Genomic DNA, 87838 nt, shown 5'->3' on the forward strand with positions numbered 1-87838 from the left:
CAGAATGCGATTACCCACGGGATATGACGATCCACGAAATGTTCGAGGCGCAGGTAGCAAGAACCCCAGAGAATATCGCACTGGTGTTTGAGGGGGTGAGCCTGACCTATCGGCAGTTGAATGAACGGGCTAACCGCTTGTCGGTTTACTTGAGAGAACGCTTTGCTGTCCGCACTGGCGATCTGGTGGCGTTGTGTTTAAACCGCTCTGAGTATATGCAGGTCGCGATACTGGCCATTCTCAAGGCGGGGGGCGCTTACGTACCACTGGATCCGCTGGCACCGGATGACCGGGTGAGCTATATGCTGGACAACGCCGGTATTGATATCATCTTGACGGCACACCCCGGCGATGAGAAAGCCGCTGCCCTAGCGGCAACCGGCAGAACCGTCATTGATATCGCCGATCGGGAAACGTCAGCTGATATTGCCCGCTACCCAGGCGAAAACCAGCCTTCATCGGTGCGGTCTACCGATTTGGCTTACATCATCTATACCAGCGGGACCACGGGCAATCCTAAAGGCGTCATGCTAGAGCATCACAGCGTGATCAACCGTATTGTCTGGATGCACAAGCAATATCCGATCACGGCGCAGGATCGTATCTTGCAAAAGACCAACTACACCTTCGATGTTTCAGTGTGGGAGCTGTTCTGGGCTAACTGGTTCGGGGCCTGTACCGTTTTTGCCTCGCAGGAGGCCTATAAAGATAATGTCTATCTGGCAGAACTGATTGAACAGCAACAGGTCACGACGCTCCATTTCGTTCCTTCAATGCTGTCGGCATTCCTTGAAACCCTGGAGGGGCAGAGTGCGTTGCAGGCAAAACTGGGCAGCCTTAACTACCTGTTTTGCAGCGGAGAGGCGTTAAACGTGGGGGAAGTCAGAAAATGCCAGCGCTTACTGCCGCATTGCCAGATCCACAATCTCTATGGCCCAACGGAAGCGACGGTGGATGTGCTGTTCTACGACTGTAACGCACGCTCCATCAAGGATGTGTTAATCGGTAAGCCGATCGACAATACTTCCGCCTACGTGCTGAATGCACAAATGCAACCCATTCCACCGGGGGCTATTGGCGAGTTATTCATTGGTGGCGTCGGTGTTGCTAGAGGTTACGTGAATAATAAGCCATTGACAGATAAGGTTTTCCTGAGTAATCCATTCCAGGGCAGTGAGGAAAAGCGACGGGGTTACAATGGCCGGATGTATAAAACCGGCGACGTGGTACGCTATTTAGCCGATGGCAATATCCAATATCTGGGCCGCAATGACTTCCAGGTTAAAGTGCGCGGTTACCGTATTGAGTTGGGAGAAATCGAAACGCGCCTGGCCAGTTATCCGGACGTTAATCATGCGGTGGTGATCGCCAGTGAGCGTGGCAGCAACGATAAATATCTGGTGGCTTATTATGTTGCCGCGCAGGAAATTTCCACCGAAAAGCTATGCGCTCATCTGCGGGAAACCCTGCCAGATTATATGGTACCTGGCGTATTTGTTCATTTGACGGCGCTGCCGGTGACCTCCAACGGTAAGCTGAACAGAAGGTTGTTACCTGAGCCGCAAATAACCCATTCCGTGACCTACGTGGCACCGGAAAACAAGGTTGAAAAAACGCTGTGTGAGTTACTCGCCGATACGCTGCAAGTTTCCTTTGAGGCAATCAGCATGGAGGATAACTTCTTTGCGTTGGGCGGCAACAGCATCCTGGCGATGAGGCTGAACAACCGGATTAACCAGGTGCTGAGGGTTAAAATACGTCTGCTTGATATTATCAATGCGCGCACCCTAAGCGAGTTATCGCAAGCCATTGCACAGGCTCAGGGGAAGTCCTTTGAGGTGATAGTGCCATTTAGTACGGTAACGCAAAAACCACAGATGTTTATGGTTCACCCTGGGATGGGGAACTGTTCGGTCTACCAATCCTTGGCCAATAGGTTGAGTGAGCGTTACTGTTGTTATGGGGTTGACTCATATAACTTCTATCACGAGCAGAAGGTCGAGCGGCTTGATGAATTGGCACGTTTCTATCTGGAGCATATCGATCGCGTGCTTGATATTACCCAGCCGGTCACTTTATTGGGCTGGTCGTTGGGCGGGAAGATTGCACTGGAGATCGCGGCCAATTTAGAAGCGCGTGGGGTTAAGGCGATCACTGTCTATCTGCTGGATACCTGGTTGTTAAGCGAAGATCATTATCTGCGTAATGATTCATCCTTTAACCTGGACTCTATGATGGAGCGGTTACAAATCCCACATTATTTAAGACATAATGTCGAATCGGTTGCCATAAGCGATAAGGTGTTGAATGCACAGCCACTTTCTGCCGTGTTAAAACATACGCAGATCGTGCTGTTTAAGGCGACAGAGGAGATAGATAATGAGGAATACCAGCAATATCGGTTTAACAACATTGATACTGGTGTTGAAAATATCGCCCAACTACAGCTGTTTGAAATAGCAGCCAGTCACTTTACCTTGCTAGAAAGGGAGGATGAGTTGATTAGCCATATCCGCTAATTCTTTCTTGGCGCTGGGCAGGGGGTCTATTACCTGCCCAGCATGCTGTCGGTGAAGGGTTAAAGAACATGACCAATTATATCTACTGCTCTCGTATTGACGAGCTAAGCAGCGAACTGCTTTATTCGCAGCGGGATTATCTTGATAGGGACCAACGGATCTTATTCGATCGGTTTAGATTTGATGACGATAAACGCCGGTCATTATTGGGGAGAATGCTGCTACGTTATGCATTAAAAAAACATGTTGGGTATCAGGGAAGTCATTTTCCCAGGCTGCACTATAACCGCTATGGCAAGCCTGCTGTGATGGGAATGAAAGGGGGGTTTAATCTTTCCCATGCGGGGGACTGGGCCGTATGTGCCTATACTACGCAGGGGGATATCGGCGTTGATGTGGAAAAAAGAGTCCCCATTGACATACGTGACTACCAGGATGTGCTCACCCCTGAGGAGTTTACACAACTCGTTCAGGGGGAAAACGTTGATTTCTTTCGTCTGTGGTCGTTGAAAGAAGCCATCATAAAAGCGGATGGTCGGGGTTTTGCTTTATCTCCGACCACGTTTACCTTACCTCACCCTTTTGCCAATGGCTTAACCGTCGATGTTGCTGAAAAACGGTGGTACTTGTACTCACAGGACATTGGGGGGGAATATGTATTATCCAGCGCCTCAACATCTTATGACACCGCACTGTTTTCGTTAGCCTTTGACACTTTGTTGGCCTGATTTAATCGTTGCCGTTTTCTGCCAAAGCCGTATGCGATATGGCGGCGCGCTCAGCTCTGGCAGACAAAAGCACTGTCCTTGTCCAGCAAATAAGGGCGCAAATAGGCAACGGTGCTGCACATCGGCAAGATATCTGCTGACAGCGTTATCCCCAATGTTTCGATCAGGTATTTTCTACGCTGCTGCATCCGCTGCCACAGCTGTGGATACTGCTGTTGGATCTCCAACTTCAGCTGTTCATCCGCCAGTAGCACGGTGCTTTCGGCAGAAACGCCACCAAAGTTGGGCACTGAAGGGATAATATCAATCTGCAGGATCATGCCGCTCAACAGCTTTTGCTGAGAGCCTTGATAAATGGGCGAAGACATCCACTCTTCTTCAGCGGTCAAATGCCCTGGACACAGCGACCAACCGTACTTTGAGCGCGGTAGGACCGCTTCCACGCGATCAAACAGATCGCCGCCACGCATGCCAACGCTAATCACTTCAAGCCAGTGGGCATAGGCCGAGAAGTAGGGCTTGGCGACCGCATCCAGATAGTTTTTCGCCTCTGTTGATAACTCACCATTAGCATTGACCGCATAGCCTGCCCGGCTGGAGGCCCCGCCGCGATAGCCTACGGTTAAAGAGATCGTATCACCGTACTTCACGGTGTTGTCGGTTGGGAACAGGTTACCTTTAATAAAGCGTGGGCCGCTGGACGCAATGGTGACGATACTCGGGTGCTGGCCAAAGCGCACCAGGCAATCCCCTAACGCTTGCTCTGTGACGCCCGGGGCCAGCTTATTCATGGCATCCAGAATGCAATCGGAGGCTAATGCGGCACCATATTCATAGTGAGCCACCTCGTTGGCATTATTGACCGTTCTTACCCCATGCTCGCCGATAAACAAGTCGGTCTCATTGGATAAACAGGCCTCATCACCGACAATGTTACGGAGGGTATCGACAATAAATGACGGGAGGTCGTAGATTTTCTTGTCGATTTCAGGCCCGTTGGTAAACATCTTCCAGCCAACCAGGCCGGTGCGGGCATTTTCCCGAATGCCGGCTTCAACCAGCAGCTCTTTAATCGACTTATCGCTTCTGCCGGGTTGATTTGGCAGTGAGAATTGAGATAGATGTACCGCCTTGGCTTGGATCCGCGCTTTGCTGACCTTATTGAGATTCTCGTTCCCTAGCACTAGCGTCATTTCGCCATCGGCGTTGATAATCAATAAGGCTTCTTCAAAGCGGGTGAAAAAGCCAACCAGATATTCAAAATTACCACCGTGCTCCACATCACAGTAAATCACCAGTTGATCAAGCCCACGCTGCTTCATCCTGTTGAGGATGTGGGTTTTTCTTTGTTGGATGGTTTCATCCGTTAGCGCAACGGGCACGCCAGTGCAGTCCTTTTGCGGCTCTGGGATGGTTTTTAAGCTTACTTGCTGGTTTTTCATGTGATCCTCTCTGCCTGGTGGGAGCTTTTGGTTAAGACTTATTGGCCAGTGTAAAACAGCTTAGCGTTAATTTGATCACAGTTTCTACTTTTATAGGTTTGAGTTCTTGCATTCATTTATCAAACTGTTAGCGTATTGGACTGTAAATTAGGATTGTTACTGTTTAACAGGCAAAACCTAAACCTCGGGTGGTGTTGGCTATTAGTTAGCACGCCACCCGAGGTTTAGGTTTTTTTTTGCCTCAAGATCGGCTTATACAACAGGCTGGCACCCCGGCAACGCGACAGAGAGTGATGAGGTATGAACGACCAGCAAAAGAAATTATTGATGGAGTGAGTGACCAATAAAACGTGGTTAGCCTGATGTACGGCATAACCCGCTTGCGTTTAAAACTATTCGTCTGATGTAGGGGGATATATAATCCATCTGCGGAAGACCAACAATAATACAAACTATAACCATTGAGGAAATAACCATGAAACGGTTTTCACTATTACTTGCTCTATTGTCTTCACTTATTTTTAGCCCGCTCTTGGCTTACGCTGAAACAGTCGGTGATAATACAGTCACCATTTATGTAACCCGCCATGGGAAAACCATGTTTAATACCGTACATCGGGTTCAGGGTTGGGCAGATACCCCGTTGACTGCCGCAGGCGTTACGGTTGCTGAACAACTTGGCAAGGGGCTGAAGGATGTTGAATTCAAAAAGGTGTATGCCAGCGATCTGGGGCGGGCGCGTCAAACTGCACGTATTATATTAGCCGCAAAAGGGCAGCAGTTGGACATCGTTGAAAGCGAGAAATTGCGTGAGTTCTGCTTCGGTATTTACGAAGGCGATCTCGATGCCAATATGTGGGGAGCAATCGCCACCAAGCTTGGCTATGAGTCGGAAAAAGCGCTATTCGGTGATTTTGCCAAAGGGAAATTGCCATTTGCCAAGATGTTCGGCGGTGTTGCTCTGGTCGATACCAGCGGTGAGGCTGAAACGTTTGCCGCCGTCAAAGCACGTATGCAATCAGAGCTAAAAACTATTGCTGAGGAAACGGCAGCTCAAGGGGGCGGTAACGTACTCCTGGTTTCACATGGCGCAGCCATTCTGGCCATGGTAGCGGATATGAGCTCTACACCCATTGTCGCCCCACTGTCTAATGCTAGCGTTACGCAGATTACTTATAAAAACCGTGAATTTACCGTAGGTAAACTGGGCGATATGAGCTATGTAGAAAAAGGTGCAAAGCTCTGATTGGGCGGTGAGCTAAAGGTAATTAAATAGAATACTATGTATCCATAACCCTCAATATCTAACCAGCATCAGCGGCAATCCTGTCACATCATCATATAGATAAGATCATTTAGTCCCTGATGCTGGTTTTCGGCTTTTTTTCTGCGTAGGAACTTAACCCGACGCACATCAGTGCATAAGCCAAGGCGAAAATGCAAGCTCTAATTATGAGTCTGCTAATTTAATAAAACATTAAAAATTAATAAAAAAATCACAACACTGTTGGTCAAGTCATGCACCCGTTGGCAATGCTATGAGCAGACTAAATCAGACCATGTTGTGAACACATTCGGTAATAACTACACATATTTTGTCATTATTTCATTAATAAATCGTTATTTGGGACAGAATAAAATGCCAACAACGTCATGTTTTATAAGTTAAATTTTCCTTTGTGCAGGATTTATTGATCGCCATCAGGATGCGCATGAACAAAAAATACACACAGTAGACTATTCATAAGCCGATGCTGTTATGACTGGCACTGGGTTATTTTGTGACACTCTGATAAGGAAATAACATGAGCGGACAGCAACAAAATATTACCTCCTCTGCTACAGAAATGGCTCCCGTTCGCTGGGGAGCCTACGTGGCGCTACTTTTTGCCATGGTATTCTTTTCCGGGCTTCTCGGCGGTAAAGAATGGTATGGCGTGTTTGATTTCACGACATTGAACGGGTCTTTCGGACGAGTCGTCAGTGGTGTGACTCAAAGCAACGAGGCATTAAACGTTTCCAACAGTACCTTTCGTGGTACCGGCGGTAATGGTGCCATGGATGGTTTTCTCTTCGCCTTCGGCCTGATACCTGCTGTCATGTTTGCCCTTGGCATGATCAATGTACTGGAGCACTACGGTGCGCTGAATGCAGCACGTAAACTGTTAACCCCACTGTTGCGCCCGTTGCTGGGACTACGTGGTAATACAGGTTTGGCACTGATCGGCAGCTTGCAGAGCACGGATGTTGGTGCCTCACTGACGCGCAAGCTGGCTGATGAGGCGCAGATTACTGAGAATGAAAAAGACGTTTTCACCATGTTTCAGTTTTCTGCAGGCGCAATGATCACCAACTTTTTCTCCTCCGGCGCCATTTTGTTCACTTTGGTCGCCGCTGACGGCACCCTGGCTGTTCCCGCCTCGATCGGCCTGTGCATCCTCGTCATGTTTTTTATGAAAATCGTTGGCGCGAATATTTTTCGTTTGTTGCTGAAAATGCGTCGTCAAGATAACGCATCTTCTGAAATCCATAAGGCATAGGGAGAGCACCATGAGCATGACGACTGAATCCAAACCCATGATCACCGATGTTTTTGTTGCTGGCGCGCGCAAAGGCTGGACCATTGCCACAACCAGTACCTTGCCCAATGTTCTGATGGCCTTTGTGGTGATCAAGGCGCTGACCATTACTGGCGCACTGGACGGGCTGGCTTTCATTTTTGCTCCCCTGATGCAGCTGTTCGGCTTGCCGGGCGAGGCGGCAGCGGTCCTGATCGGAGGCTGGATGTCAATGGGCGGTGGGATTGGCGTAGCCGTCAGCCTGTTCGATAGCGGGATCCTGACTGGAGAACATTTGGCTATCCTGGCACCGGCCATCTATCTGATGGGGTCCCAGATCCAGTATGCCGGACGCATCCTTGGGGTCATTGGCACCAACGCCAAACTGATCCCGTTGATGATAGCCATCTCGGTACTGAATGCCTTCGGTGCCATGTTGCTGATGCACATTTTTATCTAGAGGCACGGCGACCTGCGGGGCGAGTGCGAGATCGTACTCTCCCTTGATTTAATTTCAGTGCATGCGCAGCCTGCACAAAAGAACAGGGGAAACACCATGCAATTAGACGACTATCTGGCAGAGTTGGCCTCCTTGGTTAATGTGGACTGTGGTACCAATACGCTGGACGGAGTTGCCACCGTTGCTGGCAATATGCATGAGAAATATCAGCAGCTCGGCTGGCACAGCGAAATTGTCGATCTTGGCGACAAAGTGGGGCCAGGTGTTTTTGCTGCCAACAAACCCAATAGTCCACACTTTGATGTGCTACTGGTAGGTCACCTGGATACGGTTTTCCCGGTAGGTACCGTAGCGATGCGCCCCATGAGCATCAAGGAGGATCGCGCCTATGGCCCCGGCGTGGCGGATATGAAGAGCGGGCTCCTTAATATTCTTTGGGCAATGCGGGAACTGTCTGCAGAGGCGAAAGAGCGTCTCTCTATCGCGATTGCCATGAACCCTGATGAGGAGACGGGGTCGGTTTACTCACATGAATGGATTGGCGCACTGGCGAAACGCAGCCGCTGCGTGCTGGTGTGCGAGGCCGCCCGTGCGGATGGCTCACTGGTCAAGGCTCGCAAGGGAATGGCCCGCTACGAGCTGGAATTTCACGGCGTCGCCGCCCACGCCGGTAACGATCCTGATAATGGGCGTTCCGCAATCAATGAAATGGCCCACTGGATACTTCATCTTAATCAGTTTGCCAATGCGCAACTGGGGACGACCCTGAACGTTGGAGTGGTGAGTGGAGGTTCTGCGGCCAATGTAGTTGCGGACCACGCGCAAGCGATAGTGGATGTCCGCTTCTGGCAGAACGACGAATTTGAGCGTGTCGATCGGCTAATGCGAACCCCTACGCCTCACTGCTTTACTGCCGATGTTCGCCTCAATGTGACATTGCAGGCTCATGTGCCCGCCATGTCACCCTCAGCAAAAACCGAACAGCTGATGGCGAAGGTGGAGTCTGCGGGTAGGTTGGAGAATATTGACGTTCGCTGGCAGGCCGTCGGTGGTGGTTCTGATGCCAACCATACCGCCGCGCTTGATATTCCCTCACTGGATGGTTTTGGCCCAATTGGGGCTGGCTTCCATAGCCCGGCAGAATATCTGGAGTTGTCCAGCATCGAACCCCGAGTGCGTCTTTTACGCCGGGTGATAGAAACGCTTTGATCGCTGTCAGAAAGCAAAAAACCCGCCATAGGCGGGTTTTTCTAAATGATGGTGCCCGGACTCGGAATCGAACCAAGGACACGGGGATTTTCAATCCCCTGCTCTACCGACTGAGCTATCCGGGCAACGGGGCGCATTAAACCGTATTTGGCCCTGTGTCGTCAATGGGTTTCTGTCACAAAGCCGAGCGATTGCTCTAATTTCAAGCAAGGGCAGGGCTACCTTCCTGCGCCAGCATTCTCCCTTCTCCCCCAAAACGCCCGACACCAGAGATCGAAAAACTCGCCCCAACAATGTTCACCCCTGCCTATTCCCTAATCAAGTTAATGTTAGTGATAAGTACAACATGTTACATGTATGTATTTTAAGGCTATTGTCATTTTTAAATGTGATCGGTGTAACTTTAATAACATATTGTCTGTGTTATGTTTCGATAATAACATCATCAGTTCCCGGCATGTGCCAGGGTACAAGGCTGGTCAACAGAACGTTAAGGTTCACAGATAATTTTGGGGAAAAGATGAAATATATCATAGGGATAGTGTGTATCGTTACTATCTGTATTTTGGCACTTTTAGTGAGCAACGATCGCAAAAACATTCGCTATCGTCCGATTTTCGTCATGCTGGCCTGCCAGTTTTTGATGACCGCACTGCTGCTTAAGACCGACGTAGGCAATAAAGTGATTGGCGTGATCGCCGAGGTATTTGGCAATTTGCTCTCCTATGCCAACGAAGGGGTTAACTTCGTCTTTGGTGGTTTGGTGAATCACGGCGAGATCTCTTTCTTCCTGTCCGTTTTGCTGCCCATCGTATTTATCTCCGCGCTGATCGGCATTCTGCAGCACTGGCGCATCCTGGGCTTTATCATCAAGTACATCGGCCTGGCGCTGAGCAAAGTCAACGGCATGGGGCGCTTAGAGTCCTATAACGCGGTGGCTTCGGCGATCCTCGGTCAGTCTGAAGTGTTCATCTCGGTGAAAAAACAGCTCGGCCTGCTGCCGGAGCATCGCCTGTATACGTTGTGTACCTCTGCCATGTCGACGGTCTCCATGGCGATTGTGGGCGCTTACATGGTGATGCTTGATCCGCGCTACGTGGTGACTGCCTTGGTGCTGAACCTGTTTGGTGGCTTTATCATGGCGTCGCTGATCAACCCTTATCAGGTCAAGCCTGAGGAAGACATTCTGGATGTCGTTGAAGGGGAGAAGCAGAGCTTCTTCGAAGTCCTGAGCGAATACATCCTCGATGGCTTCAAGGTAGCGATTATCGTTGGTGCGATGCTGATCGGCTTTATTGCGCTGATCACCATGGCTAACGCGCTATTCACCGCTGCATTTGGCATTTCCTTCCAAGGGGTATTGGGTTATGTGTTCTCACCACTGGCTTTCCTGGTGGGGGTGCCGTGGCATGAAGCGGTGCAGGCCGGTGGCCTGATGGCAACCAAGATCGTCAGCAACGAATTTGTTGCCATGCTCAACCTGTCACAGGGTGATTACAACTTCTCTGAACGTACCATGGCGATTATCTCGGTGTTCCTGGTGTCGTTCGCCAATTTCTCCTCTATCGGCATTATCGTCGGTGCCATCAAGGCGTTGGACTCCAAGCAAGGTAATGTCGCAGCCCGCTTTGGCCTGAAGCTGCTTTACGGCTCCACGCTGGTCAGCTTCCTGAACGCCGCCGTCGTAGGTTTCTTCTTTTAATTAGCTCAAGGCCACATCAAGAGGTTGTGGCCTGCTACCGCTATAACAATAAGGAATATGTGATGAAAATGACTTCTCCCCTCAAGCTATCATTATTGGCCCTGTTGGTTACAGGCGCTGCGCATGCCGCAACGGTGGATCTCCGTATCATGGAAACCACCGACGTTCACGGCAACATGATGGATTATGACTATTACAAAGATAAAGCCACCGCTCAGTACGGTTTGGTGAGAGCGGCCACTTTGATTGATGCTGCCCGCGCAGAAGCGACCAACAGCGTGCTGGTCGATAACGGCGATATCATCCAGGGTAGCCCGATGGCGGACTATGCCGCTGCCAACCTGAAGAAGGGCGATGTGCATCCGGTTTATCAGGCGATGAACACCCTCGATTATGCAGTCGGCAGCCTGGGCAACCACGAGTTCAACTACGGGCTGGATTACCTGAAAATGGCGATTAGCGGGGCCAAATTCCCGTACATCAACGCCAACGTCTATGACGCCAAGACCAACAAGCCTTATTTCAAACAGTACCTGATCGTGGACACGCCGGTAAAAGATACCGAGGGTAAAGAGCATAAGCTGCGCATCGGTTATATCGGCTTCGTACCGCCACAGATTGTGCTGTGGGACAAGGACAAGCTGTCGGGCAAGGTGGTCGCCAAAGATATTACCGAAACTGCCAGGGAACTGGTGCCACAGATGCGTAAAGAAGGGGCGGATATCGTGATTGCTATCGCCCACTCCGGCATCTCTGCCGATCCTTACAAGGCGCTGGCAGAAAATTCGGTCTACTACCTCACGCAGGTTCCAGGCATCGATGCCATTACCTTTGGCCACTCTCACGGTATTTTCCCAAGCAAGGATTTCGCCGCTATTCCTGGGGTAGATCTTGAAAAGGGTACGGTTAATGGCGTACCCGCAGTCATGCCGGGCCACTGGGCGGATAACCTGGGGGTGATCGACCTGGTGCTGGAAGGGGAAACCAATAAGTGGAAGGTGGTCTCCAGCCGTGCAGAAGCCCGCCCAATTTTTGATAAGAAGAATGACAAATCGCTGGTCGAGGCCAAGGCTACGCTGGTGAAAACGCTGGAGCAGGCGCATAACGACACCCGTGAATTCGTTAACAAGCCGATTGGCACCATTGCCGAAGACACCAATACCTATCTGTCATTAGTGCAGGACTCCTCGGCCATCCAGATCATCCGTGCGGCGCAGAAAGCCTACGTTGAACACTTTATTCAGGGCGATCCAGATCTGGCTGATATCCCGGTTCTTTCTGCTGCGGCACCGTTCAAGGCGGGTGGCAGGAAGAATGACCCGGCGGCCTTCGTTGATATGCGTAAAGGGCCTCTGAGCTTCCGTAACGCGGCCGATCTTTACCAGTATTCCAACACGCTGGCGGCAGTCAAAGTGAAAGGCAGCGATCTGAAAGAGTGGTTGGAGTGCTCTGCGGGCATGTACAACCAGATCGACGTGAAAAGCGATAAGCCACAGTCACTGCTCAACTGGAACGGTTTCCGGGCCTACAACTTCGATATGTTTGACGATCTGAGCTATCAGATCGACGTGACCCAGCCTGCGCGTTATGACGTGGATTGCAATGTGATCAATCCACAGGCCCAGCGTATCAAGTCGCTGACCTATAAGGGTAAGCCGGTGGTAGCAGATGCGCCATTCCTGGTTGCCGTGAACAATTACCGGGCATTTACCGGCAAGTTCGCCGGCACGGGTGAAAAAAATATCGTTATCTCCTCGCCGGATGAAGTGCGCACTATCGTGGCCAACTACATCTCCGAGCAGACCAAACAGCATGGCGCATATAAGCCAGAGGTAAAAAACAACTGGCGGATCGCGCAAATTACTGCGGATAAGCCGTTGGATATCCGCATCGAGACCTCACCAAGCCAGAATGCGGCTGATTACATCAAACAGTCCGCACAGCATCCAATGGCGTTGGTAGGAAAAGACGATATCGGCTTTGCCGTTTACAAGATCGACTTACAGAAATAAAGATCCGGGGAATGACAATGAGAATGGTTGATATCATCGCCAAAAAGCGCGATGGAAAAGAGCTGACTACGCAAGAGATCGAGTTTTTTGTTAACGGCTACACCCGGGGAGATATTCCGGATTACCAGGCCAGTGCGCTGGCGATGGCGATCTTCTTTCAGGATATGAACGACCGTGAGCGTGCCGATCTGACGATGTCGATGGTGAACTCCGGTGACGTAATCGATCTCTCGGCGATCGAAGGCGTCAAGGTAGACAAGCACTCCACCGGCGGCGTGGGTGATACCACCACGCTGGTGCTGGCACCGCTGGTAGCGGCGCTGGATATCCCGGTGGCGAAGATGTCTGGCCGTGGCCTGGGGCATACCGGCGGCACTATCGATAAGTTGGAAGCGGTGGCCGGTTTCCATGTGGAAATCTCCAGCAAACAGTTTATCGAGCTGGTGAACCGCGACAAGGTGGCGGTGATTGGCCAGACCGGTAACCTGACCCCGGCGGATAAGAAGCTGTATGCGCTGCGTGATGTGACCGGCACGGTGAACTCCATTCCGCTGATCGCCGGTTCGATCATGAGCAAGAAGATTGCGGCGGGTGCCGATGCCATCGTGTTGGACGTGAAAACCGGTGCCGGTGCGTTTATGAAAACCACTGAAGATGCCGTCGAGTTGGCCACGGCGATGGTGCGCATTGGTAACCACGTGGGCCGTAATACCATGGCGGTGATCTCCGATATGTCGCAGCCCTTGGGCTACGCCATCGGTAATGCGCTGGAAGTGAAGGAAGCCATCGATACGCTGCGTGGCGAAGGCCCGGAAGATCTGACCGAACTGGTCATGCAGTTGGGTAGCCAAATGGTCGTGCTGGCGAAGAAGGCCGATTCGTTACCGGCTGCGCGCGCCATGCTGCAAGAGGTGATTGATAACGGCAAGGCGTTGGCCAAGTTCCGTGACTTCCTGGCCAACCAGGGCGGCGATGCTTCAATGGTGGATCATCCAGAGAAGCTGCCGCAGGCTAAATACCTGATTGAGGTTCCGGCCAAGCAGGCGGGTGTGGTAGCCAATATTGTGGCCGATGAAATCGGCGTGGCAGCCATGTTGCTCGGTGCCGGTCGTGCCACCAAGGAAGATGACATCGATCTGGCCGTGGGCCTGATTATGCATAAAAAAGTCGGCGATCGGGTCGCCATCGGTGACTCACTGGTGACGATCCATGCCAACCGCCCGGATGTGGCGAACGTCATGGCGAAAATCTATGACAGCATCACCCTTGCCGATAAGGCGCAAGCACCAAAACTGATCCATACCATTATTACAGAATAATAATATTAGCCGTGTTTCACCCTGGTTGCGGGGTGAAACACTTCCAACATTATCTAGAAATCATTTAATTAAAATAGTTCTGGGTGAGTAGATAGAAAACGGGATTTTTCTATGTATCAAATCAATAAATTTAAAATAAAAAAGCCTATTGCATTGTTTGCACTGATGTTCTCTTTACCCCTCAGTGCAGAGGAAATAAAGGTAAGCGATCATCTCTTCTCAAGTTTTATTAATGATAGTCACGCAGATCTTTCTTTCCGTAACGTGTTTAAAAATTTAAGCACCGAGGATTATGGGGAACGCTCCATCCAAACGGCCTGGGGGCAGGGGATCACGCTTGATTATCAGTCCGGCTATTTTGCAGATATATTGGGAGTGGACGCTTCTTATTATGGCGTGATTAAGCTGGCCGCCAGCGATGATTTCTGGGGCCGTAGCGTGTTGTATAACGACAACGGCCAGGCGAAAGGTTTCAACAAGATGGGTCAGCTCTACCTGAAAGGGCGTTTGGGTGATGATGACACCTATCTGCACCTTTATTCCGGTTGGCAGCAGATTAAAAAATGGGGCGCACTCAATAACTCCACGCGCGCTATTCCAAGTACCTATCTGGGCTTGCGTGGTGAAGCGGCTACCGGGCCAGTACGGGTACGCGGTGCCTACGTGACCCGTTATAGCGACAGGGATTCTCCGGATAAGATCCATTTCCTCACTGCGGATAAAAAGGAGATCAGCAGCATTGCGACCGGTGAATTGAGCTATAGCGATCACGGCTATAGCGCACTCTATTTCCTGGGTGAAAGCCATAACTATATGCAACGCCACGGGGTGGAACTGGGGTGGCAACCGGCGTCCTGGGCGGAAAATCGCCTCAAGTTTGCCAGCCAGGTGTATTACAACCATGGTCTGCAAGACTGGACCCGCATGTCCACCCGTCACAAGACGTTCGATGACGATGCCTACCATTATGCGATGTACGCCGAATGGCGTGCCGAGCGTTGGAAGCACAAGGTTGGGGCTTCATACACCCGTGCCTCACTCGATAATGGCAACGGGTTAGGGCGCTTTGAGTGGCACCTGGCCAAGCACAGCCGCGGCACCTTTAACTCGATGGCCGACAGTTGGGGTAACGACTATGTGGGCGATAAGGAAAAGATGCTGGCCTGGACCTTCGGCTATGCCGTTACGCCAGAGGTTGAGCTGGGGATGGTCACCAACTATGGCTGGGGGATGAAGTACCGAGGCCATAGCATTGAGCGTGGTGAAACCCTGGTTTACTCCCGCTGGACGCCGTCACAGCCTGCACTGAAAAACCTGGCAGTACAGCTGTCCGGTGGCCCATCCTGGAACTACCAGAGCCAGAGCCAGAGCAACCAGCCGAAGCTGACCTCGGATGGCAAGCCGATGCGCGCTCAGAACCACTCGATCGAACTGCAGGTGGATTACAAGTTCAACCTGTTCTAATCAACGCCTGCCTGGCCGTGTGGGGAAACCCACACGGTATCAATAAATAATTATGCATTAATAGTAACTATTAACCGGCTTGAACCCTCGAAAAAAACGTGTAATCATTGCGCGAATTCCCCACTTCATCACAGAGGAGTACAGGCATGACGGGTTTAACCACCTCAGCGCAGCTGCGCTCCAGACGTCTGATGATGCCATCACTCCATGTATCCTTAACGCCATTTATGCGAACGCCGCTGCCCGTTATGCGGTAAAGCTAGCCAATGCTCGCTGTTAGGCATGATTAAAAATAGAGCTGCGGCTCTGATTTTACTGATGTCTATCGGACGCTGCCGATCCCAGTCCCCGATAGTTGTCTGATGCCTACCCGCATCGGCCGGTCATGGTTGCGCCTTGGCTCATCACTTTGCCGGGATAACCAGGGTTATCTCATTATGTGCCCAGTGGCACACCCTCATCCTTAACCGTTTGAGACTCAGCATGATGAAAGAATTGAAGATAGCAACCAGCGCCAGCCTGGTAGCCAGCATTGAAACCCTGCGCGAAATTGTGCGCGTGGGGCAGACTGACTATACCGATGTGGCGGCGGCCGTGGTCTCCGTTAGCGATGTGGATGCCGGTATTCTGGCAACGCTTAAAGCGACCGGCTTTGAGATCCCGACGTTTGTAGCCGTTGAGGGGGATGAACAGCTTTCCCCGGATCACCTGCCGTTGATTACTGGCGTATTTGCCTTGGCTGCCGCGACCAAAGCGTTTTACATGGCGCAGTTGGAGGCCGCCGCCGATGCCTACGAGCAGGCGCTGTTACCGCCGTTCTTCAAAACGCTGAAAACCTACGTGGAAATGGAGAACTCAACCTTTGCCTGCCCGGGCCATCAGGGCGGCGAGTTTTTCCGCAAACACCCGGCAGGGCGCAAGTTTTTCGAGTTTTACGGCGAAACGATTTTCCGTTCGGACATGTGCAACGCCGATGTGAAGCTGGGCGATCTGCTGATCCACGAAGGCTCGGCCAAGGATGCGCAAAAACATGCGGCGAAAGTGTTCAACGCCGATAAAACCTACTTCGTGCTGAACGGCACTTCGGCATCCAATAAAGTGGTGACCAACGCGCTGCTGACGCGTGGCGATCTGGTGCTGTTCGATCGCAATAACCATAAATCCAATCACCACGGCGCGTTGATCCAGGCTGGGGCGACGCCGGTGTATCTCGAAACCGCGCGTAACCCGTTTGGTTTTATCGGCGGCATCGATTCCCAATGCTTTGATGAAGCTTACCTGCGCGAGCAAATCCGCCATGTAGCCCCGGAAAAGGCCGCTGCGACACGGCCTTTCCGCCTGGCGATCATCCAGCTCGGCACCTATGACGGTACCATTTACAACGCCCGTCAGGTGATCGACACCATCGGCCATCTGTGCGATTACATCCTGTTTGATTCGGCCTGGGTGGGGTATGAAGGCTTTATCCCGATGCTGAAGGAGTGCTCGCCGTTGCTGCTGGAATTGGATGAGCACGATCCGGGTATTTTCGTCACGCAATCGGTGCATAAGCAGCAGGCCGGGTTCTCGCAGACTTCGCAGATCCACAAGAAAGACGATCACATTAAAGGCCAGAAGCGCCACTGCAACCATAAGCATCTCAACAATGCGTTTATGCTGCATGCCTCAACCAGCCCGTTTTATCCGCTGTTTGCCGCGCTGGACGTCAACGCCAAGATGCATGCCGGTGCCGCTGGCCGCCGCATGTGGATGGAGTGCGTCAAGCTGGGGATCGACACGCGTAAACAACTGTTGGCACGCTGCTCGCAGCTGCGGCCCTTTATTCCACCGCAGGTGGCAGGCAAGAACTGGCAGGACTACGATACTGACCTGATCGCCAACGACGCACGCTTCTTCAACTTTGTACCGGGTGAGCAATGGCACGGCTTTGCCGGTTATGCGCAGGGGCAGTATCTGGTCGATCCTTGCAAGTTGCTGCTGACCACGCCGGGGATTGATGCGGCCACTGGTCAGTACACCGAGTTCGGTATCCCAGCCACCATTCTGGCCAACTTCCTGCGTGAGAACGGCATCGTGCCGGAGAAGTGCGATCTCAACTCGATCCTGTTCCTGCTCACCCCGGCGGAGAACCCGGCGAAAATGGATCATCTGGTGGATATGCTGGTGCAGTTCGAGCGATACGTCGAAGCAGATGCGCCACTGAGTGAGGTCTTGCCGACGGTTTATCGCAAGAATCAGCAGCGTTATGCAGGCTACACCCTTCGTCAACTTTGCCAGGAGATGCACGATTTGTACGTCAGCTTCGACGTGAAGCAGTTGCAAAAAGAGATGTTCCGTCAGGATCATTTCCCGCCGGTGATGATGAATCCGCAGGATGCCAACGTCGAGTTTATCCGTGACAACGCTGAGCTGGTGCCGATCGCCCAGGCAGCAGGGCGCATCGCGGCGGAAGGTGCCTTACCTTATCCACCGGGCGTGTTGTGCGTGGTGCCAGGCGAAGTGTGGGGCGGTGCGGTACAGCGTTACTTCCTGGCACTGGAGGAGGGCATCAACCGCTTACCTGGCTTCTCACCGGAGCTGCAGGGCGTGTATATCGAGAAGAAAGATCACGGCTGGAAACGGATTTTTGGCTATATGATTAAGCAATGAAGCCCGTTATTTGGCCCCAGTTCGGCGTTCGCCATTGCACCGTACCCAGGTGTGGACGTTAATCTGTAACAAGGTGATGTTGAGGATGAATGCCGTAGCTAAGATCTAGCACGGTCGGTCCCCTCTCCCTGTGGGAGAGGGTTAGGGTGAGGGGAAACATGTCTCCCCCCAGCCCCGTATTTTCCCACCAACGATTACTTCCGCCGGTAGTTTTTCTGTGCATTGTTCACCTTCACCAGATAACGGCGCGATTCACCCGCCGGATGCTTGGTGGTCAAAGTCTGATAAATATCACCAGGCTGCATGCTGTTGATGATGGTTACCGCCTTCGCTTTGTCACTATTGAACACCCGCAACACGCTACCAGCCCCTCCGTTGTAAGCGGTGATCACCGCATAACGGCGTGAGGTCGGGTTCTGAATGCCGCCCAGGTAGTTGTTCTGCAAGATCGCCAGATAGGCAGTACCGGTATCGATGTTGTTCTCCGGATCAAACAGGTAGCTGCGGCTTGGTGTGCCCCATTTACCTTTGCTTTGGAACACGTCTTTACCGGCGGTATGCTGCACCACCTGCATCAGGCCCAGCGCGTCGGAACCGCTTACCGCATACGGGTTGAAGCTGGATTCGGTCTGCATAATCGCCAGGATCAGCGACTCTTCGACGCCGTATTTCTCAGACGCCTGGCGAACCATCGGCAGATATTTGTGTGCACGTTTATCCAGGTGGTTAGGCACCAGTTGCATCGTCACCGAGTAGATCACGTGCAAGCCCGATGTGCGTCTTTTTAGCTTGTTTTGCAGCAGATAGTCGGCGAAGTGCGCCGCCCGCCATTCCCAGCGGATGGGTTGGCCCTTGTTATCCAGCACCTGGCCATACAGGAACGGCTCTTTGCTGATCTGGATATCATTGGCGTCGGAATAGAGGTCGATCGAGCCTGGATCGTCACCCATCAACAGGGTGCTGATCACCGCCTGGCGCAGATGAGCAGCAGGATCGGTGGTGGCGATGGTTTCGATAGTGATGGTGCCCGAATCAAAGTTGATGTGGCTACGGGTCTGATATTGATCGGTATATTTGACGTAGTCCTTTGGCCCGGCAATCAGAACTTCGCTCAGTCCCCAGATGTTCTCGATATTGTGGGCAAATTGGCCCATCAAAATATCAAAGGCGTTGGTGTCTTTGACATAGGCTTCACTGACCACGTCGTTTTTTTTGCCAGAACAGGAGATCAGCAAAGGCGCTATCACTAGCAAAGCTAACATTTTCTTCATCTTGTTAAAGCCGTATACGCGAAGAATTAAACAGGGGGAAAGGGCCAGCGCCTGGCCCGGAAAATCTTATTCGCTCGGTGGCGTATAGCCTTCGATGTGGACCTCATGCCCTTCGAACAGGAAGCGGACCATCTCTTGTTCCAGCAGTTTGCGGTCATCCACGTTCATCATGTTGAGCTTTTTCTCGTTGATCAGCATGGTCTGCTTCTTCATCCATTCTCCCCAGGCTTCCTTGGAGATTTCGTTGTAGATGCGCTTGCCGACTTCCCCTGGATAGAGCTGAAAGTCTTGCCCATCGGCGTCACGCTGCAGGAAGGTACAAAAAATGGTTCTGCTCATGCTAATTCCTCGTCAATGGCGCTGTTGCCAAATAAACCGGGTTGGGTCGGGGACTGTTTGGCCAACTGCTGTAGCAGGCGCTCAACCGGCGCGGCCAGCCCGACCGAAGGGGGCTGCGTTAAGTTATACCAGAGACCGGAACCCGCATCCATGGCGCTACCCGCTTTGTCGATGTTCAGCCACATAGGCACAATATCCAGATGGAAATGGCTGAAGGTGTGGCGGAAGGCGGTCATTTGCTCTAAACGGCTACCTTGCAGGCCGCGTTGTTGCAGCCAGAGTTCAAGATCGATCCGCGCGCTAAACTGTGGGAAGCAGAATAGTCCGCCCCACAGGCCAGTTCCTGGGCGCTGTTCCAGCCAGACGCCATCACCCTGTTGTAGCATCAGGAAGTAGGCGGTTTTTTCCGGCAGGGTTTGCTTGGGTTTTTTGCCTGGGTAGTTGGCCCAACTGCTGTTGCCATTGGCGATGCAGCCGATATTGAGCGGGCATAGCTCACATTTGGGTTTGCTACGGGTGCAGACCATCGCTCCCAGATCCATCATCGCCTGATTGAACTGGCCAACCCCTTTTGCCGGCGTGACCTCTTCGCTGATCTCCCACAGGCGATTTTCCACCTCTTTCTTGCCCGGCCAGCCAGCTATGGCATAGCAACGGGCCAGTACGCGCTTGACGTTGCCGTCTAGGATCGGGTAGTGCTGCCCCTGGGACAGAGAGAGAATGGCGCCAGCAGTTGAACGGCCTACGCCAGGCAGCGCGACAATTTCTTCAAAGGTTGTCGGGAACTCACCGCCGTGCTGTGCGACAATGGTCTGCGCCGCTTTATGCAGGTTTCTGGCGCGGGCATAATAGCCAAGCCCGGTCCACAGATGCAGGACTTCATCCTGCGGCGCTTCGGCCAAGGCTCGCACGTTCGGAAAGCGTGCCATAAAGCGCTGAAAATAAGGAATAACGGTGGCAACCTGAGTTTGTTGCAGCATCACCTCAGAGAGCCATACTTGATAAGGCGTTTTATCGAGTTGCCACGGCAGCGTTTTGCGGCCATAGCGTTGGTACCAGTCAAGCACTACGTGCGAGAACTGTTGTGCTTGCATCATGAGCGAGTTCGCTATCCGGCAGATAAATAATGATGCGCGATTGCAGCATAGAGTGATGGTGCTGTAAACCGGAACTTTCCGCAGTAGCACATCCGGTATGATGATGAACGCTTGCTAAAGCAAGGTATCTTTGCATAATGCGCGTTCCCCTAATTGGCAGCCAAATAGACAGAAAGCACTATGATTAATGACGTCATCTCCCCAGAATTTGATGAGAACGGCCGCGCGATGCGCCGTATCCGCAGTTTTGTTCGCCGCCAGGGGCGGTTGACCAAAGGCCAGCAGCAGGCGCTGGACAACTATTGGCCGGTGATGGGCGTGGAATATCAGGCTGAACCTGTCGATATCGCCGCGCTGTTTGGTCGTGAAGCGCCAACCGTGCTGGAGATTGGTTTTGGCATGGGGGCTTCGCTGGTCACCATGGCGGGCAATAACCCGCAGCAGAATTTCCTGGGGATCGAGGTCCATTCGCCGGGCGTGGGTGCCTGTCTGGCCGATGCCCATGAGGCGGAGTTGGCCAACCTGCGGGTGATGTGCCACGATGCGGTAGAAGTCTTGCAGAATATGATCCCGGACGCTTCACTGGATATGGTGCAGCTGTTCTTCCCGGATCCGTGGCACAAGGCGCGCCACAACAAACGCCGCATCGTACAGACGCCGTTTGTTGAGCTGGTGCAGCGCAAATTAAAAGTCGGTGGCGTATTCCATATGGCCACCGACTGGCAACCCTATGCGGAACACATGCTGGAAGTCATGAGCAGCAGCGCGGGTTACCGTAATCTCTCCGAGAGCAATGATTACGTACCGCGTCCGGACTCGCGTCCGCTGACAAAATTTGAATTACGTGGCCAGCGTCTGGGACATGGCGTTTGGGATTTGATGTTTGAGAGGATGGAATAATGGCTAAGAACCGTAGTCGTCGTTTACGTAAAAAGTTGCATATCGAAGAGTTTCAGGAACTGGGCTTCTCCGTCGCCTGGCGTTTTGCCGAAGGGACCGCCGTTGAAGATATCGACAGCACCCTGGACGCGTTTATCGATGAAGTGATCGAGCCGAACGGCCTGGCGTTTGACGGTAGTGGCTACCTGCAGTGGGAAGGTTTGATCTGCCTGCAGAAGATTGGTCATTGCACCGAAGAACACCGTGAGCTGATCAAAAACTGGCTGGAAGCACGTAAGCTGAATGATGTGAAAACCAGCGATCTGTTCGACATCTGGTGGGATTGATCCCGTCCGATTAGCATTGCCGAAGGTGCCTTAATGGCACCTTTGTTTTATCTGGTGTCCTTTCTGGAGTAGTGAGCGCGGTGGTAACAACATTAGATAACGCGTTGCTGGAGGAGATCCTGCAACAGGTACGCCCGTTGATTGGGCAAGGCAAGGTTGCAGACTATATTCCCGCGCTGGCGGAAGTTGCTGCCGATCGGCTGGCGATCGCCGTCTGTACCGTTGACGGCGAGCTGTTTCAGGCCGGGGACGCGACGGAGCGCTTTTCGATCCAGTCGATCTCCAAGGTATTGAGCCTGACGCTGGCGCTAACGCGTTATCAGGAAGGTGAAATCTGGCAGCGGGTGGGGAAAGAGCCCTCTGGCCTGCCGTTTAATTCGCTGCTGCAGTTGGAGATGGAACAGGGCAAACCGCGCAACCCGTTTATCAACCCCGGAGCGCTGGTGGTATGCGATATGCTGCAAACCCGGCTGAGTGCTCCCAAGCAGCGGATGTTGGAAGTGGTGCGCCAACTGGCAGGCGTTGATGATCTGTCGTATGACATTCGCGTGGCGCGTTCCGAATTTGAGCATTCCGATCGCAATGCCGCCATCGCCTATCTGATGAAGTCGTTCGGTAACTTCGACAATGACGTGCTGACCGTGCTGCAAACCTATTTTCACTACTGCGCGTTACGGATGAGCTGCGTTGAGCTGGCACGCAGCTTTGTCTACCTAGCTAACCAGGGCCGAACGCTTGATGGTGAAGAGGTGATCAGCCCCTTGCAGGCCCGGCAAATTAACGCCCTGATGATGACCAGCGGTATGTATGATGGCGCTGGCGAATTTGCCTATCGGGTTGGCATGCCGGGCAAGTCGGGAGTGGGCGGCGGGATTATCGCCATCGTCCCTGATGAACTGTCGATTGTCGTTTGGTCGCCGGAGCTGGATGCATCCGGTAACTCATTGGCGGGAACTGCTGCACTAGAACTGTTGTCTCAACGCATTAGCCGTTCGATTTTTTAACTCCATCGCACATGCGGTTGGAAGGGAGTCAGGAGAAACTATGTTAAAGAGAACCGGATTGGCCTTGCTGTTGTTAACGGCTTCACAGGCGCATGCCGAGTATCAGTGCAGCGTCAGGCCACAGGATGACGTGATTATCAGCCCACAGACCGTGCAGGTGGTGGGGGCTGGCGGTAACCTGCAAATCACCGCCGACGGTGACGTCACTCGTGATGGCAAAGCATTGAGCCTGAATGATAACCAGCGCCAAAAGGCGTTCAGCTACCAGAACGCATTGCGCAAAGATTTACCTTGGATCGATCAGGGCGCGCAGCAGCATCTGGAAAAGGCGCGGGTAGCGCTGGATAAAGTCATCGTTCAGGAGTTGGGTACTGACAGCAACGTGCGTAACCGCCTGACCACGCTCAACGATCAGTTGAAGCAGCAGATGAACCGTATCATCGAACATCGCAGCGACGGTCTCACGTTCCACCACAAGGCGATTGCTCAGGTGGAGCAGGATGGCCGCAATATCGTGCAGCAGAGCATGGGCGGCGTATTACAGGACAGCCTGAACGAAATGGGCGTCAAGCAGGTTGCCAACAGCAATGGCAACCCGTTGCAGGCGATCATGGGCAACTTGGGTGGGCTACAGCAGGCCATCAAGAACGAATGGAATAATCAGGAGCAGGATTTCCAGAACTTTGGTCGCGACGTGTGTAAGCGCGTAACGGCTCTGGAAACCCAGCGTAAGGATCTGGTTAAGGCACTGAACTAAGGTTTGACGTCAACAGGTTCCGTTGTTTTAAGCGTTGCACTCTTAACTCGACGGAACCTATTACCCCTGCCAGATAAGCGTGTGACAGTTGAGCCTGCAATTCTACCTAAGCTATTCTTCCGGCAAGAAAAGTTCCAACAGCGAATTAAGGAACAGTTTGCCATGCTCGGTGATCTGCCAATACTCTGGCGTCTCTTGCAGATAGCCTTTAGCTAGCGCTTCGTCCAATGGTGCGCGGATCACGCTCTCATCCAGCCCGGTATATTGGGCGAACTCGGCGCGTGGCGCAGCTTCCAGCAGGCGGAAGCGGTTCATAAAGAACTCGAATGGCCGATCGTGCGCCTCGACTTCATGCAGCTTGTCCCGATAGTCACCCCGCATAAATCCGCGCGGATGCTTGGTTTTGGCGGTGCGCAGAATGCGGCCATCGGCAAAGGTCAGCTTGCCGTGTGCGCCACAACCAATCCCCAGATAGTCGCCAAAGCGCCAGTAGTTGAGGTTGTGCTGACACTGATAACCCGGTTTGGCGTAGGCAGAGGTTTCGTACTGCTGATAACCGGCGGCACTCAACAGCTCATGGCCTTGTTCAAAGATATTCCACAGTGCGTCATCATCCGGCAATACCGGCGGGCGTGAGCTGAACAGGGTATTTGGCTCGATGGTGAGTTGATACCAGGACAGATGCGGCGGATTAAGAGCGATAGCCTGACGCAGGTCGTCCAGCGCTTCTTCCAGTGACTGATCCGGCAGGCCATGCATCAGGTCCAGATTGAAACTGCGTAGGCCCAGGCCGGTTGCCAGATGCGCCGCGCGTTTGGCCTCATCCGGGCCATGAATGCGCCCCAGACGGGTTAACTTCTCGGCGCTAAAGCTTTGTACGCCAATCGAGATGCGGTTCACCCCGGCGCGCTGGTAGCCGCTAAAGCGATCGGCCTCCACGGTGCCTGGGTTGGCTTCCATGGTGATCTCGGCGTCATCCTCGACGTGAATGCGCGCCCGCACGCCATCCAGCAGCGCTTGCATGGCTTCGGCACTCAACAGGCTCGGCGTACCACCACCGATAAAGATGGTGCTGATTGCACGACCGCTGGCGAGCGGCAAATCGGCATCCAGATCTGCCAGCAGATGATCGACATATTCCTGGTGCGGGACTTCGCCCTTCAAGGCATGTGAGTTGAAATCGCAGTATGGGCACTTTTGTACGCACCAGGGAATATGGATGTACAGGCTGAGCGGGGGCAGTTGTACGCTGTTAGCTGGCATTACGCATCGCTTCCAACATCAACTTCAACGCCTTGCCACGGTGGGAAATGGCAATTTTCTCTTCCCGCGTCAGCTCTGCTGCTGTGCAGCCCAAATCTGGTACGTAGAAGATCGGATCGTAACCGAAGCCGCCAACGCCGGCCGCTTCAAAAGTGATCTCACCGTTCCAGCAACCGTGGAATACCAGCGGGGTGGGATCTTCTGCATGGCGCATATACACCAGCACGCAATGGAATTGAGCACCGCGCTTGCCCGCAGGTACGTCTTTCAGCGTCACCAGCAGCTTGTCCAGATTCTGCTGGTCGCTGGCCTCTAAACCGGCGTAGCGGGCAGAGTAGATACCCGGAGCGCCGCCCAAGGCATCGACCGCCAGGCCAGAGTCGTCGGCAATCGCTGGCAGGCCGGTGATTTGCGCAGCATGGCGGGCTTTGAGAATAGCGTTTTCAATAAACGTCAGGCCGGTTTCTTCGGCGGAGTCTACGCCAAGCTCGGTTTGCGCTACCACGTCAAAGCCGAAATCGGCCAGCAGTTCGGCGAGTTCACGCACTTTGCCGGGGTTGCCGGTGGCAAGAACGATTTTTTGCATATATAGATACCTTGAAATTATTCGATCAGCGCCGTGATGACGTCCGGGATCTGTTGCGGGTTGAGGATGCGCAGTTGCTTGTGCCGCCCCAGTTCGCCTTTCTCTATGAGCACGTTGCTTTTCGCCACTTTGAACTGCTTGGCGATAAACTTGATGAGATGGGCATTGGCCTGGCCATCAACCGGCGGTGCGGTGATGGCGACTTTTATCTCGTCGCCATGCAGGCCAATAATCTGATCGCGGCTGGCTTTGGGCTGAATATATAGCTTGACCACCAGCCCGTCCAGGTGCGTAGTGACTGCACTCACAGCAGGAACCAGAGCTCGCCAAACAGATCCATCCCCAGGTAGTTGATCAGATACAGGATCAGGATCACTACCATCGCGGAGAAATCAATGCCGCCCATCGCCGGGATCACGCGGCGGATAGGGGCCATCAACGGCTCGGTAAGCTGGAACATCACATAGTCAATCGGGCTGCGTCCCTGGCTGATCCAACTCATCAAGGCGCGAATGATCATCACCCAGAAGATCAGGTAGCCGACGGATTTGATCAGAGAAATCAGGCCAAACAGCAAGTTGTATAGGCTGAGTGACAGGGTACCGCTCTGGATCAGCAGCAGTAGCGGATATTTGATGGTCATCAGCAGGAATGCCAACAGCAATGAGGCGCTATCTACCGGCCCCATCGAAGGAACGATGCGGCGCAGTGGGCCGACGATCGGCTGGGTGATTTTCACCACAAACTGTGAAAACGGGTTATAAAAGTCAGTGCGCGTCAGTTGCATCCAGATGCGCAACAGCAGCACCATCACGTAAATATCAACGACGGTTTTGACCAGGAAAGTCAGCGTTAGCATGTAAGTTACCCTTCTCCTTAACTTCTGGGTTATCCCCTTGGTTTTCAGACCACCTTGGCGGCCTGAAACTCATCGGGCATAGTTAAAATGATTTTTCCATTTCCTGCGCACGGGAAACAGCGGCCTGCATGGCTTTGGCAACGGTCTCTGGCAACCGTTGTTCGTTGAATACCCGCAACGCCTCGGCGGTAGTGCCCCCTTTGGAGGTCACTTGCTCACGCAGAGTGGTTAGCGAGATCTCCGGATTAGCGGCGGCCAATGCCGCAGCCCCGATAGCGGCTTGCTGCACCAGATCGCGCGCGGCCTGGCTGCTGAACCCCATACGTTCGGCTTCCTGTTGCATGGCATCCATAAACAGGAAGAAATAGGCCGGTGCGCTGCCTGCGGCGGCAATCACGCCATTAATGCCGTTTTCGTCATCGACCCAGCAGACTTTACCCACCGAACTCATCAGATCGCGGGTGTAATCACGATCCAGTTGGCTAACCTGCTCGGGAGCATACAGCCCGCTCATCCCTTTACCCACTAATGAAGGGGTATTGGGCATGATGCGCACGATGTTCAAGCCTTCACCAAGCATTTGATAGAAACGGCTCACCAGAATACCCGCAGCGATCGACAGCACCAGTTTACCGGAGAAATCGACCTGTTCCTGTAAAGGTAAGCAAACCTGCGCCATCATTTGCGGTTTCACCGCCAGGACCACGACGTCGGCCTGTTGTGCACAGGTGATGTTGTCTGCGCTGCTGTTGATGCCATATTCGGCGGCCAGGGCGTCACGGTTTTTTGCTGACGGCGCACAAACGCTGATGGCGGCTGCCGGATAGCCACCGGCGACCAGGCCCGCAATGATAGCGCGAGCCATATTACCGGCACCAATAAAGGTAATTTTGCGATGTTGCATCAAATCCTCGTTATACGGTGGTGTGCGAGTAGTCACGGGCACCAAAAATTGCGGTGCCGATACGAACCATCGTGCTGCCAGCGGCGATCGCTGCCTGCATATCATCTGTCATGCCCATCGACAGCGTATCCACCTGCGGATAGCGCTGCTTGAGCTCCTGGAAAGCGTCGTTCATCTGGCCGAATGTCGCCAGCTGGCGCTGATAGTCGTGTTCTGGTGCTGGGATGGCCATTAACCCACGCAAGCACAGGTTAGGCAATGCGGCTACCGCCTCGGCCAGCGCTGGCAGCTCACTCAATACAATGCCAGATTTACTCTGCTCGTCACTGATATTTATCTGGATCAGCACGTTTAACGGCGGCATTTCTGCGGGGCGCTGATCGCTCAGGCGTAGGGCAATACGCAAGCGGTCAACGGTGTGGCACCAGGCAAAGTGCTCTGCCACCAGCCTGCTTTTATTGGATTGCAGCGGGCCGATAAAGTGCCATTCCAATCCAGCCCCTTCAGGTCGCTGGGCAAAATACTGGATCTTGTCTACCCCTTCCTGCACGTAATTCTCGCCGAACGCGTGCTGGCCTGCGGCGATGGCTTGTGCGATCGCCTCCGCAGGTTTGGTTTTGCTGACTGCAAGCAATGTCACTTCTTCTGGAATGCGTGCGCAGTCTTGAGCGGCCGCGGCAATACGGCTCCTGACATCCTGCAGATTCTGTTGGATAGTGCTCATGATTAACCCGGGAGATTGATATGGATATCGATGAATTTGTGGCTCTTAGTGTAAAGCATAATGCCTCCGATCTGCACCTTTGTACCGGCCATCTGCCAATGTTACGTATCGATGGTGAACTCCAGGCCGTGGAAAGCGGGGAAATCCTTACCCAACAGCAGATGGAGGCATGGTGCCAAGCGCAATTGTCGAAGACGATGTGGCAACAACTCCAGCAGGTGGGGCAGCTCGATCTGGCGTTAGCCCTTGCTGGTGGCACCCGGCTGCGTGCCAATTTCTTTTTGCAGAATACCGGGGTCTCCGTGGCGTTACGCAGGATCGCCAGCCAGTGCCCCACGTTGGCCGAACTGACCACCCCGGAAATTATTCCGGCGCTGCTGCAGCGCGAAGATGGCTTGATACTTGTCACCGGCGCTACCGGCAGCGGCAAGTCGACCACGTTGGCGGCGATGATCGACTTTATTAATCGGCATCAGCGCCGCCATATCCTCACGCTGGAAGATCCGATCGAGTTTATCCATCGTAGCCAGCGTTCCCTGATTCAGCAGCGCGAGTTAGGGCGGGATACCCACAGTTTTGACGATGCGTTGCGGGCCGCACTGCGTGAGGATCCAGACGTGATCCTGCTGGGGGAACTGCGTGATACCACCACCGTTCGGCTGGCGTTGACCGCGGCAGAAACCGGCCATTTAGTCTTGGCCACCTTGCATACCCGCAGCGCGCCACAGGCGGTGGAACGGCTGGTGGATGTTTTCCCGGCGGAAGAGAAAGCCTATGTTCGTGCTCAGTTGGCCAGTAGCCTGCAGGCGGTGATCGCCCAAAAGCTGCTGAGCAAGCCCGGGGGAGGGCGTGTTGCCATTTACGAGATCCTCACGGCCACGGCGGCGGTGAGCAGCATGATCCGCGAAGGGAAAACTCATCAGTTGGTCAGCGTATTGCAAACCGGTGCGCAGTCAGGCATGCAAACTTTTGAACAGGGTCTGCAACAGCGTGTTGCGCAGGGAATATTATAATGCCACAATCAATTAACTATTCTCCCCCTTATTTTTAATTGTAATCAATAGCACAGAGGTTGTGTGCGAGAGCGAAGTATATTGGTAACTTAAGTGCGAACCCCGTTGCAGTATTAAGCAGCTATCTTTTGGCTGTTACTTTTAGGATTAGTATTAGGATAAGGATATTCTTATGAGTTCCTGGCTGATTGTTGACGATCACCCCGCAATTTGTTTCGCTGTGAAAGCAATTTTATCTCCATTAGGTGATAATTCAATTCTTACTGCCACCAACGGCTTGGACGCCCTGGCGCGAATAAAGGAAAGTACGCCGCAGTTGGTGATCCTGGATATCATGCTGAACAAAATGGATGGGCTGCAGATTTTACAGCATATTCGCCAAGTAGATAGCGATATCAAAGTGGTTGTCTACACGAGCCTACCCGCAGAGAGTTATGCAGAAAGAGCGTTACGGGCCGGAGCTCGCGGCTTCTTCAACAAAGATCAGGACATTAGTCAATTGGCTCCGTTGTGCCAATTGGTACTGCAAGGCTATGCTTGTTTTCCGCAGGCTACTCTATTGCCATTGCTGACTGCTCCGCTACAGAATAAGAATATACTGACTCGCCTTTCCGATCGTGAATTGACGGTGTTGCGTTACTTATCCGAGGGGCTTAGTAATAAGGAAATTGCCGATCGCCTGATCCTAAGCAATAAAACTATCAGCACTTATAAGACACGTCTGATGGAAAAATTAAAAGTTAGTCATCCTGAGGAGTTAGTTAATTTTTATCATCATCAGGATGAGTGTTCTGATGGTAAATAAATTCGTTATCTTGCTGCTGTTTTTTTGCTTTGGTGTTTCTGCAGAGGACGTTCAGGCATTCCGTGAAATTAACCTGCTTAGTCGCAGCCAGATCCAATTATCTGAGCCTGATTTAACCAGTGAGGATTGGCAATGGCTGCGCCGCAAACGTGTGCTGGTTTTCGGCATTGCGGCCCCGAATTACCCTCCTTTTGATATCACCAATGGTACGCGGGATTATGGCGGCATCAATGCTGACTATCTGGGGGCTGTCGGTTATAACCTGAACGTGCAGATAAAAGTGCGTTACTACGAGGATAGCGCAACCTTACGTCACGATCTGGCCACAGGGAAGGTGGATCTGATCGGCAATGTTGCGGTAAAAAGCCAAGACGATCCTGGTTTGCTGCTTTCAGCTCCCTATGTGCTTGCCTCCCCGGCACTGATCATGCGTACCGACAGTCTGCTGCAACAGCGTCCGCTAAAAAATATCGCCATTGAGCGCCTCTATAGCGGCAATCAGAAGCTGACCGAACGTTTTGCCGCTGCGGAGTACCAGGTTTTTGATATCCCACGTCGGGCGCTGGAGGCGCTGTCATTTAAAAAGCTGGATGCTTTTATCGGAGATGCCAAGGTCGCCCGTTATCTCATCAACCAGGGCAATCTGAATAATCTGCGCATGCAACTGCTGCCACCGCAGGATATCAAGGGTTTTTCCTTTGGTCTGGCGCAAAAGAATGTGCGCCTGCAGCGGGTGTTGAATGCCGTGCTGGCCAAGATTCCCGAAAGTACGCACGCAGAGATACAAAGCCGTTGGAATGGGGGTATCCCCATGTCTCTAGGGGAAGAGCACCTGTTGCTCACCTCTCTGGAAAGAAAGTGGGTTGAAGAACACCCCAGCGTACGGGTGGTGGTCAATGGTGATTTTGCTCCTTTAGGTTTCTTCGATGTACAGGGCGAGTTCCGTGGTCTGACTGCAGATGTGATGGATGCAATCTCCAGCCGTACCGGTCTGAAGTTTGAGATTATCCGGGCAGACTCACTACAAGACTCGTTGAATGCCATCAAAGCAGGCAAAGCCGACATTGTGGCTGGCGTAACGCTGGATGCAATCTGGCCTAACGGTTTGTTAACGACTCGCTCCTATTTATTTAATTCCTGGGTGTTGGTGGGAATACCGCAGCAAACCAAGCATGATCCTCCTCAGTTGATTGCTCTGGTGGCAGGGCATCCTTTACGGGCTCAGCTACAGGAACAGTATCCCGCCAGCCGGGTGATTGGCGTAAGCTCGCCACAGGTTGGTATTGCGGCGTTAAGATCAGGGAAGGTAGAGGCCCTGGTATTGCCGATGATCAGTGCCGATTACTTTCTGGCCCGAGATCCCACCTCAGGACTGAGTATTTTGAGTGCTCTGGATGCTGAACCCGCACGTTTTGTCATTGGGGTATCTGGTAATGAATACCCGCTCGCCACCATCCTCGACAAGGCATTGCTGAATATCCCCCCAGAGGATATCCATGCGATGACCAGCAATTGGTATAACAATACCTACCTGCTTGAAGGGACCCCGGGTGATGGAAAATTGCTTGCCCACTGTTATTCCACAGCGTGGTTACTGATCGTTCTGTTGCTGGCAGTGCTGGTGATAGCCTTGGCTATCAGCCGGTTGCGCAATAATCGCCGCCTGGTGCAGCGTTGCCAGGCGGTCATCGATAGCGTGCCCTTGCCGATTTACATCACCAATCTGAAAGACCAGATAGTGATGGCGAATACGCCGTTTTTTAATGCCATCAATGTTCCTGCAGAGACGGTGATCGGTAGCTCACTGGAGAACTACTCACTGCAGTTACCTGTTGCGTTGGATATTGGCCGGGGCGGTGAGCAGGAACCGGTTTTATCTGTTATGCAGTTTGGGGGCCAGTCGCGCATTTTGCAGCAGTGGGGCCAATTGCTGATTACTGAAGATCAGCGTGCTGAAGGAAAAATTGGCGGGTGGTTCGATGTGACCGAACGCGATCGCCTGATTGCTCAGTTACAGCAGGCGAAGGAGCGTGCTGACAGTGCCAACCGGGCTAAAACCACCTTCCTGGCCACCATGAGCCATGAGATCCGCACTCCGCTCAATGCCATTATCGGCATGTTGGAACTGTTGCTGAACCGCCCGCAGCGGGAGGAAGCTTTAGATCGAGAACTGCTGAGCGTTGCACATGAGTCCGCCCATTCTCTGCTGGCCTTGATTGGTGACATTCTTGATATCTCACGCATTGAGGCGGACCGTCTGATCCTGCATCCACAGCGTGCAGATATCCGTCGCCTGATTGAAGCCGTGGCGATGTTATTTGACGGTGTGGCACGCCAAAAAGGGTTAGCGTTCAGGTTGGATATTGACGCGGAGATCACCGGCGATGTGTTAGTTGATCCCATGCGTTTCAAGCAGGTGCTATCCAATCTGGTGAGTAATGCCATCAAGTTTACCGAGCAGGGGCAGGTCACGCTCAGTGTCGCGGTCGATCAGATTAGCGAAGAACGAGCGGATCTGCGGCTACGTGTTTCTGATACTGGCAAGGGGATTGATGCAGCCACTCAAGAGCGTCTTTTCCAACCCTTTACTCAGGGCAATGGAGAGGCTGGCGGGACAGGGCTTGGGCTGTATATTTGCCGCAAGCTGGTGGAGATGATGGGGGGAACCATCGCATTGAACAGTGAGGTTGGGATTGGCAGCGACGTCACCGTGCTGCTTTCGGTGCCGAGATTGCTGAAATTCCCCCCTCAAACACCTCTGGAGGAACCAGCCCCGATGGCACCATCCCAACTGCGGGTCCTGATCGTTGAAGATCATCCTGCGGGCAGAATGTTATTGACCCAACAGTTGCAGTTTCTAGGCCATCAGCCTAGTGCGGTGGGGGATGGGGAGCAGGCGCTGCAGTTGTTGGAGCAGGAGAGCTTCAACCTGATTATCACCGACTGCCAGATGCCTGAACGCGATGGTTACAGCCTGAGCCGCCAAATCAGGCACCTCGAGCGTGAACAGCAGTCCGTTCCTACGGTGATCTGGGGGCTGACGGCCAATGCGCAAGAAAGTGCACGGGAGGCATGTCTGCAGGCGGGAATGGATGACTGCCTGTTCAAGCCGGTTAACCTGAGCATATTAAAAACGAAATTGTCTACGCTGCCACTGACTGATGCGGGGAACACTGAAGAGGAGCCTGCGTTTGACGTGGAAGACTTGCCAGCGGAATTGCGCCAGCCAAAGGTATTGCAAGAGTTCATCCAAACGTTGCTGGATTGTTTACAGGAAGACTGCACGCAACTTGCCATGGACATGAAGCAACAACCGATGGACCTGATAAGCATACGGGCGTTGGCTCATAAATTGGCCGGTGCGGCCCGGTTGGTGAATGCTGAAAAATTGAATCAAGCTTGTCAGTCATTGCATGACAACCCCGTACTGGAAACCGCAGCAGCGGTGCTAGGGGAAGCGCAACGGATGCTCAACACCCTAATGAAAGTACAGCGGACTACAGGAGAATAGTCTCTTCCTACAGAGTGATTAAGGCTTTTGTAGATTTTAAGGTAATCCGCTTCACCTTATTCTTTGCCGCACAGGAAGGGGGGCGTGGTGTTCCCCATGTGTAATGACGTTTAAGGATAACATTATGAAAAACATTACTAAATTAGCGGTTCTGCCACTGGTTCTGGTTCTGGGTGCTAGCTTCTCTACCATGGCTAATGCGGCTTATGACTGTAATGCCAAACGTGCTGCGATCGAATATCAGATCCAGCAGGCTGAGAAGTACGGTAACTACAACCGCGTAGCGGGTCTGAAGCGTGCTCTGAGCGAAGTGAATGCCCATTGCACCAACGGCAGCGTGCTGCAGGACGCGCAGAAGAAAGTTACCAAGCTGGAACAGAAACTGGCTGACAAGCAGCAAGACGTCCAGGAAATTAAAGCCGACCTGCGCGAAGCTCAGGCTAAAGGCGACGCCAAGAAAGTGGCTAAGTACGAGAAAAAACTGCAAGAAAAGCAGGCTGACGTAAAAGAAATCAAACAAGAGCTGAAACAGGCTCGTGCTGAACTGGCAGCGGCACAGAAATAAGCAGCCATGATTTGGTAATTAAGGGGCGCAGATGCGCCTCTTTTTGTGTTGGGTAAATATTGTGGTTAGCACTCAGGGAACGAATGAAACCCACTTTTCATATTGCCATTATGTCGTTAGGCCTGTTGGTTAACGGTGCCAGGGCTGAAATAAATAACGTCTATCTTATTATTAACGATAACTTTAAGGGCGAGGTGGCCGTTAATCTGGGGGAGGATGAGCAGCCGTGTATTAATGCCCCATTGCTACGTGAGTGGGGGATACGTGATGCTGCGATGGTGATGGAAACGACCCCTGAGGGCTGTATTCTGCCTGACGTATTGAATGCCCGAAAAATTGGGGTGTTCTTTGAGCCGATAGCACAATTGCTGACGGTAGATATCCCGGCTAGCTTACTGGGTGACAGCAAGCTAGCCGGCCGTTGGGATGATGGTATCAATGCGGCATTTGTTAACTACCAGTTTAATTATGGCCATTATGCGGGTGAAAACTACCGCACTGCGCAACGTCACGACAGCCTGTATGCCGATGTTACCGCTGGGGCCAATATCGGCCCTTGGCGACTGCGTTATCAACCTGTTTATCAGAAAGATACCTGGGGGGAGCCGACCTGGCATACTGAAAAGGCATTGGCCTATCGTGATATCAAAGCCTGGCGCGCCACACTGACCGTAGGCGACAGCGTAACGCCGTCAGCGTTATTCGACAACGTCCGCTTCCGTGGCATGAGCCTGGTGTCAGATAGCCGGATGCTACCGGATGGCCTGCGGCAATTTTCGCCCTGGGTCCGAGGTTTCGCCCGCAGCAATGCGGAAGTGAGAGTGCGGCAGAACGGTGAAGTGATCTACCAAACGTTTGTTTCCCCTGGTGCTTTTGTGTTGAAAGATGTCTATCCGCCCGCGATTGAGGGGGATCTTACCGTCACAATACGGGAAAGTGATAGCACTGAAACTGAACGAAAAATTCCTTACTCCTCCATGCCTAACCTGGTTTACGTTGGCCAATGGCGCTACGACGCCACGGTGGGTAAATACCAACCCTACTACGGCATGGAAGAGGATCAGCCGAGCTTTGCGCAGGCGTCACTTAGCTACGGGTTACCGGGAAAGGTTACGCTATATGGTGGTTTCCAAGGGGCCGATATTTATCGCAGCGCGGCGGTCGGGATTGGTAAGAGTCTTAACCACTGGGGGGCGATCTCGGCGGATTACACGTTTTCATCTGCCCGTCAGCCGAGGCGTTCAGCGCCGGACACTGGCGGCATGGCGCGTATGCGTTACGCCAAGGCTTTCCCTGCCTGGGAGTCTTCCCTCAGCCTGATGGCACAATACTATCCGCGGCAGCGCTATCGTACGTTTGGCACGGCGATAGATCAGCAGAGCACCTATTGGTGGGACTGGGAAGACGGCATTTTTGTCGGTGACTTTGACGAGGAAAAAAAGTATCGCCTGGAGGCGCGTTATAACCAGTATCTGTCCGATTCAGACAGCCTCTACCTGACGTTGGTTCGAGAGGCCACTCGGGGTAATCAAAGAGGCGAGACCAGCGTCGAGATGGGTTTCAGCTCCAGCCTGGGTAAGGTAGACGTTGCGCTGTATGCGGAATATAACCGCCCCTCGTATGGCAAAGAACAGGCCCAGTTGGGGCTATCTGTCTCGCTGCCGTTGAGTGCATTGGGTGTGCCACGTATGAAGCTGAACTACGATCATACGCTGGCTAACGATCGGACCGACAGCCGGCGGATAGGCGTCAGCGGAACCTTGCTTTCCGACTATAGCCTGAGCTACAACGCCAGCACCAGTCAGAGCCAGCGATACGGCAACAGCAAGGACGTGAGCGGCAATTATCAATATAACGCTGGCGAGGTGCGGGCCGGTTATTCTCAAGGCAAAGGGTATCGCCAGCAGAATATGGAACTCTCCGGTAGCCTGATGGCGCATCAGGAAGGGATCACGCTGGGGCAGACGTTAGGAGAGACTATAGCTATCGTCAGCGTGCCGGGTACGCCGGGGATCGGCGTCGATAATCAGTATGGTGTAACTACCGACTGGCGGGGCTATGCGTTGATAAGCAATCTGACACCGTACCGCATAAACAACCTCACGTTGGACAGCTTTGAGCTACCGGATACGCTTGAGTTGCCTGAATCTGAGCAGGATGTTGTGCCGACCGCTGGCGCGATCATGTTCAGCCGCTTCGCCCCGGCACGGAAAATCAGCCCGGATGTTGCTCAAACCAGCTTTCGAGAATAACCACGGCGGAGGCAGAATCGACGCTGCCTTTATCCAATGCGCGGAATCCCCCATGGTCAAACAGATTGGCCCGTGCCTCAACGGTGCTCAGGCGCTCATCATGCAGGGCAATCTGCACGCCAAAGCGGCCATGCAGCCGGTTGGCAAATTTACGCGCTCGTTCGGTCAGTGGCTGCTCGGTGCCGTCCATATTCAACGGTAAGCCAACCACCACCAGGTCTGGCTGCCATTCTTTCAGCAGGCGTTCGATCTTCTGCCAGTCAGGAACACCGTCCTGAGCTTTAAAGGCCGCCAGCGCCCGAGCGGTGCCGGTAATTTCCTGGCCGATAGCCGCGCCGATGCTTTTGGTGCCGAAGTCGAAGGCGATAATGGTGCGGTTAGTCATCAGGCGTGTCCTGCGTGGCTGGCAATGCTGCGAATATCGATGCCAAGGCGGTTGGCTGCTTCGCGCCAGCGGTTGGCGATCGGCGTGTGGAACAGAATGTCGGTGTCAGCCTCGGTCGTCAGCCAGGCATTCTCCAGTAGCTCTTGTTCCAACTGGCCCTTTTCCCAGCCCGCATAGCCAAGCGCCACCAGCACATCGGCGGGTTGATCTGGCGTGCCAAGCGTTTCCAGCACGTCTTTTGAGGTGGTGATCATGGTGGCCGGTGAGATTTGAATGCTGGAACCAAAGCCTTTGCGTGGGGTATGCAGAATAAAGCCGCGATCGTCAGCCAAGGGGCCGCCAGCAAAAACCGGCTTATCCAGGCTGATCGCCGGATCGCGCGGTGAAGGTTTGATGTCGAGTTTATCCAGCACCGTCTCCACGGTGAAATGTTCCACGGGCTTGTTGATCACTAATCCCATGGCTCCGTCGTCATTATGTTCGCAAACGTATATCACCGAACGTTTGAAGCGCGGATCTTGCATCGCGGGCATGGCAATCAGGAAATGGTGCTGTAAATTCATGGCGTTAATTCAATTGGGAAGTAAAATGCATGCCCTCTCCCAATGAGAGAGGGCGCGTCGTCTGCCTACTTCGCGGCCAGACGTTTTTCAATGGCGTCCATCAGCATGCCGGTGACGGAAACCGGGAATGCGGCTTCGATCTCACGGGCGCAGGTTGGGCTGGTGACGTTGATCTCGGTAAGGCGATCGCCGATCACGTCCAGGCCAACAAAGATCAGCCCTTTCTCTTTTAGCGTTGGAGCAACCGCGCGGGCAATTTTCCAGTCGCTTTCGCTCAGCGGGCGCGCTTCACCACGGCCACCGGCGGCCAGGTTACCACGGGTTTCGCCCTGGGCAGGGATACGCGCCAGGCAGTAAGGCACCGGTTCGCCATCCACCACCAGAATGCGTTTGTCCCCATCCTTGATGGCTGGCAGGAAGTTTTGCGCCATGCAGAAGCGGCTACCGTGCTCGGTCAGGGTTTCGATAATCACCGACAGGTTGGGGTCGTCCTGCTTCACGCGGAAGATCGAGGCTCCGCCCATGCCATCCAACGGCTTGAGGATGATGTCGCCGTGCTGCTGGTGGAATTTGCGGATATGAGCAGCGCTGCGGCTGACCAGGGTGTCTGGCGTCAGTTCCGGGAACCAGGCGGTGAACAGCTTTTCATTACAGTCACGCAGGCTCTGTGGCTTGTTGACCACCAGCGTGCCTTTCACTTCGGCCCGTTCCAGGATGTAGGTCGCATAGATGTATTCAGTGTCGAACGGCGGATCTTTGCGCATCAGGATCACGTCCAGATCCTGTAACGCCAGGTCCTGCTCGCTGCCAAAGCTGAACCAGCTCGCTTTGTCTTCTTTCACGTTCAGCAGGCGCGTGCGGGCACGGCCATCACCGGCATGCAGATAGAGATCGTTCATCTCCATATAATGTAGTTCCCAGCCGCGGCGCTGCGCTTCGAGCAGCATGGCAAAGCTGGTGTCTTTTTTGATATTGATGGATGCGATAGGGTCCATCACGATGCCGAGCTTGATCATCTCTTCTCCTTACGAACCTGTGAAGACAGGTCCTTAGCCCAGGTCGCCGAAACGAACCTGCAAAGCGGTAATTGCGGTGAGCGCGGTGGTTTCTGTACGCAAAACGCGTGGCCCCAGCAGGATATCAGTAAATCCATAGTCTGTGGTCATGGCAATTTCTTCGGCGGATAATCCGCCCTCCGGCCCAATCAGCAGACGTACGCTGACTACCGGCAACGGCAAGGTATTGATGCTTTGGCTGGCGCGTGGATGCAGGTTCAGCTTGAGGCTATCGTCCTGCTCGGCGCACCAGTGTTCCAGAGTCATCGCTGGGCGGATTTCCGGAATGCGGTTGCGGCCGCATTGCTCGCAGGCCGCGATGGCGATTTTTTGCCACTGCTGGAGCTTTTTCTCCAGGCGCTCACCGTCGAGTTTAACGCCGCAGCGCTCGGAAAATAGCGGAGTGATCACGTTCACCCCCAACTCAATGGATTTCTGGATGGTGAATTCCATCTTTTCGCCACGGGAGATCACCTGGCCAAGATGTAAGTTGAGGGGGGATTCGCGATCTTCCAGTTGCCCGGCGTTGATCTGAACCAGCACGTTCTTTTTATCCACCCGGGTGATTTCTGCCTCAAACACCTGGTTGCTGCCATCGAACAGTTGCAGTGCCTGCCCGGCGCTCATCCGCAGCACGCGGCCGACATGATTGGCGGCATCCTCGCTCAATGCAATTTCTGCACTGGCGCTCAAGGGCTCTGGATGGTAAATGCGGGGTTTACGCATAATGATTGTCAGATCCTGGCTCAATGAAACGGCGCTGCCGATGGGCAGCGCGAAAGCACTATAGTAGGTCAGCCTTTTTGCTGCTGACAAGCCTGTTGAATATAAGGGTTGTGATTCCCTTGTACTATGGCGATGCGTGCTTCACGTTGACATTCCCAGGCGCTGACCGGATACAGGCGGTTCCAGGCTTCAAACAGCTGGGTTTGCTGGCGTGAAAGCGGCAACTGGTAGCGATCGCGCATGTAGAAGTAGGTGCGGGCGATCGCACCTCGCGCACGGGCCGGTGGCTCGGCCTGCTTGTTTTTGAAGTCCACTTTCATTTGGCACTGTCCGTATTGCCCTTCGCCACCCCGCCACTGGCTGTACATAAAGTTATTACGGTCACCGTTTACTTCACCGATGGCGGGTTGCAGGTTGTGCAGATCGATCTCTATCTGGCGATAAACCGGATCCTTGTTGCAGTTTTTACGCCCACCCTGTTGCCAGCACTGCAACTGATGGCCGAACTGCCAGGCCGGAACCACATGTTCCCACTCGATGCGCCCGGCGCGTTGGGCATTTTTACGGACCTGATAGCCGCAGCTAGCGAGATCGGGAATACCTTTCTTACCTTGCCAGTCGATCTTGCAGCCACAATAAAAGCTGCCTGGGGCGTCCTGGTTGATTTTGGCGGCAGCAGCCTTGGCTTGGGTAAAGTTATTAATCCCCTTGGCTAGCGTGCCGCTGGAGGCCGTCAATACGACTAAAAATAAAATTTTGCGATGCATATTCCAAAACAGCTCAAAATTGGAAAGGCAGGCAGGGTAACGGAAGTCACCGACAGGTGCAAATAGAGATAATAGATTGTTTTAACTTATAAATATTATTGTTAACGGCTTTGGTTAACCGGAAAATGTCAGCTTTTCACCGCACTGGCGGCAGCGGTATTCGCTCTCGCCGCGCATCACCCGATTATGGCGGCGCAGGGTCAACTGATGCTGCTGGCAATCGCAGCGGTAGGGAAAGGTTTTGCTCTGTACCGAGCGGGTCTCAAACTGGTGGGTACGGCTGGCGGGAACCTGCAATACGTTTTCCATCATCCAGCGCCATTCCCGGCCATGCGGCGGCACGCGGCCAAACTGGCGGAAGACCAGCAGGTGAGCCAACTCATGGGGGACCACTTCGTCGATAAACGGTTGTTGGTTTTCCATCAGCAGCACTGGGTTGAGGCGGATTTCCCAGGCTTGCAGCCAGGCGGTGCCCGCGCTGGTACCGCGTTGCTGATACAGGATCTTGGGCTCTGGGAACTCGACGGCAAAATGCTGCCGCGCCAGCTGCAATTTGTCTCGCAGGCAGCGCATTACCGCCTGTTGCAGCGCAATGGGGATTCTTACTCTGTTCATAATGGCGCTAGCTTAAGCAATGATGCGGCGGCTGGCAACGGGAGCAGTAAGGAAATCGCTTCTGGGGGGGCAGCTATTTTCCCACAATGATAAGCCGATCGACTCACATCGATTGTAATCATTGTGTTAACTGCGGGATAATAATCCGTGCATGATGAGTCTGTACCCGCAGTTCTCACCGGATGAGGTCAGAAAAACATCGCCAGCGTTAAGTCCCTACGTTAATCCAGGTTATTTTGCGATTTGGCGCAATAACTGACTACCTAAAAATACGTAAGGTGTGGGGAGTTTTTTTGACGCAGCGCGCCCCGAGCACGCTGGGTAAGTGTGAATTTAACGCAGCTGATGTTGCAAGTGAGAGATCAATGTCGAATAAACCGTTCCATTATCAAGATCCGTTCCCGCTGAAGAAAGACGATACCGAATACTATCTGCTAAGCCGTGACCACGTTTCCGTCGGCGAATTTGCCGGCCAGGAAGTCCTCAAGGTTGACCCGCAAGCCCTGACCCTGCTCGCCCAGCACGCTTTCCACGACGCCTCGTTCATGTTGCGCCCTGCGCACCAGCAGCAGGTGGCGGATATCCTCAATGACCCCGATGCCAGTGAAAACGACAAGTACGTTGCGCTGCAATTTTTGCGTAACTCAGAAATCGCCGCCAAGGGTATTTTGCCAACCTGCCAGGATACCGGCACGGCGATCATCATGGGTAAAAAGGGCCAGCGAGTCTGGACCGGTGGCGGGGACGAAGAAGCCCTGTCGCGTGGGGTGTACAACACCTTTATCGAAGACAACCTGCGCTATTCGCAAAACGCCGCGCTGGATATGTACCAAGAGGTCAATACCGGCAGTAACCTGCCTGCGCAGATCGATCTCTACAGCGTAGATGGTGACGAGTATAAATTCCTGTGTATCGCCAAGGGCGGGGGTTCGGCCAACAAAACCTATCTGTATCAGGAAACCAAGGCGCTGCTGTCCCCAGGTAAGCTGAAAGACTATCTGGTCGACAAGATGCGTACTCTGGGCACCGCGGCCTGCCCACCGTACCACGTGGCCTTTGTAATTGGTGGCACTTCGGCGGAAGCCACGCTGAAGACCGTGAAGCTGGCTTCAACCAAATACTATGATGCGCTGCCAACCGAAGGCAACGAACATGGCCAGGCGTTCCGCGATGTGGCACTGGAAGAGGAACTGCTGAAAGAAGCCCAGAATTTGGGCCTGGGTGCACAGTTTGGCGGCAAATACTTTGCCCACGACGTGCGCGTAGTGCGTTTGCCACGCCACGGCGCTTCTTGCCCGGTGGGGATGGGGGTTTCCTGCTCCGCCGACCGTAATATCAAAGGCAAGATCAACCGTGAGGGGATCTGGCTGGAGAAACTGGAGCATAACCCAGGTAAATTTATTCCACAGGAACTGCGGCGCGCGGGTGAAGGGGAAGCGATCAAGGTGGACCTGAACCGCCCGATGGCCGATATTCTCAAGCAGCTGTCACAGTATCCGGTGTCTACCCGTCTTTCCCTGAGCGGCACCATCATCGTTGGGCGTGATATTGCCCATGCCAAGCTGAAAGAGCGTCTGGATCGTGGCGAAGGTTTACCGCAGTACGTGAAAGATCATCCGATCTACTACGCGGGCCCGGCCAAAACGCCAGAAGGCTATGCTTCAGGTTCTCTGGGGCCAACCACGGCAGGGCGCATGGACTCCTATGTCGATCTGTTGCAGTCACACGGCGGCAGCATGATCATGTTGGCCAAAGGTAACCGCAGCCAGCAGGTAACGGATGCCTGCCACAAGCACGGCGGCTTCTATCTTGGCAGCATTGGTGGCCCAGCGGCGGTGCTCGCACAGCAGAGCATCAAGAGCCTGGAGTGCGTGGAATATCCTGAACTGGGTATGGAAGCGATCTGGAAAATCGAAGTGGAAGATTTCCCGGCCTTTATTCTGGTGGACGACAAAGGGAATGATTTCTTCCAGAAGATCCAGGAATCTCAATGTACGCGCTGTGTGAAGTAATCTGAGCGATAGCCGCCCCTGGTGGGCGGCTTGTACTTTGAGTAACAAGCTGCGATGTTTGTGATGAATTCGTCAGCCTTTGTAAAATAGTGTCGTCGCTTTGGACGCTCTAAATAAATCTGTATACCATTGCCTTGGACAATTTTGGCTAGGAAAAGTAATGGTGACGCAGGAAACGCATATCAAAGAATTACTGGTCTGGATAGAAAACAACCTACGCAATCCACTTTCACTGGACATTGTTTGCGAAAAATCCGGCTACTCCAAATGGTATCTGCAGCGCATGTTCCGCCAACAGACCAACCTGCCACTTGCTGCTTATATCCGCGCCCGTCGCCTCTATCTGGCGGCCTTCTCGTTACGCTTTACGCAGAAAAGCATTCTGGATATTTCGTTGGAATATCAGTTCGATTCCCAACAGACATTCTCACGCTGTTTCAAAAAACATTTTGCCCAAACGCCCAGCAGCTATCGCAAGGCACGGAATTGTGATTTCAGCCATCTGGTGCAGTCGCTGTCGCTGAATCAACCTAGCGATATCTCTATTGATTATGTTGAGGTTCAACCAGACAGCTACTCGCTGGTCGGTCAGTATTATTCTTATCACATCGATATTGAACAGCTGGGCGAATCCCACGCGGCAATTCGTGATGGAATAAAGGATCGTTTTTGTGATGAGTTTAATTTAAATCCAGATAAACTTTATGCGCTAACCAATTTTACGCCGGATGGTGAACGGGTGAAGGTCGACTATTTTGTTGCGGTAGACAAAGCGATCGCCAAAGGTAAATCGTTGCTGGAACTACCGGAAATCAGCGGCGGTTATTGCCGCTTTCGCTATGCTGGCAAACCGGTGGCCCTTCACGAATATATTGCCAGCGTTTATACCAAACTACTGCCGCAGTTTAACCTGGTACGCCGGGAAGGGTACGATATCGCGCAGCATAGCTACTCGCTCGATGGTGACGAAGAGCTGTACCTGGAATATGAGTATCTCATCCCGATAGTGCCAGACAAAGCCTTCGCAGAGAAAACCAGTCCGCGCTCCTGATTGCCGTTGCGGATGTAAATACCGCCCGAAACGGGCGGTAATCAAAGACCACGATCAGTGTGAACCAATCTCCCGTAGCGGTTTTCCAGCCATCAAGTTTCGCTCGATATGTTCCAGAGAGATATTTTTGGTTTCAGGTATCAGGGCAATGGTAATGAAGATAAAGACCAGATTCAGCCCGGCATAGATCCAGAAGGTATGCGCGCTGCCCAGGCTGTTGAGCATCGTCAGGAAGGTGGCCCCCACGATCATGTTGGCGATCCAGTTTACCGCCGTTGAGCAGGTGATACCGAAATCACGGCCCTTAAGCGGTTGGATCTCCGAACACAATACCCAAATCAGCGGGCCGGCACTCATGGCAAAACCGACAATAAACATCAGCAACATCAGTATCGCGAAGTATTGAGCTGCAGGCGTATTCATGCCGATATTCATCATGGTACCCAATGTCCCCATGCCGATGGCCATCACCAGGAAGCCCAGCTTAAGCGTAGGTTTACGGCCCCAACGATCCACCAGGCCGATGGCAATAAAGGTTGCCAGCACGTTCACTAACCCGACGATCACCGTTCCCCACATTTGTTGCGCTGTACTGGCAAAACCGGCCAGATCGAAAATTTTCGGCGCGTAATACATAATGACATTCATGCCGGTGAACTGCTGCATAACCTGAAGCAATACGCCAAGATAGACCGCACGGCGGAAATTCTTGTTGTCTTTGAACAGTGCCCAACCGCTTTGCTTGATTTTCAGGCTTTCACGGATCTCATCCAGTTCGGCTTTCGCCTGTTCGGTCGTATCTCGCAGCATTTCCAGCACTTTCCTGGCTTCTGCATCACGGCCACGTGACGCTAACCAGCGAGGGCTGCGGGGCAGGAAGAACACGCCAACGAACAGCAACAAAGCCGGAAGGGTGATAATACCCAGCATCCAGCGCCATGAACCGCTGTAGCTGAAAGCCGTATCGGACAGATAAGCCCCCAGGATCCCTATCGTAATCATTAGCTGGTACATGGAAATCATGCTGCCGCGAATGCGTTCAGGCGCGATTTCAGAAAGGTACAGCGGGGCAGTGAAGGATGCGATGCCTACTGCCAGGCCGAGCAGAACGCGGGAAACCAGCAGCACATCATTGTTGGGGGCGAAAGCAGAGCAAAGCGAACCAATGACAAACAGCACGGCGCCAATCATCAGGCTGTATTTGCGCCCCAGCCGGTAAGAGAGCCAGCCACTGCCGACAGCGCCAACTGCTGCGCCGAACATCATTGAGCTCACCACCCATTCTTGTTGCTGGGAAGTGATTTGGAACTCATGAGCAATAAAAGGTAATGCTCCGGCGATCACGCCGATATCCAGTCCAAACAATAAGCCTGCCAGTGCTGCCAGAAAACAGACAAAGAAGGTCATTTGGGCATTCGATCTGCCTTTACTTGTTGAAGATGTACTCATAACGGCCTCGGTTAACCAGATAGATGATTTGTTAGTAGGCAATGTTATTGGTCTAGGTGATGATTTAACGTGCTATCGATCACATTTAGTGTAATCGGTTACACTTGGCGAGCTTATGGTTTGGCATTTAACGTCATGAATATGAGATGTTAAACCATGGTTTGAAATAGGGTTGGCAATTTTATATGCAAATCTGTGTAATCGCTTTCATTTTGACCGGCCAATGATTTTTCATAGCCGAAGGATCGCGTCAGGTATTCAAATGGGTTGGCGGAGTTGGTTCTTCTGCTGCACGATATCGGCCATCACGGCCAGCGCGATCTCCGCCGGGGTTTTACTGCCGAGCGGCAGGCCGATCGGCGCATGAATACGGCCGAGTTCCTGTGGGCTGAATTCGGCGATCTGTTGCAGCCGCTGGCGGCGGCGATCGCTGTTTCGTTGGGAGCCCATCGCACCGATGTAAAATGCTGGGGTGTGGATCGCCTCCATCAGGGTTAAGTCATCCATGCGTGGATCGTGGGTCAGCGCCACAATTGCGGTGTTGGCATGGCAACCGCCTTCCTCAATGAATTTGGCTGGGAACTGGCGCAGCAGGGTGATATGCGGTTTGAGCTGCGTAGCGAAGTTCTCCAGAGCTTCCGGGCGGTTTTCGCATACCAACACTTCAAAGCCGAGTGCGCTGGCAAAGTCGGCGCAATACAGCGCGACGCTGGAAAGCCCGGCAATCAGCAACCGAGGAGCGGCGGCGATGTGCAACTGGATCTCCTGTTGGTTGTGCACGACCTGGGTGGCGCTGGCAAAGCTGGTGGTTTCCAGCGCGCTACAGGCATTGGGCAACGTCAGGTGCTTGACCAGGGCATGATGGCCAGCCAAGGCCTCGGCGATATTACGCAAGTAGCTAATGCTGGCAGGGCCTGCGGGCAGATGCTCGATCAATACGTCCAGTACGCCACCGCAGGGCAGCGCCACGCTGGGGGTTAGCCCGCCAGCACCATAGCGGATCACCTGACTGGCGGCTTGATATTCCCCCTCAGCCAGACGGCGCAAAAAATCTTCTTCCACGCAGCCACCGGATAACGATCCACAATAGTGTCCGTCGCGGGTAGCCACCATCAACGCGCCAGGAGAACGTGGTGATGAGCCGTAAGTGTTCAATACGGTACACAGCCACACCGGCTGCTGTTCCAGCCAGTTGATTGCCTGGCCGACTACGGTGATATCAAGGTGTTGCATTAATTAATGGACTCATTCGCTACTAGCTGGGAAGGGAGATCGATATCTTGCACGATGCCCGGTTGGTCGAGATGGAGTAGGTAAACCTCCCCGTGACTGCGTAGCAGCTCTCGCGCACCATTATCGCCATGCAATGCACACAGTTGTTTGCGCAAAATGGCGGTGAACCCCACTGGATGGCCGGGTTGGTGCTGGAAACTGGGGCGAACGATGTTGTGTTGGCTCAGCGCTGCTGCTACCTGCACAAAGATCTGCGGCGAGACAAAAGGCATATCCGCTAAATGGATCAGCCAGCCGTCCCAGTTTGCGGTTGCGGCAACGCCAGCGGCAATAGATTCACCCAGCCCACCGCTGGCCAGTACGGTGCAGGGAACCTGATGTGCGGCACAAACCTGTTGCACCGGCAGGTTTTCTGGCCGGGTGACGACCTGCACCGGTAAACCGGAGGCTAGCGCCTGTTGCAGCGTATGTGCGAACACCGTCTTGCCCTGCAATAGAGCGTTAAGCTTGTTGCCACTGCCACCGGCCTGAATAAAACGCTCACCCCGCCCGGCGGCGGTAATCACGATACCTGTTGTCATCTCTTTTGCCCGCGTTTGCGCAAATCAGCCACACTATAGATGCATTACATGTTTCCAAGTGTTTCATTTTATGAAAACAAAATGTTAATACTCACATAATTTTGGTTATAAGCTTATGATTATAACGTCTTCGGCAAGGTTACCAGCGGTTGCGCAACAAAACCGATAAAAAACGACTTACCTCCAGCCTTTGGGTTAAGGCACCAATGCCTGCATCTGGACGCTAGGGGTAGATAAGAACGTAAAGGATATTTTATGAGCAATTTCAACCCGTCACGACGCCGTTTTATCAAGGGTGCCGTGATAGCGGGGGTGTCAGTCTACCTCGCGCCTCTTTACAGCCGCGCCTATGCCGCGCTGTTTGAGCAGAAGATCCTGCAATCGCCCAACTGGGATGCGCAGACTAAACGCATTCGCTACCGTATCGATGGCCGCTCCAAGGTCATGGGCCAGAAAGTGTTTGCCCGCGATATTCGTGCCGTTGATATGCCACACTGGCCGCAGCAGCAGGCTCATGCCTTTATTCTGCGCGCCACTAAAGCCGATCGTCTGTTTACCGGTATCGATCTCTCCCTGCTGGGTAACGATCTGCAACCGGATCGGATAGTGACGGCGGAAGATCTTGAGCGTGATGGTTTGGCCTTCCCGGCGTTTTATGGCGATGACATGCTGCTGCCCACGGGGAAAACCCCAGCCTATCTCGGCCATGCGGTGGCAATCCTGATCTATCATGATTTTGCTCGTTTCCGCTTTGCCAAAGACAAGCTGAAATTCCATGACGAAGTGATCCAGTATGGTACTGAAACCGGCCCGTTACAGCGCGATCCATGGGGCAGCTTCCGCTACGTGCGCGTCGGGGGTGAAAAGCCATTCGATGACGATCGCTTCTCCAGCCTGAAAGATACTCCTATCTTCCCACTTTCGATGCGCAGACATCTGCCGGTGTGGCCGGAAGGGCGTGAGGGCGGCAAGCTGGATCAGGAAGGCATGTATTACGCCGGGATGATTGCCGACCAACTGCAAACCCCACCGCAGGACTGGTTGGTAATGTCACGCCGTTATACCACGCAATCCGTTGATACTTCGGCCCTGGAGCCGGACAACGCCAATGGCTGGTTTGATACCGCCAGCCAGACCCTGCATCTGGTGATCCCGACCCAGTCCCCGCAGGAGGTAGCGGACGAAATGCCACGTATGTTGGCCAAACGTCATCAGCCGGTTAAACAGCTAATCCTGCACCCGTGCTATACCGTGGGCTACGGCTCGAAAGATCACTATAACTTCCCGTATTACGGTGCGGTTGCCGCGCTGTACGGTGACGGGCTACCGGTGCGGCTGGCTAATGACCGCTATGAGCAATTCCAGACCTCGATCAAACGCCATGCCTTCGATATGGATTACCGCATTGCGGTAGACAAACAGACCGGCGTATTGCAGGCCTTCCAAGGGGCAATGACCGCCGACGGTGGTGGGCGCTGTAACTTTACACCATCGGTAGTGATGGTGGGTGCTACGGCGGCACAGTCGATTTACTACTTCCCGAAAAGCGATCTTTCCTCGGTCGGGCTGGCCTCTCGTGCCATCGATGCGGGTTCCGCACGCGGTTATGGCACGTTGCAAAGCATGGCCGCCACCGAGATGATGATGGACGAATTGGCACAGGAGCTGAAGCTCGATCCGATCGAGTTTCGTTTGCGCAACGTGCTTAAGTCCGGCATGAAAAATACCCAGGGGGCGATCCCGGCAGGGGCTATTCGCGCCGATGAAGTGCTGGTGAAAGCCTCACAGCATGAGATGTGGCGTAAACGAGCCGAGCGTAAGGTGGAGTTTGAGAGTAAGAATCCCGGCAAACGCTATGGCGTAGGCTTTGGCTGCGTGCAGAAAGACTTTGGCACCGGGGCTGAAACCTCCTTTGCTCGCGTGGAGTTCAGCGAGGACGGGCGTATCTCGCTGTATCACAGCGGGGCCGAAATGGGCACCGGCATGTCAACGTCGCAGTCGGTGCTATGTGCACAATGGCTGGGGAAACCGGCAGATGAGGCTCATTTCTCGGTGACCGATTGGTCCCTGTTGCCGATGGTGACCAGCGGCGATCCCTACACGATGTCGCAGGATGAGCAGGACAAGCTGCAAACCAACCCGAACTGGACGCCAAGCTACTGTTCTCCTTCCAGCGCCAGCAATTCCGCTTACTATTTCTCGCACAGCACGCGTGAAGCGGCCCGGCTGGTGTTTGAACAGGGGCTGTGGCCTGCCGCGCTGTCTATCTGGCAGTCGGGTATTGGTGGTGGCCAGGCGGCACCGCTGGTGGTGCGTAAAGAAGATGCTCGCTGGGTGGAAGGTGGCCTGACGGCAGCCGGTATGCAGATATTGCCGTTTGAGCTGTTGGCGAAGAAAGCCTATCAGATGGGCAACCTGACCGGCGCGGTGGTGCATGTCTTCAACCGCTGGCAGTGGGCGGAAGCAGACTTCAAGCTGAATAATCACAGCGAGCGCCTGCCTGTCGACGGCTTGTCGATACGTACTGGCCACGGCGAATTTAGCGCTCTGGAACGTGAGCAGGTTTATTACCCGCCGACACAACGCAATAACGCCGCTGTGACCTATTACAGCGCCGTGGGTACGCTGACGGAAATAGCGGTGGATATCGCCACCGGCAAGGTCGAACTGCTGAATCATCATTCGATCATGGAGTGTGGCAACCTGATCGTGCCTGAGCTGGTTTCTGGCCAGTTGCAGGGCGGTTTGGCGATGGGGATCGGCCATGCGCTGCATGAGTATTTACCGCTGTACGAAGATGGGCCGGGTAACGGCACCTGGAATTTCAACCGTTACCATTTGCCGCGCGCCAGCGATGTGGCGGTCTGGAAACAGACCGGTGACATCCTGCCTGCGTTGTCGGAAACCGATCCGCCGAAAGGAATGGCGGAAGTTGTCATGATCCCAGTGGTCGCCGCATTGGTTAACGCCATTGCCCATGCCACCGGTCATCGTTTCCGTGATTTGCCTGTCCGTGCCGAAAATATTCTTGAGGTGTTACCATGAGCATTAAAACCCAACCCATTACCCTGACCATTAACGGCAAACAATATGGCCCCATCGAGGTACCGGAAGGGCTGATGATGATCGATTTTCTGCATGAATATCTCGATCTGACTGGCTCACGTCTCGGCTGCGGGCAGGGTATTTGCCACGCCTGCGTGGCGATCCTCGACCATCCAAGCGGCACCAGCGAAGAAATCCGTACCTGTATCACCGGTGCTCACTTTTTCAATGGCAAACAGGTACGCACCATCGAAGGCGTTGCGCAGGTGGATAATCAGGGCGAAGTGGTTGAACTCTCGCCGATCCAGCAGTCGTTCCTCGATCACTACAGCTTCCAGTGTGGCTATTGCACGCCGGGCTTTGTCAATGCGGCCACCATCTTTGTCGAGAAGCTCAAGCGTGAGCCAATCCTGCGTGACCAGTTGGAAGGCGCGATTGAGCAGGCGTTGGAAAACCATATCTGCCGTTGTACCGGCTATGTCCGTTATTACGAGGCAGTGCGTGACGTGGTGTTGAAAACCCCTGGCCTGCTGAAGGAGACGGCGTAATGAAAAAACGTCTCGCATTGTTGATTGTGCTGATTGCGGCGATTGTCATCGCCGTACTCTGGTGGCGGGAAAACCGTAGCTACGACGGACCAGTCCAGCAGGTTACCGCCAGCAGCGAACAGATTGCCCGTGGGCGTTACCTGACGCAGGCTGCCGACTGCGCCGCCTGCCATACCGCCGCTGGTGGGGCACCGCTGGCTGGAGGTTATCCGCTGGATACCCCGTTCGGTACCATTTATGGCAGCAACCTGACCCCTTCCGCCGACCAGGGTATTGGTCGCTGGACCAAGGATGATTTCTTCCTGGCGTTGACGCAGGGGGTGGCTCCGGGTGGTCGCCATCTGTACCCGGCGATGCCTTATACCTCCTACAAAGGCATTTCGCGTGAGGATGCGGATGCTATTTATGCCTATCTAATGTCGCGCCCGGCGGTGGATGTGGCCATTCCAGCCAACGATATGCCATTCCCGTTCAACCAGCGGATGGCGTTGATCGGTTGGAATTTGCTGTTCCGCAACAGCGATCCGTTACCGGCCAGCTCGCAGGGGAACTCCGCCGAATGGCAGCGTGGCCGTTACCTGTCTGACGTGCTTGGCCACTGTGGTGAATGCCATACGCCACGGGGCATGCTGGGGCAGATGGAACTGAGCAAGCCGATGCAGGGCGGCGATCTGGGGCGGTTTATCGCACCGGATATCACGCCACAGGCTTTGGCTCAGCGTGGCTGGACACCAGAGGATCTAAGCCGTTTCCTCAGCACCGGGTTAGCGCCGCAGGGCTCAGCGTTTAGCGAAATGCACATGGTCGTCGATCTCAGCACTCGTCATTTGACGCCGGAAGATCATCGGGCGTTGGTGACCTACCTGATGGGCGACAAGCCACCACAGCCGGTTGCCGCTAAAATCGGGCAGGGCAGCGATGCCGGGCGTATCACCTATCTCGATCAGTGTTCCGCCTGCCATGAGCGTGATGGTGCAGGTATACCGCATGTTGCAGTAGCGATGCGTGATAACGCCACGCTGCGCCAACCAGACGGCAAGAACCTGATCGTTTCGGTGCTGGACGGGCTACCAGCGCAGCAGTTCCCCGGCAACGAAAGTATGCAGAGCATGCCGGGCTTTGCCGATCGTCTGGATGATGCGCAAATTGCTGAGCTGGTGAATTACCTGCGTGTCACTTGGGGTGGGCTGCCAGCGGATATCACCGCCGAGCAGGTGAAGGCTCTGCGCAACGCCCATTAATAGTGAAGAAAAACAATAGGCCCGCATGCGGGCCTATTGATCGTCAACAACGATATCAGTGGGTATTGGTCGCGCTTACAGCACGCTGGCCGCGCTGCTTGATGAAGTAACCGATGCCGAGAATAGCGAGCCATACCGGGATCAGCAGCACGGAAATCTGGATCCCCGGTGTCAGATACATAATCACCAGAATAGCGGCCAAAAAGGCCAGGCACAGATAATTACTGAACGGATACCAGAAGGCCTTGAACTTCGGCTCGACGCCTTCTTGGTTTTTCGCCTTGCGGAATTTCAGGTGTGCCAGGCTGATCATCGCCCAGTTGATCACCAGGGCAGACACTACCAGCGCCATCAGCAGCTCAAAGGCACGGCCTGGGATCAGGTAGTTAATCAGCACGCACAGTGCGGTTGCCAACGCAGAGAAACCGATGGCAACTACCGGCACACCGCGGCTATCCACTTTCAGCAGGGCTTTCGGGCCATTACCTTGTTTGGCCAGGCCGTACAGCATGCGGCTGTTGCAATAGACGCAGCTGTTGTAGACCGACAGCGCAGCCGTCAGCACCACGATATTGAGCACCGTTGCGACCATATTGCTGTTCAGCGCATGGAAGATCAGCACGAACGGGCTGCCGCCTTCGACCACTTTGCCCCACGGATAGAGTGACAGCAGAATAGTCAGCGAACCGATATAGAACAGCAGGATGCGGTAGATCACCTGGTTGGTGGCTTTTGGGATACTTTTTTCCGGGTTATCGGCTTCGGCGGCGGTAATGCCCACCAGCTCCAATCCACCGAAGGAGAACATGATCACCGCCATCGCCATGAGCAGCCCCATGGTGCCGTTCGGGAAGAACCCGCCCTGGGCCCACAGGTTGGTGACGCTGGCTTCCGGGCCGCCGAGGCCGCTGAACAGCAGGTAGGCCCCAAAGGCGATCATGCCGATGATGGCGACTACTTTGATGATGGCGAACCAGAACTCCATTTCACCATAGACCTTCACACTCGACAGGTTGATGGCGTTGATGGCCAGGAAGAACACGGCAGCGGAGATCCAGGTTGGGATCTCCGGCCACCAGTACTGCACGTAAATGCCCACCGCGGTCAGTTCCGCCATGGCAACCAGTACGTACAGCACCCAGTAGTTCCAGCCGGACGCGAAACCGGCGAAGTTCCCCCAGTATTTATAGGCGAAGTGGCTAAACGATCCGGCCACCGGCTCTTCAACCACCATTTCACCCAGTTGACGCATGATCAGGAAGGCAATAAAACCGCCAATTGCATAACCAAGGATGACCGACGGACCGGCCATTTTTATTGTTTGAGCGATACCGAGGAACAGGCCGGTACCTATTGCGCCACCTAAGGCGATCAGCTGGATATGGCGGTTTTTCAGGCCGCGCTTTAGCTGGTCGCCATGCTGTTGACCATCCATCAATGAAACCCTCTGTGCTGACATAATGCTCATTACCGTAAAGTAATGATTACGATGTGTGTTGTTTTTTGTTTACGACGTTATAGCTATAAATTCTACGGTGTCGCTACCGTTTGGCAGAGAATAATGGTATGTGCGAAAGTTTGCACCTGCTTTGTTGTTCGAATGATGAAGATTGCAGCAGTTTAGGCAACAAAATGCGGGTTGTGTGACGAGCGGGGGGATTGCGTGCACGAAATAAGCAATAACTCACAGAATTGGCAAAAATAATCGCCATTGTTGTTGTTTTTTTGTTAACGGGGAGGGGCTGGGGAAGCGGTTGTAAAGCGAAAATAACCCTTAATCTCCTTGCCATATAACCCCGGCATTCTTCTAACCAGAGGTTTCACAAAAGTTAAATTTGGCGACTACCTCGTAAATGGTATTACCAACGCTAGGTTGCCGGTTTGCAAAGGCTTATGGATTGAAGTGTTAAAATGTGCGGCATTCATGATTTCGATCAAGGCCCATATGGACAGGAGGTGAATACTTTGTTACTTTACCGTCACGTTTTTGAAATTGGTATTACCAATTGACTCCGGGCACTTCGCAGAGAAGAAATCACCCATGGCCTACAGCAAAATCCGCCAACCCAAGTTGTCAGATGTTATCGAGCAGCAGCTCGAATACCTGATCCTCGAGGGTACGCTACGTCCAGGCGAAAAGCTGCCTCCAGAGCGCGAGCTGGCGAAACAGTTTGATGTTTCCCGTCCTTCTCTGAGAGAGGCAATTCAGCGTCTGGAAGCTAAAGGGCTGCTCCTGCGTCGCCAGGGAGGCGGCACCTTTGTACAAACTAATCTGTGGCAGAGCTTCAGCGATCCGCTGGCTGAACTGCTGGCCGATCATCCGGAATCACAATTCGACCTGCTCGAAACCCGTCATGCCCTCGAAGGTATCGCTGCCTATTATGCGGCGTTGCGTGGGACTGACGAAGATCTGGCGCGCATCCGCGACTGCCATCATGTGATCCAGCAAGCTCAGGACAGTGGCGATCTAGACGCCGAAGCCGACGCGGTCATGCAATACCAAATTGCCGTGACCGAGGCTGCCCACAACGTTGTGTTACTCCATCTGCTGCGCTGTATGGGCCCGATGCTGGAACAGAACGTTCGTCAGAACTTTGAATTGCTCTACTCGCGCCGTGAGATGTTGGCAACAGTGAGTAGCCATCGCGCCGGGATCTTTGAGGCGATTGTGGCACGCGAACCTGAAAAGGCCCGTGAAGCCTCGCACCGCCATTTGGCGTTTATCGAGGAAATTTTGCTGGATCTCAGCAGGGAAAACACCCGGCGTGATCGATCGCTGCGGCGTCTCCAGCAACGCAAGGATTAAGAGTGGTTCTCTTCAAGGCACACCAGCTTGTAGAGATAAAGCTCGGAGTGCTTAGTTAAGTACTTAAGCGGCAACCAAACTGATGAGCCTGTCTTCGTGCGTTTTATGACAGAACGCACGAAGACAGGCTCCAAACAAACCATTAGACAGATAAGGAATACCACCATGTCAGAACGTTTAAACAATGACGTGGATCCGATCGAAACCCGCGACTGGCTGCAGGCGATCGAATCGGTCATCCGTGAAGAGGGTGTTGAACGCGCTCAGTTCCTGATTGATCAGGTGCTGGGAGAAGCCCGCAAGGGCGGTGTTAGCGTTGCAGCTGGTGCTGCGGCTAACAACTACGTCAACACCATCGCGGTAGAAGACGAACCGGCATACCCGGGCAACCTGGATCTGGAGCGTCGTATTCGTTCTGCTATCCGTTGGAACGCCGTGATGACCGTGTTGCGTGCTTCCAAGAAAGATCTGGATCTGGGCGGCCACATGGCTTCCTTCCAATCTTCTGCGACCTTCTATGAAGTCTGCTTTAACCACTTCTTCCGTGCTCGCAACGAGAAAGACGGCGGCGATCTGGTTTACTTCCAGGGCCACATCTCTCCGGGCGTTTATGCACGTGCCTTCCTTGAAGGCCGCCTGACCGAAGATCAAATGAACAACTTCCGTCAGGAAGTGCACGGTAAAGGCCTGTCCTCTTACCCGCATCCAAAACTGATGCCTGAATTCTGGCAGTTCCCGACCGTCTCCATGGGTCTGGGCCCAATCAGCGCCATCTATCAGGCCAAGTTCCTCAAGTATCTGGAACACCGTGGTCTGAAAGACACCTCTGGCCAGACCGTTTATGCCTTCCTGGGCGACGGCGAGATGGACGAACCAGAATCCAAAGGTGCGATCACCATCGCAACCCGTGAGAAGCTGGACAACCTGGTATTTGTCATCAACTGCAACCTGCAGCGTCTGGATGGCCCGGTCACCGGTAACGGCAAGATCATCAACGAGCTGGAAGGCATCTTCGCAGGTGCTGGCTGGCAGGTGCTGAAAGTGATCTGGGGCGGTCGTTGGGATGAACTGCTGCGTAAAGATACCAGCGGCAAGCTGATCCAACTGATGAACGAAACCCTGGACGGCGACTACCAGACCTTCAAATCCAAAGACGGCGCTTACGTGCGTGAGCACTTCTTCGGCCGCTTCCCAGAAACCGCCGCGCTGGTCAAAGATATGACCGACGACGAAATCTGGGCGCTGAACCGTGGTGGTCACGATCCGAAGAAAGTCTTTGCTGCACTGAAAAAAGCGCAGGATACCCAAGGCAAACCAACCGTGATCCTGGCCCATACCATCAAAGGTTACGGCATGGGTGAAACTGCGGAAGGTAAAAACATCGCTCACCAGGTGAAGAAAATGAACATGGAAGGGGTTCACCACTTCCGCGATCGTTTCAACGTGCCAGTGGCCGATGCCGATATCGAAAAACTGCCATACATCACCTTCGAGAAAGAGTCCGAAGAGTACAAGTATCTGCACGAACGCCGTCAGGCGCTGCAAGGCTATGTACCGACTCGTCTGCCGAACTTCACCGAGAAGCTGGAAATGCCAGCTCTGGAAGATTTCAGCTCACTGCTGGAAGAGCAGAACAAAGAAATTTCTACCACCATCGCCTTTGTGCGTGCCCTGAACGTGATGTTGAAGAACAAGTCGATCAAAGATCGCCTGGTGCCAATCATCGCCGACGAAGCGCGTACCTTCGGTATGGAAGGTCTGTTCCGTCAGATCGGTATCTACAGCCCGAACGGCCAGCAATACACCCCGCAGGACCGTGAGCAGGTTGCATACTATAAAGAAGACGAGAAAGGCCAGATCCTGCAGGAAGGTATCAACGAACTGGGCGCAGCCTCTTCCTGGTTGGCCGCAGCGACTTCCTACAGCACCAACGATCTGCCAATGATCCCGTTCTACATCTACTACTCCATGTTCGGTTTCCAACGTATCGGCGACCTGTGCTGGGCAGCGGGTGACCAACAGGCGCGTGGCTTCCTGATCGGCGGGACTTCAGGGCGTACTACCCTGAACGGCGAAGGTCTGCAGCACGAAGATGGCCACAGCCACATTCAGTCTCTGACCATCCCTAACTGCATCTCTTACGATCCGGCTTACGCGTATGAAGTCGCGGTGATCATGCATGACGGCCTGGTGCGTATGTACGGTGACGCGCAAGAAAACGTCTACTACTACCTGACCACGCTGAACGAAAACTACCACATGCCAGCCATGCCACAGGGCGCAGAAGAGGGTATCCGTAAAGGTATCTACAAGCTGGAAACTCTGGAAGGTAGCAAAGGTAAAGTACAGCTGTTGGGCTCCGGTGCGATCCTGCGTCATGTGCGTGAAGCTGCGCAGATCCTGGCGAAAGACTACGGCGTGGGTTCTGACACCTACAGCGTAACTTCCTTCACCGAACTGGCGCGTGATGGTCAGGACTGTGAGCGTTGGAACATGCTGCACCCAACCGAAACCCCACGTGTGCCTTACATCGCTCAGGTGATGAACGAGGCGCCAGCGGTAGCGTCTACCGACTACATGAAGCTGTTCGCAGAGCAGGTTCGTACTTTCGTACCAGCCAGCGATTATCGCGTACTGGGTACTGACGGCTTCGGTCGTTCAGACAGCCGCGAAAACCTGCGTCACCACTTCGAAGTTGATGCTTCCTACGTGGTGGTTGCTGCTCTGGGTGAACTGGCTAAACGCGGTGAAATTGAAGCTTCTGTGGTCGCTGATGCGATTAAGAAATTCGACATCAACCCAGAAAAAGTTAACCCGCGTCTGGCATAAGAGGTACTGAACAATGTCTATCGAAATCAAAGTGCCGGACATCGGTGCAGATGAAGTTGAAATCACCGAGATCCTGGTGAAGGTTGGCGATAAGGTTGAAGTTGAACAATCGCTGATCGCCGTGGAAGGCGACAAAGCCTCCATGGAAGTGCCTTCGCCGCAGGCTGGCGTGGTGAAAGAGATCAAAGTTGCCGTCGGTGATAAAACCGAGACGGGCAAACTGCTGATGATCTTTGAAGCAGAAGGTGCGGCCGCTGCCGCACCAGCCGCCAAGGCAGAAGAAAAACCGGCCGCGGCTCCTGCCGCAGCCGCAGCCAAAGACGTTGAAGTGCCGGACATCGGTGCGGACGAAGTTGAAGTCACCGAGATCCTGGTGAAAGTTGGCGATACCGTGACTGCCGAGCAGTCTCTGATCACCGTAGAAGGCGACAAGGCTTCTATGGAAGTGCCTGCGCCATTCGCCGGTACCGTGAAAGAGATCAAAATCAACACCGGTGACAAAGTGAAAACCGGTTCCCTGATTATGGTCTTCGAAGTGGCTGGCGCGGCTGCTGCTGCCCCTGCGGCAAGCGCGGCGAAAAACGTCGAAGTGCCAGACATTGGCGGCGACGAAGTAGAAGTGACCGAAGTGATGGTGAAAGTGGGCGATAAAGTTGCCGCTGAGCAGTCACTGATCACCGTTGAAGGTGACAAGGCTTCTATGGAAGTTCCGGCTCCGTTCGCGGGCACCGTGAAAGAAATCAAAATCGCTACCGGCGACAAAGTGAAAACCGGTTCTCTGATCATGGTGTTCGAAGTGGAAGGCGCTGCACCAGCACCTGCCGCTGCTCCGGCCCAGAAAGCAGAAGCCGCTCCGGCTCCGGCCAAGCAGGAAGCCAAAGCGGCTGCACCTGCTGCTGGTAAAGGGGAGTTCGCTGAAAACGACGCCTACGTTCACGCTACCCCAGTCATCCGCCGCTTGGCGCGTGAGTTTGGTGTTAACCTGGCGAAAGTGAAGGGCACCGGTCGTAAAGGCCGTATCCTGCGCGAAGACGTTCAGGCTTACGTGAAGGACGCGGTCAAACGCGCCGAAGCCGCTCCAGCCGCTACCGGTGGTGGCCTGCCAGGCATGCTGCCGTGGCCGAAAGTGGACTTCAGCAAGTTTGGTGAGATCGAAGAAGTTGAACTGGGCCGCATCCAGAAAATCTCTGGTGCCAACCTGAGCCGCAACTGGGTGATGATCCCGCACGTGACTCACTTCGACAAGACCGATATCACCGACCTGGAAGCGTTCCGCAAGCAGCAGAACGACGAAGCTGCCAAGCGTAAGCTGGACGTGAAGTTCACCCCGGTGGTGTTCATCATGAAAGCCGTTGCCGCTGCCCTGGAGCAGATGCCACGCTTCAACAGTTCACTGTCCGAAGACGGCCAGAAGCTGACGCTGAAGAAATACATCAACATCGGTGTGGCGGTAGATACGCCAAATGGCCTGGTGGTTCCGGTATTCAAGGATGTGAACAAGAAGAGCATCACTGAGCTGTCCCGTGAACTGATGGCGATCTCCAAAAAAGCGCGTGACGGTAAGTTGACCGCAGGCGAAATGCAGGGCGGTTGCTTCACCATCTCCAGCCTGGGCGGTATCGGGACTACTCACTTCGCGCCGATTGTTAACGCGCCGGAAGTGGCTATCCTGGGTGTCTCCAAGTCTGCGATGGAGCCGGTCTGGAACGGTAAAGAGTTCACGCCGCGTCTGATGATGCCAATGTCGCTCTCCTTCGACCACCGGGTGATTGACGGTGCTGACGGTGCGCGCTTTATCACCATCATCAACAACATGCTGGCCGACATTCGCCGTCTGGTGATGTAATGAAAAAAGGGCGCAGCATGCTGCGCCCTTAGTAATTCAGTAGCAGTTTTGTCGGGTTTTGCATGACTCGACAGAATTGTTGGGACACGGGTCACTCGAACACGCTTTGCAGATTATTAACAATTCTGTAAACTGCTCGCGGTGTATGCGTCCCGGTGGATGAAGGGCGTTATGAGATCGACTAGCAATAAAAATGACGTCTGACCCGCCGGACAAAACAATTAAGAGGTCATGATGAGTACTGAAATTAAAACTCAGGTCGTGGTACTTGGGGCGGGCCCTGCAGGTTACTCTGCTGCTTTTCGTTGCGCTGACTTAGGTCTGGAAACCATTCTGGTTGAGCGTTACTCCACTCTGGGTGGTGTTTGCCTGAACGTGGGCTGTATTCCTTCCAAAGCACTGTTACACGTTGCCAAAGTGATCGAAGAAGCCAAAGCGTTGGCCGAACACGGCATCGTTTTCGGCGAGCCGAAAACCGACATCGACAAAGTGCGCGTCTGGAAAGAGAAAGTCATCAATCAGCTGACCGGTGGTCTGGCTGGCATGGCTAAAGGCCGCAAAGTGAAAGTGGTCAACGGCCTGGGTAAATTCACTGGCGCCAACACGCTAGTGGTTGAAGGCGAGAATGGTGCAACCACCATCAACTTCGACAATGCCATCATCGCCGCAGGCTCCCGTCCGATCCAACTGCCATTTATTCCTCATGAAGATCCACGCGTGTGGGATTCCACCGATGCACTGGCGCTGAAAACCGTTCCAGAGCGCATGCTGGTTATGGGCGGCGGTATCATCGGCCTGGAAATGGGCACCGTATACCATGCACTGGGTTCACAGATCGACGTGGTTGAAATGTTCGACCAGGTGATCCCGGCTGCAGATAAAGACGTGGTGAAAGTCTTTACCAAGCGTATCAGCAAGCAGTTCAACCTGATGCTGGAAACCAAAGTGACCGCGGTAGAAGCCAAAGAAGACGGCATCTACGTCACGATGGAAGGTAAAAAAGCCCCTGCAGAACCACAGCGCTACGACGCGGTGCTGGTAGCGATTGGCCGTGTGCCGAACGGTAAACTGCTGGACGCTGGCCAAGCCGGTGTAGAAGTTGACGACCGTGGCTTTATCCACGTCGACAAACAGCTGCGTACCAACGTGCCGCACATCTTCGCGATTGGTGACATCGTCGGTCAACCGATGCTGGCACACAAAGGTGTGCATGAAGGCCACGTAGCTGCAGAAGTTATCGCCGGTATGAAGCACTACTTCGACCCGAAAGTGATCCCATCTATCGCTTATACCGAGCCAGAAGTGGCATGGGTAGGGATGACCGAGAAAGAAGCCAAAGAGAAAGGCATCAGCTACGAAACGTCCACCTTCCCGTGGGCAGCTTCAGGCCGTGCTATCGCTTCTGACTGTGCAGATGGTATGACCAAACTGATCTTCGACAAAGAAACGCACCGTATCATCGGTGGCGCGATTGTCGGCACCAACGGCGGCGAGCTGCTGGGTGAAATCGGTCTGGCGATCGAGATGGGCTGTGATGCGGAAGATATCGCGTTGACTATCCACGCTCACCCAACCCTGCACGAATCCGTAGGCCTGGCAGCAGAGATCTACGAAGGCAGCATCACCGATCTGCCAAACCCGAAAGCCAAGAAGAAGTAATTTCTGCGGTTGATCAGGTTGATAAGCGGCTCCTGTAAAGGGGCCGTTTTTATTTGGTGAGTAGCGGATAAAAGGCCGCTCAAAGAGCGGCCAGTAGCTTACTTGTTCTGGAGTACGACGTTGAAGATCAGTTGGTTGCCGGAAACTGACCAGCCACCTTTACTGACGCCAAACACCGATCCTAGTACAATGAGCAGGATAATGAGTGATCTCCCTTTCATTGCGCGTTCCTTGTGGAACCACGACCACCGCGACTTCACCGGAAAAATCCCGGCGGAACAAGCGTTCGTCAGCGCTTGTATCGCAGTAGTTGCAGCACTGTTCTCAAGCCCGATGACCGGCTGCTAAACCGGCAGAACAGACCCAAAATCAGGGTACATAAAAAAAAGGGTTTTTGCATCCCAATGGTTGATTTTTTAACCGGCTTTACGCACAATGATCCTGTTCGTCAGCGCTTGTATCGTTCTTAACGATATAAGAAATCCGTTCGGTGCCTGCTAACACCGCGCGGATACAAAGAACCGTCTTTATGGCGGTTTTTTTGTGCCCAATGCCCGCCAATTTCCCCCAACTCTATCGATAACCATTGTAAAAGTATGGATGTTATGTTGTGCTCATTGGGCTGAGATTGCTGTTGTGCCGTAACGAACCCAAGCCCGTCCCGCCTGCTTTGCAGCCGATTACGCTGCGGTCAACGATTCAGCAAAGATTTAATGTTGCTTTTATGTGAACGAATTAACAACCGATTCAAATCCTGATATGCTGGCTGGGCGGAACCGGGCACTGTACCTTACTTACAGTCCAGGATATCGACAGCAGTGCCCCGTCAAATATCGCCGTGCGCTAAACCCGGTTTGAATATAAAACGCCAGGCACAATAAATGACAATGAGAGCGAGGAGAAAGTCGTGCTAGAAGAATACCGTAAGCACGTGGCCGAGCGTGCTGCAGAGGGCATCGTCCCTAAGCCATTAGATGCGACACAAATGGCAGCGCTGGTTGAATCATTAAAAAATCCGCCAAAAGGCGAAGAAGAATTTCTGTTAGACCTGCTGATTAACCGTGTACCACCGGGCGTCGACGAAGCCGCCTATGTCAAAGCAGGTTTTCTGGCAGCCGTTGCCAAAGGCGAAGCCACTTCTCCCCTGGTTACCCCCGAAAAAGCCATTGAACTACTAGGCACCATGCAGGGCGGTTACAACATTCATCCGCTGATCGACGCGTTGGATAACGAAAAGCTGGCACCGATTGCTGCCAAGGCGCTTTCCCATACGCTGCTGATGTTTGATAACTTCTACGACGTAGAAGAGAAAGCCAAAGCCGGTAACCCACACGCCAAGCAGATCATGCAGTCCTGGGCCGATGCCGAATGGTATCTGTCACGCCCACCGTTAGCGGAAAAGATTACCGTGACCGTGTTCAAAGTCACTGGCGAAACCAACACCGACGATCTGTCACCCGCTCCGGATGCCTGGTCACGTCCAGATATCCCACTGCATGCGCTGGCCATGCTCAAGAGCGAACGTGAAGGTATTTTCCCGGATCAGCCGGGTAGCGTTGGCCCAATCAAGCAGATTGAAGAGCTGAACAAGAAAGGTTTCCCGCTGGCCTACGTCGGTGACGTGGTTGGTACCGGTTCTTCCCGTAAATCTGCTACCAACTCGGTGCTGTGGTTTATGGGTGACGACATCCCCTACGTGCCGAACAAGCGTGGCGGTGGTGTGGTGCTGGGCGGCAAGATTGCGCCAATCTTCTTTAACACTATGGAAGATGCCGGTGCGTTGCCGATCGAAGTGGACGTCTCCAACCTGAACATGGGCGATGTGATCGACATCTTCCCGTATAAAGGCGAAGTGCGTAACCATGAAACCGGCGAACTGGTTGCCAGCTTCGAGCTGAAAACCGATGTGTTGCTGGATGAAGTGCGTGCCGGTGGCCGTATCCCACTGATTATCGGCCGTGGGCTAACCACCAAGGCGCGTGAAGCGCTTGGCCTGCCGCACAGCGAAGTGTTCCGTATTGCCAAGCCGGTAGCGGCTAGCAGCAAAGGCTTCTCGCTGGCGCAGAAAATGGTTGGCCGCGCCTGTGGCGTTGCTGGTGTTCGCCCTGGCGAATACTGCGAACCTAAGATGACCTCGGTAGGTTCGCAAGATACCACCGGTCCGATGACCCGTGACGAGCTGAAAGATCTGGCTTGCCTGGGCTTCTCTGCCGATCTGGTGATGCAGTCGTTCTGTCATACTGCCGCCTACCCGAAACCGGTGGACGTCACCACTCACCATACGCTGCCAGACTTCATCATGAACCGTGGTGGCGTTTCGCTGCGCCCTGGCGATGGCGTGATCCACTCCTGGCTGAACCGCATGTTACTGCCGGATACCGTGGGTACCGGTGGCGATTCCCACACCCGCTTCCCGATCGGCATTTCCTTCCCGGCAGGTTCTGGTCTGGTGGCCTTTGCTGCCGCTACCGGCGTGATGCCGCTGGATATGCCTGAGTCGGTGCTGGTGCGCTTCAAAGGCAAAATGCAGCCTGGTATCACCCTGCGTGATCTGGTGCATGCTATCCCTTACTACGCGATCCAGCAGGGCCTGTTGACCGTAGAGAAGAAGGGCAAGAAGAACATCTTCTCTGGCCGCATTCTGGAGATCGAAGGTCTGCCGGAGCTGAAGGTCGAGCAGGCGTTTGAGCTGACCGATGCCTCGGCAGAGCGTTCCGCCGCCGGTTGCACCATCAAGCTGGATAAGGCACCGATCGCCGAATATCTGAGCTCTAACATCGTGCTGCTGAAGTGGATGATCTCCGAAGGTTATGGCGATCGCCGTACCCTGGAGCGCCGTATTCAGGGGATGGAAAAATGGCTGGCGGATCCGCAGTTGCTGGAAGGCGATGCGGATGCAGAATATGCCGCAGTGATCGAAATCGATCTGGCGGATATCAAGCAGCCAATCCTGTGTGCGCCGAACGATCCGGACGACGCACGCCTGCTGTCTGACGTGGCCAACAGCAAGATCGACGAAGTGTTTATCGGTTCCTGCATGACCAACATCGGCCACTTCCGTGCGGCAGGTAAACTGTTGGATCAGCATAAAGGCCAACTGCCAACTCGCCTGTGGGTGGCTCCGCCAACCAAGATGGACGCAGCGCAACTGACTGAAGAAGGCTACTACAGCGTCTTTGGCAAGAGCGGGGCACGTATCGAGATCCCTGGCTGTTCACTGTGTATGGGTAACCAGGCACGCGTAGCGGACGGTGCGACCGTGGTTTCCACCTCGACTCGTAACTTCCCGAACCGTCTGGGTACCGGAGCCAACGTTTATCTGGCCTCCGCAGAGCTGGCCGCAGTGGCTTCACTGCTGGGCCGTCTGCCAACGCCTGATGAGTATCAGACCTATATGGCACAGGTCGACAAGACGGCGGCGGATACCTATCGCTACCTGAACTTCGACCAGTTGACCCAGTATACGGAAAAAGCCGACGGCGTGATCTTCCAAACCGCGGTGTAAGTCGGTACTGAGTTAGCATCATCACGGGGAGCCTTTGGGTTCCCCGTTTTTTTGTGATCGTCTCCCGCTTTTATTGATATTAACTGATTGATTAGTATTGTTTTGATGAAATCATTACTCTCAGGCTAACAAACCATCCCCCTGCTTGATTGATAGCGCTCTCCTAGACTCTTACTCTAACCGTACTAAACCGAACCAAGTAAACCCAGGAGGTTGAGGTATGTCGCTTCATCAAAGCCCCACGCGCGTTTGGGATACCCGGCGGCAGGAAAAAAAACGCCGTATCGCGAGTGTGCAAGGGCAGTCGCAGGGCAAAGTGATCCCCACCGCCGATCTGACCAGCGTGCTGGAAAAACTGCTGGTTTCTGGCGATCGGGTGGTGCTGGAAGGCAATAACCAGAAACAGGCCGATTTTCTCTCCCGTATGCTCGCCGAGGTCAACCCCACCAAGGTCCACGATCTGCATATGATCATGCCAAGCGTTGGCCGCGCCGAGCATCTGGATATTTTTGAAAAGGGCATCGCCCGCAAGCTCGATTTTGCCTTCTCTGGTACCCAGAGTCTGCGCATTTCCCAACTGCTGGAAGATGGGCAGCTCGAAATCGGAGCCATCCACACTTATATAGAACTCTATTCCCGCCTGTATGTGGATCTGGTGCCGAACGTGGCGCTAGTGGCCGGGTTCAAGGCCGATCGTCATGGCAATCTGTACACCGGGCCAAGTACCGAAGATACCCCGGCACTGGTGGAGGCCACCGCGTTTAAAGACTGCATCGTCATCGCTCAGGTCAACGAACTGGTCGACGATGAAATGGATCTGCCAAGAGTTGATATCCCCGGTTCCTGGATCGATTTTGTGGTGGTGGCAGACAAGCCGTTCTTTATTGAACCGCTGTTTACCCGCGATCCGCGTCTGATCAAACCCGTGCATGTGTTGATGGGGATGATGGCGATCAAAGGCATCTACGCCAAACATCAGGTGCAATCGCTGAACCATGGTATCGGTTTTAACACCGCCGCCATCGAGCTGCTGTTACCCACCTACGGTGAGCAACTGGGCCTGAAGGGTAAAATCTGTAAACACTGGACTCTGAACCCACATCCAACCCTAATCCCGGCGATCGAAAGCGGTTGGGTTGAGACCGTGCACTGCTTTGGCGGTGAGCTGGGGATGGAGAATTACATTGCCGCTCGCCCGGATATTTTCTTTACCGGTAGTGACGGCTCCATGCGTTCCAACCGCGCGTTTTGCCAGATGGCCGGTCAGTACGCCGTAGATATGTTTATCGGCTCCACCTTACAGATCGACGGTATGGCTCACTCTTCTACCGTGACCCGTGGCCGCCTCTCCGGTTTTGGCGGCGCACCGAACATGGGGCACGATCCACACGGTCGTCGCCACGCTACGCCTGCCTGGTTGGATATGATCGAAGAGCCGGATCCGTTGGCTCGTGGCCGCAAGCTGGTGGTGCAGATGGTGGAAACCTTCCAGGCAGGTGCCAAACCGACCTTCGTAGAAAAACTCGATGCCGTCGATGTGGCGCAAGAATCTGGCATGCCGTTGGCTCCGGTGATGATTTACGGCGATGACGTGACCCACGTGCTGACCGAAGAGGGCATCGCTTATCTGTATCGTGCACGCTCGTTGGAAGAGCGCCGCGCTATGGTGGCTGCGGTAGCCGGTATCACCGATATCGGGCTGGGTGTGGACGCCAAACGCGTGGCTGAACTGCGCCGTGAAGGCAAAGTGGTGTTCCCGGAAGATCTCGATATTCGCCGCACCGATGCTTCGCGTTCTTTGCTGGCTGCGGGCAGCGTAGCGGATCTGGTCGAGTGGTCCGGCGGCCTGTATAACCCGCCAGCTAAATTCCGGAGCTGGTAATGAAACTTTCCCCCTGTTTAATCGCCTCTGATGCGGATCGGGTTGCCGCACGATTGGCGGAGCTTGCCACGCAGGCGCTAGTGGATGAGGCGCGCCTCAGCCCGAAACCGGGGCTGGTGGATGCCCGGGGCTCCGGTGCGCATCAGGATCTGACGCTGGCGTTGATGGAACGTTCGGCTCACAGCCTGACGCCGGTCTTCCATCGGCTGGCGATTGCCGGTTGGCAGCGTCCAGCCGATAGCGCGTTACGCCAGGAAGTTGGCCGGATTGGTCGGGAAGGTGAACAGCGGATGATGGCAGCCACTGCCGGTGTTAACACGCATCGCGGGGCGATCTGGGCGATGGGCTTGCTGGTGACGGCGGTAGCCATGCAAGGGGGTAACGCAACACCATCCAGCAGTTGCGTATTAGCCGCCCAGTTGGCGCAATTGCCGGACCACGCCAGCCCGAAGGTGTTCAGTAAAGGCTTGCGAGCCACTCAACGCTATCAGGTTCCAGGCGCAAGGGAAGAGGCCCAGCAAGGTTTTCCGCATGTGATGCAACGGGCGCTGCCGCAGCTGTGGCACAGCAGGAGCCAAGGGGCCAGTGAGCCAGCCGCGCAGATCGATGCGCTGATGGCCATCATGACCACCCTGAGCGATACCTGTGTGTTGTCGCGCGGTGGGCTAACGGCGCTGAAAGCGATGCAGCAGGGGGCCGCCGAGGTACTGCATGCCGGAGGATATCAACATCCGGCAGGGCAGGCGGCGTTGGCCAAACTGGAACAACGGCTATTGGCGAGTAACGCTTCACCCGGTGGCGCAGCCGATTTGCTGGCTGCGGCTCTGTTCCTCGATCGGGCTACGGCCCGCTGAATAATCAATCCAGAGGATGTTATGGAACATATCGATTTGAGTTATCCGGCCAGCATTACGCTGCTGGGTAAGGCACTGAGCGGAGTCGTGGGCTCCGGTGACATGGAGGCTCTGTTTGAGCCTGCAGCTGACGGTACGCTGACGGTGGCGATCAAAACCTCCGTAGACGGTAGTCGTCAGCGTTGGCAGCACCTGTTTGAACGCTTGGCTTCTTTGCGTGATTTACCTGCCGGACGGTTAGAGATTAACGACTTCGGCGCTACGCCGGGGGTGGCTCGGTTGCGTATCGAACAGGTATTTGAGGAGGCCGCCCATGCGTGATGATCTCAGCTTTATCGAACTCAGCGCCCGGGAGCGCGCTCGTAATCTGCTGGACAGCGGCAGTTTTCGTGAACTATTGGGGCCATTTGAGCGTATTACTTCACCTTGGCTGGAGCCACAAGGCATAGTCACCCAGGCCGATGACGGCATGGTGGTCGCCAAAGGCACCATTGACGGTCAACCGGCAGTGGTAGTGGCGGTAGAAGGGGCGTTTCAGGGCGGCAGTATGGGGGAGGTTTCCGGTGCCAAGATGGCCGCGGCCCTGGAACTGGCGGCAGAAGATAACCGCAACGGCATTGCGACTCAGGCAGTATTGCTGCTGGAAACCGGTGGCGTGCGTTTGCAGGAAGCCAACCTGGGGCTGGCCGCGATCGCGGATATTCATGCGGCGATTGTCGATCTGCGCCGATATACCCCGGTGGTGGGCATTATTGCCGGAACCGTGGGCTGCTTTGGCGGGATGTCGATCGCGGCAGCATTATGCAGCTACCTGATTGTCACCCGTGAAGCGCGCCTGGGCTTAAACGGCCCACAGGTAATTGAACAGGAAGCCGGTATCGAAGAATACGATTCCCGCGATCGGCCTTTTATCTGGAGCATGACCGGTGGCGATGTGCGCTATCGCAGCGGCTTTGTCGATGAAGAAGTCCCTGATGCGTTACATGCGGTCAAGGCTGCGATGACAGGTTGCCTGCAACGCGGCGTGCCTGCTCAGCACCGTTCCGACAATTATCACTACTACTTGCCGAAACTGTCGCAATTCGACACCCGCCAGCAGGCGGACTCGGCGGTCATTGCTCAACTGTTTGCTGCGGAGGATCGGGTATGAGTACGTCATCATCAAGCCGTGGAGAATATTGGTTCTCTTTGCTGACGGCAGGTGCCGAGCAGCGCCAGGGGCAGTGCGCCTCGATCCGAGTCGCGGACGCTGAACTAGAGGGCCAACCGGTGCGTTTTATCGCCGTGGTGCCGGATGCAAATAACCATTACCCACGCGCCGCACGCGGTGAAGTAGGTTTGCTGGAAGGTTGGACGTTAGCTCAGGTAGTCAGTGAAGCGGTCGCGGCCGACGTTGGTAAAGCACAAAAGCGCGCTATCGTGGCGGTGATCGATGTGCCGAGCCAGGCCTACGGGCGTCGGGAAGAGGCCTTTGGTATTCATCAGGCGTTGGCCGGTGCGGCCGGGGCTTATGCCAAGGCTCGGCTGGCCGGTCACCCGGTGATTGGTTTGATCGTCGGGAAAGCCATGTCCGGCGCGTTTCTGGCGCACGGCTATCAGGCCAACCGCTTGATCGCCTTCAACGATGCTGGCGTGATGATCCATGCGATGGGCAAAGAGTCTGCGGCGCGCATCACGTTACGCTCCGTAGAGGCGCTGGAGAAGCTGGCAGCAACCATTCCACCGATGGCCTATGACATCGAGCATTACAGCTCGCTGGGCCTGCTGGAACAGTTACTGGATATCCGTGACCCGCTGCAGGCCAGTGAGCAGGAGCTTAATCTGGTACGCCACTCGGTGGTCCAGGCGATTGCTAAAACACGCAGTGAAGGCGTTGGTTTAACTAACCGTCTGGGGGCAGACAACCGCCATAGCTCTTCGCTGGTGCGTGAACGTATGCGCGCAGAGTGGTAATGCCACGCTAGCCATTTTTACGTCAGAGTTCAGGAACAAAATACGACCCGCCGGGAGGGCGCATGTGATGCGTTCCGACCCGGCATAAAGCTTCACCTGCATATAACAATATAACTAACACCATCGCACCTGATCTGACTGATTTTTTCTTTTTAACAGGTGATTTATGACATACGTAATTATTCATGCCTTGGCACCGATTTTTGTCATTATGCTGCTGGGCTTTTTTGCCGGTAAGGCAAAAATGGTCGATAACCAGAACGTTTCATTACTCAACATCTTCGTGATGGATTTTGCCCTGCCGGCGGCCCTGTTCGGTGCCACCGTACAAACGCCTTGGGCGGGGATCGTTGAGCAGTCGCCGCTGATCGTGGTGTTGGTGCTGGCGATGTGGATCACCTATGCAGCGATCTATTTTACCTGCACCGGGATCTTCCATAAGTCTCCGCAGGATGCCGCGGTGCTGACGCTCACCGTGGCGTTGCCCAACTATGCTGCGCTGGGCCTGCCGATCCTCGGTAGCGTGCTGGGGGAAACGCCGGGAACCTCACTGTCCGTGGCGGTGGCTATCGCCTGTGGTTCGGTATTGATGACACCGTTTTGCCTGCTGATCCTTGAGCGTGAGAAGGCCCGTACAGCCGGTGGGGTTCAGGGTTCCAGCCTGGGCATGTTGCCGGTGCTGATGTGGCGCTCGGTAAAAAAACCGATCGTCTGGGGGCCGCTGCTTGGGGTGGTGCTGTCGGCGATAGGCGTTCATATGCCTGAAATGGTGCTGGCCGCGATCAAACCGCTTGGCCTGTCGGCTACGGCGACGGCGCTGTTCCTGACCGGCGTGATCCTGTCTGCCCGTAAGTTGCAGATCAACGGCCCGGTACTGCTGTCGAGCGTAACCAAACTGCTGATCCAACCGTTTATTGCCTGGGGGCTGGTGCTGGCATTGGGCCTGCACGGTAGCGTGGCCATCACCGCTATTTTGATGATCGCCCTTTCCGCCGGCTTCTTCGGTATCGTCTTTGGTAACCGTTTTGGCGTGCAGTCGCCGGATGCCGAAGCCACGTTACTGATCAGTTCCGTGTTGTGTATCATTACCTTACCGCTGTTTATCACCCTGACCTCAGGGATGTAACTGGAGCAACCGATGATTCGCCCGCATGACCTGATTTGGATTAGTGACCGTTCTGCCCTCAGCGCCGACCAGGCGTTGCCGGAGTGGGTGAGCCAGCAGTGGCGCACCTCATTACCGCTGGTGGTGCGGCGCGATGTTCAGGGCAACGGGCGGATCCCGGTGGGGATCCGGGGTATGAAACGCAGCCAGCGCGCCGCAGCTTGGGTTAACGAAGAGGCTATCCGGCGCATAGTGACTCCGGAGTCTTTGGTGAGTGAACCCTTGGCATTGCTGCACTCGAGCTTTGTTTCCCAGCCTCCGGTGCAGGCGCTCATCATGCTGGCTCAGCGGCCTTGGCCGTGGGGCTGGGGCGTGACCGGCAGCTGTGGTTATGCGCTGGCGACCGAAATTCCGGTGATGCATGCCGATAGCGATCTGGATCTGTTGGTTCGCTGTCCGCAGCCTGCCAGCCTTGATGAGTTGCAGCGGCTGGCGCAGTGGTTGCAGGCGCTGCCTTGCCGCGCCGATGCCCAGATAGAAACACCGCTCGGCGGCTTTGCCCTGAGCGAATGGCTGCGGGATGGACGAGCGATGCTGAAAACCGCTGAGGGGCCGTTGGTGACGACGGATCCATGGGCCAGCTCTCAGGAGATCTGATGAAGATTTTATTTACCTTTCCCGGTCAGGGACCGCAGGTGCCTCAAATGCTGCACCAACTGCCGGCCAATGAAACAACCCAGCGGTTGTTAAGCGAGGCTTGCGCTGTTCTTGACCAGGACGTATTGGCATTGGACAGCGCCGAAGCCTTACAGAAAACCCGGGCAGTGCAGCTTTGCCTGCTGATAGCCGGCGTGGCCTACGCGCGGGAATTACAGCAGCACGGGGTCGAGGCTGACTTTGTCAGTGGGTTATCCATCGGCGCTTTTCCGGCCGCAGTGATTGCTGGGGCTTTGGCATTTCCCGATGCCGTCCGGCTGGTGGCGTTACGCGGCCAGCTAATGGAGGAGGCGTATCCGGCGGGATATGGCCTGGCGGCGATTATCGGTTTGCCGTTACGCCAGGTGGAAAGGTTGATAGCAGAGGTCAACAGCGCTGAGCTACCGGTCTATCTGGCCAATATCAATGCCGAAGACCAATTGGTGATCGCGGGTAGCGAAGCCGCAATGGTGCAGGTCATGGCGTTGGCGAAAACCGCCGGTGCGGCGAAAACCCAGCGTTTGGCGGTGAGCGTCCCTTCCCACTGTGCCCTGTTGGCACAACCGGCGGAAAAGCTGGCGCAGGCCATGAAGAAGGTAACCATCAATCGGCCACAGGTTGCGTATCTCAGCGGCAGTAGCGGGCGCGTGTTATGGCAGCCGGAGCGGATTGCTGACGATCTGGCCTTCAATATGGCCCGCACCGTGCGCTGGCATGAGGCGATGGTGGCGGCCTACGAACGGGAAGTCCGTCTGGCGATCGAAATGCCGCCGGGCGCGGTATTAACCGGCTTGACCAAAAAAGTGATGGAGCAGGGGGAAGCGCTGTCCCGTTGCCAACTGGGGCTGAACGCGGTCTGCGGCATTGTGGCCAAATATCGGCGCGATTAAACCGGCCCTTCACCGCGTGCGTACATACGGCCTTCCGCCGTCAACGCCAGCAGGTTCGGATCCTGCTGCTGGTTACGGTTGAACACCAGCGCGATGGTTTGGCGCATTTGGTACTGTTCGCACAGCGGCAGTAATTTCAACGTGTGTTCATACATCTTCTTCATTCGCCCTGGCACCAGCGTGTAGCCCACCCCGGCCTGCACCAGACTGAGCATTGAGAAAATATCATTCACCCGGGTGACGATTTCCGGTTCAAAACCGGCAATCTGAAACGCTTCGCTAAAGCCGTGATAAGTGGCGAAGCCTTCGGTCAGGGAGACAAACTTCTGGCTGCGAAAGTCTTGCAGGTCTGCCGTGCCATCGCTGTTTAGCGCCGAGGCTGCCGGTGCGGCAAGATAGATATCATCCTCAAACAGTGGCAGGATCTCAAAGCGCAGCGGATCGATTTGGCTGTCCGAAACCGAAATCAGGATGGCATCCAGCAATTGGTTCCCCAACTGGGCCAGCAGATCCTCATTCGATCCCATCGTCAGGCTGATCTCCATGGCCGGGCGGCGTACCTTCAGCCCCATGATCAACCGTGGAATGGTTTCCAGCGTCAGTGAGTAGAGCGTGCCGATACGCATGCGTTGCTGGCCAAACCCCGCCTTTAGCCGAGTTTCTTCGATGCCTTTGTAGGTGAGATCCACGATATCGCGGGCGTATTCTGCCAGCGTTTGCGCAGCGGGCAGGGGCAGCAGGTTACGCCCTTTATGAATAAACAGCGGGCAGCGAAAACCCTCTTCCAGAGTATGTAACGCACGATGCACGCTAACGCTGCTCAAGCCAAGCTGTTCTGCGGCTCGGCCGATGTTTTCCTTCTCCATAAACGCCAGAAAGATTTCCAATTTTTTCAGGGTGATTTCGCTGTCGATCATCGGCTCAGGCTTGGGTAAGGGCTAATGAGAGCCATGATAACAACAATTGCCCGTCCATAGCAGGCACAGAGAGCCTTCCCAAGCCCAAGGATAAACCGTTATATTGCGCCGCAGTTTATTTGGCCCAATCGATCAACTTTGCGAGCGCCCACTGAGATAGTGGCGAATTAAGGGTTACACTTATAAAAAAGCTCAGGAGGGCATGCTATGGATTACGAATTTCTGCGTGACGTAACCGGTCAGGTGGTGGTCAGATTTTCGATGGGGCATGAGGCCATCGGCCATTGGATTAATGAAGAGCTCAACGGTGATTTTAACCTGCTGGACCGTATCGAAGCCGGTGCGGCAGGGGTCAAGGGCAGTGAGCGTCAGTGGCAGTTGGAAGGCCATGAATACACGTTGCTGATGGACGGTGAAGAGGTGATGATCCGCGCCAACCAGTTGGAGTTCGAAGGCGACGAAATGGAAGAGGGGATGAACTACTACGACGAAGAGAGCCTCTCTTTCTGCGGTATCGAAGACTTCCTGACGGTGCTGAAAGCCTACCGCTCGTTTATGCTCAACTACTGATTATCCAGACGGGGGCAGGATGCTGCGCCCCTTGTGAGTCCCAGGTGGCCGATTCTCGGCCGCCTTTCCTCCCTTCTGTAATGATTAAATAAAATCAAATAATCATGTTGCTGATTTTTTAATCTGCGACACAGCGCCGATTTTTTCTTTTTTGATTTTATATAATCATTTTGATTAAAATAAATCACAATGACGAGGGTAGGATGAAAATTAAGGCGACAATAGAGAAAATCCCTGGGGGGATGATGGTCGTCCCGCTGGTGCTTGGCGCAATGATCAACACCTTTGCTCCACAGGCGCTGGATATTGGCGGCTTCACCACGGCACTGTTCAAAAACGGTGCGGCTCCACTGATTGGTGCTTTCCTGCTGTGTATGGGGGCCGGTATCAGCTTCAAGGCGGCTCCGCAGGCACTGTTGCAGGGCGGCACCATTACCTTGACCAAACTGCTGGTTGCCATGGCCCTGGGGCTAGGCGTTGAGCATCTGTTTGGGGCGGAAGGTATTTTTGGCCTGACCGGCGTGGCGATCATTGCCGCAATGAGCAACTCCAACGGCGGCCTGTATGCGGCGTTGGTCGGCGAGTTTGGTAATGAGCGAGACGTCGGGGCGATTTCGATCCTATCCCTGAATGACGGGCCGTTCTTCACCATGATCGCGCTGGGTGCGGCAGGTATGGCGAATATCCCATTGATGGCGTTGGTGGCGGTGTTGGTTCCCCTGCTGGTAGGGATGATGTTGGGTAATCTGGATCATCAGATGCGCGACTTCCTCACCAAGGGGGGCCCAATCCTGATCCCATTCTTTGCCTTCGCGCTCGGTGCTGGCATCAATCTGGAAATGTTACTGCAAGGCGGTATGGCTGGGGTTCTGCTCGGCGTGTTGACCACTTTTGTCGGCGGTTTCTTTAATATTCGCGCCGATCGACTGGTGGGGGGCTCAGGTATTGCCGGTGCGGCAGCATCGAGCACTGCCGGAAATGCGGTGGCGACGCCATTGGCGATTGCCCAGGCGGATCCTTCGTTAGCTAGCGTCGCGGCGGCTGCGGCCCCATTGATTGCCGCTTCGGTGATCACCACCGCCATACTGACCCCGATTCTCAGTTCTTGGGTGGCGAAGCGTAATGCCGCTAAGGGCGTAGCGCTGAAGGAGACAGCATGAAGATGATCGTGATTGCCGATGATTTTACCGGAGCTAACGATACCGGCGTGCAATTGGCAAAAAAGGGCGCGCGTACCGACGTGGTGCTCAACGAGCTACCGCAGTCTACCCGGCGTACGGATGTGCTGGTGATCAATACTGAAAGCCGGGCGTTATCTCCTGCAATGGCCAGCGCCAAGGTAAGTGAAGCCTTGCGGGCGTATTGCCAGAGCGATACCCCGCCCTTGGTGTATAAAAAAATCGACTCGACCTTTCGCGGTAACGTGGGAGCAGAGATCGAGGCGGCGATGGTCGCCAGCGGTGCGCAGTTGGCTATCGTGGCCGCAGCCATCCCCGCAGCAGGTCGGGTAACGCTCAATGGCGAATGCCGGGTTCACGGCGTGCCGTTGGTGGAGACCGAGTTCGCCAGCGATCCGAAAACGCCGATCGTGTCTTCTCATATCAAGACCTTGATTGGTTTGCAGACGGCCTACCCGATCCATGAGTTGGATTTACAGGTAGTACGCAGTGGCGAGCTAGGCCGCGAGTTGCCGCTCCTGAGCCGCAACGGGCCAGCGATTGTGGTAGTGGATGCCGAAACAGATGGCGATCTGGCGCAGTTGGCACAGGCAATTCAGCAACTCGGCTGCCGTTATCTGCTGGTAGGTGCTGCCGGATTGGCAAATGCATTGCCAGCCAGCAGCTATCTGGCCGCTCGCCAGCGTCTGCCCGTGCTGGTGGTTGCCGGATCGATGAGTGAAGCCACCCGGCAGCAGATTGTGTTTGCCGCAGAAGAAAAATCGCTCGGCATACTGGATATTGATGTTGAAGCCTTGTTGCAACCGCACAGCCAGTCTGCGGTAGATGAAATTATTCGTCAGGCTGTCAGCGTACTGCGAGATCGGCAGCACTGCGTGCTACGCACCTGCAGAGATGCCGATGCTCGCCGGATGATCGATACGCTTTGTGAAAAGCATGATCTTTCGCGCCAGCAGTTGGGGGACAAAATCAGCCAGACATTAGGCTCCATCACCTTGGCGATTATCAATCAGGCCCAGATTGGCGGTCTGTTCCTGACCGGAGGCGACATCGCCATTGCGGTTGCCAGAGCGTTGGGAGCGGAGGGCTACCGTATTACCAGTGAGGTTGTTCCTTGTGTGCCCTGTGGCACGTTCGTCAACAGCGAGATCGACGATCTGCCAGTGATCACCAAGGCCGGAGGATTTGGCGGCGCTTCAACGCTGCGGGATGCACTTTATTTTATTGAGGAGATGTACAGTGGCAAATAACACGATTGCGGTCACCATGGGCGATCCGGCAGGCATTGGGCCAGAGATTATCATTAAGGCGCTGTCTGAAGGTGAGTTGGCGGGAACGCCAGCGGTCGTGGTGGGCTGTCTGCAAACGTTGCAACGTATTCAGGCATTGGGGATCGTGCCAAAGGTCGAGTTGAGGCCGATCCAGCAGGTTTCGGAGGCACGCTTCGCGCCCGGTATTATCAACGTGATTGATGAACCGCTAGAGGACCCCGCAGCGCTGACACCAGGGAAAGTGCAGGCACAAGCGGGCGATCTGGCTTACCGATGCGTAAAGCGTGCCACCGAACTGGCCATGGCAGGTGAGGTAATGGCCATTGCCACGGCGCCGCTGAATAAAGAGGCGCTGCATCTGGCCGGGCATCTGTATCCAGGCCATACGGAGTTGTTGGCAAAACTGACCCACAGTCGGGATTATGCGATGGTGTTGTACACCGATAAGCTGAAGGTGATCCATGTTTCCACCCACATCGCCCTGCGCAAGTTCCTTGATACGCTGAATGCCGAGCGGATCGAAACGGTGGTGACGATGGCGGATACCTTCCTCAAGCGCGTCGGTTTTAAACATCCAAGGATCGCGGTCGCGGGCGTTAACCCCCACGCGGGTGAACATGGCCTGTTTGGCGATGAAGAGATCAACATCGTCAGCCCGGCGATTGCGGCAGTAAAACAGCTTGGGATCGATGTCTCAGGCCCGTGCCCACCGGATACCGTCTTCCTGCAGGCTTATGAAGGCCAGTACGATATGGTGGTCGCCATGTATCACGATCAGGGGCATATCCCCCTCAAGCTGCTGGGCTTCTACGATGGGGTTAACATCACGGCGGGCCTGCCGTTTATCCGAACTTCTGCCGACCACGGCACCGCGTTTGATATTGCCTGGACAGGTAAAGCCAAGTCTGAGAGCATGGCGATCTCGATTAAATTAGCCACTCAGTTGGCGTGATACCACGGACGTCATGAAGCCACAAACTCGCCAGGACCAGATTCTGGATTACCTGAAAGCCCATAATCTGGTCACCGTTGAGCAATTGGTCAGCGCTATCGATGCTTCTCCTGCCACCATCCGGCGCGATCTGATCAAGCTGGATGAGCAGGGGATCATCAATCGCAGCCATGGCGGCGTGGCCCTCAACCGTTTTATCCCCGCACAGCCTACCACTAACGAAAAACAGCTGCGTAACCCGCAGGAGAAGCGGGCTATCGCCCAATTTGCGGCCACGATGGTTAAAGCCGGTGATGCAGTGGTGCTGGATGCGGGTACCACTATGTTGGAGTTAGCGCGGCACTTGACACATCTCCCGCTGAGGGTGATCACCGCCGATCTGCATATCGCACTGTTTCTCTCAGGATTTAAACAGATCGAGGTGACCATCACTGGTGGCCGTATTGATGACAGCAGCCAGTCCTGCGTCGGCGATCATGGGCGCAGATTGCTGCGAGGGATCTATCCGGATATTGCGTTTGTCAGCTGTAACTCGTGGAGTATTGAGAACGGTATTACCACCCCAACCGAAGAGAAGGCGGGCTTGAAGCAGGATTTGATGGCCAATGCCCGCCAGCGGGTGCTGTTGGCAGATAGCAGTAAATACGCTGCCTACTCGTTATTTTGTGTGGCACCGCTTGGCAGCCTGACGGATATCGTCACCGATAAGGCGCTGGCTGCCACTGCACAACAGCAGCTGGCGGATTTACCCGCAGGCTTGCATCTGGTGTGACTGACAGGGCAACCTCGGCTGCCCTGTATCTCAACATCACAGGTGCGGAATGTTGCGCCCGTAGTAGATCTCCTGCATCTCTTTCCACAGCAGATCGGTGATCCTTTTCCGCTCCTCTTCGCTCAGCTCGTCCGGCCTGGCGTTGAACAGATAGTGTTTCAGATCGAAATCCTTCAGCAGCATCTTGGTGTGGAAGATGTTCTCCTGATACACGTTCACATCCATCATGTGGTACAGCGCCTTCATATCCTCGGACATAAAGTTCTGGATCGAATTGATCTCATGATCGATGTAATGCTTCACACCGGCTACATCGCGTGTGAAACCGCGTACGCGATAGTCCATGGTGACGATATCGGATTCCAATTGGTGGATCAGATAGTTCAGCGCTTTGAGCGGTGAAATCACGCCGCAGGTAGAGACTTCAATATCGGCCCGGAAGGTACACAGGCCGCCTTCTGGGTGGCTTTCTGGATAGGTGTGAACACAGATATGGCTTTTATCCAGATGTGCTACCACCGTCTTTGGCAGCGGCCCTGGGTGCTCAGAGGTATCCACGTCTTTCGGATCGACCGGCTCTTCGCTCATCAGAATGGTGACGCTGGCGCCTTGTGGATCGTAGTCCTGGCGGGCGATGTTGAGAATATTGGCGCCAATGATCGAGCAGGTTTCACTGAGGATCTCGGTCAGGCGGTTGGCATTGTACTGTTCGTCAATGTAGGCGATATAGCCATCGCGATCGTCTGCGGTTTTGGCATAACAAATATCGTAAATACAAAAACTCAGGCTCTTGGTCAGGTTATTAAAGCCGTGCAGTTTGATCTTTTGCAATTAGGTTTAGCCCCTATCTTCTCGCTTAACGTGAAACGTTCAGTGCGTTGAGCAAATACTGCGGCAGGGCAAAGCTGCCAGCGTGAATTGCCGGATTGTAGTAGCGGCAGTCTAAGCCACTTTGATGAAAGCGTTGTTGCAGCGTGGTGACATCCAGCTGGCGCAAAGCCGGATTCTGGCTGGCCCAGGCAAAGGTCATGATGCCGCCGTAATAGGTCGGGATCGCCGCCTGATAGAAGCTGACGTCGTTAAAATACTGGCTGAGCTTGGTGTGGCTGTTGACTGCTTCGTCCTGTTGCAGGAAGCAAACGCCGTTCTGGGCTACGAAGATGCCACCCTCGTTGAGGCAGCGTGCGCAACCTTCATAGAACGCCGAGGTAAACAGGCTTTCACCGGGGCCGATCGGATCGGTACAGTCAGAAATAATCACGTCGAATTTTTCGTCGCTCTGGCTGACGAAATTGACGCCGTCGTCGATCACCAGTTTGAAGCGGGGATCGTCATAGGCACCGGCGTTGTGATTAGGTAAGTATTGGCGGCAAAATTCCACCACGCCCGCGTCGATCTCAACCATGGTGATCTGTTCAACGCCCTGATGACGGCAAACTTCACGCAGCATAGCACCGTCGCCACCGCCGATAATCAGCACTTTCCTGGCCTGGCCATGGGCCAGCAGCGGCACGTGGGTCATCATTTCGTGATAGATAAACTCATCGCGCTCGGTGGTCTGCACTACGCCATCGAGAGCCATCACGCGGCCCAGCACCGGGTTTTCAAAGATCACCAGATCCTGATGCTCGGTCTTCTCACGGTAAAGTACCTGCTCTACTGAGAAGTACTGGCCAAAGTTGGCATGTAACGTTTCATACCAAATCTCTTTCTGGGTCATGTGCGGGTTACTCCGTAATAACAACCATGAAAAATGAGCGCAACATCATAAACCCTCCGTGTGGCAAATTACAGCATTGTCGGCAGGGCAATAGATAGGCGATAGCCAACCCAGCCGGTATTGCTGGCAGGGTTGGTAGAAGCAGGGGAGTGATTAGTTGGCGTAGGCCAGCAGACTCAGGGAGTCGCGCGCCAGAGATTTGCACTTATTGGGGGTAGGAATAGCGATGCCACTGAGATCGCGGTAGCTGTCTTCACCCAGGGATTTCATATTAAAGCTATTATAATTAGTCAAATCCCAACGGTTTTGCTGGGCGAAGTACACGATGGCGCGTTTGATTTGCGCGTTAGGCAAATCATTATAGCCACAGTCGTTTTTTAGATAGACAAACACCGCGGTCAGATCGGCCAGATCTTCCGCTTCGGATTCATTCAGCGCCAGGCTGGCATTGGAAAAGCCCAGCATAGTCAGCAACAGCATCAACAACGTTGTTTTTTTCATCATGAAATAGACCTGTTCAATATTTGCTGACGTTACCACACTTGGCTGTAAAGGCACCAAATTAATTATGCGGGCTTAACACTCCTTAATCGTAGCTCTTGACCTTCCACTAAGGGGAGGGTTTAGGCTGCGGACCTTAAGCTTTCGATCACTGAGAAAAGGGAACCAGCGATGTTACGCCGTGATTTTATCAAACTGACCGCCGCAATAGGTGCCGCAAGCGCCTTGCCATTATGGAGCCGTGCCGCCTGGGCGGCCGATCGTCCAGCCTTGCCGATCCCACCGATTTTGACGCCAGATGCACAAGGAAAGATCGCGTTGGCGCTGCAAACCGGTGAGATGAACTGGTTGCCTAACGTGGCTACCCGCACCTGGGGGATTAACGGTGCGTTGCTTGGCCCAGCGGTCCGTTTGCAACGGGGTAAGCCGGTGACGGTGGATATCAGTAATAAACTGCCTGAGGCCAGCACGGTACACTGGCACGGGTTGGAGATCCCCGGTAATGTCGACGGTGGTCCACAGGCCTTGATCCAACCCGGCACCACCCGCACGGTGAGTTTCACTGCCGATCAGCCAGCGTCTACCTGCTGGTTCCATCCCCATACGCATGGCAAAACCGGCCAGCAGGTGATGATGGGGCTGGGCGGATTGGTGCTGCTGGAAGATGAAGAAAGCAGCCAACTGCCCTTGCCGAAAACCTGGGGAACAGATGATATTCCCGTGATCCTGCAAGATAAGCGCCTGGGCAAAGACGGCCAAATCGAATATCAGTTGGACATCATGAGCGCGGCCGTGGGTTGGTTTGGTGACCGTATGTTCACCAACGGTGCTGCCTATCCGCAACACATCGCGCCACGCGGTTGGCTGCGTCTGCGTTTCCTGAACGGCTGTAACGCCCGCTCGCTTAACTTGTCCACCAGCGACAATCGGCCATTATACGTGATTGCCAGTGACGGTGGTTTCCTGGGCGAACCGGTTAAGCTGACCGAACTGCCGATGCTGATGGGCGAGCGCTTTGAAGTGTTGGTCGATGCCTCCGATGGCAAGCCGTTCGATATCGTTACCCTGCCAGTGAAGCAAATGGGTATGACGTTGGCCCCGTTCGATCAGCCGCTGCCGGTATTGCATATTCAACCATCACTGGCGCTGGGCGTGAAATCCATGCCGGACAGCCTGGTGAAATTGCCTGCATTGCCATCGTTGGCCGGGGTGCAGGAACGCTGGTTGCAACTGATGATGGATCCTAAGCTGGATATGCTGGGGATGCAGGCTCTGATGGATCGCTATGGGCATCAGGCGATGGCCGGGATGAGCATGGATCATGGCAATGCCGCGGGTAACATGGCTGGTATGGACCATAGTAAGATGCAAGGCATGGATCAGAGCAACATGGCGGGAATGGACCACAGCAAGATGGATCATGGCAGCAAACCGTTTGATTTCAGCCATGCCAATACCATCAACGGCAAAGCCTATGATATGGCCAAGCCGGCGTTTGAGGCCAGGCGCGGTAAATACGAGAAATGGACCATTTCCGGTGAGGGCGACGTGATGATGCACCCGTTCCATATCCATGGCACCCAGTTCCGTATTCTGTCGGAAAACGGCAAGCCACCGGCGGCCCACCGGGCAGGCTGGAAAGATACGGTGCTGGTAGAAGGTTGGCGCAGCGAAGTGCTGGTGCGTTTCAATCATCTGGCCAGTGCCGATCAGGCCTATATGGCCCACTGCCACCTGCTGGAACATGAAGATACCGGCATGATGTTAGGCTTCACTGTAGCCGATTAAATTATCCCAGGCTGCGGCTAACCACGCCGCAGCGTGTAAAGTGGTGACGCACTCGCGTCGCCACCGCCCGCCAGCTATGCTAAACTCTGCGCCCTTCTTCCGGCAACTGACCTGAAAACTATGAAACACACTGTAGAAGTAATGATTTCCGAGCAGGAAGTTAAGACCCGTATTGCTGAACTTGGCCGCCAGATCACCGAAGATTACCGCGATAGCGGCAGCGATATGGTGCTGGTCGGGCTGCTGCGCGGTTCTTTCATGTTTATGGCCGATCTGTGCCGCACCATTGAAGTGCCGCATGAGGTCGATTTTATGACCGCCTCCAGCTACGGCAGCGGCATGTCTACCACCCGCGACGTAAAAATCCTCAAAGATCTGGATGAAGACATCCGTGGTAAAGACGTATTGATCGTCGAAGACATCATCGATTCCGGCAACACCCTGAACAAGGTGCGCGAGATCCTGGCATTGCGCGGGCCGAAGTCCCTGGCGATTTGTACGCTGCTGGACAAGCCTGAGCGCCGTGAGGTTGAAGTGCCGGTGGAATACGTTGGCTTCCCGATCCCGGACGAGTTCGTGGTGGGTTATGGCATCGATTACGCCCAGCGTTATCGCCATCTGCCTTACATCGGCAAAGTGGTGATGCTGGACGAATAATCTGGCCAGGGTTCAGCAGGGCGCTGAACCTACTATAAGGCGCTAGAACCTTTTTCCTGCTTGAGCGTGGCTATCGCTTTGCGGTAGCCCATCTCCAGGCTTTCACGGCTGGTAGCAGTGACTTCCAGATCGTGTAGACGACCATCCTGGATACCGTATACCCAACCGTGGATCATCACTTTCTGGCCGCGTTTCCAGGCAGACTGCATGATGGTTGAGTGGCCCAGGTTATACACCTGCTCGATTACGTTGATCTCGCACAGCACATCCAGACGTTGTTCCGGTTCCAGCTCGCCGAGCAGGGAACTGTGCTTGTACCACAGATCGCGAATGTGCAGCAGCCAGTTGTTGATCAACCCCAGTTCCGGGTTCTCTACCGCCGCCTCTACTCCACCGCAGCCCAGGTGACCACAGATAATGATATGTTCCACCTCCAGCACGTCGACGGCATATTGCACCACTGACAGGCAGTTCAAATCGGTATGGATCACCAGATTGGCCACGTTACGGTGAACGAACAGCTCACCCGGCTCCAGGCCGGTCAGGCGTTCGGCAGGCACGCGGCTGTCTGAGCAGCCGATCCACAAGAATCGCGGTTTTTGCGCTTGAGCCAAACGTTCAAAGAAGCCGGGATCTTCCTTGTTGATGTTAGCGGACCAGGCTTGGTTGTTGGCGATAAGCCTTTCGATTTCTTGCATGGCGGTTATTGGCCTGTTATGAACGAATTGCGTTGAAGTAATATATGGCAAGCGTCACAATTTGGAAATCGGAACAGTTAAGCAATTTTCTGCCCTATAGATATGCGCACGGATTCAACTCGGTAATCGGGCCGCTGATGATAAACTCCCTCTTAGACAAGTTCGGCAGCCAACTCCATCACAAGGTACTCTCATAACTTATGAATTATGCACTGGAAATAGCGCAGCTGACCAAAACCTACGCCGGTGGCGTCAAGGCATTGCGCGGCATCGATCTGAACGTGGAGGCGGGGGACTTTTATGCCCTGCTGGGGCCAAACGGCGCCGGGAAATCCACCACCATCGGCATTATCAGCTCGCTGGTCAACAAGGCGGCGGGCACGGTGCGGGTGTTTGGTTACGATATCGATAAGGATATCGTTAACGCCAAGCGCCAGCTCGGGCTGGTGCCGCAAGAGTTTAACTTTAACCCGTTTGAAACCGTGCTGCAGATTGTGGTCAACCAGGCGGGTTACTATGGCGTAGAACGCCGCGAGGCGATGGCACGGGCAGAGAAGTATCTCAATCAGCTCGATCTCTGGGGGAAACGTAACGAGCGGGCGCGTATGCTGTCTGGCGGGATGAAACGTCGCCTGATGATTGCCCGTGCGCTGATGCATCAGCCCAAACTGCTGATCCTCGACGAACCGACTGCCGGGGTAGATATCGAGCTGCGTCGTTCGATGTGGGGCTTCCTCAAAGAGCTGAACGCCCAGGGCACTACCATTATCCTGACCACGCACTATCTGGAGGAAGCCGAAATGCTGTGCCGCAATATCGGCATCATCCAGAACGGTGAGCTGGTAGAAAACACCTCAATGAAGGGGCTGTTGGCCAAACTGAAGTCCGAAACCTTCATCCTGGATCTGGCGGCGAAAAGCCCATTGCCCCATCTTGAGGGTTACCACAGCCGTCTGACGGACACCTCCACGCTGGAAGTAGAAGTGATGCGTGAGCAAGGTCTGAACGGTCTGTTCACCCAACTGAGCGCGCAGGGGATCCAGGTCCTGAGTATGCGTAACAAGGCCAACCGGCTGGAAGAGCTGTTCGTCAACCTGGTGAACGGCAGTGGAGAGCAAGCATGATGCATTTGTATTGGGTGGCCTTGAAAAGCATCTGGGCTAAAGAGATCAACCGCTTTGCCCGCATCTGGATCCAGACGCTGGTACCGCCAGTGATCACCATGACCCTGTATTTCATCATCTTTGGCAACCTGATTGGGTCGCGTATTGGTGAGATGCACGGTTTTGATTATATGCAGTTTATCGTGCCGGGCCTGATCATGATGGCGGTGATTACCAACTCCTACGCCAACGTGGCAGCGTCGTTTTTCAGCGCCAAGTTCCAGCGTAATATTGAAGAGTTGCTGGTGGCACCGGTGCCAACGCATGTTGTCATTGCCGGTTATGTTGGCGGTGGCGTGGCGCGGGGTATCTGTGTGGGGATCCTGGTGACGGTGATCTCGCTGTTCTTCGTTCCCCTGGTGGTCCATTCCTGGTGGGTGATCGCGGTAACGCTGCTGCTGACAGCGATCCTGTTCTCGCTAGGCGGTTTACTTAATGCGGTCTTTGCCAACACGTTCGACGATATCAGCCTGATCCCGACCTTTGTGCTGACGCCGCTGACCTATCTGGGCGGGGTATTTTACTCGCTGACGCTGTTACCGCCGTTCTGGCAGGCGGTCTCCAAACTGAACCCGATCGTCTATATGATCAGCGGTTTCCGCTTCGGTTTCCTGGGCATTTCCGACGTGCCGTTAGCGCTGACCATGCTGGTGCTGGTGGCATTCATTGCGGTGTTCTACGGGTTGGCCTGGTATCTCATTGAGCGTGGCCGCGGTTTGCGTTCCTGATGTGATTTCCCTCCCCTGTTGTCGGGGGAGGGAGTTTATTGATTTGGCACACACATCAGCTAAATCTATAAATTTAAGGCAATAAGCCCTTTCTCCCGGCGATTTAAATCGTGCTATGCTGGAAATCCACATTTTCTTCATTTTTTCATGACGCACTCGTAAGCAGAACAAATCATGCAGCCTCAACATAAGATAACAGCAGGACTACTCGGCATTGTTATGTCGTTGTTGGCACCTGTAGCGTTGGCGGATTTGCTGTCAGAAGACAGCGCTGTTCAAGCCCAATACATGGAAGTGCAGCGTAACAGCGAGGTTTATTCGTTGATCGGTGAGCATGTGATCCCGGTCGGTGAAGTGAAAAAAGGACAACTGATCCAGATGTTCCCGGCGGACGCGGAATATTACGAGCTTAAGTTCGGCTACGGCACCGGCTTTATCGATAAAGACGACGTTCGCGCCATCAGCAAGACCCGTAAGGTGAAGGACGATCTGGGGGAGTTGAACAAGCCGTTAACCAATCAGAACCTGATCACCCAGCGCGCAATTAACGTCTACACGGCGGCGGATAACAAAAGTGAAATCTTTGGCGTACTGGAAGAGAACCTGCGCTATCCGATTATCGGCAAGCTGAAAGATCGGCTCAATAACACCTGGTACGAAGTCAATATCGGCGATCGTCTGGGATTTATCAGCGAATTGGACTGTGAGGTCGACAACGGCATTCCGGTGCTGACTTATCACCATCTGCTGAAAAACGAAGAGAACAAACGTTTCCGTAATACGTCGACGACCACCTCGGACGTGGCCTTCAGCAACCAGATGACCTATTTGAAGCAGACGGGTTATGACACCATCTCGATGTACCAGCTGGAAGCCTACCTGAATAATCAAATCAACCTGCCGGGCAAAGTGGTGGTGCTGACCTTTGATGACGGGTTGAAATCGGTATATCGCTACGCGTATCCGGTACTGAAGGATTACGGTTTCCGCGCGACGGCGTTTATCATCTCTTCACGCATCAAACGTCATCCGCAAAAATGGAACCCGGATTCGTTGCAGTTTATGAGCATTTCGGAGCTGAAAACGATCCAGGGTGTGTTTGATATTCAGTCGCATACCCATTTCCTGCATCGCACCGATGGCAACCGCCAGCCGATCCTGCTCAGCCGTTCGCTGCATAACATCGAATTCGATTTTGAGCACTCAAGACGGGCGTTGGAGCAGTTTAATCCGCATGTGCTGTACCTTTCCTATCCGTTTGGTGGTTATAACCAAAAGGCGATCCAGGCGGCAAAAGATGCCGGGCTTCATATGGCGGTGACCACGGTGCAGGGCAAAGTTAAGCCGGGCGATAACCCCTATACCTTGAAACGGCTGTATATCCTGCGCACCGACTCCATCCCCACCATGGCGGAGCGGATAGCCAACAAGTCTGGTGCATTGCCGGGTGTGACGGTAACGGAATAGAGAGAAGACGGGCGCTGAAAGCGCCCGATTTTTTTAGGCAACCTGAACGGGGACGGCTTTCGCCTTGCGTTGCAGGTGGTTGTCACCTTCAAAGTAGGCGACTTTGGGGTGGTGCTGGCGGGCATCGGCATCGCTCATCTGCACGTAAGAACAGATGATCAGTTTGTCACCTACGCAGGCACAGCGGGCGGCCGCACCGTTGACCGAGATAATGCGCGAACCGCGTTCGGCGGCGATGGCATAGGTGGAGAAACGTTGGCCGTTATCCACGTTGTAAATATCGATCGCTTCATATTCCAGGATCCCGGCGGCTTCCAGAAAATCCTGGTCAATGGCGCAGGAGCCTTCGTAGTGCAGGTCAGCCTGAGTCACTTTCACCCGATGCAGCTTGCCTTGCAACATAGTACGTATCATAGCGTTACCTAACTGAATATCGGCCTTTTCAGGCGGCTGAAGAAGAGCTGCTTCCTTGCAATATTTATCGTCACCGAAAACCCGATCAGTCTACCGCCAACCGGGTAAAAACGGCAACGACTGTACAACAAATGGCTTACTGCGTCAGATCGACTTGCTGATTATCGATCAGGCGGGCTTTACCCAACCAGGCGGCCATCAGCACCACGGCCCGGCGGCTTTCTACGCCCAGCGGTTGCAGCGTGTCGGCATCGCGAATAAACAGCTCGTCTGGGGTGAAACCTGCCTCGCGCAACTTCTCGGCTGTCTGTGCCAGCAGCTCTTCCACGTGGCGTTCACCGTTGCCTAGCTGCTCCGCCAGGGCGTTCATGATTTTGCTCAACTGCGGTGCGACCTTGCGTTCTTCTGCGGTGAGATAACCGTTGCGAGAGCTTAGCGCCAGCCCGTCTTTGGCCCGCACCGTCGGCACGCCAACGATATCAATGTCATAGCCCATATCCGTCACCATCTTGCGGATCAACGCCAACTGCTGATAATCCTTCTCGCCAAAGCAGGCCAGGTCCGGCTGGATCAGATTGAACAGTTTGCTGACGATGGTGGAGACTCCACGGAAGTGGCCCGGGCGGCTGGCGCCTTCCAACATGGTGGAGATCACCGGTACATCAACGCTGGTGTGTTCTTCCAGCCCTTTGGGGTAAATTTCGGCCAGGGCAGGGGCGAAGATCAACTCGACATTACGGCGATTGAGCTTTTCACAGTCTTCCTGCAAGGTGCGCGGATAGCGCTCCAGATCGTCTGCACGTTCGAACTGCAGCGGGTTAACGAAAATGCTCACTACCACCACGTCGGCACGGGCGCGGGCTTCTTCCACCAGCGTCATATGGCCTTCATGCAGATTGCCCATGGTGGGCACCAGCGCAACGCGTTTGCCCTCTTGCCGCCAGCGGCGGATCTGTTGGCGCAGCAGTGGCAGGGTTTCGATAATTACCATTCCATAACTCCTCGGTGTTGAGGGATAAGCTAGTTAGCTATCAATCGTGGCCGGTCACTCAGTTGAACGAGTGCTCTTCGTCGGGATAAATACCTTGCTCGACTTCCCGAATATACAGCTGCACGGCGCCGCGAATATCGCCGCCCTGCGCCAGAAAGTTTTTGGCAAATTTAGGGGTATGGCCGCCGGTGATCCCCAAGGCGTCATGCATCACCAGGATCTGACCATCGGTAGCATTACCGGCGCCAATACCGATCACCGGGATCGACAAGGCTTCGGTAACCTGGCGGGCCAGTTCGGTTGGTACGCACTCCAGCACCAGCAACTGCATACCGGCCAGCTCCAGATTCTGGGCGTCGATCAGCAGTTGCTTGGCCGCCAACTCATCGCGCCCCTGCACCTTGTAGCCGCCAAACACGTTGACGGATTGTGGCGTGAGGCCCAGATGGCCGCAGACGGGGACGGCGCGCTCCGTGAGCATTTTCACCGTTTCGCAGAGCCAACTGCCGCCTTCTAT

78 protein-coding genes and 1 tRNA gene are annotated in these 87838 nt (G+C 54.2%); 49 read left to right on the plus strand and 30 right to left on the minus strand.

Features of this window, described 5'->3' with window-relative positions; genetic code table 11:
• Both JHD74_RS11130 and JHD74_RS11135 read left to right on the plus strand, forming a co-directional pair.
• The coding region (locus tag JHD74_RS11130; RefSeq protein WP_199062723.1) for an amino acid adenylation domain-containing protein at window positions 1-2519 on the plus strand (2519 nt) is incomplete at its 5' end.
• Between the two features lie 68 nt (window positions 2520-2587).
• On the plus strand, window positions 2588-3247 hold the full coding sequence (locus JHD74_RS11135) for a 4'-phosphopantetheinyl transferase superfamily protein (protein ID WP_074032072.1): 660 nt from the start codon (window positions 2588-2590) through the stop codon (window positions 3245-3247).
• Window positions 3248-3297: 50 nt separating this feature from the next.
• Here the strand turns inward: JHD74_RS11135 and JHD74_RS11140 are convergent, their stop codons facing one another.
• A complete protein-coding gene (locus tag JHD74_RS11140; RefSeq protein ID WP_199062724.1) occupies window positions 3298-4689 on the minus strand; it encodes a Xaa-Pro peptidase family protein in 1392 nt (463 codons plus the stop codon).
• A gap of 475 nt (window positions 4690-5164) precedes the next feature.
• Here JHD74_RS11140 and JHD74_RS11145 point away from each other — a divergent pair, with 475 nt between their 5' ends.
• The 4 genes from JHD74_RS11145 to JHD74_RS11160 all read left to right on the plus strand — a co-directional run bounded on the left by JHD74_RS11145 (window position 5165) and on the right by JHD74_RS11160 (window position 8916).
• Window positions 5165-5935: a histidine phosphatase family protein gene (locus tag JHD74_RS11145; protein ID WP_199062725.1), complete on the plus strand. Its 771-nt coding sequence runs from the start codon at window positions 5165-5167 to the stop codon at window positions 5933-5935.
• Window positions 5936-6494: 559 nt separating this feature from the next.
• Entirely contained in the window at window positions 6495-7229 is a 735-nt protein-coding gene (locus tag JHD74_RS11150) for a nucleoside recognition domain-containing protein (protein WP_024529096.1), read from the plus strand.
• 16 nt (window positions 7230-7245) lie between these two features.
• Window positions 7246-7707 (plus strand): YjiG family protein, encoded by a 462-nt coding sequence (locus JHD74_RS11155; protein WP_037434993.1) that lies wholly within the window; start codon window positions 7246-7248, stop codon window positions 7705-7707.
• A gap of 96 nt (window positions 7708-7803) precedes the next feature.
• A complete protein-coding gene (locus JHD74_RS11160) occupies window positions 7804-8916 on the plus strand; it encodes a M20 family metallopeptidase (RefSeq protein WP_199062726.1) in 1113 nt (370 codons plus the stop codon).
• Window positions 8917-8965: 49 nt separating this feature from the next.
• Here the strand turns inward: JHD74_RS11160 and JHD74_RS11165 are convergent.
• Window positions 8966-9041, minus strand: a tRNA-Phe gene (locus tag JHD74_RS11165).
• Window positions 9042-9436: 395 nt separating this feature from the next.
• Between JHD74_RS11165 and JHD74_RS11170 the strand changes: the two genes are divergently transcribed.
• The 5 genes from JHD74_RS11170 to speF all read left to right on the plus strand — a co-directional run bounded on the left by JHD74_RS11170 (window position 9437) and on the right by speF (window position 18062).
• Window positions 9437-10618 carry a NupC/NupG family nucleoside CNT transporter gene (locus JHD74_RS11170; RefSeq protein ID WP_074029613.1) on the plus strand — a complete coding sequence of 394 codons (1182 nt, stop codon included), beginning with the start codon at window positions 9437-9439 and terminating at the stop codon, window positions 10616-10618.
• Between the two features lie 68 nt (window positions 10619-10686).
• Window positions 10687-12630 (plus strand): bifunctional 2',3'-cyclic-nucleotide 2'-phosphodiesterase/3'-nucleotidase, encoded by a 1944-nt coding sequence (locus JHD74_RS11175; protein ID WP_037434725.1) that lies wholly within the window; start codon window positions 10687-10689, stop codon window positions 12628-12630.
• 17 nt (window positions 12631-12647) lie between these two features.
• Window positions 12648-13949, plus strand: coding sequence for a pyrimidine-nucleoside phosphorylase (locus JHD74_RS11180; RefSeq protein WP_199062727.1), 1302 nt, complete (start codon window positions 12648-12650; stop codon window positions 13947-13949).
• 165 nt (window positions 13950-14114) lie between these two features.
• The gene (locus JHD74_RS11185) at window positions 14115-15413 is read left to right on the plus strand and encodes an OprD family outer membrane porin (RefSeq protein WP_233169508.1); all 1299 of its coding nucleotides are present in this window, start codon (window positions 14115-14117) and stop codon (window positions 15411-15413) included.
• A gap of 486 nt (window positions 15414-15899) precedes the next feature.
• Window positions 15900-18062: an ornithine decarboxylase SpeF gene (speF, locus tag JHD74_RS11190; protein ID WP_199062748.1), complete on the plus strand. Its 2163-nt coding sequence runs from the start codon at window positions 15900-15902 to the stop codon at window positions 18060-18062.
• A gap of 194 nt (window positions 18063-18256) precedes the next feature.
• Here speF and mltC read toward each other — a convergent pair whose 3' ends face one another.
• The 3 genes from mltC to mutY form a co-directional block, all read right to left on the minus strand.
• Window positions 18257-19333 carry a membrane-bound lytic murein transglycosylase MltC gene (mltC, locus tag JHD74_RS11195; RefSeq protein ID WP_021806301.1) on the minus strand — a complete coding sequence of 359 codons (1077 nt, stop codon included), beginning with the start codon at window positions 19331-19333 and terminating at the stop codon, window positions 18257-18259.
• A gap of 66 nt (window positions 19334-19399) precedes the next feature.
• Window positions 19400-19672: an oxidative damage protection protein gene (locus JHD74_RS11200; protein WP_024484083.1), complete on the minus strand. Its 273-nt coding sequence runs from the start codon at window positions 19670-19672 to the stop codon at window positions 19400-19402.
• On the minus strand, window positions 19669-20769 hold the full coding sequence (gene mutY / locus JHD74_RS11205) for an A/G-specific adenine glycosylase (protein WP_024528369.1): 1101 nt from the start codon (window positions 20767-20769) through the stop codon (window positions 19669-19671). Before mutY ends, JHD74_RS11200 begins: the two co-directional genes overlap by 4 nt.
• 180 nt (window positions 20770-20949) lie before the next feature.
• On the opposite strand from mutY, the gene trmB reads away from it, so the two are divergent.
• From trmB to JHD74_RS11225, 4 genes are all read left to right on the plus strand, one after another.
• Window positions 20950-21669 carry a tRNA (guanosine(46)-N7)-methyltransferase TrmB gene (gene trmB, locus JHD74_RS11210; RefSeq protein ID WP_021806299.1) on the plus strand — a complete coding sequence of 240 codons (720 nt, stop codon included), beginning with the start codon at window positions 20950-20952 and terminating at the stop codon, window positions 21667-21669.
• A complete protein-coding gene (locus JHD74_RS11215; RefSeq protein ID WP_024528368.1) occupies window positions 21669-21995 on the plus strand; it encodes a YggL family protein in 327 nt (108 codons plus the stop codon). Before trmB ends, JHD74_RS11215 begins: the two co-directional genes overlap by 1 nt.
• 80 nt (window positions 21996-22075) lie before the next feature.
• Window positions 22076-22999: a glutaminase B gene (glsB, locus tag JHD74_RS11220; protein ID WP_024528367.1), complete on the plus strand. Its 924-nt coding sequence runs from the start codon at window positions 22076-22078 to the stop codon at window positions 22997-22999.
• Window positions 23000-23039: 40 nt separating this feature from the next.
• Window positions 23040-23756 carry a DUF2884 domain-containing protein gene (locus JHD74_RS11225; protein ID WP_065684559.1) on the plus strand — a complete coding sequence of 239 codons (717 nt, stop codon included), beginning with the start codon at window positions 23040-23042 and terminating at the stop codon, window positions 23754-23756.
• Between the two features lie 111 nt (window positions 23757-23867).
• On the opposite strand, the gene hemW is transcribed toward JHD74_RS11225, so the two are convergent.
• The 6 genes from hemW to JHD74_RS11255 form a co-directional block, all read right to left on the minus strand.
• On the minus strand, window positions 23868-25019 hold the full coding sequence (gene hemW, locus JHD74_RS11230) for a radical SAM family heme chaperone HemW (protein WP_161711671.1): 1152 nt from the start codon (window positions 25017-25019) through the stop codon (window positions 23868-23870).
• Window positions 25009-25605, minus strand: a complete 597-nt coding sequence (gene rdgB / locus JHD74_RS11235) for an RdgB/HAM1 family non-canonical purine NTP pyrophosphatase (protein WP_115159327.1) — start codon at window positions 25603-25605, stop codon at window positions 25009-25011. The genes hemW and rdgB overlap by 11 nt, the downstream gene beginning before the upstream one ends.
• Before the next feature lie 17 nt (window positions 25606-25622).
• Window positions 25623-25913 carry a DUF167 family protein YggU gene (yggU, locus tag JHD74_RS11240; RefSeq protein ID WP_199062729.1) on the minus strand — a complete coding sequence of 97 codons (291 nt, stop codon included), beginning with the start codon at window positions 25911-25913 and terminating at the stop codon, window positions 25623-25625.
• Window positions 25910-26464, minus strand: a complete 555-nt coding sequence (locus JHD74_RS11245) for a YggT family protein (RefSeq protein WP_021179666.1) — start codon at window positions 26462-26464, stop codon at window positions 25910-25912. The genes yggU and JHD74_RS11245 overlap by 4 nt, the downstream gene beginning before the upstream one ends.
• Window positions 26465-26546: 82 nt before the next feature.
• The gene (gene proC, locus JHD74_RS11250) at window positions 26547-27368 is read right to left on the minus strand and encodes a pyrroline-5-carboxylate reductase (RefSeq protein ID WP_024528362.1); all 822 of its coding nucleotides are present in this window, start codon (window positions 27366-27368) and stop codon (window positions 26547-26549) included.
• Window positions 27369-27378: 10 nt separating this feature from the next.
• Window positions 27379-28092, minus strand: coding sequence for a YggS family pyridoxal phosphate-dependent enzyme (locus tag JHD74_RS11255; RefSeq protein ID WP_024528361.1), 714 nt, complete (start codon window positions 28090-28092; stop codon window positions 27379-27381).
• 20 nt (window positions 28093-28112) lie between these two features.
• Between JHD74_RS11255 and JHD74_RS11260 the strand changes: the two genes are divergently transcribed.
• The 5 genes from JHD74_RS11260 (at window position 28113) to JHD74_RS11280 (ending at window position 36238) form a co-directional block, all read left to right on the plus strand.
• Window positions 28113-29105, plus strand: a complete 993-nt coding sequence (locus JHD74_RS11260; protein ID WP_024528360.1) for a type IV pilus twitching motility protein PilT — start codon at window positions 28113-28115, stop codon at window positions 29103-29105.
• 172 nt (window positions 29106-29277) lie between these two features.
• A complete protein-coding gene (locus tag JHD74_RS26970) occupies window positions 29278-29910 on the plus strand; it encodes a response regulator transcription factor (RefSeq protein ID WP_074029622.1) in 633 nt (210 codons plus the stop codon).
• Window positions 29900-33421, plus strand: coding sequence for a transporter substrate-binding domain-containing protein (locus JHD74_RS11270; protein ID WP_199062730.1), 3522 nt, complete (start codon window positions 29900-29902; stop codon window positions 33419-33421). Before JHD74_RS26970 ends, JHD74_RS11270 begins: the two co-directional genes overlap by 11 nt.
• Window positions 33422-33545: 124 nt before the next feature.
• Window positions 33546-33986 (plus strand): DUF1090 domain-containing protein, encoded by a 441-nt coding sequence (locus JHD74_RS11275; RefSeq protein ID WP_024528357.1) that lies wholly within the window; start codon window positions 33546-33548, stop codon window positions 33984-33986.
• A gap of 83 nt (window positions 33987-34069) precedes the next feature.
• Window positions 34070-36238, plus strand: a complete 2169-nt coding sequence (locus tag JHD74_RS11280) for a fimbria/pilus outer membrane usher protein (protein ID WP_199062731.1) — start codon at window positions 34070-34072, stop codon at window positions 36236-36238.
• Here JHD74_RS11280 and ruvX read toward each other — a convergent pair.
• The 6 genes from ruvX to JHD74_RS11310 form a co-directional block, all read right to left on the minus strand.
• Window positions 36201-36623 (minus strand): Holliday junction resolvase RuvX, encoded by a 423-nt coding sequence (gene ruvX / locus JHD74_RS11285; RefSeq protein WP_021179674.1) that lies wholly within the window; start codon window positions 36621-36623, stop codon window positions 36201-36203. The genes JHD74_RS11280 and ruvX overlap by 38 nt on opposite strands.
• Entirely contained in the window at window positions 36623-37186 is a 564-nt protein-coding gene (locus tag JHD74_RS11290; RefSeq protein ID WP_024484035.1) for a YqgE/AlgH family protein, read from the minus strand. The genes ruvX and JHD74_RS11290 overlap by 1 nt, the downstream gene beginning before the upstream one ends.
• Before the next feature lie 65 nt (window positions 37187-37251).
• A complete protein-coding gene (gene gshB, locus JHD74_RS11295; RefSeq protein ID WP_024528355.1) occupies window positions 37252-38202 on the minus strand; it encodes a glutathione synthase in 951 nt (316 codons plus the stop codon).
• 33 nt (window positions 38203-38235) lie between these two features.
• A complete protein-coding gene (rsmE, locus tag JHD74_RS11300; protein WP_024528354.1) occupies window positions 38236-38967 on the minus strand; it encodes a 16S rRNA (uracil(1498)-N(3))-methyltransferase in 732 nt (243 codons plus the stop codon).
• 68 nt (window positions 38968-39035) lie between these two features.
• Window positions 39036-39734, minus strand: a complete 699-nt coding sequence (gene endA / locus JHD74_RS11305; protein ID WP_024528353.1) for a deoxyribonuclease I — start codon at window positions 39732-39734, stop codon at window positions 39036-39038.
• Window positions 39735-39848: 114 nt separating this feature from the next.
• The gene (locus JHD74_RS11310; protein WP_021806282.1) at window positions 39849-40349 is read right to left on the minus strand and encodes a SprT family zinc-dependent metalloprotease; all 501 of its coding nucleotides are present in this window, start codon (window positions 40347-40349) and stop codon (window positions 39849-39851) included.
• Between the two features lie 365 nt (window positions 40350-40714).
• Here JHD74_RS11310 and fumA point away from each other — a divergent pair, with 365 nt between their 5' ends.
• Both fumA and JHD74_RS11320 read left to right on the plus strand, forming a co-directional pair.
• Window positions 40715-42361, plus strand: coding sequence for a class I fumarate hydratase FumA (fumA, locus tag JHD74_RS11315; protein ID WP_024484031.1), 1647 nt, complete (start codon window positions 40715-40717; stop codon window positions 42359-42361).
• Window positions 42362-42521: 160 nt separating this feature from the next.
• Window positions 42522-43412 (plus strand): helix-turn-helix domain-containing protein, encoded by an 891-nt coding sequence (locus JHD74_RS11320; protein WP_024528352.1) that lies wholly within the window; start codon window positions 42522-42524, stop codon window positions 43410-43412.
• Window positions 43413-43466: 54 nt separating this feature from the next.
• On the opposite strand, the gene JHD74_RS11325 is transcribed toward JHD74_RS11320, so the two are convergent.
• The 3 genes from JHD74_RS11325 to JHD74_RS11335 all read right to left on the minus strand — a co-directional run bounded on the left by JHD74_RS11325 (window position 43467) and on the right by JHD74_RS11335 (window position 46675).
• On the minus strand, window positions 43467-44861 hold the full coding sequence (locus tag JHD74_RS11325; protein WP_024528351.1) for a sugar porter family MFS transporter: 1395 nt from the start codon (window positions 44859-44861) through the stop codon (window positions 43467-43469).
• A 258-nt stretch (window positions 44862-45119) separates the two neighbouring features.
• Window positions 45120-46094 carry an XdhC family protein gene (locus JHD74_RS11330; protein WP_199062732.1) on the minus strand — a complete coding sequence of 325 codons (975 nt, stop codon included), beginning with the start codon at window positions 46092-46094 and terminating at the stop codon, window positions 45120-45122.
• A complete protein-coding gene (locus tag JHD74_RS11335) occupies window positions 46094-46675 on the minus strand; it encodes an NTP transferase domain-containing protein (protein ID WP_074029634.1) in 582 nt (193 codons plus the stop codon). The genes JHD74_RS11330 and JHD74_RS11335 overlap by 1 nt, the downstream gene beginning before the upstream one ends.
• 255 nt (window positions 46676-46930) lie before the next feature.
• Between JHD74_RS11335 and JHD74_RS11340 the strand changes: the two genes are divergently transcribed.
• From JHD74_RS11340 to JHD74_RS11350, 3 genes are read left to right on the plus strand one after another with little or no spacing between them, the layout of a single operon-like run.
• Window positions 46931-49720: a xanthine dehydrogenase family protein molybdopterin-binding subunit gene (locus JHD74_RS11340; protein ID WP_199062733.1), complete on the plus strand. Its 2790-nt coding sequence runs from the start codon at window positions 46931-46933 to the stop codon at window positions 49718-49720.
• The gene (locus JHD74_RS11345; RefSeq protein ID WP_065684544.1) at window positions 49717-50268 is read left to right on the plus strand and encodes a (2Fe-2S)-binding protein; all 552 of its coding nucleotides are present in this window, start codon (window positions 49717-49719) and stop codon (window positions 50266-50268) included. Before JHD74_RS11340 ends, JHD74_RS11345 begins: the two co-directional genes overlap by 4 nt.
• Window positions 50268-51509 carry a cytochrome c gene (locus JHD74_RS11350; RefSeq protein ID WP_024528346.1) on the plus strand — a complete coding sequence of 414 codons (1242 nt, stop codon included), beginning with the start codon at window positions 50268-50270 and terminating at the stop codon, window positions 51507-51509. The genes JHD74_RS11345 and JHD74_RS11350 overlap by 1 nt, the downstream gene beginning before the upstream one ends.
• 55 nt (window positions 51510-51564) lie before the next feature.
• Here JHD74_RS11350 and JHD74_RS11355 read toward each other — a convergent pair whose 3' ends face one another.
• Entirely contained in the window at window positions 51565-52944 is a 1380-nt protein-coding gene (locus JHD74_RS11355; protein ID WP_074029640.1) for an amino acid permease, read from the minus strand.
• 606 nt (window positions 52945-53550) lie between these two features.
• On the opposite strand from JHD74_RS11355, the gene pdhR reads away from it, so the two are divergent.
• The 4 genes from pdhR (at window position 53551) to lpdA (ending at window position 60649) form a co-directional block, all read left to right on the plus strand.
• Window positions 53551-54315, plus strand: a complete 765-nt coding sequence (gene pdhR, locus JHD74_RS11360) for a pyruvate dehydrogenase complex transcriptional repressor PdhR (protein ID WP_199062734.1) — start codon at window positions 53551-53553, stop codon at window positions 54313-54315.
• 165 nt (window positions 54316-54480) lie between these two features.
• Complete coding sequence (gene aceE / locus JHD74_RS11365) at window positions 54481-57144, plus strand: pyruvate dehydrogenase (acetyl-transferring), homodimeric type (protein ID WP_024528344.1); 2664 nt, start codon at window positions 54481-54483, stop codon at window positions 57142-57144.
• 13 nt (window positions 57145-57157) lie between these two features.
• Window positions 57158-58990 carry a pyruvate dehydrogenase complex dihydrolipoyllysine-residue acetyltransferase gene (gene aceF, locus JHD74_RS11370; protein ID WP_199062735.1) on the plus strand — a complete coding sequence of 611 codons (1833 nt, stop codon included), beginning with the start codon at window positions 57158-57160 and terminating at the stop codon, window positions 58988-58990.
• Between the two features lie 234 nt (window positions 58991-59224).
• A complete protein-coding gene (gene lpdA / locus JHD74_RS11375; protein WP_021806270.1) occupies window positions 59225-60649 on the plus strand; it encodes a dihydrolipoyl dehydrogenase in 1425 nt (474 codons plus the stop codon).
• Window positions 60650-60747: 98 nt separating this feature from the next.
• Here the strand turns inward: lpdA and JHD74_RS26880 are convergent, their stop codons facing one another.
• Window positions 60748-60870 carry a hypothetical protein gene (locus JHD74_RS26880; RefSeq protein WP_255518680.1) on the minus strand — a complete coding sequence of 41 codons (123 nt, stop codon included), beginning with the start codon at window positions 60868-60870 and terminating at the stop codon, window positions 60748-60750.
• On the opposite strand from JHD74_RS26880, the gene JHD74_RS11380 reads away from it, so the two are divergent.
• The 10 genes from JHD74_RS11380 to mdcH all read left to right on the plus strand — a co-directional run bounded on the left by JHD74_RS11380 (window position 60851) and on the right by mdcH (window position 71534).
• Complete coding sequence (locus JHD74_RS11380; protein WP_158006212.1) at window positions 60851-60997, plus strand: hypothetical protein; 147 nt, start codon at window positions 60851-60853, stop codon at window positions 60995-60997. The genes JHD74_RS26880 and JHD74_RS11380 overlap by 20 nt on opposite strands.
• Window positions 60998-61556: 559 nt before the next feature.
• Window positions 61557-64154, plus strand: coding sequence for a bifunctional aconitate hydratase 2/2-methylisocitrate dehydratase (gene acnB / locus JHD74_RS11385; protein WP_024528341.1), 2598 nt, complete (start codon window positions 61557-61559; stop codon window positions 64152-64154).
• A 220-nt stretch (window positions 64155-64374) separates the two neighbouring features.
• Window positions 64375-66036, plus strand: coding sequence for a malonate decarboxylase subunit alpha (gene mdcA, locus JHD74_RS11390; protein WP_199062736.1), 1662 nt, complete (start codon window positions 64375-64377; stop codon window positions 66034-66036).
• Window positions 66036-66890 carry a triphosphoribosyl-dephospho-CoA synthase gene (locus tag JHD74_RS11395; protein ID WP_199062737.1) on the plus strand — a complete coding sequence of 285 codons (855 nt, stop codon included), beginning with the start codon at window positions 66036-66038 and terminating at the stop codon, window positions 66888-66890. Before mdcA ends, JHD74_RS11395 begins: the two co-directional genes overlap by 1 nt.
• A 21-nt stretch (window positions 66891-66911) precedes the next feature.
• Window positions 66912-67211 (plus strand): malonate decarboxylase subunit delta, encoded by a 300-nt coding sequence (locus tag JHD74_RS11400; protein ID WP_199062738.1) that lies wholly within the window; start codon window positions 66912-66914, stop codon window positions 67209-67211.
• The gene (locus tag JHD74_RS11405; RefSeq protein WP_024528337.1) at window positions 67204-68040 is read left to right on the plus strand and encodes a biotin-independent malonate decarboxylase subunit beta; all 837 of its coding nucleotides are present in this window, start codon (window positions 67204-67206) and stop codon (window positions 68038-68040) included. The genes JHD74_RS11400 and JHD74_RS11405 overlap by 8 nt, the downstream gene beginning before the upstream one ends.
• Window positions 68037-68843, plus strand: a complete 807-nt coding sequence (gene mdcE / locus JHD74_RS11410) for a biotin-independent malonate decarboxylase subunit gamma (protein ID WP_024528336.1) — start codon at window positions 68037-68039, stop codon at window positions 68841-68843. Before JHD74_RS11405 ends, mdcE begins: the two co-directional genes overlap by 4 nt.
• Window positions 68844-69009: 166 nt before the next feature.
• The gene (locus JHD74_RS11415; RefSeq protein ID WP_024528335.1) at window positions 69010-69969 is read left to right on the plus strand and encodes an AEC family transporter; all 960 of its coding nucleotides are present in this window, start codon (window positions 69010-69012) and stop codon (window positions 69967-69969) included.
• A 12-nt stretch (window positions 69970-69981) separates the two neighbouring features.
• On the plus strand, window positions 69982-70605 hold the full coding sequence (locus JHD74_RS11420; protein ID WP_199062739.1) for a malonate decarboxylase holo-ACP synthase: 624 nt from the start codon (window positions 69982-69984) through the stop codon (window positions 70603-70605).
• Entirely contained in the window at window positions 70605-71534 is a 930-nt protein-coding gene (mdcH, locus tag JHD74_RS11425) for a malonate decarboxylase subunit epsilon (RefSeq protein WP_199062740.1), read from the plus strand. Before JHD74_RS11420 ends, mdcH begins: the two co-directional genes overlap by 1 nt.
• On the opposite strand, the gene JHD74_RS11430 is transcribed toward mdcH, so the two are convergent.
• Entirely contained in the window at window positions 71531-72451 is a 921-nt protein-coding gene (locus tag JHD74_RS11430; protein ID WP_024528332.1) for a LysR family transcriptional regulator, read from the minus strand. The genes mdcH and JHD74_RS11430 overlap by 4 nt on opposite strands.
• Window positions 72452-72658: 207 nt before the next feature.
• Here JHD74_RS11430 and yacL point away from each other — a divergent pair, with 207 nt between their 5' ends.
• From yacL to JHD74_RS11455, 5 genes are all read left to right on the plus strand, one after another.
• The gene (gene yacL / locus JHD74_RS11435; RefSeq protein ID WP_021179705.1) at window positions 72659-73021 is read left to right on the plus strand and encodes a protein YacL; all 363 of its coding nucleotides are present in this window, start codon (window positions 72659-72661) and stop codon (window positions 73019-73021) included.
• A 203-nt stretch (window positions 73022-73224) separates the two neighbouring features.
• Window positions 73225-74181 carry a 2-keto-3-deoxygluconate permease 1 gene (locus JHD74_RS11440; protein WP_065684536.1) on the plus strand — a complete coding sequence of 319 codons (957 nt, stop codon included), beginning with the start codon at window positions 73225-73227 and terminating at the stop codon, window positions 74179-74181.
• Entirely contained in the window at window positions 74178-75449 is a 1272-nt protein-coding gene (locus JHD74_RS11445) for a four-carbon acid sugar kinase family protein (protein WP_199062741.1), read from the plus strand. Before JHD74_RS11440 ends, JHD74_RS11445 begins: the two co-directional genes overlap by 4 nt.
• Window positions 75409-76422, plus strand: a complete 1014-nt coding sequence (locus tag JHD74_RS11450) for a D-threonate 4-phosphate dehydrogenase (RefSeq protein ID WP_051372329.1) — start codon at window positions 75409-75411, stop codon at window positions 76420-76422. Before JHD74_RS11445 ends, JHD74_RS11450 begins: the two co-directional genes overlap by 41 nt.
• 13 nt (window positions 76423-76435) lie before the next feature.
• Window positions 76436-77194, plus strand: a complete 759-nt coding sequence (locus JHD74_RS11455; RefSeq protein WP_199062742.1) for a DeoR/GlpR family DNA-binding transcription regulator — start codon at window positions 76436-76438, stop codon at window positions 77192-77194.
• A 36-nt stretch (window positions 77195-77230) separates the two neighbouring features.
• Here the strand turns inward: JHD74_RS11455 and speD are convergent, their stop codons facing one another.
• The 3 genes from speD to JHD74_RS11470 form a co-directional block, all read right to left on the minus strand.
• Window positions 77231-78025 carry an adenosylmethionine decarboxylase gene (gene speD, locus JHD74_RS11460; protein ID WP_074029651.1) on the minus strand — a complete coding sequence of 265 codons (795 nt, stop codon included), beginning with the start codon at window positions 78023-78025 and terminating at the stop codon, window positions 77231-77233.
• A 25-nt stretch (window positions 78026-78050) separates the two neighbouring features.
• On the minus strand, window positions 78051-78914 hold the full coding sequence (speE, locus tag JHD74_RS11465; RefSeq protein ID WP_021806257.1) for a polyamine aminopropyltransferase: 864 nt from the start codon (window positions 78912-78914) through the stop codon (window positions 78051-78053).
• A 153-nt stretch (window positions 78915-79067) separates the two neighbouring features.
• Entirely contained in the window at window positions 79068-79415 is a 348-nt protein-coding gene (locus JHD74_RS11470) for a YacC family pilotin-like protein (protein ID WP_037375824.1), read from the minus strand.
• Window positions 79416-79586: 171 nt separating this feature from the next.
• Between JHD74_RS11470 and cueO the strand changes: the two genes are divergently transcribed.
• Together cueO and hpt are read left to right on the plus strand one after the other, a co-directional pair.
• Complete coding sequence (gene cueO / locus JHD74_RS11475) at window positions 79587-81203, plus strand: multicopper oxidase CueO (protein WP_199062743.1); 1617 nt, start codon at window positions 79587-79589, stop codon at window positions 81201-81203.
• Between the two features lie 120 nt (window positions 81204-81323).
• Entirely contained in the window at window positions 81324-81860 is a 537-nt protein-coding gene (gene hpt / locus JHD74_RS11480; protein WP_071681992.1) for a hypoxanthine phosphoribosyltransferase, read from the plus strand.
• Window positions 81861-81892: 32 nt separating this feature from the next.
• On the opposite strand, the gene can is transcribed toward hpt, so the two are convergent.
• Window positions 81893-82558, minus strand: a complete 666-nt coding sequence (gene can, locus JHD74_RS11485) for a carbonate dehydratase (protein ID WP_024528324.1) — start codon at window positions 82556-82558, stop codon at window positions 81893-81895.
• Window positions 82559-82758: 200 nt separating this feature from the next.
• Here can and JHD74_RS11490 point away from each other — a divergent pair, with 200 nt between their 5' ends.
• The 3 genes from JHD74_RS11490 to JHD74_RS11500 all read left to right on the plus strand — a co-directional run bounded on the left by JHD74_RS11490 (window position 82759) and on the right by JHD74_RS11500 (window position 85916).
• Window positions 82759-83682, plus strand: a complete 924-nt coding sequence (locus JHD74_RS11490; RefSeq protein WP_199062744.1) for an ABC transporter ATP-binding protein — start codon at window positions 82759-82761, stop codon at window positions 83680-83682.
• A complete protein-coding gene (locus JHD74_RS11495; RefSeq protein ID WP_024484344.1) occupies window positions 83679-84449 on the plus strand; it encodes an ABC transporter permease in 771 nt (256 codons plus the stop codon). Before JHD74_RS11490 ends, JHD74_RS11495 begins: the two co-directional genes overlap by 4 nt.
• Before the next feature lie 174 nt (window positions 84450-84623).
• Window positions 84624-85916 carry a polysaccharide deacetylase family protein gene (locus tag JHD74_RS11500; RefSeq protein ID WP_199062745.1) on the plus strand — a complete coding sequence of 431 codons (1293 nt, stop codon included), beginning with the start codon at window positions 84624-84626 and terminating at the stop codon, window positions 85914-85916.
• Between the two features lie 33 nt (window positions 85917-85949).
• Here JHD74_RS11500 and panD read toward each other — a convergent pair whose 3' ends face one another.
• From panD to panB, 3 genes are all read right to left on the minus strand, one after another.
• The gene (panD, locus tag JHD74_RS11505) at window positions 85950-86330 is read right to left on the minus strand and encodes an aspartate 1-decarboxylase (RefSeq protein ID WP_024484346.1); all 381 of its coding nucleotides are present in this window, start codon (window positions 86328-86330) and stop codon (window positions 85950-85952) included.
• 136 nt (window positions 86331-86466) lie between these two features.
• On the minus strand, window positions 86467-87321 hold the full coding sequence (panC, locus tag JHD74_RS11510) for a pantoate--beta-alanine ligase (protein ID WP_199062746.1): 855 nt from the start codon (window positions 87319-87321) through the stop codon (window positions 86467-86469).
• A 58-nt stretch (window positions 87322-87379) separates the two neighbouring features.
• On the minus strand, window positions 87380-87838 hold a 459-nt coding region (gene panB, locus JHD74_RS11515; RefSeq protein WP_199062747.1), incomplete at its 5' end, for a 3-methyl-2-oxobutanoate hydroxymethyltransferase.

This window comes from Serratia sp. ASV30 (assembly GCF_016428815.1).
Taxonomy (GTDB): Bacteria; Pseudomonadota; Gammaproteobacteria; order Enterobacterales; family Enterobacteriaceae; genus Chania; species Chania fonticola_C.

Coding starts and splice junctions, on each gene's coding strand:
- JHD74_RS11135 (WP_074032072.1), top strand. CDS start 2,588: ATGACCAATTATATCTACTGCTCTCGTATTGACGAGCTAAGCAGCGAA.
- JHD74_RS11140 (WP_199062724.1), bottom strand. CDS start 4,689: ATGAAAAACCAGCAAGTAAGCTTAAAAACCATCCCAGAGCCGCAAAAG.
- JHD74_RS11145 (WP_199062725.1), top strand. CDS start 5,165: ATGAAACGGTTTTCACTATTACTTGCTCTATTGTCTTCACTTATTTTT.
- JHD74_RS11150 (WP_024529096.1), top strand. CDS start 6,495: ATGAGCGGACAGCAACAAAATATTACCTCCTCTGCTACAGAAATGGCT.
- JHD74_RS11155 (WP_037434993.1), top strand. CDS start 7,246: ATGACGACTGAATCCAAACCCATGATCACCGATGTTTTTGTTGCTGGC.
- JHD74_RS11160 (WP_199062726.1), top strand. CDS start 7,804: ATGCAATTAGACGACTATCTGGCAGAGTTGGCCTCCTTGGTTAATGTG.
- JHD74_RS11170 (WP_074029613.1), top strand. CDS start 9,437: ATGAAATATATCATAGGGATAGTGTGTATCGTTACTATCTGTATTTTG.
- JHD74_RS11175 (WP_037434725.1), top strand. CDS start 10,687: ATGACTTCTCCCCTCAAGCTATCATTATTGGCCCTGTTGGTTACAGGC.
- JHD74_RS11180 (WP_199062727.1), top strand. CDS start 12,648: ATGAGAATGGTTGATATCATCGCCAAAAAGCGCGATGGAAAAGAGCTG.
- JHD74_RS11185 (WP_233169508.1), top strand. CDS start 14,115: ATGTTCTCTTTACCCCTCAGTGCAGAGGAAATAAAGGTAAGCGATCAT.
- speF (WP_199062748.1), top strand. CDS start 15,900: ATGAAAGAATTGAAGATAGCAACCAGCGCCAGCCTGGTAGCCAGCATT.
- mltC (WP_021806301.1), bottom strand. CDS start 19,333: ATGAAGAAAATGTTAGCTTTGCTAGTGATAGCGCCTTTGCTGATCTCC.
- JHD74_RS11200 (WP_024484083.1), bottom strand. CDS start 19,672: ATGAGCAGAACCATTTTTTGTACCTTCCTGCAGCGTGACGCCGATGGG.
- mutY (WP_024528369.1), bottom strand. CDS start 20,769: ATGATGCAAGCACAACAGTTCTCGCACGTAGTGCTTGACTGGTACCAA.
- trmB (WP_021806299.1), top strand. CDS start 20,950: ATGATTAATGACGTCATCTCCCCAGAATTTGATGAGAACGGCCGCGCG.
- JHD74_RS11215 (WP_024528368.1), top strand. CDS start 21,669: ATGGCTAAGAACCGTAGTCGTCGTTTACGTAAAAAGTTGCATATCGAA.
- JHD74_RS11225 (WP_065684559.1), top strand. CDS start 23,040: ATGTTAAAGAGAACCGGATTGGCCTTGCTGTTGTTAACGGCTTCACAG.
- hemW (WP_161711671.1), bottom strand. CDS start 25,019: ATGCCAGCTAACAGCGTACAACTGCCCCCGCTCAGCCTGTACATCCAT.
- rdgB (WP_115159327.1), bottom strand. CDS start 25,605: ATGCAAAAAATCGTTCTTGCCACCGGCAACCCCGGCAAAGTGCGTGAA.
- JHD74_RS11245 (WP_021179666.1), bottom strand. CDS start 26,464: ATGCTAACGCTGACTTTCCTGGTCAAAACCGTCGTTGATATTTACGTG.
- proC (WP_024528362.1), bottom strand. CDS start 27,368: ATGCAACATCGCAAAATTACCTTTATTGGTGCCGGTAATATGGCTCGC.
- JHD74_RS11255 (WP_024528361.1), bottom strand. CDS start 28,092: ATGAGCACTATCCAACAGAATCTGCAGGATGTCAGGAGCCGTATTGCC.
- JHD74_RS11260 (WP_024528360.1), top strand. CDS start 28,113: ATGGATATCGATGAATTTGTGGCTCTTAGTGTAAAGCATAATGCCTCC.
- JHD74_RS26970 (WP_074029622.1), top strand. CDS start 29,278: ATGAGTTCCTGGCTGATTGTTGACGATCACCCCGCAATTTGTTTCGCT.
- JHD74_RS11270 (WP_199062730.1), top strand. CDS start 29,900: ATGGTAAATAAATTCGTTATCTTGCTGCTGTTTTTTTGCTTTGGTGTT.
- JHD74_RS11275 (WP_024528357.1), top strand. CDS start 33,546: ATGAAAAACATTACTAAATTAGCGGTTCTGCCACTGGTTCTGGTTCTG.
- JHD74_RS11280 (WP_199062731.1), top strand. CDS start 34,070: ATGAAACCCACTTTTCATATTGCCATTATGTCGTTAGGCCTGTTGGTT.
- ruvX (WP_021179674.1), bottom strand. CDS start 36,623: ATGACTAACCGCACCATTATCGCCTTCGACTTCGGCACCAAAAGCATC.
- JHD74_RS11290 (WP_024484035.1), bottom strand. CDS start 37,186: ATGAATTTACAGCACCATTTCCTGATTGCCATGCCCGCGATGCAAGAT.
- gshB (WP_024528355.1), bottom strand. CDS start 38,202: ATGATCAAGCTCGGCATCGTGATGGACCCTATCGCATCCATCAATATC.
- rsmE (WP_024528354.1), bottom strand. CDS start 38,967: ATGCGTAAACCCCGCATTTACCATCCAGAGCCCTTGAGCGCCAGTGCA.
- endA (WP_024528353.1), bottom strand. CDS start 39,734: ATGCATCGCAAAATTTTATTTTTAGTCGTATTGACGGCCTCCAGCGGC.
- JHD74_RS11310 (WP_021806282.1), bottom strand. CDS start 40,349: ATGAACAGAGTAAGAATCCCCATTGCGCTGCAACAGGCGGTAATGCGC.
- fumA (WP_024484031.1), top strand. CDS start 40,715: ATGTCGAATAAACCGTTCCATTATCAAGATCCGTTCCCGCTGAAGAAA.
- JHD74_RS11320 (WP_024528352.1), top strand. CDS start 42,522: ATGGTGACGCAGGAAACGCATATCAAAGAATTACTGGTCTGGATAGAA.
- JHD74_RS11325 (WP_024528351.1), bottom strand. CDS start 44,861: ATGAGTACATCTTCAACAAGTAAAGGCAGATCGAATGCCCAAATGACC.
- JHD74_RS11330 (WP_199062732.1), bottom strand. CDS start 46,094: ATGCAACACCTTGATATCACCGTAGTCGGCCAGGCAATCAACTGGCTG.
- JHD74_RS11335 (WP_074029634.1), bottom strand. CDS start 46,675: ATGACAACAGGTATCGTGATTACCGCCGCCGGGCGGGGTGAGCGTTTT.
- JHD74_RS11340 (WP_199062733.1), top strand. CDS start 46,931: ATGAGCAATTTCAACCCGTCACGACGCCGTTTTATCAAGGGTGCCGTG.
- JHD74_RS11345 (WP_065684544.1), top strand. CDS start 49,717: ATGAGCATTAAAACCCAACCCATTACCCTGACCATTAACGGCAAACAA.
- JHD74_RS11350 (WP_024528346.1), top strand. CDS start 50,268: ATGAAAAAACGTCTCGCATTGTTGATTGTGCTGATTGCGGCGATTGTC.
- JHD74_RS11355 (WP_074029640.1), bottom strand. CDS start 52,944: ATGGATGGTCAACAGCATGGCGACCAGCTAAAGCGCGGCCTGAAAAAC.
- pdhR (WP_199062734.1), top strand. CDS start 53,551: ATGGCCTACAGCAAAATCCGCCAACCCAAGTTGTCAGATGTTATCGAG.
- aceE (WP_024528344.1), top strand. CDS start 54,481: ATGTCAGAACGTTTAAACAATGACGTGGATCCGATCGAAACCCGCGAC.
- aceF (WP_199062735.1), top strand. CDS start 57,158: ATGTCTATCGAAATCAAAGTGCCGGACATCGGTGCAGATGAAGTTGAA.
- lpdA (WP_021806270.1), top strand. CDS start 59,225: ATGAGTACTGAAATTAAAACTCAGGTCGTGGTACTTGGGGCGGGCCCT.
- JHD74_RS11380 (WP_158006212.1), top strand. CDS start 60,851: ATGAGTGATCTCCCTTTCATTGCGCGTTCCTTGTGGAACCACGACCAC.
- JHD74_RS26880 (WP_255518680.1), bottom strand. CDS start 60,870: ATGAAAGGGAGATCACTCATTATCCTGCTCATTGTACTAGGATCGGTG.
- mdcA (WP_199062736.1), top strand. CDS start 64,375: ATGTCGCTTCATCAAAGCCCCACGCGCGTTTGGGATACCCGGCGGCAG.
- JHD74_RS11395 (WP_199062737.1), top strand. CDS start 66,036: ATGAAACTTTCCCCCTGTTTAATCGCCTCTGATGCGGATCGGGTTGCC.
- JHD74_RS11400 (WP_199062738.1), top strand. CDS start 66,912: ATGGAACATATCGATTTGAGTTATCCGGCCAGCATTACGCTGCTGGGT.
- JHD74_RS11405 (WP_024528337.1), top strand. CDS start 67,204: ATGCGTGATGATCTCAGCTTTATCGAACTCAGCGCCCGGGAGCGCGCT.
- mdcE (WP_024528336.1), top strand. CDS start 68,037: ATGAGTACGTCATCATCAAGCCGTGGAGAATATTGGTTCTCTTTGCTG.
- JHD74_RS11415 (WP_024528335.1), top strand. CDS start 69,010: ATGACATACGTAATTATTCATGCCTTGGCACCGATTTTTGTCATTATG.
- JHD74_RS11420 (WP_199062739.1), top strand. CDS start 69,982: ATGATTCGCCCGCATGACCTGATTTGGATTAGTGACCGTTCTGCCCTC.
- mdcH (WP_199062740.1), top strand. CDS start 70,605: ATGAAGATTTTATTTACCTTTCCCGGTCAGGGACCGCAGGTGCCTCAA.
- JHD74_RS11430 (WP_024528332.1), bottom strand. CDS start 72,451: ATGATCGACAGCGAAATCACCCTGAAAAAATTGGAAATCTTTCTGGCG.
- yacL (WP_021179705.1), top strand. CDS start 72,659: ATGGATTACGAATTTCTGCGTGACGTAACCGGTCAGGTGGTGGTCAGA.
- JHD74_RS11440 (WP_065684536.1), top strand. CDS start 73,225: ATGAAAATTAAGGCGACAATAGAGAAAATCCCTGGGGGGATGATGGTC.
- JHD74_RS11445 (WP_199062741.1), top strand. CDS start 74,178: ATGAAGATGATCGTGATTGCCGATGATTTTACCGGAGCTAACGATACC.
- JHD74_RS11450 (WP_051372329.1), top strand. CDS start 75,409: ATGCACTTTATTTTATTGAGGAGATGTACAGTGGCAAATAACACGATT.
- JHD74_RS11455 (WP_199062742.1), top strand. CDS start 76,436: ATGAAGCCACAAACTCGCCAGGACCAGATTCTGGATTACCTGAAAGCC.
- speE (WP_021806257.1), bottom strand. CDS start 78,914: ATGACCCAGAAAGAGATTTGGTATGAAACGTTACATGCCAACTTTGGC.
- JHD74_RS11470 (WP_037375824.1), bottom strand. CDS start 79,415: ATGAAAAAAACAACGTTGTTGATGCTGTTGCTGACTATGCTGGGCTTT.
- cueO (WP_199062743.1), top strand. CDS start 79,587: ATGTTACGCCGTGATTTTATCAAACTGACCGCCGCAATAGGTGCCGCA.
- hpt (WP_071681992.1), top strand. CDS start 81,324: ATGAAACACACTGTAGAAGTAATGATTTCCGAGCAGGAAGTTAAGACC.
- can (WP_024528324.1), bottom strand. CDS start 82,558: ATGCAAGAAATCGAAAGGCTTATCGCCAACAACCAAGCCTGGTCCGCT.
- JHD74_RS11490 (WP_199062744.1), top strand. CDS start 82,759: ATGAATTATGCACTGGAAATAGCGCAGCTGACCAAAACCTACGCCGGT.
- JHD74_RS11495 (WP_024484344.1), top strand. CDS start 83,679: ATGATGCATTTGTATTGGGTGGCCTTGAAAAGCATCTGGGCTAAAGAG.
- JHD74_RS11500 (WP_199062745.1), top strand. CDS start 84,624: ATGCAGCCTCAACATAAGATAACAGCAGGACTACTCGGCATTGTTATG.
- panD (WP_024484346.1), bottom strand. CDS start 86,330: ATGATACGTACTATGTTGCAAGGCAAGCTGCATCGGGTGAAAGTGACT.
- panC (WP_199062746.1), bottom strand. CDS start 87,321: ATGGTAATTATCGAAACCCTGCCACTGCTGCGCCAACAGATCCGCCGC.